The 115,343-nt window shown below is 61.3% G+C and carries 78 protein-coding genes, 3 tRNA genes, 9 rRNA genes, 1 pseudogene and 1 CRISPR repeat array (2 of these 92 only partly in view); of the genes and pseudogenes, 33 read left to right on the forward strand and 58 right to left on the reverse strand.

The annotated features are described in order from the left end of the window. From H2O75_RS07790 to H2O75_RS07805, 4 genes are all read left to right on the forward strand, one after another. Window positions 1-424, forward strand: partial view of an IMPACT family protein gene (locus tag H2O75_RS07790; RefSeq protein WP_259365228.1) — the 3' portion only. 170 nt of this gene lie to the left of the window's left edge; 424 of the gene's 594 nt are visible here — the last part of the coding sequence; its start codon lies beyond the left edge, outside the window; the stop codon is at window positions 422-424. A gap of 239 nt (window positions 425-663) precedes the next feature. Then, window positions 664-1,599, forward strand: coding sequence for a cysteine synthase A (cysK, locus tag H2O75_RS07795; RefSeq protein WP_182170496.1), 936 nt, complete (start codon window positions 664-666; stop codon window positions 1,597-1,599). Window positions 1,600-1,604: 5 nt separating this feature from the next. Then, the gene (epsC, locus tag H2O75_RS07800) at window positions 1,605-2,183 is read left to right on the forward strand and encodes a serine O-acetyltransferase EpsC (RefSeq protein WP_374971582.1); all 579 of its coding nucleotides are present in this window, start codon (window positions 1,605-1,607) and stop codon (window positions 2,181-2,183) included. Window positions 2,184-2,252: 69 nt separating this feature from the next. Next, complete coding sequence (locus H2O75_RS07805; protein WP_182170502.1) at window positions 2,253-2,849, forward strand: hypothetical protein; 597 nt, start codon at window positions 2,253-2,255, stop codon at window positions 2,847-2,849. Here H2O75_RS07805 and H2O75_RS07810 read toward each other — a convergent pair. Continuing rightward, window positions 2,830-3,273 carry a ribose-5-phosphate isomerase gene (locus tag H2O75_RS07810; RefSeq protein WP_182170505.1) on the reverse strand — a complete coding sequence of 148 codons (444 nt, stop codon included), beginning with the start codon at window positions 3,271-3,273 and terminating at the stop codon, window positions 2,830-2,832. The two genes, H2O75_RS07805 and H2O75_RS07810, sit on opposite strands and share 20 nt — an antisense overlap. A gap of 64 nt (window positions 3,274-3,337) precedes the next feature. On the opposite strand from H2O75_RS07810, the gene H2O75_RS07815 reads away from it, so the two are divergent. After that, window positions 3,338-5,320, forward strand: a complete 1,983-nt coding sequence (locus tag H2O75_RS07815) for a M13 family metallopeptidase (RefSeq protein WP_182170508.1) — start codon at window positions 3,338-3,340, stop codon at window positions 5,318-5,320. A gap of 65 nt (window positions 5,321-5,385) precedes the next feature. On the opposite strand, the gene H2O75_RS07820 is transcribed toward H2O75_RS07815, so the two are convergent. Next, entirely contained in the window at window positions 5,386-6,012 is a 627-nt protein-coding gene (locus H2O75_RS07820) for a hypothetical protein (RefSeq protein WP_182170511.1), read from the reverse strand. After that, the gene (locus H2O75_RS07825) at window positions 6,009-6,614 is read right to left on the reverse strand and encodes a mycothiol-dependent nitroreductase Rv2466c family protein (protein ID WP_182170514.1); all 606 of its coding nucleotides are present in this window, start codon (window positions 6,612-6,614) and stop codon (window positions 6,009-6,011) included. The genes H2O75_RS07820 and H2O75_RS07825 overlap by 4 nt, the downstream gene beginning before the upstream one ends. 124 nt (window positions 6,615-6,738) lie before the next feature. On the opposite strand from H2O75_RS07825, the gene pepN reads away from it, so the two are divergent. After that, window positions 6,739-9,264, forward strand: a complete 2,526-nt coding sequence (pepN, locus tag H2O75_RS07830) for an aminopeptidase N (RefSeq protein WP_182170517.1) — start codon at window positions 6,739-6,741, stop codon at window positions 9,262-9,264. Here the strand turns inward: pepN and H2O75_RS07835 are convergent. From H2O75_RS07835 to malQ, 3 genes are read right to left on the reverse strand one after another with little or no spacing between them, the layout of a single operon-like run. After that, window positions 9,261-9,680, reverse strand: coding sequence for a PTS sugar transporter subunit IIA (locus tag H2O75_RS07835; RefSeq protein WP_182170520.1), 420 nt, complete (start codon window positions 9,678-9,680; stop codon window positions 9,261-9,263). The two genes, pepN and H2O75_RS07835, sit on opposite strands and share 4 nt — an antisense overlap. Next, a complete protein-coding gene (locus H2O75_RS07840) occupies window positions 9,677-9,901 on the reverse strand; it encodes a PTS sugar transporter subunit IIB (protein ID WP_204736273.1) in 225 nt (74 codons plus the stop codon). Before H2O75_RS07840 ends, H2O75_RS07835 begins: the two co-directional genes overlap by 4 nt. 15 nt (window positions 9,902-9,916) lie before the next feature. After that, entirely contained in the window at window positions 9,917-12,052 is a 2,136-nt protein-coding gene (malQ, locus tag H2O75_RS07845; RefSeq protein WP_182170523.1) for a 4-alpha-glucanotransferase, read from the reverse strand. Window positions 12,053-12,229: 177 nt separating this feature from the next. Between malQ and H2O75_RS07850 the strand changes: the two genes are divergently transcribed. Further along, window positions 12,230-13,132: an acyl-CoA thioesterase gene (locus H2O75_RS07850; RefSeq protein ID WP_259365229.1), complete on the forward strand. Its 903-nt coding sequence runs from the start codon at window positions 12,230-12,232 to the stop codon at window positions 13,130-13,132. Between the two features lie 48 nt (window positions 13,133-13,180). Here the strand turns inward: H2O75_RS07850 and ettA are convergent, their stop codons facing one another. From ettA to H2O75_RS07870, 4 genes are all read right to left on the reverse strand, one after another. Continuing rightward, window positions 13,181-14,863, reverse strand: coding sequence for an energy-dependent translational throttle protein EttA (gene ettA / locus H2O75_RS07855; RefSeq protein ID WP_182170526.1), 1,683 nt, complete (start codon window positions 14,861-14,863; stop codon window positions 13,181-13,183). A gap of 48 nt (window positions 14,864-14,911) precedes the next feature. Then, window positions 14,912-15,301 carry a single-stranded DNA-binding protein gene (locus H2O75_RS07860; protein WP_182170529.1) on the reverse strand — a complete coding sequence of 130 codons (390 nt, stop codon included), beginning with the start codon at window positions 15,299-15,301 and terminating at the stop codon, window positions 14,912-14,914. A gap of 97 nt (window positions 15,302-15,398) precedes the next feature. Then, window positions 15,399-16,859, reverse strand: coding sequence for an ATP-binding cassette domain-containing protein (locus H2O75_RS07865; protein WP_259365336.1), 1,461 nt, complete (start codon window positions 16,857-16,859; stop codon window positions 15,399-15,401). Between the two features lie 5 nt (window positions 16,860-16,864). Continuing rightward, window positions 16,865-18,382 carry a GTPase gene (locus H2O75_RS07870; RefSeq protein WP_182170535.1) on the reverse strand — a complete coding sequence of 506 codons (1,518 nt, stop codon included), beginning with the start codon at window positions 18,380-18,382 and terminating at the stop codon, window positions 16,865-16,867. Between the two features lie 125 nt (window positions 18,383-18,507). On the opposite strand from H2O75_RS07870, the gene H2O75_RS07875 reads away from it, so the two are divergent. From H2O75_RS07875 to H2O75_RS07915, 9 genes are all read left to right on the forward strand, one after another. Then, window positions 18,508-18,583: transfer RNA gene (locus H2O75_RS07875), tRNA-Arg, on the forward strand. Window positions 18,584-18,599: 16 nt separating this feature from the next. Further along, window positions 18,600-19,253: an oligoribonuclease gene (orn, locus tag H2O75_RS07880; protein ID WP_182170538.1), complete on the forward strand. Its 654-nt coding sequence runs from the start codon at window positions 18,600-18,602 to the stop codon at window positions 19,251-19,253. Between the two features lie 49 nt (window positions 19,254-19,302). Further along, window positions 19,303-19,848 (forward strand): peptide deformylase, encoded by a 546-nt coding sequence (gene def / locus H2O75_RS07885; protein WP_182170541.1) that lies wholly within the window; start codon window positions 19,303-19,305, stop codon window positions 19,846-19,848. Then, window positions 19,845-20,333: a fluoride efflux transporter FluC gene (locus H2O75_RS07890; RefSeq protein WP_182170544.1), complete on the forward strand. Its 489-nt coding sequence runs from the start codon at window positions 19,845-19,847 to the stop codon at window positions 20,331-20,333. The genes def and H2O75_RS07890 overlap by 4 nt, the downstream gene beginning before the upstream one ends. Beyond that, window positions 20,330-20,698 carry a fluoride efflux transporter CrcB gene (gene crcB / locus H2O75_RS07895; RefSeq protein WP_182170547.1) on the forward strand — a complete coding sequence of 123 codons (369 nt, stop codon included), beginning with the start codon at window positions 20,330-20,332 and terminating at the stop codon, window positions 20,696-20,698. The genes H2O75_RS07890 and crcB overlap by 4 nt, the downstream gene beginning before the upstream one ends. Before the next feature lie 282 nt (window positions 20,699-20,980). After that, on the forward strand, window positions 20,981-22,240 hold the full coding sequence (locus H2O75_RS07900) for an amidohydrolase (RefSeq protein WP_220462718.1): 1,260 nt from the start codon (window positions 20,981-20,983) through the stop codon (window positions 22,238-22,240). Between the two features lie 10 nt (window positions 22,241-22,250). Beyond that, complete coding sequence (locus H2O75_RS07905) at window positions 22,251-23,138, forward strand: hypothetical protein (protein WP_182170551.1); 888 nt, start codon at window positions 22,251-22,253, stop codon at window positions 23,136-23,138. A 67-nt stretch (window positions 23,139-23,205) separates the two neighbouring features. Next, window positions 23,206-23,409 carry a hypothetical protein gene (locus H2O75_RS07910; RefSeq protein WP_182170554.1) on the forward strand — a complete coding sequence of 68 codons (204 nt, stop codon included), beginning with the start codon at window positions 23,206-23,208 and terminating at the stop codon, window positions 23,407-23,409. Between the two features lie 46 nt (window positions 23,410-23,455). Further along, window positions 23,456-24,678, forward strand: a protein-coding gene (locus H2O75_RS07915; protein WP_182170556.1) for an IS3 family transposase whose coding sequence is annotated in 2 segments (ribosomal slippage) — window positions 23,456-23,741 and window positions 23,741-24,678 — 1,224 coding nt in all. Because the reading frame shifts where the segments join, the coding sequence is not laid out codon by codon here. 56 nt (window positions 24,679-24,734) lie between these two features. Next, a CRISPR array of direct repeats spans window positions 24,735-32,087; the repeat unit is 28 nt; unit sequence GGCTCATCCCCGCAGGCGCGGGGAACAC. A gap of 56 nt (window positions 32,088-32,143) precedes the next feature. On the opposite strand, the gene cas2e is transcribed toward H2O75_RS07915, so the two are convergent. From cas2e to H2O75_RS07965, 11 genes and pseudogenes are all read right to left on the reverse strand, one after another. Then, window positions 32,144-32,509 (reverse strand): type I-E CRISPR-associated endoribonuclease Cas2e, encoded by a 366-nt coding sequence (gene cas2e, locus H2O75_RS07920; RefSeq protein ID WP_182170558.1) that lies wholly within the window; start codon window positions 32,507-32,509, stop codon window positions 32,144-32,146. Window positions 32,510-32,515: 6 nt separating this feature from the next. Beyond that, window positions 32,516-33,451, reverse strand: a complete 936-nt coding sequence (gene cas1e / locus H2O75_RS07925; protein WP_182170560.1) for a type I-E CRISPR-associated endonuclease Cas1e — start codon at window positions 33,449-33,451, stop codon at window positions 32,516-32,518. A gap of 1 nt (window position 33,452) precedes the next feature. Continuing rightward, the gene (cas6e, locus tag H2O75_RS07930; RefSeq protein ID WP_182170562.1) at window positions 33,453-34,118 is read right to left on the reverse strand and encodes a type I-E CRISPR-associated protein Cas6/Cse3/CasE; all 666 of its coding nucleotides are present in this window, start codon (window positions 34,116-34,118) and stop codon (window positions 33,453-33,455) included. Next, window positions 34,118-34,822, reverse strand: coding sequence for a type I-E CRISPR-associated protein Cas5/CasD (gene cas5e, locus H2O75_RS07935; RefSeq protein WP_182170564.1), 705 nt, complete (start codon window positions 34,820-34,822; stop codon window positions 34,118-34,120). The genes cas6e and cas5e overlap by 1 nt, the downstream gene beginning before the upstream one ends. Then, on the reverse strand, window positions 34,819-35,961 hold the full coding sequence (gene cas7e, locus H2O75_RS07940; RefSeq protein ID WP_182170566.1) for a type I-E CRISPR-associated protein Cas7/Cse4/CasC: 1,143 nt from the start codon (window positions 35,959-35,961) through the stop codon (window positions 34,819-34,821). The genes cas5e and cas7e overlap by 4 nt, the downstream gene beginning before the upstream one ends. 38 nt (window positions 35,962-35,999) lie before the next feature. Further along, a complete protein-coding gene (gene casB / locus H2O75_RS07945; RefSeq protein WP_182170568.1) occupies window positions 36,000-36,617 on the reverse strand; it encodes a type I-E CRISPR-associated protein Cse2/CasB in 618 nt (205 codons plus the stop codon). After that, window positions 36,614-38,308: a type I-E CRISPR-associated protein Cse1/CasA gene (gene casA, locus H2O75_RS07950; protein WP_182170570.1), complete on the reverse strand. Its 1,695-nt coding sequence runs from the start codon at window positions 38,306-38,308 to the stop codon at window positions 36,614-36,616. The genes casB and casA overlap by 4 nt, the downstream gene beginning before the upstream one ends. Then, on the reverse strand, window positions 38,305-40,449 hold the full coding sequence (gene cas3, locus H2O75_RS07955; protein WP_259365230.1) for a CRISPR-associated helicase Cas3': 2,145 nt from the start codon (window positions 40,447-40,449) through the stop codon (window positions 38,305-38,307). Before cas3 ends, casA begins: the two co-directional genes overlap by 4 nt. A gap of 114 nt (window positions 40,450-40,563) precedes the next feature. After that, window positions 40,564-40,947: pseudogene (locus H2O75_RS11010) on the reverse strand (HD domain-containing protein); the annotation flags it as partial. Further along, window positions 40,929-41,288 carry an HD domain-containing protein gene (locus H2O75_RS07960; RefSeq protein ID WP_182170576.1) on the reverse strand — a complete coding sequence of 120 codons (360 nt, stop codon included), beginning with the start codon at window positions 41,286-41,288 and terminating at the stop codon, window positions 40,929-40,931. The pseudogene H2O75_RS11010 and the gene H2O75_RS07960, both read right to left, overlap by 19 nt. A gap of 562 nt (window positions 41,289-41,850) precedes the next feature. Beyond that, window positions 41,851-43,050, reverse strand: a complete 1,200-nt coding sequence (locus H2O75_RS07965) for an amidohydrolase family protein (protein WP_182170579.1) — start codon at window positions 43,048-43,050, stop codon at window positions 41,851-41,853. Window positions 43,051-43,452: 402 nt separating this feature from the next. On the opposite strand from H2O75_RS07965, the gene H2O75_RS07970 reads away from it, so the two are divergent. Both H2O75_RS07970 and H2O75_RS07975 read left to right on the forward strand, forming a co-directional pair. After that, the gene (locus H2O75_RS07970; RefSeq protein ID WP_182170583.1) at window positions 43,453-44,103 is read left to right on the forward strand and encodes a DUF2510 domain-containing protein; all 651 of its coding nucleotides are present in this window, start codon (window positions 43,453-43,455) and stop codon (window positions 44,101-44,103) included. Between the two features lie 620 nt (window positions 44,104-44,723). Next, a complete protein-coding gene (locus tag H2O75_RS07975; protein WP_182170586.1) occupies window positions 44,724-46,157 on the forward strand; it encodes a PD-(D/E)XK nuclease family protein in 1,434 nt (477 codons plus the stop codon). A 546-nt stretch (window positions 46,158-46,703) separates the two neighbouring features. Here H2O75_RS07975 and H2O75_RS07980 read toward each other — a convergent pair. The 6 genes from H2O75_RS07980 to H2O75_RS08005 all read right to left on the reverse strand — a co-directional run bounded on the left by H2O75_RS07980 (window position 46,704) and on the right by H2O75_RS08005 (window position 52,133). Next, entirely contained in the window at window positions 46,704-47,948 is a 1,245-nt protein-coding gene (locus H2O75_RS07980; protein ID WP_182169453.1) for an IS256 family transposase, read from the reverse strand. A 616-nt stretch (window positions 47,949-48,564) separates the two neighbouring features. Beyond that, window positions 48,565-48,637, reverse strand: a tRNA-His gene (locus tag H2O75_RS07985). 76 nt (window positions 48,638-48,713) lie between these two features. Next, window positions 48,714-49,052: a hypothetical protein gene (locus H2O75_RS07990; RefSeq protein WP_182170589.1), complete on the reverse strand. Its 339-nt coding sequence runs from the start codon at window positions 49,050-49,052 to the stop codon at window positions 48,714-48,716. Beyond that, a complete protein-coding gene (locus tag H2O75_RS07995; RefSeq protein ID WP_182170592.1) occupies window positions 49,049-49,972 on the reverse strand; it encodes an ATP-grasp domain-containing protein in 924 nt (307 codons plus the stop codon). Before H2O75_RS07995 ends, H2O75_RS07990 begins: the two co-directional genes overlap by 4 nt. A gap of 142 nt (window positions 49,973-50,114) precedes the next feature. Continuing rightward, complete coding sequence (locus tag H2O75_RS08000; RefSeq protein ID WP_182170595.1) at window positions 50,115-51,833, reverse strand: glycerol-3-phosphate dehydrogenase/oxidase; 1,719 nt, start codon at window positions 51,831-51,833, stop codon at window positions 50,115-50,117. 228 nt (window positions 51,834-52,061) lie between these two features. After that, a tRNA-Lys gene (locus H2O75_RS08005) sits at window positions 52,062-52,133 on the reverse strand. A gap of 126 nt (window positions 52,134-52,259) precedes the next feature. On the opposite strand from H2O75_RS08005, the gene H2O75_RS08010 reads away from it, so the two are divergent. Then, window positions 52,260-54,935, forward strand: a complete 2,676-nt coding sequence (locus H2O75_RS08010; RefSeq protein WP_310650315.1) for a DEAD/DEAH box helicase — start codon at window positions 52,260-52,262, stop codon at window positions 54,933-54,935. Beyond that, window positions 54,928-55,599: a YggS family pyridoxal phosphate-dependent enzyme gene (locus tag H2O75_RS08015; protein ID WP_182170601.1), complete on the forward strand. Its 672-nt coding sequence runs from the start codon at window positions 54,928-54,930 to the stop codon at window positions 55,597-55,599. The genes H2O75_RS08010 and H2O75_RS08015 overlap by 8 nt, the downstream gene beginning before the upstream one ends. Before the next feature lie 29 nt (window positions 55,600-55,628). Here the strand turns inward: H2O75_RS08015 and cimA are convergent, their stop codons facing one another. The 13 genes from cimA to H2O75_RS08080 all read right to left on the reverse strand — a co-directional run bounded on the left by cimA (window position 55,629) and on the right by H2O75_RS08080 (window position 75,046). Next, the gene (cimA, locus tag H2O75_RS08020; RefSeq protein WP_182170605.1) at window positions 55,629-57,227 is read right to left on the reverse strand and encodes a citramalate synthase; all 1,599 of its coding nucleotides are present in this window, start codon (window positions 57,225-57,227) and stop codon (window positions 55,629-55,631) included. Further along, window positions 57,224-58,360, reverse strand: coding sequence for a branched-chain amino acid aminotransferase (locus H2O75_RS08025; RefSeq protein WP_182170608.1), 1,137 nt, complete (start codon window positions 58,358-58,360; stop codon window positions 57,224-57,226). Before H2O75_RS08025 ends, cimA begins: the two co-directional genes overlap by 4 nt. A 19-nt stretch (window positions 58,361-58,379) precedes the next feature. Beyond that, window positions 58,380-59,432 (reverse strand): 3-isopropylmalate dehydrogenase, encoded by a 1,053-nt coding sequence (locus tag H2O75_RS08030; RefSeq protein ID WP_182170612.1) that lies wholly within the window; start codon window positions 59,430-59,432, stop codon window positions 58,380-58,382. A 137-nt stretch (window positions 59,433-59,569) separates the two neighbouring features. After that, a complete protein-coding gene (gene ilvC, locus H2O75_RS08035; RefSeq protein ID WP_182170615.1) occupies window positions 59,570-60,595 on the reverse strand; it encodes a ketol-acid reductoisomerase in 1,026 nt (341 codons plus the stop codon). A 19-nt stretch (window positions 60,596-60,614) separates the two neighbouring features. Further along, a complete protein-coding gene (gene ilvN / locus H2O75_RS08040; RefSeq protein ID WP_182170618.1) occupies window positions 60,615-61,145 on the reverse strand; it encodes an acetolactate synthase small subunit in 531 nt (176 codons plus the stop codon). 9 nt (window positions 61,146-61,154) lie between these two features. Beyond that, window positions 61,155-62,978: an acetolactate synthase large subunit gene (locus tag H2O75_RS08045; protein WP_182170621.1), complete on the reverse strand. Its 1,824-nt coding sequence runs from the start codon at window positions 62,976-62,978 to the stop codon at window positions 61,155-61,157. 302 nt (window positions 62,979-63,280) lie between these two features. Beyond that, window positions 63,281-64,882, reverse strand: coding sequence for an aspartate:alanine exchanger family transporter (locus tag H2O75_RS08050; RefSeq protein ID WP_182170627.1), 1,602 nt, complete (start codon window positions 64,880-64,882; stop codon window positions 63,281-63,283). Window positions 64,883-65,016: 134 nt separating this feature from the next. Then, entirely contained in the window at window positions 65,017-66,855 is a 1,839-nt protein-coding gene (ilvD, locus tag H2O75_RS08055) for a dihydroxy-acid dehydratase (protein ID WP_182170630.1), read from the reverse strand. 101 nt (window positions 66,856-66,956) lie between these two features. Further along, a complete protein-coding gene (locus tag H2O75_RS08060) occupies window positions 66,957-67,733 on the reverse strand; it encodes a heme ABC transporter ATP-binding protein (RefSeq protein ID WP_182170633.1) in 777 nt (258 codons plus the stop codon). Continuing rightward, entirely contained in the window at window positions 67,730-68,827 is a 1,098-nt protein-coding gene (locus H2O75_RS08065) for a FecCD family ABC transporter permease (RefSeq protein ID WP_259365231.1), read from the reverse strand. The genes H2O75_RS08060 and H2O75_RS08065 overlap by 4 nt, the downstream gene beginning before the upstream one ends. Further along, window positions 68,824-69,924, reverse strand: a complete 1,101-nt coding sequence (locus tag H2O75_RS08070; RefSeq protein ID WP_182170636.1) for a heme/hemin ABC transporter substrate-binding protein — start codon at window positions 69,922-69,924, stop codon at window positions 68,824-68,826. The genes H2O75_RS08065 and H2O75_RS08070 overlap by 4 nt, the downstream gene beginning before the upstream one ends. Before the next feature lie 63 nt (window positions 69,925-69,987). Further along, a complete protein-coding gene (locus tag H2O75_RS08075; protein WP_182170639.1) occupies window positions 69,988-73,152 on the reverse strand; it encodes an HtaA domain-containing protein in 3,165 nt (1,054 codons plus the stop codon). Between the two features lie 388 nt (window positions 73,153-73,540). After that, window positions 73,541-75,046, reverse strand: a complete 1,506-nt coding sequence (locus tag H2O75_RS08080; protein ID WP_182170642.1) for an APC family permease — start codon at window positions 75,044-75,046, stop codon at window positions 73,541-73,543. A gap of 203 nt (window positions 75,047-75,249) precedes the next feature. Here H2O75_RS08080 and H2O75_RS08085 point away from each other — a divergent pair, with 203 nt between their 5' ends. From H2O75_RS08085 to H2O75_RS08105, 5 genes are all read left to right on the forward strand, one after another. Continuing rightward, window positions 75,250-76,572, forward strand: coding sequence for a flavin monoamine oxidase family protein (locus H2O75_RS08085; protein ID WP_182170645.1), 1,323 nt, complete (start codon window positions 75,250-75,252; stop codon window positions 76,570-76,572). Between the two features lie 84 nt (window positions 76,573-76,656). Further along, window positions 76,657-77,574, forward strand: a complete 918-nt coding sequence (locus H2O75_RS08090) for an AraC-like ligand-binding domain-containing protein (RefSeq protein ID WP_182170648.1) — start codon at window positions 76,657-76,659, stop codon at window positions 77,572-77,574. Between the two features lie 110 nt (window positions 77,575-77,684). After that, on the forward strand, window positions 77,685-79,214 hold the full coding sequence (locus H2O75_RS08095; RefSeq protein ID WP_182170651.1) for a GMC family oxidoreductase: 1,530 nt from the start codon (window positions 77,685-77,687) through the stop codon (window positions 79,212-79,214). A gap of 1 nt (window position 79,215) precedes the next feature. Further along, window positions 79,216-80,634 carry an aldehyde dehydrogenase family protein gene (locus tag H2O75_RS08100; RefSeq protein WP_182170654.1) on the forward strand — a complete coding sequence of 473 codons (1,419 nt, stop codon included), beginning with the start codon at window positions 79,216-79,218 and terminating at the stop codon, window positions 80,632-80,634. A gap of 392 nt (window positions 80,635-81,026) precedes the next feature. Further along, entirely contained in the window at window positions 81,027-81,644 is a 618-nt protein-coding gene (locus tag H2O75_RS08105) for an FMN-binding negative transcriptional regulator (protein WP_182170656.1), read from the forward strand. 65 nt (window positions 81,645-81,709) lie between these two features. Here the strand turns inward: H2O75_RS08105 and rrf (H2O75_RS08110) are convergent. From rrf (H2O75_RS08110) to gatC, 15 genes are all read right to left on the reverse strand, one after another. Beyond that, window positions 81,710-81,826 (reverse strand): 5S ribosomal RNA (gene rrf, locus H2O75_RS08110). Window positions 81,827-81,949: 123 nt separating this feature from the next. Then, window positions 81,950-85,039: ribosomal RNA gene (locus H2O75_RS08115) — 23S ribosomal RNA — on the reverse strand. A 308-nt stretch (window positions 85,040-85,347) separates the two neighbouring features. After that, window positions 85,348-86,878 (reverse strand): 16S ribosomal RNA (locus H2O75_RS08120). Together the 16S, 23S and 5S rRNA genes form the textbook arrangement of a ribosomal RNA operon. 1,218 nt (window positions 86,879-88,096) lie before the next feature. After that, window positions 88,097-89,155, reverse strand: coding sequence for an acyltransferase family protein (locus H2O75_RS08125; RefSeq protein WP_182170659.1), 1,059 nt, complete (start codon window positions 89,153-89,155; stop codon window positions 88,097-88,099). A 218-nt stretch (window positions 89,156-89,373) separates the two neighbouring features. After that, a 5S ribosomal RNA gene (gene rrf, locus H2O75_RS08130) occupies window positions 89,374-89,490 on the reverse strand. 123 nt (window positions 89,491-89,613) lie between these two features. Next, window positions 89,614-92,703 (reverse strand): 23S ribosomal RNA (locus tag H2O75_RS08135). Between the two features lie 308 nt (window positions 92,704-93,011). Next, a 16S ribosomal RNA gene (locus H2O75_RS08140) occupies window positions 93,012-94,541 on the reverse strand. A gap of 1,363 nt (window positions 94,542-95,904) precedes the next feature. Next, the gene (locus H2O75_RS08145) at window positions 95,905-96,288 is read right to left on the reverse strand and encodes a hypothetical protein (protein ID WP_182170662.1); all 384 of its coding nucleotides are present in this window, start codon (window positions 96,286-96,288) and stop codon (window positions 95,905-95,907) included. After that, the gene (locus H2O75_RS08150) at window positions 96,285-96,815 is read right to left on the reverse strand and encodes an acyltransferase family protein (protein WP_182170665.1); all 531 of its coding nucleotides are present in this window, start codon (window positions 96,813-96,815) and stop codon (window positions 96,285-96,287) included. Before H2O75_RS08150 ends, H2O75_RS08145 begins: the two co-directional genes overlap by 4 nt. Window positions 96,816-97,031: 216 nt before the next feature. Beyond that, window positions 97,032-97,148 (reverse strand): 5S ribosomal RNA (gene rrf / locus H2O75_RS08155). 123 nt (window positions 97,149-97,271) lie between these two features. Continuing rightward, window positions 97,272-100,358, reverse strand: a 23S ribosomal RNA gene (locus tag H2O75_RS08160). Between the two features lie 308 nt (window positions 100,359-100,666). Beyond that, window positions 100,667-102,196, reverse strand: a 16S ribosomal RNA gene (locus H2O75_RS08165). Window positions 102,197-102,599: 403 nt separating this feature from the next. Beyond that, window positions 102,600-104,087, reverse strand: a complete 1,488-nt coding sequence (gene gatB, locus H2O75_RS08170; RefSeq protein ID WP_182170668.1) for an Asp-tRNA(Asn)/Glu-tRNA(Gln) amidotransferase subunit GatB — start codon at window positions 104,085-104,087, stop codon at window positions 102,600-102,602. Then, window positions 104,087-105,586 (reverse strand): Asp-tRNA(Asn)/Glu-tRNA(Gln) amidotransferase subunit GatA, encoded by a 1,500-nt coding sequence (gene gatA, locus H2O75_RS08175; protein WP_182170671.1) that lies wholly within the window; start codon window positions 105,584-105,586, stop codon window positions 104,087-104,089. The genes gatB and gatA overlap by 1 nt, the downstream gene beginning before the upstream one ends. Further along, window positions 105,583-105,882: an Asp-tRNA(Asn)/Glu-tRNA(Gln) amidotransferase subunit GatC gene (gene gatC, locus H2O75_RS08180; RefSeq protein ID WP_182170674.1), complete on the reverse strand. Its 300-nt coding sequence runs from the start codon at window positions 105,880-105,882 to the stop codon at window positions 105,583-105,585. The genes gatA and gatC overlap by 4 nt, the downstream gene beginning before the upstream one ends. 84 nt (window positions 105,883-105,966) lie before the next feature. On the opposite strand from gatC, the gene H2O75_RS08185 reads away from it, so the two are divergent. Beyond that, window positions 105,967-107,226 carry a phospholipase D-like domain-containing protein gene (locus H2O75_RS08185; RefSeq protein WP_182170677.1) on the forward strand — a complete coding sequence of 420 codons (1,260 nt, stop codon included), beginning with the start codon at window positions 105,967-105,969 and terminating at the stop codon, window positions 107,224-107,226. Window positions 107,227-107,236: 10 nt separating this feature from the next. On the opposite strand, the gene ligA is transcribed toward H2O75_RS08185, so the two are convergent. Next, window positions 107,237-109,615 carry an NAD-dependent DNA ligase LigA gene (gene ligA, locus H2O75_RS08190; RefSeq protein ID WP_182170680.1) on the reverse strand — a complete coding sequence of 793 codons (2,379 nt, stop codon included), beginning with the start codon at window positions 109,613-109,615 and terminating at the stop codon, window positions 107,237-107,239. A gap of 94 nt (window positions 109,616-109,709) precedes the next feature. Between ligA and H2O75_RS08195 the strand changes: the two genes are divergently transcribed. Then, window positions 109,710-110,399: an SOS response-associated peptidase gene (locus tag H2O75_RS08195; protein ID WP_182170683.1), complete on the forward strand. Its 690-nt coding sequence runs from the start codon at window positions 109,710-109,712 to the stop codon at window positions 110,397-110,399. A 7-nt stretch (window positions 110,400-110,406) separates the two neighbouring features. Here H2O75_RS08195 and H2O75_RS08200 read toward each other — a convergent pair whose 3' ends face one another. Continuing rightward, window positions 110,407-110,805: a hypothetical protein gene (locus H2O75_RS08200; protein ID WP_182170686.1), complete on the reverse strand. Its 399-nt coding sequence runs from the start codon at window positions 110,803-110,805 to the stop codon at window positions 110,407-110,409. A gap of 145 nt (window positions 110,806-110,950) precedes the next feature. Between H2O75_RS08200 and H2O75_RS08205 the strand changes: the two genes are divergently transcribed. Next, window positions 110,951-111,199: a WhiB family transcriptional regulator gene (locus H2O75_RS08205; RefSeq protein WP_182170690.1), complete on the forward strand. Its 249-nt coding sequence runs from the start codon at window positions 110,951-110,953 to the stop codon at window positions 111,197-111,199. A gap of 78 nt (window positions 111,200-111,277) precedes the next feature. On the opposite strand, the gene H2O75_RS08210 is transcribed toward H2O75_RS08205, so the two are convergent. Next, a complete protein-coding gene (locus tag H2O75_RS08210) occupies window positions 111,278-112,702 on the reverse strand; it encodes a sensor histidine kinase (RefSeq protein ID WP_220462719.1) in 1,425 nt (474 codons plus the stop codon). Between the two features lie 18 nt (window positions 112,703-112,720). Between H2O75_RS08210 and H2O75_RS08215 the strand changes: the two genes are divergently transcribed. The 5 genes from H2O75_RS08215 to H2O75_RS08235 all read left to right on the forward strand — a co-directional run. Then, window positions 112,721-113,245 carry a DUF2505 domain-containing protein gene (locus tag H2O75_RS08215; RefSeq protein WP_182170696.1) on the forward strand — a complete coding sequence of 175 codons (525 nt, stop codon included), beginning with the start codon at window positions 112,721-112,723 and terminating at the stop codon, window positions 113,243-113,245. Then, on the forward strand, window positions 113,242-113,670 hold the full coding sequence (locus tag H2O75_RS08220; protein WP_182170699.1) for an OsmC family protein: 429 nt from the start codon (window positions 113,242-113,244) through the stop codon (window positions 113,668-113,670). Before H2O75_RS08215 ends, H2O75_RS08220 begins: the two co-directional genes overlap by 4 nt. A gap of 189 nt (window positions 113,671-113,859) precedes the next feature. Next, window positions 113,860-114,276: an Hsp20/alpha crystallin family protein gene (locus tag H2O75_RS08225; RefSeq protein WP_182170702.1), complete on the forward strand. Its 417-nt coding sequence runs from the start codon at window positions 113,860-113,862 to the stop codon at window positions 114,274-114,276. Between the two features lie 115 nt (window positions 114,277-114,391). Further along, entirely contained in the window at window positions 114,392-115,186 is a 795-nt protein-coding gene (locus tag H2O75_RS08230) for a thymidylate synthase (protein ID WP_182170704.1), read from the forward strand. Then, window positions 115,183-115,343: the 5' portion of a dihydrofolate reductase gene (locus tag H2O75_RS08235; protein ID WP_182170707.1), read on the forward strand. Its footprint extends 388 nt past the window's final position; 161 of the gene's 549 nt are visible here — the first part of the coding sequence; the start codon lies at window positions 115,183-115,185; its stop codon lies beyond the right edge, outside the window. The genes H2O75_RS08230 and H2O75_RS08235 overlap by 4 nt, the downstream gene beginning before the upstream one ends.

Genomic DNA, 115,343 nt, shown 5'->3' on the forward strand with positions numbered 1-115,343 from the left:
GCATTCATCGGACGATGGGGAGCCGTCCGGGACGGCAGGCCGCCCCATGCTGGATGTGCTGCGAGGCGCAGGCCTCACGGATGTTGCCGCAGTCGTCGTCCGCTACTTCGGCGGCATCCTGCTCGGAACCGGCGGACTCGTGCGCGCCTACTCCGACTCGGTGTCTGACGCGATTGCGGAGGCAGAGATCTGGACGGTCGATGACGTGCCCCGCTGGTCGATCTCGGTCCCCCCAGCATCGGCTGGGCGCCTCGAATCGGCCCTCCGCAACGCCGGCATGGCCGTCGAGGCGCAGTGGGGCGAATGCGTCACGCTCCTTGTGACGACGTCCGATCGCGATCATCTCACGGCCCTGGCCAGCGCAGACTTGGGATATGACGTCACCCCGGACCCGGCAGGAACCGTTCCGCTGTTCTCTCGCTGAGCGAACGGGACTTGCCCAGTGGCAAAGGTCATGAAACTATAGCCATGAGCAACTAGCTGATCTTTTAACTATTTCCAGGAGGCGATCATGGGCACACTGATCCCCACATCCTCCTGTGTCTGCTGTCGCTGCCTGATCTGTCTGTAGAGTGCCGGGCTCCAAAGGTGCGCTTTCCGCACGCCCGACACTCATACCCTTCATAGACCGATCCACTCCACGACTATTCTTGAGGACCAAACATGTCTCGTATCGCATCTGACGCAACCCAGCTCATCGGCAACACGCCCCTCGTCCGCATCAACAACCTCTTCCCCGACTCGAAGGCGACCGTTCTCGCGAAGCTCGAGTTCTACAACCCAGCCAACTCCGTCAAGGACCGCATCGGTGTCGCCATCGTCGACGCGGCCGAGAAGTCGGGACAGCTTCCCGCCGGCGGCACGATCGTCGAAGCCACATCGGGCAACACCGGTATCGCCCTCGCCTTCGTGGGAGCCGCACGCGGCTACAAGGTCGTGCTGACGATGCCGTCGTCGATGTCGAAGGAGCGCCGCGCCCTGCTTCGCGCCTACGGTGCGGAGCTCATCCTCACGGAGCCCTCCGAGGGCATGCGAGGCGCCGTCGCCAAGGCTGAGGAGGTTGCGAAGGAGCGCGAGGGTGCGGTGCTCGCATCGCAGTTCGCGAACGAAGCGAATCCTGCCATCCATGAAGCCACGACCGGTCCCGAGATCTGGAATGACACGGACGGCGACGTCGCGGCTCTCGTCGCCGGCATCGGCACAGGCGGCACGATCACCGGCACGGGACGCTACCTGCGCTCCCAGAACCCGGACATCAAGCTGTTCGCCGTGGAGCCCGCCGAGTCCCCGCTCCTGTCCGGAGGCAAGGCCGGCCCGCACAAGATCCAGGGCATCGGCGCGAACTTCGTGCCCGACGTCCTCGACACGGAGATCTATGACGAGGTCATTGCGGTGCCCTCGGAAGATGCCTTCACGTGGGCGCGCGCTGCCGCGACGAAGGAAGGCCTCCTCGTCGGCATCTCCTCCGGCGCGGCTCTCAAGGCTGCCGGCGAGATCGCGTCCCGCGACGAGTTCGCGGGCAAGACCATCGTCGTCATCATCCCGTCCTTCGGCGAACGCTACCTGTCGACACCCCTCTTCGAAGGCCTGGTGGACTGACCATGATCTTCTCGCTTGGCGCCTCTCTCGGCACCCTCCTCAAGGAAGATCTTGAGGCGGCGCGCAAGCGGGACCCCGCCGCGCGTACGCCCCTCGAGGTCGCTCTGGCCTATCCCGGGGTGCACGCGCTATGGGCGCACCGCATCGCTCACGCGATGTGGAACTCATCGGATCGTCTCAAGCTCCCTGCCCGTCTCCTCTCCCAGATAGCCCGCTCCATCACCGGTATCGAGATCCACCCGGGCGCTAGCCTGGGGCGCCGCATGTTCATCGATCACGGTATGGGAGTGGTCATCGGGGAGACGGCAGAAGTGGGCGAAGACGTCATGATCTACCACGGCACCACTCTCGGGGGCGTGTCCCTCAGCAAGGGCAAACGTCATCCGACTGTCGGCAATCGGGTCACGATCGGTGCGGGAGCGAAGATTCTCGGCCCCATCACACTCGGTGACGACAGCCAGGTCGGCGCCAACGCCGTCGTGATCCGCGATGTTCCCGCGGGCGTCACAGCGGTCGGTGTCCCGGCGAAGAACCGAGCAGTCCCCGTCTTGGAGCCCGCCGTCGATCCGGCGATCTGGATCTGAGAGTCGAACGATGAACGGGAAGGGCGGCCCTCGGGCCGCCCTTCCTCGCGTCCCGGTACAGTAGTCACTATGGGAACTTGTGACTATTCGGATGCTCGGGCGGAATTCTCGGCATCATCGCGCCAAAGCCGCGACCGTGCCATCCTTTTCGCCAGCATCGCCGGCATCGTCCTTCTCGTGGGGGCTTTCCTCATCGGGGATGTCGTCACGTTCGCCGCAGCGGCAGGAACCGCACTCCTTGCCTGGGCCGGAGTTCAACTCGTCGGCATCGGCTATCTGCGCACGAGGCCGAAAAATCCTGCAGTCGGCCTCTCGATCGTTGCGGGCGCCGCCACCGTCCTCGCCGTCCTCCTCATCACACCCGGCGGCACAGCAGCCGTCACCATCGCCGGCGCCTGGCTGGCCTGCGGTGCCGCCACCGAGGTGCTCCGCGGGAGCCAGTGGCGCCGTGCCCTCTCGGCGGAGGGCACCTCAGGAGAGGTTGTTCGCACTCTTGCCGTCCACACGGGATATGACGGCACCCCGCTCGTGAGCTTCCTCAGCGGCGGGGTGCTGGTCGGTGTGTGGGCTGCCGTGCTCGGCGCGCTGCCGTGGCTGACGCCGTTCGCGATCCTCGTGCACGTCGCGGCCGCCCTCGGACTGTCTGCTAGCCCTCGTACTCGGTGAGCAGGTCGATCCTGTCCTGGTGGCGCTGATCTCCCGAGAACGGTTCCGCAAGGAAGGCATCGACGAGGGCGAAGGCTTCCTCCTGCGTGTGCTGACGGGCTCCGATCGCGACAACGTTGGCGTTGTTGTGTTCGCGGCCGAGGCGGGCCGTTGCCTCCGACCAGGCGAGAATGGCGCGAACGCCCTTGACCTTGTTGGCGGCGATCTGTTCGCCGTTGCCTGATCCGCCGATCACGATGCCGAGAGATCCCTCGTCTGCGACGACTGCCTCGCCGGCGGCGAAGCAGAACGGCGGGTAATGATCGAGGGCATCGTATTCGTGGGCGCCGTGATCGATGACGTCGTGGCCAGCGTCGGTGAGGTAAGCGACGAGTGCTTCCTTGAGCTCGAAGCCGGCATGGTCTGTTCCAATATGTATCCGCATAGCTACAAGCATAACCTCAGCCATTCGGTTCGAGTGCCCGGCGGGCTCGTCCTAGACTGGGGCAATGACTGATCCAATACTTGACGACGTCCTTGCCGGCGCCAAAACCTCTGTCCGCGTCCAAGACGACCTGTTCCGGTGGGTGAACGGCACGTGGCTCGATACTCACGAGATTCCCGCGGACCGTCCGAGCGACGGCTCCTTCTACAAGCTCAACGAGCAGTCGGAAGAGCGGGTGAAGGCCCTCATCGACGACCTGTCGGAGGGCAGCCCGGAGGGCGATGCGAAGAAGATCGCCGATTACTACCGTTCCTTCATGGATGTGGAGACGATCAACGCGGCCGGCATCACGCCTCTCGGTGCGGATCTTGACCTCATCACGTCGGCCCAGACAAAAGACGAACTGGCCCGTGCGGTCGGTCAGCTCTCGCGTACGGGTGTCGATGTTCCCTTCGGTTTCGATATCGATGCCGACCTGAACGATCCCGATTCTTACGTCTTGTTCGTCTCCCAGGCCGGCCTGTCCCTCCCCGATGAGGCGTACTACCGGGCCGAGCAGCACGCCGACACTCTCGCAGCCTTCACGACCTTCGTGCCCGAGTTCCTCGAGGTCGCTGGCCTCGTTCCCGATCCGACTGCCACCGCGGAGCGGATCATCTCGTTCGAGAAGGCTCTCGCCTCCCACCACGCTGATGTTGTGACGACGCGAGACACGGACAAGATCAACAACCCCATGCCGTGGGCTGACTTCGTCGCGTCCGCTCCCGGATTCGACTGGGATGGTGCCCGGGACGCCATGGGCATTCCCGCCGACCTCGTCGGCCGTGTCATCGTCCTCACCCCGGATGCTCTCGCGGGTGCGGCCGCGCTGTGGGCGGAGGCCGAGATGGAGACGCTCCGCGACTACCTGGCGTGGAAGGTGCTGACAGCACGCGCGTCCTACCTGTCTGAAGTCATCGATAACAAGAACTTCGAGTTCTTCCGGACGACCCTGACCGGCACCACCGAGCAGAAGGAACGGTGGAAGAGGGGCGTCGCGGTCGTCTCCGGCGTTCTCGGTGAGGCCCTCGGAAAGATCTACGTGGAGCGCCACTTCCCGCCCGAGCACAAGGCGAAGATGGAGCAGCTCGTCGCCGACCTCCTCGAGGCCTACCGCCTCTCCATCCAAAGCCTGGACTGGATGGGAGAGGATACGAAGGTGAAGGCGCTGAAGAAGCTCGCGACCTTCAACCCGAAGATCGGCTACCCGGATACGTGGCGCGACTACTCGAACCTGACCATCACCGATGATCTCCTCGAGAACGTGCGGTCGGCCAACGCCTTCGAAACCGATCGTGCGATCGCCAAACTGGGCAAGCCCATGGATCGCGACGAATGGTACATGCCGCCGCAGATGGTCAACGCCTACTACAACCCGGTCTGGAATGAGATCGTGTTCCCGGCCGCGATCCTCCAGCCGCCCTTCTTCGACCCGGAGGCGGATGACGCATGGAACTATGGCGGCATCGGGGCTGTCATCGGGCACGAGATCGGGCACGGATTCGACGACCAGGGCTCCAAGTATGACGATTCCGGCAAGCTCAACAACTGGTGGACCGATGAGGACCGCCGCGAGTTCGAGAAGCGCGCCAATGCGCTGATCTCTCAATACGATGCCTACACTCCGGCCCAGCTCGGACAGTCCGAGCATCACGTCAACGGTGCTCTCACGATCGGGGAGAACATCGGAGACCTGGGCGGGCTCACGATCGGGCTCAAGGCCTACGATATTGCGCTGCGCCGCAACGGCTACTCGGGCTTGGCCGATGCTCCCGTCATCGACGGCCACACCGGCATCCAGCGCGTCTTCTACTCCTATGCTCGGATCTGGCGGTCGAAGTCGAGGGATGAGATGGCGGTGGTGCTGCTCTCCATCGACCCCCACTCCCCGGCAGAGTTCCGATGCAACGGCGTCGTCAAGAACCTCACGGCCTTCCACGACGCATTCGACGTGACCGAGGGCGATGAGCTCTACCTTCCGCCCTCTGAGCGCGTCACCATCTGGTAGCCGCGCTTCCAGACTCCGGAGGGGGAGGATCGGGATCGACCCGGCCCTCCCCCTCCTTCGTGCCGTTACGAGACCGGCGCGAGAGTTCCGAACATCTCGAGAACATCCTCGAGGTTCTCGTCGAAAACATCCGTGCTTGCCGAATAGGCGATCTCCTGGAAGCCATCATCGGTGAAAATCGGGTAGACGAGCTGGCGCAGTCCCACCCCATCGACTTCGCGGGTGACGATGAGTCCCTCCACCGTTTCACCGTCGACATCGAGCGGTTCCGCGGCCTCGACGGAGACGCCCTCACCGGTGAAGGCCTCCCCGGCGGCGACGCTCCACTCCTCGTAGTCGGCAGGAATCCCCTCGACAGTGCCATCCGCCCACGTGCCGATAATGTTGGCGGCAAATTCGGCGTTGTTGACGTCGGAGACGAGCAGGATCGTCATGTTGACGCGGTCATCGAGGGGCGCCGGATATGCCTGCCACCCGTCGACGAGGGTGAGGGAGAATCGACCATCGCTCGACGTGGCGACTCCGTCTTCGACGACCATGAGGTTGCCCTCCGAGGAGGCATCACCATCGGCCGTGCTCTCGGCTGTCGTCCCGCTGCTCGTCACCTCGGATTCGTTCTCCTCAGAATCCGCGGAACACGCGGAGAGGGCTGCCAGGGCCACGATCGTCGTCGCGGCAAGTTTTCTCATCATTCGAACGAGGGACCCTTCTCGCGAGATCGCTTGATCTCGTAGAAGCCCGGCACGCCCGCCACGAGCACGGCACCGTCCCACAGTCGAAGAGCATCGTCCCCGCGCGGGGTGGGGGTGATGACGGGGCCGAAGAAGGCGTTGCCGTTGATCGAGATCGTGGGAACACCGACGTCGGTGCCGACAAGATCCGTCGCACCCTTCAACTGGGCATTGAGCGCCTCATCGAACTCGCCGGACTCGGCACGCTCCACGAGTGCCGTATCGAGATCCAATGCTTCGAGAGCTTCGATCACAGCATCGCGGTCGTTGACGCGGCCGCCGGGATGGAAGCGTGTGCCCACCTCGGTGTAGAAGTTCCCGAGAGCCTCCTGGCCGTAGACTTCGCCCACGCCGACGGCGACCTGCGCGCCGAGACGAGCATCCTCCATCATCTGGGCGTAGCGTTCGTCGAGTTCGCGGCCCTCGTTGAGCTTCGTCAACGACAGGACGTGCCACGTCACTGCCACATCACGATTGGGAACGATTTCGTCCGCGATCCATCGGGACGTCATCCAGCACCAGGGGCACGAGGGGTCAAACCAGAATTCAATAGTGTCAGTCATGTGACCATCGTCCCTCAGATCGTCGGTCTCGACAAACAAAACGCTGTCCGCAGTCAGCGTAGCCCGTGCCCAGCAAGTAGGGTTATTGGGACGCACGAACCGTGCACTATCTGAAAGGACATCCATGCCTGGCGAGAACCTCACCCGGTCAGAAGCGGTGGCCCGCGCCGCCGTTGTCGCGACGGAACGCTACCACGTCGACCTCGACCTGCGAGGAGACGACACCTTCTCCTCCGTCACCACGATCGAGTTCGCGGCGACGGGAAGCGACACATTCGTCGACTTCATCGGCACAGTGAACTCGATCGAGCTCAACGGTGAGCCGGTTGACGTATCGGCCTATTCCGATTCCCGCATCCACCTGACGGGACTGGCCGAACACAACACGCTCGTCGTCGATGCGACGGGCCTGTTCATGAACACCGGGGAGGGCATGCACAAGTTCGTCGACCCTGTCGACGGTGAGACGTACCTCTACACCCAGTTCGAGGTTGCTGATGCTCGGCGTGTTTTCGCTGTCTTCGAGCAGCCTGATCTCAAGGCCGAGTTCACCTTCCATGTGACGGCACCGAGCCACTGGCAGGTGTTCTCCAACTCCCCCACTCCCGAGCCCGTCGTTCTCGACGAGGCATCGAGCCGCTGGGAGTTCACCCCCTCGGAGCGGATCTCGTCCTATCTCACCGCGATCATTGCCGGCCCCTACCGCGGCGGCACGTCAGAGCTGACCAGCGCCGATGGTCGGACGATCCCCCTCGGCGTCTACTGCCGGGCCTCTCTCGCGGAGCACTTGGATGCTGACGAGGTCATGGACATCACGAAGGCCGGGTTTGCGTTCTTCGAGAAGGAGTACGGCCACCCGTATCCCTTCCGCAAGTACGATCAGATCTTCGTCCCCGAGTTCAACGCGGGTGCGATGGAGAACGCTGGCGCGGTCACCATCACGGAGACCTACGTTTTCCGCTCCCGCGCGACCGGCGCCATCATCGAGCGCCGCGCCATCACCATCCTCCACGAACTCGCCCACATGTGGTTCGGCGACCTCGTGACGATGAGGTGGTGGAACGATCTGTGGCTGAACGAATCTTTCGCCGAGTTCATGTCCCACCTGGCTCTCGACGAGGCGACCCGCTGGGATCAGGCATGGCAGACGTTCCTCGCGTCCGAGAAGTCGTGGGCGATGAATGCCGACCAGCTGCGATCCACCCATCCGATCGTGACCGGGGTGACCGATCTCGAAGAGGTGTGGGCCAACTTCGACGGCATCACCTACGGCAAGGGCGCGTCGGTTCTCAAGCAGCTCTCCGCCTACGTCGGACGTGACGCCTTCATGGCGGGCCTGTCCGCCTACTTCGATAAGCATTCGTGGCAGAACACGGAACTGTCAGATCTGCTCGTCGAGTTCGAGAACGCCTCCGGGAGGGACCTGACGGAATGGTCGAAGCTGTGGCTGGAGGAGTCCGGCCTGACTCTCGCCCGCCCCGAGATTGAGATCGTCGACGGAAAGATTGCGTCGTTCACGGTCCGGCAGGAGCTCGGGAACGCCTCGAGCCTGCGCCCACATCGTATGGGGATCGGCCTCTACGACATGGTGGATGGCACTCTTTCGCTGCGCCTGAGCATCGACGAGGACATCGCGGGCGACACGACAACCATCGATCGTCTCGTCGGTGAAGCCGCACCGGACCTTCTCCTGCTCAATGACGGGGATCTCGCATACACGAAGATCCGCCTCGATGAGAGGTCCCTCGACACCTCGATCGCCCACATCGGGTCCTTCGACGATCCGCTCGCTCGAACGCTCGTCCTCGAGGCCGCGTGGGACATGTGCCGGGACGCAGAGCTCTCCGCCACCGCCTACACAGAGCTCGCTCTTCGTGCGATTGAGACCGAGAACCATCCGACAGTGCTCCGTGTTCTCCTCCTCAACCTGGCACAGGCCGCCACGATCTACTCTGCTCCCGAACATCGCGATGCTCTCATCGAGCACGTCGCCGATGCTCTGTTCGAGATTGCTGACCGCGCGGAAGGCGGCTCCGAGCTGCAGTTCCAGGTAGCCCTCGAGGCCGCCCGCCGCGCTCGGAGTGCGGCCCAGCTCGATCGGATCTCGGCCTGGCTCGAAGGCAGCGACCTGCCTGACGGCTTCGTCCTCGACACGGACGGCCGGTGGGCTGTGGTTCAGGCGCTGGCAGCGAACGGCAGGATCGATACTGCCGCGATCGACGCCGAACTGGCATCTGATGACACGGCGACAGGGCGTGAGGCCGCGTGGCGGGCTCGCACCTCGATTCCCACGCCGGAAGCAAAGGACGCTGCGTTCGCCACCCTGATCGCCGGCGGTCTTCCGAACATGCAGCAGCGGAGCGCACTTCTTGGCTTCCGGGCGGGAGATCCTGGCGTCCTCGCGCCCTTCTTTCCCCGATACCTCGATGCTCTGAGCACCGTGTGGAAGGAACAGACGTATGAGATGGCGCAACAGCTGACCACTCTCATGTTCACGCCGTCGATCATCGGGCTCGGGACGGATGTCGAGGCAGGCCTGGAGGCCTGGCTCGATGCTCATCCCACCGAAGCGCCGGCATTGCGCCGAATCCTCGTCGAACACACGGACGATACTCGCCGTGCCCTCGCGGCGCAGGCCGCCGACGCTTAGCCGAGGGTCCCGAGGAGGGATCCCACGGTGATGGGAGTGCCTGGTGCCGCGTGTTGGTGCCAGGCATTTTCATCGGGGAAGGTCACGAGGACGATTCCCGGCAGGTCACCGAGGCGGCTGAGATCGGCAGCGATGATCGGGTCTCCGACCTCGACGGCGGCGCCGCGTTCTGTCAGGCACGACAGAGCATCGCTCTTGTACGTGTTGATTCCGACATGGACGAGGCAGGGGCCGATGATGACGGCATGCGAACGTGCCGCCGTGACCGTGCCCGCGAGTGGCGAGACCACGGTCACCGCCTCCGCGTCCCCCGGGTCGATGGCGAGTCCGGGGCCCAGCATGAGGCCCGCGAAGACAGGATCGGGGACCGACTCAAGTGCGAGTACGGTCCCCGATAGTGGCGAATAGAGGTTCACACCATGCGATCCGCAACGTCCTCGGCATCGGGGCCGACGACGATCTGAACAACGTTGTTCTCCTGGACGACGACACCGTGCGCCCCAGCATCCTTCAAGTCCTGTTCGGACACGGGGCCAAGGGTATTGACCTCGACTCGGATACGGGTGATGCAGGCTTCGACGCTCGAAATATTGTCCTTGCCACCGAGAGCGGCGACGAGGGATTCAGCTTTCTCCATGATTCCTCCTTGTTCTCAGAGTAGCCGGTTATCCGCTCCTAGTGCGCGTCTGAATGTTGAAAGGAGGGAGGTCACACGGGCGTGCGTCGGGATGTCGCCGACAAGGACGACATCTTCCGTTCCGTCCGCGAGAGGGACCCTCCAGTTGGGGTATTCCTGGTCGGTTCCCGGCATATTCTGTGCCCGTCGCTCCCCCACCGCATCGACGAGCGATATCGACAGGAATGTCGATGGTGTCTGGGCAATGTAGGAGTGGAGCGCTTCCACGAGTTCACGTTCGGTCGGCTCGCCGTCGACGAGACCATACTCGCGCAGCCGATCGATCGTCTCCTGCAGTTCCCGCTCCGCATCCGCCCGCACCTGCTCGACCGGCTGGGTGAGAAGGCCGAGGCGTTCACGCAGGTCGACATGCTCACCGGCGATGTAGCCGGCCGCCGGGGGCAGGTCGTGGGTATTGACAGAGGAGAGAACCTCTCTGCGGTAATGCTCGGGGCGGAGAGGCTTGCCCTCATTGTCCTTCTCGAACCAGAAGATCGATGTGCCGTAGATGCCGCGGGCTTTGAGGAAGTCACGAACCCATGGCTCGACCGTTCCAAGGTCTTCGCCGACGAGGATGGCTCCCGCACGGTGTGCCTCGAGCAGCAGGATGCCGATCATCGCCTCATGGTCATAGTTGACGTATGTTCCCTCGGACGCCCGGTAGCCGTTCGGGATCCACCACAGCCGGAAGAATCCAGCGATGTGATCGACGCGGAGCATGCCGGCGTGGCGAAGAACGGTACGGATCATGTCCCGCAGCGGAGCGTATCCGGTGGCGGCGAGTGTCTCAGGCCGCCACGGCGGCTGCGACCAGTCCTGGCCGTGCTGGTTGTACATATCGGCGGGGGCGCCCACGGTGACACCTTGTGCGAACGCTTCCGGGTTGGACCACACGTCTGCGCCGAGGGGATGGACACCGACGGCCAGGTCGGTGCAGATCCCGATCTTCATCCCGGATGCTTGCGCTGTTTCCTGGGCTCTCTGGAGCTGTTCGTCCGCAACCCACTGCAGCCACGACCAGAACTCGATCCTGTCGCGCAGGTCGCGACGTTCCCGATCGACATAGATCGAGTCCGCCGTGCGAATAGTCTCGGGGAAACCATCTGGGTACTTCTCGCAGAGTGCGCACCAGAGCGCGAAGTTCTGCAGTCCCTCTCCCTCTTCCTCGAGGTACTTGGCGAATGCTGCCTGGCGGGCGAAGCTGCGCGGCACCGCGAAGATCACTTCGAGCGCTTCACGCTTCGTCGTCCACACCTCGTCGCGGTCGATGTACTCGTTGCGTAGAGAGGAGGCTCGCTGCTCTTCCCCGCCCCAGTCGATGAGTGAGCGCTGCGGGCCCGTCATGTAGGCCGTCTCGAGGATAGCCTCGGGACGGATGTAGATCGGGTTGATGAAGCGGCGAGATACCGGCAGGTAGGGAGACGGTGACATGTTGCCGACCGGTTCGGCGGCATGGAGGGGGTTGATCTGGAAGAAGTCGGCGCCCTCGTGTCCGAAGACTGCCGCGAGATCGGCCAGGTCGGAGAAGTCCCCGATTCCCCACGACTTGGCTGAGCGGACCGAATAGAGTTGGGCCGATACTCCCCATGCTCGACTGGTCTCAAGCGCCGGCTCGTCGAGGCGATCCGGAGTCATGATGAACGGGCACTCCGCCATCGACCCGTCCTCGAGTATCGCCGTCATCGTGTGATAGCCGAGGGGAATATCACCGGGAAGGAGGAACGATGCCTGTCCTGTCGGCCGACCATCGATGTCTCGGTCCGCGGTCCAGTCATCCACCTGGGAGAGGGGCCACTGCCCTCCGTCTTCGAGTTGGATGAGGAGGGCGACCTTCTCGCCCGCCGGCACGTGGACCTGGACACGCCCTTCCTTGTTCTGTCGATGCACCACGGAGAGGGGAAGCACCGTACGCCAGCTTTCGAGTTCACGATTGGCGATGGCGGAGCTTGCCCGATCCTCAGTCGTGGCATCCACGCCCATGGATCCGAGGACCTTGATGAGAACGTCATCGGAGATGTCTCTCTGGATGCCGTCGTATCCCCAGAATTGGGTCGATATCCTGTAGGCTGCGGCGAGCTCCGTCAAGGTTGACCGTGAAGGCGGGACACTCATAGGGGACGACCTTTCGCAACGTTGGTTGACCACTATTCTGCCACACCACGTACCAGTGCATTCCGCAGTCGAACGCCGGATCGTTCCATCAGGTATGTTGTCTCCGCGCGGCCGGGGGCGTCCTTTTCTTTGTCGGCGACGATCAGCGGTAGGTTACTGTTGGCGCAGAATAGGAGAATGATGGACACGAAGATCTTTGTACCCGAGTGCTCGACGGAACCGCTTGCTTCCCTTCTCAACACTCTCCGACTGGAGAAGCTCGACGGCCACCGCTATCTGGGCGACACGAATCTTCCCCAGCTCTCGGGACGGGTGTATGGCGGGCAGGTACTGGCGCAGGCCGTCATGGCGGCCGCGGACACGTTCGACGACTGCGATGTTCGGCCCATCCACTCCCAGACGGCAGCGTTCCTCGCGCCGGGAGACGTCAAGCGGCCGATCAGTTTCGCCGTCGATGTGATCAGCGATGGTCGGTCGTTCGCGACGCGCCTCGTCCATGCGAAGCAGGACGATCGGATCATCTTCACGGCCCGAGACTCGTTCCAGTTCCAGCAGCCAGGAGTCGATCACGAGGACCGCGCACCGGACGTTCCCGGGCCCGAGAACTTTCCGTCCTCTGTTGATCTCTTCGCATCGGTCGACCATCCCGCGGCCCGCTTCATGTCGTCGACGAACTCTCTCGACATGCGGCACGTCGACGGGCAGATCTACCTGCGTCCCGCCCGCGAGGAGCAGTCCACAATCCACATCTGGTTCAAGACCCGCTCCCCCATTCCAGACAACGCCTCACAGACCCTCAAGAGGGCCGTGCTGGCCTACGCGGCCGACCAGTTCATGCTCGAACCGATCATGCAGAAGCATGGACTCGCATGGTCAACACCGGGGATCGCCCTGGCAACCCTCGACCACACGACGTGGTGGCATCGCGATGTGGATCCCGCCTCCTGGATCCTTGCCGAGCTGCACAGCCCATCCGCCCAGGGCGGGCGCGGGCTCACCCTCGCAAAGTTCTATCAAGACGGCACGCTCGTTGCGACAATGGCGCAGGAAGGCATGGTGCGCTCTCCGCACATCGCATGATGCCAGGGGGCCCGCTCGATGAGCGGGCCCCCTGGCATCAGTCCCGTATCAGTCGCGGGTCAGCTTGCGATACGTGACGGCGCTGGGCCGTGCCGCATCCGCACCCAGGCGCTCCACCTTGTTCTTCTCGTAGGATTCGAAGTTGCCCTCGAACCAGTACCAGTCGGCGGGGCTGTCCGCGGTGCCCTCGTAGGCGAGAATGTGGGTCGCGACGCGGTCGAGGAACCACCGGTCGTGCGTGACGACGACGGCGCAGCCGGGGAACTCGAGGAGTGCGTTCTCAAGGGATCCGAGCGTTTCGACATCGAGGTCGTTCGTCGGCTCATCGAGCAGCAGCAGGTTGCCGCCCTGCTTGAGCGTGAGCGCGAGGTTGAGACGGTTGCGTTCACCGCCGGAGAGCACTCCGGCAGGCTTCTGCTGGTCGGCACCCTTGAAGCCGAAGGCTGACACGTAGGCGCGCGACGGCATCTCGACTCGGCCGACCTGGATGTAGTCGAGACCATCGGACACGACTTCCCACAGCGTCTTGTTCGGGTCGATGCCCTCGCGAGACTGGTCGACGTAGGAGATCTGGACCGTTTCGCCGATCTTGAGATCGCCCTCATCCAACGGCTCGAGGCCGACGATCGTCTTGAAGAGTGTCGTCTTGCCGACGCCGTTGGGGCCGATGACGCCGACGATGCCGTTGCGGGGCAGGGAGAAGGACAGGCCGTCGATGAGAACCCTCTCATCGAAGCCCTTCTTCAGACCCTTCGCCTCGATGACGACGTTGCCGAGCCTGGGGCCGGGCGGGATCTGGATCTCTTCGAAGTCGAGCTTCCTCGTCTTCTCAGCTTCCGCCGCCATCTCCTCATACCGGTCGAGACGGGCCTTGGACTTCGCCTGGCGGCCCTTTGCGGAGGAGCGGACCCAGTCCAGCTCTTCCTTCAGGCGCTTCTGAAGCTTGGCGTCCTTCTTGCCCTGGACCTGGATGCGCTCCTGCTTCTTCTCGAGGTAGGTCGAGTAGTTGCCCTCGTAGGGGTAGAGGCGACCGCGGTCGACCTCAGCAATCCACTCGGCAACATGGTCGAGGAAGTAGCGATCGTGCGTGACGGCGATGACGGCGCCGGGGTACTTCGCGAGATGCTGTTCGAGCCACAGCACCGATTCGGCATCCAAATGGTTCGTCGGCTCGTCGAGCAGCAGCAGGTCGGGCTGTTCGAGCAGGAGCTTGCACAGTGCGACGCGGCGCCGTTCACCGCCGGACAGGTGGGTGACGGGGGAATCGGCAGGCGGGCAGCGGAGCGCATCCATAGCCTGCTGCAGCTGCGAGTCGAGATCCCACGCGTTGGCCGCGTCGATCTCGGTCTGGAGCTTGCCCATCTCCTCCATGAGAGAGTCGAAGTCTGCATCCGGGTTCGCCATCTCTTCGCCGATTTCGTTGAAGCGATTCACCTTGCCGAGAATCTCGCCGACGCCCTCCTGGACGTTGCCGAGGACAGTCTTCTCCTCGTTGAGGGGCGGCTCCTGGAGCAGGATGCCGACCGAGTAGCCCGGTGTGAGACGAGCATCGCCGTTCGACGGCGTATCCATGCCAGCCATGATCTTGAGGATCGTTGACTTACCTGCACCGTTGGGGCCGACCATGCCGATCTTGGCACCCGGCAGGAACGCCATCGTGACGTCGTCGAGGATCAGCTTGTCGCCGATCTTCTTTCGAGCCCTGACCATTGAGTAAATGTACTCAGCCACATTTCTCCCTTGTGTGAAAAAGCTTTCTGCCACAAGGCTACCGCAGGTTCAGAACGCGGCCGATTCCTCAGCCATGAGCGGAGTCCTCGAATAGGTCACTGTGCCCCGTCCCAGCTCGACGCCGACAGCGTCTGCTCGGATGACCTGGTCGGTGCGCGACTGCGAGGGGTCGTCCTTCGTCTGGTAGGTCTCTGATTCGAGCCTGCCGCGAACAAGAACCGGGGTGCCCTTCACGATCGATGATGAGCAGTGGCGGGCGAGCTCCCCGAAGGTCTTGATCGTGAACCATTGCGTCACGGGCTCCCGACTGTCTCCGCCACCCCGCCAGGATGTCGATCCCAGGCGGAAGTAGGAATAGGGCTTGTTGCCTTCCCTCTCGATCAGCACCGCATCGGCTCCAGCGAATCCCATGACTGACACGTATATTTCGTTGTTCATGTGTCCTCCTTCACCACGAGGAAACCATCGGAGGGAATCATCCACGCGACGAGGAAGACACATTGTGAACAAGTGGCGTGCGTGCGCCGGATAGAACTTATCCGCGAGCTGTTGCCAAGGCTTCGCGCGTCATCTTGTGCTTCGACAACACATCCTGGACAGGGTTCCCCAGATCACGGATCAGCACCTCAAGGATCTTGTCCCCGACAGCACGCTCGTACCGGTCCGCGGCCCGAATCGAGGCCGTCTTGCGCACCGACTTCGCCATGATCGCCGACCACACCCCGACGAGGACGAGCCCTCCCGCAAGCGCCCAATTGAGTGCGTCTTGCGCGAGGACGCCCTGTCCGAGTGCCGTGGCGACGCCGAGACCGATGCCGCATAGCGCGAGGATGATTCCCAGGAAGAGCAGCATGAGCGCGTTGAGGGAGGACGGTTTCGTGACCGGTATGGAGTTGACGGCGTCCGTGATGTCGCGGCGCAGCTTCTCGGGGCCTGCCGCCGCCTCGTGGATGGACTTGGCCCACGCCGGGGGAAGATCCTGTTTGATCGCGTCGAGCCAACTGTCGCGGACGGCATTCACTGTCGATGTCGCCGGCTGCTCGGGCTTCGCCAGCGCGAACTGGCGCCACGAGTCCCCTCCCGCTCTCATCGAGGACCCTACTGCGCTGATCCCTGCAGCCCGTGCGAGCTGACCCGCGACGGGCTGGAGACGGCTCTCGGTCACCTCAGCTTCGGTTTCGGCGACGGATGATCGCAGCCGTTCAGCAATCGCACTGATTTCGGCTGTTGCTGTGATCGCGTTAATAGAGGGCTTGCTGACAGCGGCCGCGATATGGATCTTGAGTTCGTCGATGCCCTGATGTTCGAGAGCCGATGTCGTGACAACGGGGACGCCGTCGAGACCGTCGGCGGCAAGGACTGCTTCGACGTCGCGGACGATGCGGTCGCGCTGATCGAAGGGGACGGTGTCGATGTGGTTGAGGACGACGAGCATGGCGTCCTTGCGCCGCTCCAATCCTTGGAGGTATCCGCCATGGAGTGCCTGGTCAGCATATTTCTGGGGGTCGAGGACCCAGATGAGGAGGTCGACGAGCGGCATGAGCTGGGTGACCTGGACGGAGTGGGACACTGCGACGGAGTCATGATCGGGAAGGTCGAGCAGGACGAGCCCCCGGAACTCCGGCTCCTCGTCGGTGAGCAGGGAGCCCTTGCGGATCCGACGGTCTTCGTCGACACCGAGGAAGTCGAGCATCGGGCCCGCGCTCTCACCCCAGGAGCATGCCGCGGCGCGTTCCGTCGTCGGCCGGATCTCTCCGGAGTCCGCAAACTCGAGCCCCGTGATCGCGTTGAATGTGGTGGACTTGCCCGAGCCTGTGCCGCCGACGAGCGCCACCACCGTCAGATCGGTCCCCAGTGCCATTCGATGTTTGACGGCCTGGAGATCGTCTGTGGCTCTTGCCAGCAGAAAGGGCTCGATATGTCCCTGACCATGGCTGATTCCGGCTTCGAGAGCCGCCAGGCGCTCAGTGAGCTCGTCGGTCTTGTCCTGCGTCATATCGTTCACTTCTTCTCCCATACAGCATCGACAAGTTCCCGCGCTCGAATGCGAAGCGTCGAGCTGTCCGGCATGTCCAAACGGTCGATGACGGTGACGTATTCTTCCACGACAGCGTCGATGGCTTCCCGGCATCGTTGTTTCAGGGCGCGTTGGACGCGGGTCAGGCCGCCCAGGCCGCCAGTTTTTGACAGTGCGGACTGCAGTCCCGTCACACCGCCCGCACCGGCGCGCAGAAGATCCGCTAAGCCGTCGGTTGAGACTCTCTTCGTGATCGGCCCGGTGACGCGTGCAGCTGCCGCCGCGGCATCATCGTGCCACTGCCGAAGGGCCCGTTCCACGAGAGGTTCGATATCGACCGCGACGACGAGGTCGGTTGTGTCGACATAGGAACCAGCCCACGCGAAGTCTGCTCTCTCTCGGGCGCTGATCAGAGCCTGGGTGAGGGAGACTCGCAGAGCATCGTCGATCGCATGGGCAATATCGGAGGCAGCTCGGTCTCTCTTGGCGATCGCTCTGCTCGGGAACAGGATGTCTCGTCCCGTGGAGAGAGAAGCGAGAGGCCCTCCGGTCGAGGCGAGAGACAGCCACTGCGTGGTGGGGGCACCACTCGCGAGTCTGCCCACCTCGATCGTGTTCTCAAGCTTCTTCCACGGCTCATCCCCCGACTGCTTGGCCGTCTCGCGAAGGCTTGCGGCGGCCTCCGTCTGCGCCGCCGCAGCATCCGCCAAGTCGAGCAGTTCCCGGCGGATAGCAGGCATCAGCGCACGAGAGGTGCGGGACACGAGAGACTTCGAGGCGCGGGTGGACCGCATGAGCTCGAGCCATTCTTTGAACTCTGCGACTCGCCCCGCATCGAGCCTGCCGCTCGTGGGCCCAGCATCATCGACGATGAAGAGAGGCGACTCTCCCATGCCGGACTCGGCCATGCGCTTCATGAGATCTCCCCGCACCGCAACCTTGGCGCGTTCTGGCAGCCGGTTGAGGACCACCGCGGTTGTCATGCCCCGATCGAAAGCCTCCGTCAAGGTCGACCACGCCAGGTGGTCGCCATACCGCGATGCTGTCGTGACGAAGACCCACAGGTCCGCCGCATTGAGCAGTGTCTGCGACACGCTCCTGTTGTGAGCATCGATCGAGTCGAGGTCGGGAGCATCGACGAGGGCGATCCCCGGGATCGCATTCGGGGTGACTATTACGTCACACAGATCGAGGAGCAGATGCTCCGCCATTGCCCCCTCATCGTCTTCATGGAGGACGAGGACAGGTGTCTTCGTCGTGGGACGGATGACCGACGCTTCTGAGACCTCTTCCCCGATGAGGGTGTTGAGGAGGGTGGATTTGCCCGCCCCGGACGATCCTCCGAGGACGACGATCGCGGGGACCGCTTCCTTGAGAAGATGCGGAAGAAGGCGGGTCGAGAGTTGAGTCTGAAGGGAGCGTTGGGACTCACGGAGTTCGTGAATCCCGGGAACCGACAGCGGGAAGGCGACGTCCTGCAGCGCCTCGACAGTGTCTGTCACGAGGCGCGCAAGTCTGGAAGCTGCATAGTGGGAACTCACCCCTCTATTCTTACCGGAAACTGGAACATTGTGTCGCAGAGTCGTACCGTTGGCGGTGCGCTAATATTGAATGGGCATTCGCCCACGCCTCCATAGCTCAATGGATAGAGCAACGGCCTTCTAATCCGTAGGTTGCAGGTTCGAATCCTGCTGGGGGCACCAGAAGCCTGATCCAGCCATGAAAGGCAACGACGTGCCGACGAAGCAGCTCAACAATCCCATCGTGTGGATCGACTGTGAGATGACGGGCCTCGATCTCACTCGCGACGGCCTCGTCGAGATCTCGGTCGTCATCACCGACTCCGACCTGGTCCCCATCGACGAGGGAATCGACCTCGTCATCAAGCCGACCGCGGACGCGCTCGAATCCATGGGCGATTTCGTGCGGAAGATGCACACGGACTCGGGACTCATCGACGAATGGGATGACGGCCTCACGCTCGAGGACGCCCAAGAGCAGGTCCTTGCCTATATCAAGGATCGTGTGCCCGAGAAGAAGGCCCCCCTCGGGGGCAACTCGGTCGGCACCGACAAGTCGTTCCTCGAACGGGACATGCCGGCCGTCATCGACTACCTGCACTACCGGGTTATCGATGTCTCCTCCATCAAGGAGCTCGCTCGCCGCTGGTACCCCCGCGCCTATTTCGCATCCCCGGAGAAGTTCGGCAACCATCGCGCACTCGGAGACATCTACGACTCCATCGACGAACTGCGGTACTACCGGAGTGTGCTCATGCCAGAAGGGGATGGTCCCTCGACAGAGGAAGCGAAGGCGAAGGCTGAGGCCGTACTCGCCTCCCGGACTCAACTCAGCTTCACGGTCGGAGACTGACGCCATCCCTGACGAACATCGGGGCATCACAGGTGGATAGGCTTTCCTCATGATCCAACCCATTGTCATCACCGGGGATCCGGTGCTGCATACTCCCGCACAACCGGTCGATGTCTTCGATGCTGGTCTCGCACGCCTCGTCGAGGACATGTACGAGACCACCGTGGCGGCGCCTGGTGTTGGTCTTGCCGCCCCGCAGATCGGCATCCCAGGGCAGATCTTCGTCTGGGTGTATGCCAACCAGACAGAGGCAGCACCGCGGGGCGTCGCGATCAATCCCGAACTCTGGATCGAACCCATCACCCCCGGCGCGGCATCAGAAGCTGACAGGGAAGGCTGCCTCTCCTTCCCCGGAGAGAAGTTCCCGCTGCGTCGCAGCCCGCGAGCGCTCCTGCGGGCCCAGGACGTGACGGGACGTCCATTTACGCTCGAAGCAACCGGTTGGTTCGCTCGCATCCTGCAGCATGAATACGACCACCTGCAGGGCACCATCTACGTCGACCGTCTCTGCGGGCCTGACGCCGAGACGGTCTCTCGCATCAGCCGCGAACGCGGGTGGGGGCAGCCCGGATTGACGTGGATGCCGGGGCAATGACGGGAAAGGCGCGGAAGAGCGCCCCGCACGCGACTCCCCCGCATCTGACGAGAGAACGCGATGAGATCTTCAGGGAGGCCACGAAGCGGCCCGTCCACCTGCGCGGCCGCTTCATCCTTCTCGTCTTCTTCGGGGGCACTCTCGGCACGGCTGCTCGCCTCGGGCTTTCGCTCCTCTTCCCAACCGATGGGCTGCCGACAACGATCCTTGCCATCAACCTTGCCGGAGCCTTTATCCTCGGGGTTCTGCTCGAATCGCTGATCCGCACAGGTCAAGATATTGGGATGCGGCGTGCGGTGCGACTATTCATCGGGACGGGCTTCTTCGGAGGGTTCACCACCTACAGTGCACTGGCTGTCGACACTGTCCGCTTGGCAGAGAGCGGGGAACCTGAGATCAGTGTCCTCTACGCGGCGGGGAGTCTCGTCCTCGGCACGCTCGTTGCCTGGCTCGGCATCGTCTGCGCACGGAAGGCACGTCAATGAGTCCCCTCCTGTTCCTCGCGGTCTCTCTCGCCGGCGGGCTGGGAGCATGCGCCCGGTTCATCCTTGATGGATTGATCCGCGCTAAGGCGAATCATCCGACGCCGTGGGGCACGATCATTATCAATATCTCCGGTTCTTTCCTATTGGGATACCTGACGGGCGTCGCTTCACAGAGCCTTCTTCCGCCGACGTGGCTTCCGATCGTGGGGACAGGCTTCCTCGGGGGCTACACGACGTTCTCGACCGCGAGCGTCGAGACAGCACGCCTGCTCACGGAGGAGAAGCGGTTAGCCGCGACAGTATCGGGCGTGGGAACACTTCTCGGGGCGACTGCCGCGGCGGCCGCCGGCCTCTGGATGGCATAACAGGCACGTACCCCCTCAATCGAATCGCCCCGCTGGTGCGATGGATGTGCGGCACCTTCCCGGAGGTACGAGACAAACACACGTCCATACACCCACTCGCATCATCTGCCCTTTTCCTACGAGAAAGCGGACAACAGGTGATTTCGTCGAGCGGGATCTGGAAACGGGCACGTAGGCAGACTGGTAATCTCGGGTTATCTCGCATGGTTGCGACGATCGGTGGAGACCACTCAGGCAGCGGCCCCGCGCCACCGCACACAGCCGCACAGTCCCAAGGGGAACATGATGGCTCACGATAACGATTCCGCGCGACCCGGTGTCGGCCCCGACTTCGACGCAATCGATACCTACCGCGACCTGCATTCACATCCAGAGCTTGCCTTCAATGAAGTACGTACCGCTCAGGTGGTCGCTACCCACCTCGAGGCGGCTGGCTATGCCGTGACCACGGGTGTTGGCGGGACAGGCGTTGTCGGTGTCCTCGAACGCGGTGAGGGACCCACGGTTCTCCTGCGCGCCGACATGGATGCTCTTCCCGTCGCGGAAGACACCGGCCTCGACTACGCGTCCACGCAGTCAGCGACCCGCCCCGATGGGACGACGACCCCGGTCATGCACGCATGCGGGCATGACGTGCACACCACCTGCCTCATCGGCGCAGCCTACGCATTGGCCGCGGACACGTCGTGGCAGGGCAAGATCCTGGCCGTCTTCCAGCCCGCAGAAGAAGTCGGCAAGGGCGCACGTGCCATGGTCGCCGATGGTCTCTTCGACCGTTTCGGCAAACCCGATGTTGTTCTCGGACAGCATGTCGCCCCGTTGCCAGCCGGTGTTCTCGGAGTCCGTCCCGGGCCCGCCTTCGCAGCATCCGACGCCATGAGGATCACCCTCTATGGGAAGGGCGGGCATGGCTCCCGCCCGGAGACCACGCAGGATCCTGTTGTCATGGCAGCGTCCCTGGTGATGCGCCTCCAGACGATCGTGTCCCGCACGATTGCCGGAAGCGACACTGCTGTCGTGACGGTCGGGTCGATGCATGCCGGAACCGCCCACAACATCATTCCTGATGATGCGACGCTTCAGCTCAGCGTCCGCACCTTCGATCCTGCCGTCCGCGACAAGGTCATGGCCAGCATCGAGCGTCTCGCACGGGCTGAGACTCTCGCGGCCGGAAGCGAACGGGAACCCGATGTCACCCTCATCGAATCCTTCCCTGCCGTTGTCAACGACGCTGAGGCCAGCAAGGTCGTTGCCGATTCCTTCGGGACGATCCCCGGCCTCATGGTTGTCGATCCGGGCAGTGTGACCGGCAGTGAAGACGTCGGCATCCTCGCTCTTGAATCTGGTGCTCCCTGCGTCTACTGGCTGCTCGGCGGAGCCGATCCGACGCTGTTTGCCGGAGCTTCAAGCATCCAGGGGATCGCCGCGATTGTCGGAGGACTCCCCTCCAATCACTCCCCGCACTTCGCTCCGCAGCCCGATCCGACTCTGAAGGTCGGTATCACCGCACTCGTCACTGCTGCGAAGACGTGGCTTGCGTGAGAGGAACCCGGTGACCGAGCAGGTCCCGAGCCCGGAGGAGAAGAAGCCGGAGGAGGGACAGAAGAAGACGAAGTCTCCCGACAGTCCGCGGCGTCTCGTGGACCGAATCGCCGGGCGGCCGATCAGCGCACTGCACATGATCTCCGAGGCAGACGCCGAAAAGGCGAATGCCGTCCTCGAAGGTCTCGTGGAGGGCGATGCTGTCGAGAAAGAGATCCTCGACGAGCTCCTTGATGCTGAGCCGCTGGCTGAGCCCCAGGCGTTCGGGACTCTGCACCGCACTCTCATGCGGGCTCTCGAGGTCTACGACCGCAACGCCCACAGGCCACCGGCTGGCATGCCAGGCTTCGTTCTCAAACCCATCGCACAGCCCATCGTCACCCTGCTGACAATGGCGATGTCGAACTCGTTCCAGGAACGCGTGATCCGTGACGTCCGCCAGCTCTACCTCCTGCGGGAAGCAAACTCTGTCATCGGCACGCCCGAGTATCGGATGCTCGCGATCGCACGCAGGCAGCTCGACGCTGTCTACGATGCGATGACGAGTCGGCGCCAAATCATCCCGGCCTTCCTCGTCGGCGGTGCAGTCCTGTCAGCACTCGCCAGTATCCTTGACTCGCTGCTGCATGACGCGTTCGGGCGATATGTGCTGTTCGCTGCGATCCTCCTGCTCACCGTCGGCGCATTCTGGTGTCTCATCACCGCCTCCGCTATCGTCCGCAGGCGTACCAGCCTCATCCTCGACCAGCCGCTCAAGATCCTGTGGCAGGCCGTGGGCGGGGCGGGGCGTCCCCCGCGAGAACCCAGCAAGATCTTCGTCATTGTCGCAACCTTGCTCCTCCTCGTCGGCTGGGTACTGACCCCGTTGACCCTGGCCATCGTTCTCAGCATCACCTAACATCCCGGCGGGCTATTGACCGCCACCACCGTCCACCGTGTGTCGGACAAGAAGGAGCCTCGGAGCCGTGGAAATGAACTACGCCTTGGACGAGGAGGCCAGGAAGAAGCCGATCGGCAGACTCACGCTGGGTATCCTGCTGTGTGTCCTCCCCCTTGTTATCTCCTTCTTCAGCCCCCTGCGCCCCGACACTGCGCTCGTCTATGTCGGGCTTCTGCCAGCCTTCGTCGCCCTCCCATCAGGGCCACGAGTGACTTTCGGAACCGCCTGATTCGGCCTGGGTTTAGTTCCGTGCTTTATAGCAGAATAGGAACACTATGCCCAGAAAGTATGACCCCGAACTGAAGCAGCGTGCGGTGCGGATGGTTTCCGAGGCTCTTCCCGATCACCCCACTCGCACAGCCGCGGTCCGTCATGTCGCGGACCTGCTCGGGGTAGGCGCAGAGGCCCTGCGAACCTGGCACCGGCAGGCCGAAGTCGACCAAGGTAAAAGGCCCGGCGTGACGACCGACTTAGCCGCAGAGAATAAACGACTGGAGCGTGAGAACGCTGAGCTGCGCAAGGCTAACGAGGTGCTTAAAGCTGCGAGTATATTTTTCGCGAAGGAACTCGACCGGCCACGGACGAAATGATCGCTTTCATCGATACTTATCGTGATCGTTTCGGAGTTGAGTTCCTCTGCGCCACGCTTCGTGGGGCAGTCCGTGGATTTATCACCTCCCGTGGATACCGTGCCGCGAAGAGCCGGCCCCCGTCAGCCCGTCAGCTGAAAGACGAGCTGCTGATTCCAGAGATCCAGCGCCTGCACGAAGAGCATTACAGCGTCTACGGACGCCGCAAGATGCATGCGCTCCTGAAACGACAGGGCTGGGACATCGGCCGCGATCAGACCCACAGGCTCATGAAACTCGCCGACGTTGAAGGTGTTCGCAGGTCAAAGAAGGCTTTCACCACGATCCCTGATTCCGTCTTAGCGCTGCCCGGGGACCTGGTGGAGCGCCGGTTTGTTGCTGACCGACCTAACCAATTGTGGGTCTGCGACATCACCTATGTCGCCACCTGGTCCGGGTTCGCCTACGTCTCTTTCATCATCGACGTCTTCGCTCGTCGTATCGCCGGCTGGAATGTTGCCTCGACATTGAAAGCTGACGTGCTGCCACTGCAAGCTTTGGAGATGGCTGCCTGGCAAAACGACGGTGACCTTGATGGAGTGATCCATCATAGCGATCACGGCTCGAACTACATGTCCCTGGTCTACACCAGCAGGGTCAATGAACTCGGCGCCAAGCCCTCTACCGGGACCGTCGGCGATAGTTTTGACAACGCGATGGCTGAATCGGTTAATGCTCTCTACAAGGCCGAACTGATTCGTCAGCGCGGGCCGTGGAAGACCGTGGAAGAAGTTGAGCTGGCAACCCTGGAATACGTGTGGTGGTGGAACAACAAACGCCTCCACGGTGAACTTGGCTACCGCAGCCCGCTCGAGGTCGAGACCGCCTACTACACTGAACAAGAATCCCGCCTGACACCAACCCGGTGACAGAAAAACGGCCGGAACTAAACCCAGGCCGAATCAACGTTTCTTCTGCCCAGGACGGCTCATCCCCGCAGGCGCGGGGAACACATGATCGCCGAAATGCTCGTGTTGAGCGTGTAGGGCTCATCCCCGCAGGCGCGGGGAACACTGCATCATTATGCGTCCCTTTCAATGAGTTGGGGGCTCATCCCCGCAGGCGCGGGGAACACGTTTACGACAGCAACTCCGGTAATTGGATCGTGGGCTCATCCCCGCAGGCGCGGGGAACACGAGGTCCAAGCAATTGTGTGTCGCTGTTGTCTGGGCTCATCCCCGCAGGCGCGGGGAACACGGGTGATGCGGGGGTGATGGTCATGGGGTGCGGGGCTCATCCCCGCAGGCGCGGGGAACACTTCGCCCGCAACAGCCCGTTCGCGAAGGACGTCGGCTCATCCCCGCAGGCGCGGGGAACACCGGACCCATGTGAGTGCCCTGTAGGGGAACACAGGCTCATCCCCGCAGGCGCGGGGAACACACCTCTCCGGAGTCCGCCACATGGGCCAACGAAGGCTCATCCCCGCAGGCGCGGGGAACACATCTGACCGAGCCGATACAGCTGCGCGATCCCCGGCTCATCCCCGCAGGCGCGGGGAACACACGCGAATACTCGAGCTGATTCGGCGCTAGTGGGGCTCATCCCCGCAGGCGCGGGGAACACTGCTGGCCGTGTCGGGTGAGTCTCCGGCTTTGGGGCTCATCCCCGCAGGCGCGGGGAACACGCGACGAGCGCGGAGATCAGTAGGAAGATCCAGGGCTCATCCCCGCAGGCGCGGGGAACACACGCTCTTGATGGCCCCGAATGAGGCCGAGACGGGCTCATCCCCGCAGGCGCGGGGAACACTTTATGCCACCGACATCGGCGATATTGCGCTCGGGCTCATCCCCGCAGGCGCGGGGAACACCTTCCTTCAGACCATCAGACAGTAGCTCATGAGGGCTCATCCCCGCAGGCGCGGGGAACACTGTTTCAAAACGGCAATAAAGTTGGTATGCGCCGGCTCATCCCCGCAGGCGCGGGGAACACAGACCACACCCACACCACAGCCCCCGGCCCCGGGGCTCATCCCCGCAGGCGCGGGGAACACGGTCGTCGGAATGCCCAAGATCCCAGGGTTCTGGGCTCATCCCCGCAGGCGCGGGGAACACTTTGAGGACCTCGACCATCTCCCGGCCGGCCTCGGCTCATCCCCGCAGGCGCGGGGAACACATCTCGATGACCGCTTGGTCTTTCCCGCGCGTCGGCTCATCCCCGCAGGCGCGGGGAACACGGCCTGGAAAACATCGGGGTCCGCACCATGAGCGGCTCATCCCCGCAGGCGCGGGGAACACGCACGCACATCCCCACGCGGGACCGACGTGCCCGGCTCATCCCCGCAGGCGCGGGGAACACACCCTGAGCTTCGACGGGGCCTGCCCTGTCGTGGGCTCATCCCCGCAGGCGCGGGGAACACCGGAATCAGTATCATCCTCGGCAGGTCAACAACGGCTCATCCCCGCAGGCGCGGGGAACACTCGTGGCCGCAGGCGAGGGAGCGGGTCAACCGGGGCTCATCCCCGCAGGCGCGGGGAACACCTCCTATAATTCTTGTGTGGGGCCGGGCCTTCAGGCTCATCCCCGCAGGCGCGGGGAACACGTCGGCGTCGGCAACGACACGGGCGTCGAGGTCGGCTCATCCCCGCAGGCGCGGGGAACACCTAACATCCGCTCCCAGATCAACGAAGTCACTCGGCTCATCCCCGCAGGCGCGGGGAACACTCAGTATGGTTGGGGTTGTGTGGGGGCCGGGCCGGCTCATCCCCGCAGGCGCGGGGAACACAGAATCGTCATTGCGAAGCGTGCTCCGTCGAGCGGCTCATCCCCGCAGGCGCGGGGAACACTCGAGGCGGATACGGCGGCGGCGCTCGCGGTCCGGCTCATCCCCGCAGGCGCGGGGAACACTGCGACGTGCGCATGCAGGGTCGCGATCGCGGGGGCTCATCCCCGCAGGCGCGGGGAACACGCGATCGCATCCATGGACAAAGTAGAGGACTGGGGCTCATCCCCGCAGGCGCGGGGAACACCGCAGGTCGCTCGCCCTCACGATGATCGGCCTGGGCTCATCCCCGCAGGCGCGGGGAACACACCGCGAGCGCCATGCGCTATATCGCGCGCACGGGCTCATCCCCGCAGGCGCGGGGAACACTCCCAGTTCGCCAGCACATACTTCGCGATCCGGGGCTCATCCCCGCAGGCGCGGGGAACACTTCGTCGGTAATGGTTTGTTGAGGTGGTCCCGGGGCTCATCCCCGCAGGCGCGGGGAACACCTCACAGAATAGGGCAACCACCTCGTCCCACTCGGCTCATCCCCGCAGGCGCGGGGAACACACTGGATACCGGCCTACTGTCTTGATTCTATGCTGGGCTCATCCCCGCAGGCGCGGGGAACACAACCCACAAGGAGACGCCGTGAGTGCCGACCGGGGCTCATCCCCGCAGGCGCGGGGAACACCTCACAGAATAGGGCAACCACCTCGTCCCACTCGGCTCATCCCCGCAGGCGCGGGGAACACACTGGATACCGGCCTTCTGTCTTGATTCTATGCTGGGCTCATCCCCGCAGGCGCGGGGAACACAACCCACAAGGAGACGCCGTGAGTGCCGACCGGGGCTCATCCCCGCAGGCGCGGGGAACACACTACTTCCGGCAGGCTAATCCATCAGCTGTAGGGCTCATCCCCGCAGGCGCGGGGAACACGGTTGAAACCGCAACTAACTGTTGCTCGTGAAAGGCTCATCCCCGCAGGCGCGGGGAACACCTGAGAGAGTCGTAAGATCCATGATGTGTGTCCGGCTCATCCCCGCAGGCGCGGGGAACACGGCCCAGGCATAAAAGCATTCGAGGGCGCCGCAGGCTCATCCCCGCAGGCGCGGGGAACACAGGGTGTCGGCCTACTGTCTTGATTCTATGCGGGGCTCATCCCCGCAGGCGCGGGGAACACATTGATGCTAGGACACGTGCCAGTTACGTCCTAGGCTCATCCCCGCAGGCGCGGGGAACACTTCAGTATGGTTGGGGTTGTGTGGGGCCGGGCCGGCTCATCCCCGCAGGCGCGGGGAACACAAGACGGATCTTGACTGGCTGGTCGAGCGGGGCGGCTCATCCCCGCAGGCGCGGGGAACACGCGGGATATAGGGAGATGAAACGGTGAACTACAGGCTCATCCCCGCAGGCGCGGGGAACACCTCGTTTTTTGAGGGCCTGTAGGGCGGTTTTGGGGCTCATCCCCGCAGGCGCGGGGAACACGTTGATGACGAAGAGTGTGTAGTCAGTGGTTTGGGCTCATCCCCGCAGGCGCGGGGAACACCGGCCGGGCAAACAGATGGGAGTAGTCGTCCGGGGCTCATCCCCGCAGGCGCGGGGAACACTTCTTGAACGCGGCCAACGCGGGTGTTGCCAGAGGCTCATCCCCGCAGGCGCGGGGAACACGTCGGCGTCGGCAACGACACGGGCGTCGAGGTCGGCTCATCCCCGCAGGCGCGGGGAACACCTGGTGAGCTCTACGCCCAGGTCCTGCCGGAGCGGCTCATCCCCGCAGGCGCGGGGAACACTCAGGGACTGGCTGTATCCGATCGTCGTCGCGAGGCTCATCCCCGCAGGCGCGGGGAACACATCTCTTCCAACATAATTTGTTCCCCTATTTAGGGCTCATCCCCGCAGGCGCGGGGAACACTCGAGAGTGTGACGCGGATCACACTGGGATAACGGCTCATCCCCGCAGGCGCGGGGAACACGAGGGCACGCGGGTCCACGTCCCCGCGAGGATAGGCTCATCCCCGCAGGCGCGGGGAACACACTAGGCGCGCTAGTGGTGACATCGACGTAGACGGCTCATCCCCGCAGGCGCGGGGAACACACTAGGCGCGCTAGTGGTGACATCGACGTAGACGGCTCATCCCCGCAGGCGCGGGGAACACTTCCCGCCGAAACTTGAGCCGCTAATGCACGTAGGCTCATCCCCGCAGGCGCGGGGAACACACTTTATCGCGCTCCCGCTCGGCACTTACTCGGGGCTCATCCCCGCAGGCGCGGGGAACACTTGATGAGCTGTCCGCCGACCATGGTGGCCGGGGGCTCATCCCCGCAGGCGCGGGGAACACGGACAGATCCTTGGCATAAGTCTCACGTCCATGGGCTCATCCCCGCAGGCGCGGGGAACACGACGAAGGCGCCCTCTCATTCTGCTAGACACAAGGCTCATCCCCGCAGGCGCGGGGAACACGCGGGTGCTTGTCTTGATTCGCTGGTTTCAAGGGGCTCATCCCCGCAGGCGCGGGGAACACGCTGATCCCAGGACCGCCGAGGCGTGGCGCGGGGGCTCATCCCCGCAGGCGCGGGGAACACCGTGTCCCCGCTAATGGACCATTGCCCCGGTGCGGCTCATCCCCGCAGGCGCGGGGAACACGACCCTTGCGGGAGCCGACCTTGGAGAGATGGGGGCTCATCCCCGCAGGCGCGGGGAACACCCCCACAGAGCCTCGAGGGTCGGCCGGATTCCCGGCTCATCCCCGCAGGCGCGGGGAACACGCCGCGATCGCTGCAGGTTCTTTCGTTGCGGCGGGCTCATCCCCGCAGGCGCGGGGAACACATACCCGCCCAAATCGCCGACCTCACCGCCCGGGGCTCATCCCCGCAGGCGCGGGGAACACAACGTGTCCTGGCAGTAGAAATCGTGAAACCACGGCTCATCCCCGCAGGCGCGGGGAACACCGCTGGGACGAGCATGCGGGCATTGCGGTTGCAGGCTCATCCCCGCAGGCGCGGGGAACACTCACCGGTCTTGAAACTGGTCTTGATGTCCACGGGCTCATCCCCGCAGGCGCGGGGAACACCTCGATGAGCTGCTGAAGCTCGGCAATTGTGGGGGCTCATCCCCGCAGGCGCGGGGAACACTGTTTTGGCTAGATCATGCGGGAAAGTGGCATGGGCTCATCCCCGCAGGCGCGGGGAACACAGTCGAAGCGGACTACACCATCATGTGACCACAGGCTCATCCCCGCAGGCGCGGGGAACACCTCAAGTCGCCACACACTTACTGGTTAAATAAGGGCTCATCCCCGCAGGCGCGGGGAACACTTAGGGCGAGTGCCACGAAGATCATCAACATGGGGCTCATCCCCGCAGGCGCGGGGAACACATCCCGGCAGGGTTTCGGCCATCCCGAAACATGGGCTCATCCCCGCAGGCGCGGGGAACACGGTTAGTAACTAAATAGGGGAGAACAAACTATGGGCTCATCCCCGCAGGCGCGGGGAACACTGCCCACGCTTTGTCCTCGTCGCGGTCGGTGACGGCTCATCCCCGCAGGCGCGGGGAACACGGACAGACCCTTGGCACAAGTCCCATGTCCATGGGCTCATCCCCGCAGGCGCGGGGAACACTGCCGGCGGATCTGGCCTGCCAGGTCGCCGGTCGGCTCATCCCCGCAGGCGCGGGGAACACGGCTCGGACAAAGCCAGCGAAGCCCTCGACGAGGGCTCATCCCCGCAGGCGCGGGGAACACTCGGGATCACCGCCCGTGCGCCTTAGGCTCAGCCGGCTCATCCCCGCAGGCGCGGGGAACACCCGGTGACCGAAACGCTGACCGCGACCGATACGGGCTCATCCCCGCAGGCGCGGGGAACACTGGACTGAGACTGACCGTATTTTGGCTGAAGCGGGCTCATCCCCGCAGGCGCGGGGAACACTCCGCCTGTGGCCGTGCGCACGTATGCGGTGGCGGCTCATCCCCGCAGGCGCGGGGAACACGGGTCTTAAAGTCTTGCACGTTAGCGCGAAGAGGGCTCATCCCCGCAGGCGCGGGGAACACCCGTCGCGCTTGATGATGGTGACGGGGAGGTCGGGCTCATCCCCGCAGGCGCGGGGAACACAAGTCGGCATCGGTTCCGGTGAGTATTTGAGGGGGCTCATCCCCGCAGGCGCGGGGAACACTGCCAAGAACTCATCCAGGAACGCACCCCAGGGGGCTCATCCCCGCAGGCGCGGGGAACACATCGCTTCCAGGGTCGCGGTGACACGGGTCGCGGGCTCATCCCCGCAGGCGCGGGGAACACCGTTTTGGATGACGGCGAAGATTGCCGCACCAAGGCTCATCCCCGCAGGCGCGGGGAACACGTCGTGATCCTCGCTCCTCCGGCCAGGTAGGTGGGCTCATCCCCGCAGGCGCGGGGAACACCGACCAGCAACGACCCCACAGACTGGGTGCGTCGGCTCATCCCCGCAGGCGCGGGGAACACTCCGAATTGTCGCCGGTATTTTTCCAGCGATCGGGCTCATCCCCGCAGGCGCGGGGAACACGTGCGGTCTTCGGGGATCGCGTCGAGCGCCACCGGCTCATCCCCGCAGGCGCGGGGAACACCTGCAGTATCAACTCGACAACTGGGACGCGATGGGCTCATCCCCGCAGGCGCGGGGAACACTTCAATCTTGTTCCACGTTGACTGCCCAAATGCGGCTCATCCCCGCAGGCGCGGGGAACACCACGACAAGACCTAGAACACGAAGGTCTCCCAGGGCTCATCCCCGCAGGCGCGGGGAACACAAAAACAGGCCGAAACGCAACCAACTGATCGCGGGCTCATCCCCGCAGGCGCGGGGAACACGTGGGGTCAGATTTCTGGGGTTCCGGCGAAGGAGGCTCATCCCCGCAGGCGCGGGGAACACAGGCGCAGGTTTTGTGTCACGGTCGTGGACGTGGGCTCATCCCCGCAGGCGCGGGGAACACGTGCCCTGCTCGTCACCGAACATCGCGTCCCAGGGCTCATCCCCGCAGGCGCGGGGAACACCTCTGAAGACGAAGGGGACGAAGGGTTGGATGGGGCTCATCCCCGCAGGCGCGGGGAACACCTGGTGCTGTCGCGCATATCGGCGGACAGCACGGGCTCATCCCCGCAGGCGCGGGGAACACAAGACGCTTGCGGATCAGAAGATCCGCCTAACGGGCTCATCCCCGCAGGCGCGGGGAACACGGCTCGGACAAAGCCAGCGAAGCCCTCGACGAGGGCTCATCCCCGCAGGCGCGGGGAACACACCGACATCGTTCGGGACATCGCCGCCAACGCGGGCTCATCCCCGCAGGCGCGGGGAACACCACGTTCGCGCTGGCTTGGTGGACGGTGGTTCAGGCTCATCCCCGCAGGCGCGGGGAACACCAGGACCGCAGTCACTGGCCGTGGGGCTCACCCGGCTCATCCCCGCAGGCGCGGGGAACACGGCATATACATATGATGTCTGACGTCTGACAACGGCTCATCCCCGCAGGCGCGGGGAACACGGCGGGTTTCGTAACCGTCAGGGATGCGGAATGGGCTCATCCCCGCAGGCGCGGGGAACACACTTCCTGAGCAGGGAAGTTACTGCCTCGGTAATGCTATCTCATTCAGTTGAGCAATTATGCCCTGGGACGTCGGTTAAACCGTTCGGCCCTCCTGTAGCCAGACGCCTTGCTCCACCCGGGTTTCAACTCGCTGCTCTCCTGCTCTGGTTTGGCCGGACGTAGCATGAGGGTCAGTCCATCAAGGTCGATGGGTTGCCAGTGATGATCTTTGACCTTGAAGCCAAGACCCTGTTCTGACTTGTTGTTCCAGATCATGATGGCACGCCCCGTGCCGGAGGCCTCCTCGACTCGGGACCACAGGTGTTCTCGGATGCGTGCGCTGACTTTGCCGACGAAGACTCCTGCCGATATTTCGTATAGCCATTTTGTTAGGTCTCCGCGTAAGCCGGTTGGACATGCGGAGAGGACGAGTACGATCATTCTTTCCTATCCGTAATTCTGTCCACTAGAGAGCCTGTTATCAGATCTTCCTGACCAGATCGACAGCGCTTCGTCGTACATGATCAGTGGCTCTTCTTTCGCGGTGGCCCCGTCTAGGAACAGGTCGCGCAGTATCTTGACAGCCCGCTCCATGACGCCTTCCGCCATAAGCCTGTCTCGCAGCAGCCGTCGAACGTCGTTGACTGGATCGACAGACCCGGAAGCAACCACATCGAAAGCAGCAGGTATAGTCGTCTCCGCCTTGAATAGATCGGCTACGTCATAGACGAAGCTCAAGTCATGCCCGACATGCACAAATCCTAATCCTGGTGCCATTCCCAGAGAGTGGATAACGGCCGCAATAACCCCGTAGAGACAAGAGTTAGCGCTCGATAGTGCCTGGTTGACCGGATCGGAGTCGGCGATGTCTCCCGCCTTATAGTCGCGCCGCACCCAATCAACACTGGTTCTTTGCGACTCTGCGGCGTATATTTTCCGGACACGTGCCCCTTCCCGGCCCCGAAGCTGCTGCATCGTGAGGTGGGATACATCCTCGTCCGGAAATCTCATTTCGTACATTTCGCGCGCAATTCGCAATCGGGCCTTCTGGCTTGAGAATGCTCGCGCTTGGGCTTCGAGCAGGCGCGTACTGCGGGCGAGGGGTCGGCCCGCCGCATAGCAGCGAACAGACCCCTCCCCCACCCAAATCACACTGGCACCAGCTGCGCCGATTACACTCATCGCAGCATGGGTGATCCGAGTTCCGGGACCCAGCAAGAGTGCGCCGATCATTGCCATCGGTATGTGGACGGTGCCCCGATCGTCGGTAGCGGTCAACGCATTCGAGTCCCGGTGGACTATGCATCGTTCCAAATACACGAAGGTCAACCGATCAGACGCCTTCGCGACATCCTGTGATCCAGGTGGAATAGCCCCGCTCATTTCACTTCCTGGAAAGCGTCATGAGCCCACATCCATATGCCTTGCCTCGTCCCAGGCCTTCGATGAGCGAGAGCCTCAGGAGATCTGCATCGACGACTTCCAGATCGCCGACAATCGTGACATGGCGTTGCGTGACCCGTGTCGTCCTGTCTGACGCTCCTTTGGAGAATGCTCGGTCTGCTCGCTTGACTACCTTGGCCAGAGGGGAATCTTCGCCCTCAGCAGTCGCGAGCACCTTGAAGCCCCAACGGTCCTGTCGCGCATAGAACCAGTCTAGCTGTTGTGCCTCTGTCACGTGGGGAACGAGTTTTCCACGACCCCCTTGGACCCGTAAGCGCTTGACGGGATTGACGGTGACTCTGAACTGGTACTCTTGACCGTTCTCAATGCGGTCGAGGAACTTACCGTACGCGAGGCTCTCACTCGGCGATGTGTCCCAACCTGCAGCCTCGACAATGTGTGCCATGTCCGGCTTCCGAGGCGATACGACATACAGCGTCGCACCGGATCCCGTTTCGTCCACGCGCCATAGGACACGTTCCTTCGCTGGGGTGCCATCAACCGGGGGAAACGATGACTCGACTGCTGCGTGCATTGCCCGAGGATTCGCGAGCAGCTTCCTTGCTTCGCGACGGCGGGAGTTGATCTGAAGCCTACTGAAATACATCAGCTCTCCTTAACCAGAGTAAAGAACGGATCGTCAATCTCCACACCATCGGGATTGTCGACTCGTACAGGTTCACATCGAACGACCTTTCGGGAATCGTAGTTTCGATCCGAAGGACTGAACGAACGAGGCACGTCGCGGACGATCTCTCCCTCCTCGCCCGGTCTCGCATCTCGAGAGAGCGGCAGGTACAGATACTTCTGCGCTTCCTTCCGATACCACTCGGTCGCTAGCCAGGGCGCGATGTCGAAATCTCGTAGAACGGTCTCGACATCGTTCTCGTCATATACTCCCCCGACGAAGTCCACCGGCACGGGGCAAGCACGCCTGCCCAGATATAGTGGAAAGCGGGGGGCCACGACCGCCTCCGCAAGAGTCTCGATGAGGCCGCTCTCTCCCGATATCGCGATGGAGAAAGCAGCATCGGAGAGATAGTGCCGCCACGATAGGGTCGAGTGTTTGTCCCCACGTGCTTTTGCCGTGTGGTAGTCGACGAGCAGACGCCCTGGTTGGTCGGTTCGAGTTCCGATGGTGAGCGCTACCAGGTCCGTTACATCTTCTTCGCGAGATCGGCCTAAGGCCGCCGCGAGAAGGCCGACAATGCCTGACTTGCTTGGCTCTCGACCAGATTCCCGTGTGGAATAGCGTGAGTTCACCGCCCAGGACTGCATCGGTCCAGAGGCTCGGAGGATGAGGGTGCTCATTCCTCTCCCTCAACCTTGTCACTCGGGATTACCGCTTCGACGACATCGCGCAGATTGTCGATAAGTTCACCGGCGCTGACCGATGAACCCAAGGCTTCCGCCTCAGATCGGAGGCTCGGAACAGCCGCTACCCACGAGTGGAGAGGGACGAGACCATAGGTGTCCTCCACGGCATTCGCCTCTGACGCAAGGGCGCGCGTGGCAAGCAGTCGCCTGTCCTGATCAGAATTCGCCTCGACAGGCTTTTCGAAGGCATTCACGTAACTCACCGGGCGGCGGTCGCGAACAGCCACTGCGACGACCTCGGGAAGTGTGTGCGACGCAAAGGTGTTCTGCTTCCCGGAAGGCAGCGCCTCGACGAACGTTGTCGCGAAGGCTTGGACCGCTCGAACGACAGCCTCTCGGGAACCAAGATTTGTCATGAGTTGGTCAACATTGATGGTCGCGTAGCGGTACATCGTGGATGACATCATCTCGATCGTTCCGATCATCCCTGCACCCGTTTCCTCATCTGCTCGGCTCATGTCGTCGACCGCCGTGTAGTAGTCGAAGTCCGGCAGGGCAGCATGTACGCCGAGGGCATGGGCAACCTGCGCAGATGCGTCAACATTGAGCGCCGCATCATCAGCCACCATGCGACCGAAGAGAGAAACGTCGATCGCATGCTCCGTATCGAGGACCTCCTGAACATCCTTCTTGGAAAGGGCAGATACATCGTCAGTATGCACGAGGAGTTCTGCAAGCCGGTCGACCTGGTGGGCACCTAAGAAGACGAGATACCCTGCTGTGAGAGGCTTCGGCTCTTCTCCCTTCTTGACCTTTGGGGCAGTGACTTTGAAGCCTGCCTTCGTCATCGCCTGCGCGGCCTTCTCAAGTGCGACGTCGCTGTCCACATCTGGATCGATTTCTGCCATACGGCGGGCCACGAGTTCGACGATGCGTTTCGTTCTGACTCCAAGCTCGGAATCGTCGAGGTGCTGGGAAAACGCCTTCCGCTGGGCGGCCTTGAGTGCTTGGGATGAGATCCTTTGCCGCTGAACGCCACCGAAGAAAGCGGTCTTCGGGGCGCCGTCTTCTCCCCGGTTCACGTTGCTGGGTGCAAGCGTGTGGAGTGCATGGAAATCGATAAATGTAGTCATGGTTTTACTCGTCTTTCAAAATAGTGGTTGGATTGGCTTCAGTTTGTGGTTGGGGCTGACGGTTCTGCCGGTGCCCAGGAGAATGCTCGATAGAAGTCTCTTCCCCAGGCGCGAAGCAGGCTTGGACGATATTGGGCGAATTGAAGGCGATAGATATCGCTCGCCAGTCGGCCATAATCCAGGCCGATAGCGTTCGTACTGGTACTGTCTGTCGCCATGAGACCGACAAGGGCTCGGAGATAGTGCCTGCGGGTGGGGAAGTTCGTCGCCGAAAGAAGAGCATCGTACGAACGCTTCGTCGAAGCGGTTCTGCCTCTCATGAGCGTTCCGGCAGCAGAACCGAAGCTGATACCCGGTATGTGCACTGGCCTGGTGTTGCCGCGCTGGTGAATTGCATACAGCGTGAGTGCGAGATGGCCGGCCCACTCTCCTGCGGTCGGCTCGTCTCTCTGCCCGATGAATCTTTCAGGAAGCGCTTCCAGAACCAGTTGCCACACCTCAGGGTTCTCACCGGGTTCCTCATCGACGGCGCGGCGCAACACGGCCAATGTGCGGCGCGCAGAAGGATTCTCGGCCTCCAGAAACTGTCTCTGAAGTATCGATACGGTTCTCCCGATGCCTTCCTGAAGGCTCTCGGCTTTTGTCTCCTCGTTCACGATTCTGCTCCTTGAATTTTCGTGGTTGACGATGTCGCCATGGCAGGGCTGGCGTCTCCCGTGCGTTTCGGCACCCCGGTCACTTCGTTGAGTTTCCGCATGATCCATGCCTCGTACCTCGCTGACGAGTGAAGCACGCTGTTACCGTTCTCATTTGTCTCCATCCAGCCGACTGCCGCATTTGGCCCAGCTGATTCGACTGCCGACGCGATATGTTTGACCGTCACCCGGCGCATAATCGTGCGCCACCTCTTAGAAGCTTCCTCCGCGCCGAGCTCAGGAGTGAGGGCCGAAACCCATTGGATGAACTCATTTTCGAGTGCATTCAACCAGGCGTGAATCGGGCCCTCGGGTTCGTCCTCTGGTGAGGCTCCGCCACAAATCAACAGCTGCTTGAGGAACCATTTCATGCTGCCTCTGAAGGACATGACACGTTCGACGGCCTGAACAGCGACGCTCCTCATCTCACCGCCGTCGCGCGTCAACAGTGACATACTGACAGGGATCTCGTCGAAGATCTCCTCGGTCAGGATTGCGTCTTGAGTACCGTAGACAGCGCCAATGAGCCGTAAACCGACTGTGTTGCTCTGAAACTCCCGGAGAAACTCCTCAGTCGCGTCATTCTCCATACTGTCGAGGATTGGAGCTTTGCGTCCTTGTTCGATGGGGCCACTGCTCTCCTGGAAGATTCCTTGGATGCCTCGCCAGACTGTCAGTTCGGCATCATGTTTGCGGGGGAAATGGACCTCAATACCGTTCTTTGACTGAGCTTTGGAATATCGATAGCCGGTGCCGGGATCGAGGAACATGTTAGAGACCTGGATCTTGTCCCCATTGGAGATGACGACCTTGGAGACCGTCTCCAATTCCTCGTCAACAACCAGGCGAACACGCCGCTGCTGCCAGGTCAGGAGGTCGACTAGACCGTTGGGTATCAGCGCCTCAAGGCTGCGCGGTGCAGATGTGTCCGGAGTTCTCTCCCATGGAGCAAGATCGCGCTCGCGTTCCTCCGTTCCCACAATGAGATCGACCATTGGAACATTCAGCAGGACAGTCTCTTTCAGTGTCTTGCCTGCAATTTGGACTGCACCGATCGCACCGGCCCATCCCGTTCCAATCCCATAGCCCTTGCCGTTCTTTACTCGAGGGTCTCCCACAGCTCCAGACTTGATACCGGAATGGTCGTAGGCGTGGAGGCGGATGAGCCAGCGTGCAGCGACGGCGGGATCGAGCTGGTTGCTCGTCTCCTGAGTCGACGTCGAGAACAGGCGCGGCCCGACGTCGGGCACGAGCAACGACGCATCCCGGAACTCATCCTTGCTCGTTCGAAGGTCCGCAACTTGATAGAACGGAGTTGCGGGATGAAAGAGATCGAATCGGTCCTCGTAGCGCTCCAAGTAACGTCGGGTGACATCTGCGACATCGACCGTCTTGCAGTAAAGCCATCGCTCCGGGAGGTCGAATGTCACGTCCAGATCGTCCTCCTCTCGAATGGCCCTGATGAATATCGCCTGGATCATCCGGAAGACAGCGAAGTTCTGAGTCTGGGACTCTCCGTCGAGATCCAAATAGTCGTCGAAGTTATCGAACAGCTGGTAGAGGCCTACGCTTTCGCTTTCGCCATCCGTTCGTCGCACCTTGATCCATTGCTCGGTCAAAAGGTCGAAACTAGCTCGTTGTTGCGTCATCATTCCCAGACTCCATCGTCAAGATCGTCATAATATGAATCCTCTATCCCTTCCTCGTTGTCCGCAGGAACCTCAGTCCCCTGCATCTCACCTATTTGTCGTAGACCGACTTCGTTGTCGTAACGCACGTATTTACCCAAGAGTTCACCCTCGAGATGGCGGTTTAACCGCAAGAGTAGCTGGCCCTTCAGACGAAAATCTGACTGCCATGCAGCCACACCGTTGCGTTCAAGTTCGTCGATCGCCCGATCGATTGAGGGGCCCGGCGGCACGAGCCATCGGGGCAGCCGAATAACGCTGGATGCCAGCACCTCAGCGATTCCGCGCGGAGGGACGGCTGACTCCCCAAGGACGATGTCATCGGGGATGAGCCACGGCAGAGGTGACAGGTAGCCGTCACGTTCCATCACCAGCAGCACCTCGATACCAGGCTCGATATCACGGACATGTGCAGATGCGCTGGTTTCACTCCTCGACGCATCCGTCTCGAGCATGACAGCGAGGGCGCCGCTAAGGCTTCCGAGACTGGAGGATGGCGGCTTGATTTGGAACTGTTCTGCCTTCTGCCGCGAATTGAGGACCTCGACAGTCTCTTTCGCTAATGCCGCGTCGTAACGATCGTGCCAAGAAAGCGGCACATCGAGGGCATCGGAGTATGTGCGTTCAACCAGCGAATCCAGATCGTGCATGAGACAGATCTCGTGCCCCACGAATGGCTGAAGCACAGCTAGTGAGCCGAGCAGAACTCGTTCTCGGTAGATGGCGACTGACCCTGCTTCGAACTCTGGAACATCATCCTCCCATTCGATTCCACGTATGTAGAGAGTGGGGTTCGCGAACGCACTCGGCCGGTCGGACAGTGGGCGCTGGTGCCGGTGGAGACGGCCCGCCCTCTGTATCAAAGCATCCGTGGGCGCCATGTCCGAGATGAGGACATCGAAGTCGATATCGAGAGATTGCTCGATGATTTGGGTTCCGACGACTATTCGTTTCTCCGGCCGGCCGGTTCCTCGGTGGGCTCCCGGCCCCAAAAGTTTGACGAGGCGGAGCTCCCGTTCGGCTCGGTCCGCGGCAGTGAACTGGGAATGAAGGAGCTCAACGTCGTCGCCAAATCTAGACTCAAGGCGCTCGTAGAGTTCTTGAGCTCGACGAACCGTGTTACAGACGATCCCGACGACTCCCCCGTCGGACTGCCAACGTCCATCACCGTCAATAATGGTCTCGACGTCGTCGGGAGCGAACTGGAGGGCAACTTTTCTGTGGCCTCCGCGTTGCACTATTCCTCGCTGCCTTGAGCCGTTGTGATCAGCAATCGTCAGCCGCGGGTACGGGACTTCGCCGTCGACGTTCTGAGCGGCCCGCGCAGCCTGTTTTCTTGCAGCCTTTTTGGCCAGGATCTTGGCCTGGAGGGCATCCACTCCACCCGCTTTGGAGGATCCCGGTACGAGATGGAGTCCGAGACCACTCTTGTAAGCGGCGACCAGCTTCTCTCTCGAACCGGATGCTAGTGTCGCTGACAGGACGATGACGCTTACGCCTTGAGCTGCCAGCCATGACAGAGTTCTTTCGAGGTAACTCGACGTGTAGACATCGTATGAATGAGCTTCATCGATGATAACGACCTTTCCCGAGAGCCCAAGATGGCGCAGCGTAACGTAACGTGTCGCCAGCGCTGCCATAAGGATCTGATCGACCGTCGTCACCGCAAACTCCGCAAGAAGACCTTTCTTGCCAGAGAACCACTGATGCGCAATGACGGAGGAATCACCGGAATCGACCGACCGTGTCTTCCGTATTAAGCGCTCGTATTCAGGGTTCAAGCGTGATCGTGAATGGCCCAAGAAGAGCGAGTGATTCTGCGTATCTCCTTCGATGACGGATGAGGCCCACCGTTCAAGCCTCGTGTACATCGCATCTGTGGTCGCCATCGTCGGCAGCGCAAAGGCGACTCCGCCGGCTCCCGTCCTCGCCGCGATCATTTCAGCAGCGAGGAGCGCAGCTTCCGTTTTTCCTTGTCCCATTTCCTCTTCGATGATCAGAAGAGTGGGGCCGGAGACGCTCGCGGCAGCATGGACTGCAGAGTCCTGAACGGGCCGAAGGTTGGTGCGCTCGGACCAGCCGAATCTTTTCCTGAAAGGCGGCACATCGGAAGTCTCTGCATGCCAGGTTCTCGTCATTCCCAATCGCGCCAAGGCTTCACTTGCCCTTGATGAGCCCGACACGTGTCGCCCCGAGGATGTCAGTCCGAAGAACTCCTGGTTTGAAGAGAGCCAGTCCGCCATTGTGACAAGCCCTGCCAGCATGAATTGATCAGAAACGGGTACACCGCCCTGCGCTAGAACTCGATCGAGGACAGCATGAGCTCCAGTCCTCTCCGTAATATCGCCGATGATTTCGACCCATGCGTCGCGCCACGAGTCAGAGTGCTGGCGCAGCCATTGCTGTGATGGTGCGTTCTCATCCCTGTCGGAGCCCCGCAGCCTGCTCGGCTTACCATGGTGACATCCTGCAATCCCGCTCACGGAAGCGATGGTTGGCCAACCTGATTCCGGAAACTCGTCACGTAACCAGTTCCCCAGAATGAGGTCCGAGTAGACGGAATGCGGTTCCCTGCGAAGCGGATCTAGAAAAGCACCTTCCATGCCGAACGTTTGCACCCACTTTCAGGCTGGAGATGTTCGACGTCTGGACGCCGAAGCAGCTGTTGGGAGAAATGCAGCTCCGCTTTTCCTATGTCGTGCGTACCGGCGAGCCAGGCGACGAGCGCCACTGCCGATTCTTCGTCGCCGGCCAACTGGATAAGCCGCTTCTGCAGGGAAGGCGCCACCCATGACGAGGCCAACAGTTCGCCAACGTCGGCAGTGTCGCGCAAGTGCTGCCTTAACGACAGCCAGACGTCGAGACCGTCACTGTCTACATCATCTCGTGTGAATCTGTCAGGCGTCTTTGCCCAGAAGACCCACGATTCCGAATCTGAAGCCACCTCTTACCTCCATTGGCATCTCAGGTGTGACTAGGTCTCCAGGATACACAATGACGGCTCTGCAAATACGTAAATGCAGTTAAAGGGATCGAGTTTGACAAAACAAGTTTCCCAGGCTGTTGCCGGATGGAACCCCGCGAGCGCGGGGAAAACGTGTCATTAACGTATATGCACGGCTCATCCCAACTCCAGTCAGGCATAACAACACTATCGCGGCCACGGCCCCGTGTCGCTGTGCTTCGCGGTGACGCGTCGGTCGCCGACCTGTCGTCAATGAACCAGCTTCTCGTCACCTCGCTCGACGGCCAGCATGAGGCTTGGAAACCTCTTTCGAACACCTGGTCGGCGATCACCTATCGGGCGGTGATGATCATCGCTCAACGATCTCCAGGTCTCCTCCGAGAGCTCCCCCGCATCACACAGTGCAGTCTTCCGTATTGTCTGTGAGGCTGAACCAGGAATTCGTTCCGCGCGCGGCGGCTGAAACACGACAAAGGCGGTCAGCTGCGGTTGCCTTCCACTCGCCATAGGAAACGCCTCTGCGGGCGCTGCACTCTTCGCGCTAAACCAGCTCGAGACCGTCAGCAACGACGCGGCCGCGATGGAGGACGGTCCGATCGGGAAGGCGATCCATAACCGCCGCGGTGGGAGTATCGCCTGCGACGATGAGGAGATCCGCACGGTCCCCTCCTGCTAATCCAGGCCGGTCATCGATGCCGGTGAGCCTGGGAAGGTCGCGGTCTATGATGGAGGCACCGCCACGGCTGGCGATGGCAAGGCAGTGCTCGATGTCTTCGTCGCGGCGATATCCGTGTGTGAAGGCTAGCTGACAAGTCCGATCGAGCATGTCTGCATTGCCGTAGGGAGACCAGTAGTCGCGCTGACCGTCCTCTCCCAGACCGACTCGGACTCCGTTCTCGGTCATGAGCCTCAGGGGAAGTGTGGTGCGGCCTCCGGGAGCGATCGTCGCTGTTGCCACATCGGCTTCAGCGAAGCGCTCAACGAGAGATCGCGTCTGGCTTTCGCTACCGTCCCACAGCCCGTAGCCGTGGGAGATGACAACATTGCCCTGCATGCCCAGCGCGAGAGTGCGTTCCAGGATCAAGTCCGCAGAGAACCGTCCGAGGTCTCCGGGCTCGTGCAGGTGGATATCGACAGGCACTGCATACTTCTCGGCCAGCCCGAAGACGATGTCGAGGTGCCTGACAGGATCACGGTCGAGAGTGCAGGGATCGATACCGCCGACAACGTCCGCGCCGGCACGCAGAGCATCCTCAAGCACTTGGGCGGAGCCCTCTTCGCGCAGAAGCCCCGCTTGAGGGAAGGCGATGATCTGAACCTCGGCTCGCTCTCGATGCGCGTCCCGTGCGGCGAGAACTGCCTCCAGCCTTTCCATCCCCGCATCAACGTCAACCTGAGCGAATGAACGGATCCGGGTTGTCCCCCGGGCCACCATCAGACCCAGCGTGTGGGACACTCGCTCGACGATTCCTACCTCTGCATCCCGCCAGTTCTCGCGGTCGTTGAGCATCATGGTCCACACGCCCCGCCCTCCGGTGTGGGGACGGAACGGCAAGCCTAGCCGTGTCGAGTCGAGATGAACGTGAACATCGGAGAACGACGGAAGAAGGATTCGTCCCCTCCCCCGAATATCTGATTCGTCGACGTTTCCGCTTGCCGGCACGATCTCGGCAATCGTCTCACCCTCGATACGAACGTCGCTTGAAGCAGTACCCCATGGTCGAACATCACGAATCCACATGAGCGTGATTCTACCAAGCCCATCGTGCGATCTTCGCCCACCCCACATCCCGGCCCCATGATTCCGTACCCTGCCGGAGATGATCTCGATCCGTCATCGCCCCCTGCGCGGAGCTATCTGTCGAGCGAAGGTGAACCAGAGCCAGATCTCGTGCCGTGTGGTGCTCTGACAGGAGACCGAGATGTTCTGTGAGAGAATCCCCGAACCCAACCACCGTGATTCAGTGTGGAAACCTCTTCGAGGTCTCGTGCCGTACTCGTGCAGCACAAAAACACATTGGATGGGCACCATGGCGGCTATCTGTTCAATACGCCAGAAAGCCGAACTTTTCGCCCTCACTACATGGGATTCTACGAACATCACCAGTTCGCGTACTGCGAGCTCATTGACGAAGGTTTAGTTATGCACGAACACGAGAACCGGGCAGATCCCGGGTGGTATCCGACACCGAGCGGAGAGCAACGGTACTGGGATGGCAGCCAATGGCTCGCTCTGCCCGCACCCGAGGTCTCGCAGATCGTCCCTGCATCTGGTTCGAGGCGCCTGTGGATCTGGGGCGCGGTTGTTACGCTCCTCATCGTCGGGATCATTGTCGGAACCGGCTCTTTCGTGATCGCAGATCGTAACCGTGCGAGAGCTGCGGCTGAGGCCTCAGTCCAAGCCGCCGAAGAGGCGAGCATTCGAGCGGCGGAGGAAGCTGCCGAGGAGGCTGCCAGTATCGAGGCCGCTGAGGAAGCCGCACAGCGCGAGCAGGATCGGGAAGATCGAGAGGAGCGGAACAGTCGCCGGGAGACCGTGACGGAGATTGAGGAGAGCATCTCTGAGATGGCGGAGGGGCATATCGCCCAGGGCATTCTCGATGGGCAGGTGATTTCCACGAGCTGTTCCCCCGTCGCCGGTGGGTCACTCGAAGATCTGACAGAGCAGACCACCGTCTTCGACTGCTTTGTCGCAACAGAGGACAATGGGGACGGCACGATGTACGGCTACCATTACCACTCCACGATGAACTGGAACTCCGGAGACTATACGTACGGTTTCGGCGCTCCCTGACAGATTCCCTTTACTCACCAGAGCAATCTCGTGCAGGCTTGATGTATGTGGTGGTTCGTCGCACCCGGCTGGACCCTCGAACACATTCCTCGCCAAGGACGAAGCCGGTCGAGCAACATCTCTGCGACTGTGCGGAACGATAGATCGTCAACACGATTGATGGGTTCTCTCAGTTGAGGTTATCTATCGGGCGTTGAGCCGTGAGCGCACGGCCGTTTCCTGATGTCGCGTGAGTGGCGGGACGCCAAACTCCCAGACTAGGAATGATAGACCTCGACGGAACACAGCTCAAATTAAGCGCGTGACGAGCATTCGTATCGCCAATGGCCGCGACTATAGGGTACGAAAGATGTGGCATTCCCTGCACCGTGAAAGCCTCGTCTCAGGTCACGTCACTTTGAGGGCTATGGGGGCTGCTGGATCACATAGAACCAAGGCTTCTCTGCCACATCTTTCCAACCACGCTTGGGCGCAGGAGACATGTGCCGCGAGAACTTTGTCGGGATGGATAAAAACTGCCATGCATGCTGACATCTGAAAACAGGATCCAATATTGCGTGATCGTCGTCTGAAGTCTCCCGAAGCGATATTGTCTTTTGCCAGCCCGTACGCTTGAAGCCATGGACGTTCCTGAACCAATACCTGCCGTTCAAGAGGCTACCGTGGTCTTCGTGATCAACAGGGCATGGTCCCCCAGCTCTGATGATCGAGCAACTTATGACGCCACTCGCAAATACTGGAAGGTAGGTGCGCGAACCAGGGATCGAGCGACCTATGCGCTGGGGGTCGCCGGAGGCATCGTACGTGGCGCGTACCGTATACAGCAGTGGCATCAGAGCGGAGACAAAAGCAGATGGGGATTCGTCAGAGTTCCCGCGCCAGAGCTTCGCGCTGTGGGTACAAGTATTGAAAGGTTGGCGCCTCCCCGAGGCGCCGCAAACCCGGTACGCCTCTACCTCGATGGGATACCGGCCAGTGATACGACGACAGTTCGGGAAATCGCACGGGAACTCAATGCAGAACCTCTGGCGCGAATCATGTACGGGCAAAGGGAGCTGTTCCACAGTAACTTCCTCGCATGGTTCTTCGATTCGCTCCCAAAGTTAGCTGACGCCGTTTTTCGCAACCTGGCCCATGACGATCCTCAGAACACAGTCTCGGTTCGACATTCAGAGCGCGAGCGCGAACAACTTGATCTTGTGTTTCATTGGCCAGACGCGAGCCCCCTTGTCATCGAAAACAAGGTCTTCTCCTTGCCACAGCGAGATCAGCTTGACGCTTATCGCAAGAAGACCGCACGTTGGAAGGCTTCGAAAGTAAGTCATGTCCTGCTCAGCATGTCTCCGTTGCAAGATCTGCCTGAAGACTGGACCTATCTCAGCTATCAGGAACTCTCTGAACGGATCGAGCTCGCACTCGAGGATTCGCTCCACGAGAGTTACGAGGTCGAAACCCTCCGGCGCTACTCACGCGTCGTGAGACTGCTCAACGCATTGCTAGACAATACGCAAGTGCACTCCATGCAGGAACCAGTGTGGCTCGATGATGCTCAATTCGTCGAGATTGAGTCAAGACAGACACGCTCCGCCCTTCTCAAATTGCGCGCGAATCGAGTTAAAGAACTACTCATTGATGCAATTCCCCGTGTTGGGCAGGCTGAATCTGGAATGACTCATAGTCAGCCATTTGTCGGCTGGCGACGAAGGATCAACTTAAATGGCATTCAGATTGAGGCTGGCTGGCAGTATCAGGGCGGCCAGTTCCGGCTTTGCGTCGTACTGCCACACCTGGAGAGCCATTCGGAACAGGCACGGGCATTAAGAGAGAAATTCGCACACAAGCACCCGGAACTGTTTTCATTTGAGCACTTGTTTGAGATCCTCAACGTCAGCGCCGATCAAATTCGCCCCGATCACCGGTTTGGACACTTCGCACCGTCGTTTGTGTACCGGTACGTCAAAGCACCCGAGCTGACAGTGTCTCAACTTGTCGAAGCAAGTCAAAGCACTGCGTACGAGCTGCAAAGGCTTTTTGACATCGCCCCAGACACATGATCTGTGCATCTTTTTCGAGGATCGACGATTCGGGTCGGATCGGTTGGGAAAAGATGCCTGTCGCCGTCCAAGTTCTCATCCTTGGTCGGAGCCCTCAAAAAGGCTTCGGGTGGAACCGATCGACTAAATCTCCTGGATCGCGCGCAGCGCGGCTTCTATACGGACCCGGTCAGCCTCGTGTGACGGAGCAGGACGTCCACCTGCACCCGCGCCACCGAGCACTGTATCTGCGCATGTTTGGATAGGTTGGGGCATTCATCGAGAACTTGCCGCATTCGTTGTCCACAGTTCCGACACCTCTGGAGATCTTCTCAGCGATTTTGCGATGTAGATACCGGGTGCGAGCGGGATGAACTGTTGCAGCGGCAACTCTGACTGCGGCAACGTCATCAGCGTCACTAGGATCGTGGACTCCGAGTCATTGCCGATGCCTTGCGGTTCGGATGGTTCGCCGCGGTCCCATGAAGCTTCGCGATAAGGCTGCAAAAGTAGGTCAAGTCCCTTTGAGTGGTGTAGCCGGTGTTCCTTCGGTTCTTCAATTAGTGGTTAGGCGGTCAGTTCGAGAGGATCGTCGCTCACCTCGTCTGTGGTCTCGGGAAGCATGTGGAGGCGGCTTCTGGCGAGAACGTCGAGGCTGAGGTAGCGGCGCCCTTCGGCCCATTCATCGGTCTGCTCGGCCAGGACCGCACCGACCAGGCGGATGATCGCCTCTCGGTTGGGGAAGATCCCCACCGAATCGGTGCGGCGACGGATCTCGCGGTTGAGGCGCTCATTGGGGTTGTTGGACCAGATCTGGGCCCACACCCCGGTCGGGAAACCGGTGAAGGCAAGGATATCGGCACGTGCGCCGTCCAGATGATCGTGAGCTTCAGGGAGCTTATCGCCGACGTAGTCCAAGAGCCGGTCGAATTGGGCGTGGACACTGGCTGCGTCGGGCTGGTCGTAGACCGAGTGCAGCATCGCTTTGACTGCCGGCCAGTAGCTCTTGGGGCACACGCTCATCAGGTTCGCGGCGTAGTGCGTGCGGCATCGCTGCCAGGACGCACCCGGCAGGTTCGCTGCGACCGCCTCGATCAGGCCCGCATGAGCATCAGAAGTCACTAAACGCACGCCGGTCAGGCCGCGTGCGACGAGGTCGGCGAAGAAGGAGTTCCATGCCGCCCCGGTCTCACTGGTCGCAACCCGCAGGCCGAGGACTTCACGCCTACCATCGGCATTGACGCCGGTAGCGATGAGGACGACCGCGTTAATCACACGCCCGCCCTCGCGGACCTTCATGGTCAGCGCGTCAGCAGCGACGAACGTGAACGGGCCGGCCTCATCGAGCGGGCGGTGACGGAACTGGTCCACGTGCTCGTCCAGGTCAGTAGCCATGCGCGAGACCTGCGACTTCGACAGGGAATGAATACCCAGGGTTTTCACGAGCTTATCCATCCGCCGAGTGCTGACGCCGGCGAGGTAGCAGTCAGCCACGACCGTGATCAGTGCTGTTTCGGCTCGTTTTCTGCGCTCGAGCAGCCAGTCGGGAAAATATGTGCCCGATCTGAGTTTTGGGACAGCAACATCCACTGTGCCGACCCGGGTGTCCAGGGGCCGGTGGCGGTAGCCGTTGCGCTGGGTGCGGCGGTCGGGGCTGGGCTTGCCCCATTCCGCCCCGACCACGGCATCGGCGTCTGCTGAAAGCAGGGCGTTGATCATGGCCTGCAGCAGATCGCGCATCAAGTCCGGGGATGCTTCGGCCAGGGCTTCACGGAGCAGGCCTGCAGGGTCGATAATATGAGGAGCGGTCATCGTGGCGATGTCCTTTCGAGTGGGAAGTAGAGAGCTTTCTCGAAGGATCCCACGGTGACCGTGTCCACGTCAGCAACGACGCTCACGACCACCCCGGGGGCTACACCACTCTAAGGGGCACTACTCAAAAGTACGCGGCTCAAAGGCACAGAAGCATCAGCAGGCGAGGCGCATGATCGGCAGGTTTAACAACGCCCCATGCCAGTTAGGGTCGGCAACGTCTGCCATCCAGATCTCGCGTAGCCGCTTCCGAGACATCGCCTCAGTGGGCGGTGGGTTGCTCCCACGTCCGCGGTCGCTCGAGTGCCGAACTCCTGGATGAGGGTTAGAAGTGCGTGTGAGCAAGCCAGAACAGGCCTCGATAGAGGGCTCGACCTTTGCGCCACTAGTAACGGTGTGCGCAATCGCGCCATTCACTCATACTGGTGACTCTCTGCCGCTCGTCCACCGAATCATCGAGAAAGAGGCCGATCCTTGTCATGAGTATGAGCAGATCTTTGGCTCACGCTCTTGCACAGAGGCGCAACTGAATGTCTTGGGCTGCGTGAATAAAAAAGAGGAGAGGCTCAAACCAGAGAGTGAGTACTCTCGTCTAGGTTTGAACCTCTCCCATCTGGGTGGCTAACGGGGCTTGAACCCGCGACCTCCTGGACCACAACCAGGCGCTCTACCGACTGAGCTATAGCCACCATGGCGTTGTTCGCCGATTCACAACTATACCCAACTCCTGCGCGAAACCGGAATTCGGCCGATGTGAGGTAGGCGTCAATCGCACTGTCGTGCCACGTTCTCGTACGCTTCGTCGAGCTCCTGCCGGGCGGGGGTGCTGGCTGGATCTTCTGCGACATTGCCGGCCACATCCGCCAGCGTTCTGATCGCGACTGACAGGTCATGATCGGTTGCGAGGACTGCGGCTTCCGCGAGGCGGAACTCCCACTGCCGTGCCAGGTCCTTCTGCTCGGGGGTAAGCTCGTCGCTTGCCGCAAGATCATTGATCTGGTTGATGACGGCGTCTGCTTCTCGGCAGGCATCATCGTTCGTTCCGGTCTCGGCCCCGCACGCCGCGAGGCCGAGCACCATGAAGAGTCCGAGGAGACGGCTCACCAGAAGGCACGCACCGCGATTGCGTCGGCGAACTTGTTGAGGTTGTCTTCGTCTGCACTGAGGTAGAGCGATCCGTCGATGAGGGAGATCTCCATGACGTAGAACTCCTCCTCATCGTCTGGGCCGCCTCGGACGATGTCGACACGGTTGAACAGGAGCTGTTCGTCGCGCCCGCAGTAGTCCTTGATGTAGTGGTGGAGGGACTGGCGGATCCTCTCGCCCCATCGCCACTCCTGCTCGCTCGCCTGCGAGGAGTGTGCGATTTCTTCGTGCACCTGGTCGTTCGATTCGAAGCGGGGGTGCAGCATCGGCTCCTTCTCGACCTTGTAGGAGGCGAGTCCGTTCAGGTAGATGAGGGAGACTTCGCCGGAGCGGTCAACTTCCTCGTGGTATCGCTGCACCATGACGGAGCGGCCGCGCTCGAGGTGGTACATGGCGTCGTTGATGGCTCTCATGCGGGAGTTCGCGTCCGTGGACGTGTATCGTCCCGTGCCGCGTCCACCGGATGATACTGCGGGCTTCACGACGAAGTCACCGACGGCCGGGAAGCGGGTGTGCACCTGGTTGCGGGACAGATTCGCGGACGGTTCGAGCCAGGTCGTGGCGATGGTCGGCATGCCGCGCTTGGCCAGCTCCTGGAGGTAATGCTTGTCCGTGTTCCATTCCATGACGCTCGGAGAGTTGAGGAGGCGCGGTACCGAGCGTGCCCAGGCGAGGAAGCCCTGCGGGTCTTTCGCGTAGTCGCGAACGTTACGAACGATCGCCGTGCCGGCGTTGGACCAGTCAACGTCGGGGTCGTTCCATACGGCGATGTGCGGCTCCATCCCCCTGGCGCGGAGCGCGTCGGGAAGCCCGGCTTCGTCGCTATCGAGCTCGGGGAAGGCCGCTGAGGTCACGAGGGTCACTATCGGATCAGACACGCTTCCCACGGTACCCGAAAATGAGCAGACGTGGCCGCCTAATCCGACAAAGCACCCCGGTATATCCCAAATCACACGTGGCGGGACGCGCCTTCTCGGCAACGCCCCGCCACGCGGCTCAAAACCCTATCGGCAACCCGCCTTATCCCCTGCCTGCAAGGGGTACGATGTCGCCTGCTTCGATGCGGCGCTTGGAGGCGTCAGCGTCGTCGGTGAGCTGCTGGGCGTCGAGGATAGCCTGAGCTTGAGCGGTCCAGTTCGCGACCTCGTTCTCGCGCGTGGCATCGTCCCATGCGAGCAGGTCACCCATGATCGCCGCGATCTGGGGAGCAGCCGCCTGTCCGCGATCCGGCTGTTCGAAGTCGAGCCTGATGCGGTGGAGGAGAACGTCTTCGAGATGAAGGGCACCTTCATGGGTGACCGCGAAGACGACCTCGGCCGCGAGATAGTCCGGTGCATGCTCGAGGGGCTGTGCCAGCGTCTCATCGCTGTCGATGAGGCTGAGCACGTCTGGCAGTTCCGACCCGTATCGGGAGAACAGGTGCTTGACTTGCGCCTGCGTCAGTCGATACTGCTGCGAGAGCGCGGGCAGGCGACGCTTGGCCGCCTCGAAGCCGTGTGCGCCCACGAGGGGCGTCGTCGCGGTGACGGACGGGTTGGATGCGGCTTTCGCTCCGAGGACATGGTCGACCGCATCCTCTGCCATCTGCCTGTACGTTGTCAGCTTGCCGCCGGCGATGACGGTGAGTCCCGGCTGCGGGGACGTGACCGTGTGTTCGCGCGACACCTTGGTCGACTCTCCCGAGCCCTTGGTGCCGGGCTGGAGCAGCGGACGCAGACCCGCGTATGTGCCGATGATGTCGTCTCGAGTCAGCTTGTCTGCCAGGACCGAGTTCGCCTGCTCGAGCACGTAGTCGATATCGCGGGAGGTTGCGACGGGGGCGTCCCGCTGCTCGTGCCACGTCGTGTCGGTCGTGCCGATCACCCAGTAGCGCTCCCAGGGGATGATGAAGAGAACGGACTTCTCGGTGCGTAGGAAGACTCCCGTCTGCCCCTCGATCCTGTCCTTGGGGACGACGATATGGATGCCCTTGGAGGCGAGAACCTTGAGCCCGCCGTCGGAGCCTCCGAGAGATTCCGTCTCCTCTGTCCACACGCCCGTTGCGCCGATGATGTGCTTGGCGCGCACGGTGATCCTGTCACCGGTCTCGAGGTCGGTCACCACTGCCCCGACGACCGCGTTGCCTTCCGTGATGAACTCGGTCGCCTGGGCGCGGGATGCCGCGAGCGCGCCATAGCCCTGAGCGGTGCGCACGAGGTCGATGACGAGTCGAGCATCATCCACCCGAGCGTCGAAGAACCTGATGCCGCCGATCAATGTTGTGGGGTCGAGGCTGGGCACCAGCTCCATGACGCCCTTGTGCCCATAGTGCTTCTGGATCGGGACTGATTTCCCGCCGATCATCGCAAGCGCGTCGTACATGCCGACGCCGACTGCGGAGTAGGCGCGTTCGATGACACGCTGTTTGAGGGGCCACAGGAAGGGCTGTGCGGAGACGAGGTGGGGCGCTGTTGTCGTGAGCAGGGTGCCCCGCTCACGGAGGGCCTCCGCGACGAGCGGGAAGTCCAGCTGATAGAGGTAGCGCAGTCCGCCGTGGACGAGCTTGGAGGACCATTGTGAGGTTCCCGAGGCCCAGTCCCTCATGTCGATGATTCCGGTTTTGAGGCCACGGGTCGTGGCATCGAGCGCAACCCCGGCCCCGGTCACTCCCCCGCCGATGACGAGAACGTCGAGCTCCTCGTCTGCCATTGCCTCCAGTGCGTTCTGTCGTGATTCACGCGTCAGTGCGGTCTTCACCATTTCCTCCCAAGATGTGTCCGAACAGGATGTGCGGTTTGTCCAGAATGCCCCCGTCTGCACTTTCGGTCAATAGCCGCGCACGAATGTGCAGGCTGATGGTGTCGTGGGTTACGTCAGTTCGTGATGCCATGGACCCGACGCGCGGGAGCAGGAGGAGAGGCTGTCATGATCGACAAGTATCCAGCCGGGAAAAGCAAAGATCCCGGCCGGAGCCGGGATCTTCATTTGTACACCGCCAGGGACTCGAACCCTGAACCCACTGATTAAGAGTCAGTTGCTCTACCATTGAGCTAGCGGTGCGCGCAAGAAATAACGATACGCGGTGTTCAGGATTGACACAAATTCGAAGGCCCTCCTGCGGCTGTGAACTCGTGCACAGTGGGGGTTTGCCCGCGATAGGTCTGGGCGATGTGGCACTCTGAAGGGGTGATTGAATCCCGTGCGCCTTTGAACGATGCCCTCGACGACCTTGCCGATCGCTTCGGCGACAATCCGCCGGCGGACGATGTCTATGACGCTTTCCACGCGTGGGTGGAATCCACCGGGAAGGGTCTCTACCCGCACCAGGACGAGGCGCTGCTCGCGGCCCTCGAGGGCGATCATCTCATCGTGTCGACGCCGACCGGGTCGGGGAAGTCCATGATCGCGATGGCGGCGCTGTTCGTGGCGCTGGCAGAGGGCAGGAGCGGCTACTACACGGCGCCTCTCAAAGCGCTCGTGTCGGAGAAGTTCTTCGATCTCATCGGCCTGTTCGGGGCGGCGAACGTGGGCATGGTGACGGGAGATTCGACGATCAACGCCGACGCCCCGATCATCTGCTGTACGGCTGAGATCCTTGCGAACGTTGCACTGCGCGAAGGAGCTGGAGCCGATGCAGGGGTTGTCATCGCGGACGAGTTCCACTTCTTCTCGGAGCCGGACCGCGGGTGGGCATGGCAGGTGCCTCTCCTCGAACTGACCAAGACGCAGCACGTTCTGCTGTCTGCCACTCTCGGCGACACGTCCGCATTCGTCACCGACCTGAGCACGCGCACCGGACGCTCCGTGTCAATCATCGACAACGCGGAACGTCCCGTCCCCCTGTCCTACCACTATTCTCTGGAACCGGTGTCCGAGACGATCAAGGAGCTCGTGACGACCCATCGCGCGCCGGTCTATATCGTCCACTTCTCCCAGCTCGCGGCAGTATCTGCCGCAACCGAACTGCAGTCTGTTGCAATCTCGACGAAAGAGCAGAAGGCCGCGATCGCGGACGAGATCGGCGACTTCCGGTTCGGTCCCGGTTTCGGCGCTGTTCTCTCGAAGCTGCTCCGCTCCGGCATCGGCGTGCACCACGCCGGCATGCTCCCCCGCTACCGGCGCCTCGTCGAACGTCTCGCCCAACAGGGACTGCTGCGCGTGATCTGCGGGACGGACACCCTCGGGGTGGGCATCAACGTCCCGATCCGCACCGTCCTCCTGACTTCCCTCGCCAAGTTCGACGGCGAGAAGCAGAGGCAGCTCACGGCACGCGAGTTCCACCAGATCGCAGGCCGCGCGGGGCGGGCAGGCTTCGACACGACTGGGGACGTCGTCGTCCAGGCCCCAGAACACGAGATCGACAATGCGAAGGCGGAGGCGAAAGCCGCTGAACGCAAGAAGAAGTACGTGAAGAAGAAGCCGCCCGAGGGCCAGGTGAACTGGACGCGTTCCACGTTCGAGCGCCTGATCGCCGCCCAGCCCGAGACGCTCGAATCCCGCATGAGGATCTCCCACGCGATGATGCTTCAGCTCCTCGACCGCCCGGGCGATCCTGTCGCCACGATCTACCGTCTCCTGACCGACAACTACGAACCGAAGAAAGCGTCGAATCCGCTTCTGCGCAAGGCAGTCGAGATCTATGTGTCGCTGCGGGCCGCCGGCGTCATCATCCACCACGATCGCGACTGGCGTGCCGACCATCCGAACCGGCCCGCCATCGAACTCGCCCGGGAGGTTCCCGATGATTTCGCGCTCAACGCACCCCTGTCCCCCTTCGCGCTCGCCGCGCTCGACCTCCTCAACCGCGACTCCCCCGAGTATGCTCTCGATGTCGTCTCCATCATCGAGGCTGTGCAGGAAGACCCGCGTCCCATACTCATGGCCCAGCGCAGGCAGGAACGCGACCGAGCCATGAGCGCCATGAAGGCGGAGGGCCTCGAATACAATGAGCGGATGGTGCGTCTCGACGAGATCACGTGGCCGACCCCGCTCGCCGAGCTGCTGACACCAGCGCTCGAGATGTATCGCCAGACCAACCCCTGGGTGTCCGAGTACGAGCTCTCCCCCAAGTCCGTCGTGCGGCACATGGTCGAGCACTCGATGACGTTCTCCGATCTCATCTCGCGCTACGATGCGGCGCGCAGCGAGGGCATTGTCCTGCGCTATCTCACCGACACGTACAAGGCGCTGCGCCAGATCGTTCCCGCCGATGCTCTGACGGATGAGCTGTCCGACATCATCACCTGGCTGGGAGAGCTCGTCCGCTCCGTCGACTCCTCCCTCATCGCAGAATGGGAGGCGCTCGCGGACGGTGTCCTCGACGACGCCGAGATCATGGAGCATACGACCATCCCCCAGGGCGGAACAGAGCTCGCCTTCGGCGCGCGAGCTGATGGCACGGTTCCCATCACCGCGAATCGTCACGCATTCCGCACGCGGGTGAGGAACTGGCTGTGGCGCTACGTCGAAGCCGCAGCCGATGAAGATCCAGAACGCCTGGCACACATGTCCACTCCCGTGTTCATGGAACAGCCGGAACCGCTCGATGCTGAGCGGTGGAATGACTTCCTCGACGACTACTTCGAGACGCATGAGTGGCTCGGTGCTGATACGAACTCTCGAGGCGCCCACTTCGTGACCTTCGTCGAGTCCCCCACAGCGGCGGACTTTCTCGACGTGGGGCTGGATGACGAGAGGGCCCACGATGCTGCCGAGGGCTCGATGTGGCTCGTACGGCAGGTGCTCGACGATGGTGAGGAGTCAAGGGACACGGAGATCGTCGCCGTGGTCGACCTCAAGGAGAGTGCACGCACCGACGAGCTCGTCGCGCAGCTGATCCGGATCGGAGCGGTCAATGATTAGGGATCGCTACCGCGCCCTCGAGGAGAGCGTGCGCATGGCGTCCGGCGGGCGGACACGGGTTCTCCTCGCCGTCAAGCACCAGCCCCCGCAGGCTGTTCTTGAGGCTCTCATGGCCGGGGCGACCCTGCTCGGCCACAACATCATCCAGCAGCTCTCGAGCTCGGAGGAGGCCCTCGCGGAGCTCGCGGCACCCCCGCACGATACGCATGTCATCGGGCACGTCCAATCGAACAAGGCACGCGCCGCGGTCACCTATGCCGGCACGATCCAGACGGTCGACTCGCTGAAGACCGCACGCCGACTCTCAACGGTCTGCCGTGACCTGTCGCTCGAACGCGGCATCATGATCCAGGTGAACTCCTCCGGCGCACAGTCCCAGTTCGGCCTGGATCCGGCAGACGTACCAGCTCTCGCGGACCAGATTCGGGCACTCCCCGGACTTACCCTCACCGGCCTCATGACGATCGGCGCGAACACGGACGACATTGCCGCCGTGCGAGCATCGTTCGCCACAATCCACAAGCTCTCCGATCAGCTACGCGCGGAGGGACACGACTGCCGTGAACTCTCGATGGGGATGAGCAATGACTGGCAGATCGCCGTGGACGAGGGCTCGACCATGATCAGGGTCGGTCGGCAGGTGTTCGGAGAACGGCCCGCGTGACCGGTTGGCGGGCCTCCGCCCGCCGCCCGTCATCGCTTCGGAACGCCAGCCTTGAACAGCCCGTAGGCATACCCGTCTGTCAATGCTTCCCACGAGGCGTCGATGACATCGCGTCCCACGCCGACCGTCGCCCACGATCCGTGAGGTGACGACATGGAGATGATGACCCGGGTCGTCGCGCGCGTGGCGGCCGATGCGTCGAGAATACGAACCTTGAAGTCCGTCAGCTCGCACACGTCCAGCTCCGGATAGACCGGGGCCAGGGCCCCGCGAAGCGCCTGGTCGAGAGCATCGACAGGGCCAACGCCCTCACCGACCGTCACAGCACGACCACGGCCCGTCCTGACCTTGACGACCGCCTCGGCGACGTTCGACTCGGACGAGCTTCCCGAGAGGTGGGTCGACCACGATTCGATCTCGAAGAACGACATTCTTTCGCCCGTCGCGATCTCCCGGATGAGGAGCTCGACAGACGCATCCGTCGCATCGTACGTATAGCCCTGTGCCTCCGCCTGCTTGATCCGCTTCGTCACCTCGGAGAGGACATCCGGTCGCTGGGACAGATCCAGGCCGACCTCGCGGGCCTTCAGCTCGATCGACGCCCTCCCCGCCATGTCAGACACGATCATGCGCATGTCGTTGCCGACACGGGCAGGATCGATGTGCTGGTAGAGGTCAGCATCGACTCGGATGGCAGAGGCGTGGAGGCCCGCCTTGTGGGCGAACGCGGACACTCCCGTATAGGGCTGACGACCGTAGGGTGCGATATTGACGATCTCTGCCACGGCGTGGGAGATGTGAGTGTGCTCGGCAAGCTGCTGTTCAGTCACAACTTTCCGATCTGTTTTGAGCTGCAGGTTCGCGATCGCCGTCAGGATGTTCGCGTTGCCGGTGCGCTCCCCGTAGCCGTTGACGGTGCCCTGGATGTGGGATGCTCCCGCAGCGACAGCCGCAAGAGTATTCGCGACCGCGAGCTCACCATCATTGTGGGCATGAATGCCGATCGTGGCCGACAGTCCGCGTTCGGCCAGGTGGTCGATGAGCTCCGCAACCCTGGACTGGACCTCGCCCGGCAGCGAACCACCGTTCGTGTCGCACGGAATGATGGTGCTGGCGCCGGCACGGACCGCCGTCTCGGCCACCGAAAAGGTGTAGTCCCGGTCCACCACGGCACCGTCGAAGAAGTGCTCGAGATCGACCATGACCTCCCGGCCATGGGAGAGGAGATAGGCCACGGTGTCCTCGACCATGGCCAGGTTCTCTTCTTCCGTTGTCCGCAGCGCCTTGTGGACGTGGCGCACATCGGACTTCGCGACAAGCGTGATGATCGGCGCCTGCGAATCGAGCAGCGCCTGCACCTGCTGATCATCGCCGACATCGACATTCGCCTTCCGTGTCGAGCCGAATGCCGCGAGGCGGGCCCGCGTCAGCGTACCCTCCGCGGTGGCCATACGGAAGAACTCCGTGTCTCTCGGGATGGCTCCCGGCCAGCCGCCCTCGATGATGTCAGCCCCATAGTCCTCGAGCAGAGGGAGAAGGGTGAGCTTGTCCGCGACGGACAGGTTCATGCCCTCCTGCTGGGCACCGTCGCGCAGGGTCGTGTCATAGACGACGAGATCGCTGCTCATGCGGACAGCTTGTAGGTCCAGTGGTACGGGTCCGGCTCGTGTCCGAGCTGGATGGCCGTCACCTGGTCGTAGATCGACTTCGTCACGGTCGTCCCATCAACCCTCACGTCGAAGCCGGGGCCTGCGATGCGGCCGATGGGAGTGACGACAGCGGCAGTGCCGCAGGCGAACACCTCGGCCACGCGCCCCGACTCGATGTCGGAGATGAGGTCCTCCAAGCGAATGGTCTCCTCGCGCACCGTCACCGCTCTGTCCCGGAGCAGGCGGAGGATGGCGCCGCGAGTGCCGCCCTCGAGAATGTTCCCCGTCAGCGCCGGGGTGGAGACGGATCCGTCCTCGTAGACGACGAAGACGTTCATGCCGCCCAGCTCGTCGATGTTCTCGTTGTTGACGGCATCGAGGAAGCAGACCTCGTCGAACCCCTCATCGTGAGCTTCGAGCTTGGGGACGAGGGAGGACGCATAGTTTCCTCCGCACTTCGCCGCACCGGTGCCCCCTGGGCCCGCCCGGTGGTAGTCGGGTGAGACCCAGATGGAGATGGGCTGGAAGCCGTTGACGAAATAAGGGCCCGATGGGGATGCGATGCAGAGGTAGTCGAAGCGGCGTGCGGAGCGCACCCCGAGGAACGGCTCCGTCGCGATCGTGAAGGGGCGCAGGTAGAGCGATGATCCCGGCGCCGATGGCACCCACTCCGCATCGGTGCGCACGAGGCCGACGATGGAGGCGAGGAAGTCCTCGACCGGCAGCTCCGGTATCGCGAGACGGTGGGCGGAGGCGTTGAGCCTGTGCGCGTTATAGCTCGGCCTGAACGTCCATATCGACCCGTCGTCGTGGCGGTAGGCTTTGAGGCCCTCGAAGATCTCCTGCCCGTAGTGCAGGACTGCGGAGGCAGGGTCGAGCGTGAGCGGGCCGTAGGGCTCGATCGTCTTCGAATGCCATCCCTTGCCGGTCTCGTACACAGCATGCGCCATGTGATCCGTGAAGTCGACGCCGAAGCTGAGACGGTTGAACACATCCTCCCGATGTTCCGGGGAGGCCGGGTTGGGGTTGGGGTGGATATCCCACCTGTTCGCAACCTCGTCGGCGGTGGGCAGCGGCAGCGCCGCGGCCTGCTCGAGTGCAGAAACCTGCATGATCTTTCTTCTTCCTTGACTAGATCCTGGCGACGACCGCGTCGCCAATCTCGCTGGTGGAGCGGACGAGAGGCGCCCCTGCCTCCACCGCATCGGCGCGTGCCTCCATGTCCCCATCCACCGCGGATTCGATGCGGGCTGCGGCCTCATCGTAGCCCAGGTGGCGGAGCATGAGAGCCACGGAGGAGATGGTGGCGATGGGGTCGGCCTTCTGCTGGCCCGCAATATCGGGGGCAGAGCCGTGGACGGGTTCGAACATCGAGGGGAACGCGCCGGTGGGGTTGATGTTTCCGGAGGCGGCCAGGCCGATCCCGCCGGTGATGGCACCGGCCTCGTCCGTGAGGATGTCCCCGAACAGGTTGTCGGTGACGATGACGTCGAAACGGGCCGGGTCTGTGACGAGGAAGATCGTTGCGGCGTCCACGTGGAGGTAGTCCACGGTGACATCCGGGTATTCAGCGCCGACGCGGTCGACGGTGCGGCGCCACAGGTGGCCGGCGTTCACGAGTACGTTGTGCTTGTGGACGAGGGTCAGACGCTGGTCGCGCCGCATGGCGAGATCGAAGGCATACCGGACGACTCGTTCCACACCGTAGGCCGTGTTGACCGATACTTCGGTCGCGATCTCGTGGGGCGTATCGACTCGTACAGCCCCGCCGTTGCCGGCGTACAGGCCTTCGGTTCCTTCGCGGACGACGACGAAATCGATGTCGCCGGGATCGGCGAGGGGGGTGGGGACACCCCGGTAGTACTTCGAGGGGCGCAGGTTCACGTAATGGTCGAGGTCGAAGCGGAGCTTGAGGAGAAGGCCGCGCTCGAGGATTCCGGATGGGAGGGAGGGATCGCCGACTGCTCCGAGCAAGATCGCGTCGTGCTGCTTGATCTGCTCGAGTTCGCTCTCGGGGAGGACCTCCCCGGTGCGGTGCCAGCGCGCAGCTCCGAGATCGAAATGGGTTTCGTCGACGGTGACGTCTCCGCGCAGTGCCGCGTGGAGTGCTTTGAGCCCTTCCGCGACGACCTCGGGACCGATTCCGTCACCGGGGATGACGGCAAGTTTCATGTTGTGAGTCATGTTCTAATCCTAGCGTTCAGTCCACATGGTGAAATCGCCATGTCACCATTCGGTCCATGCACGGTGGCAGTATTCCCATCAAGCGCGGGAGGGTTGCTCAGACGGGTGCCCCGGCCGCAACCGGGGCACCCACTCAGTCACCTGCCTGCGTGGCCGTCCGAGTAGTCCTCGTCGACCGACTTCCACGAGAACATCTTGCGCAGTTCAGCGCCGACCTTCTCGATCTCGTGGCCTTCGCCGCGCTTGCGCAGCTCCTGGAACTCGGGTCCGCCCTTGTCCTGATCGGAGATGAAGCGCTCCGCGAACGCACCCGTCTGGATGTCGTCGAGAACGTCCTTCATGTTGTCCTTGACGTTCGGGGAGATCACGCGGGGGCCCGACACGTAGTCGCCGTATTCGGCCGTGTCCGAGATCGACCAGCGCTGCTTGGTGAGACCGCCCTCGTTGATGAGGTCGACGATGAGCTTGAGCTCGTGGAGAACCTCGAAGTAGGCGATCTCGGGCTGGTAGCCGGCCTCGACGAGAACCTCGAAGCCGTACTGGATGAGCTGGGAGACGCCGCCGCAGAGAACCGTCTGCTCACCGAAGAGGTCGGTCTCGGTCTCCTCCGTGAAGGTCGTCTTGATGACGCCCGCGCGGGTTCCACCGATCGCCTTCGCGTAGGACAGTGCGAGATCCCAGGCCTGACCCGACGCATCCTGCTCGATGGCAACGATATCGGGGACACCGCGGCCTTCGACGTACTGGCGGCGAACCGTGTGGCCGGGGCCCTTGGGGGCGACCATGCACACGTCATGGTCAGCTGAGGGCTTGATGTAGTTGTAGCGGATGTTGAAGCCGTGCGCGAAGAAGAGGGCTGCGCCTTCCTTCATGTTCGGCTCGATCAGCTCCGAGTAGATCGTGCGCTGGTGCTGATCCGGTGCCAGGATCATGATGACGTCAGCATCCTTGACAGCGACGTCGACCGTCGCGGTTGCGAGGCCCTGTTCCTGTGCCTTGGCAATCGAGGACGAGCCCTCGCGCAGGCCCACGACGACGTCGACACCGGAATCGCGCAGGTTCAGCGCATGCGCATGACCCTGGGAGCCGTAGCCGATAACGGCGACCTTCTTGGACTGGATGATCGAGAGATCGGCGTCATCGTCATAGAAAATTTCTGCCACAGTGTTTCTCCTTGAGTTGTCAGGCGCGGCGGAGCGCACGTTCGGCGCTCGCACGTTCAGATAGGGAGCGCGGGCCGCGAGAGATCGCGACCGCACCCGATTGGACAATTTCTTTAATACCGTACGGAGCCAGCGCCGTCAGCAGCGCCTCCACCTTACCGGCAGATCCGGTCGCCTCGATCGTCACAGCATCCGGGACCACGTCGACGACATGGGCGCGGAAGAGCTCGACGAGCTGAAGGACCGAGGTTCTGTTCTCGTCCGTTGCCGCCACCTTGACGAGGAGCAGCTCCCGCTGCACCGACGTGTCGGGTTCGAGGGCAACGATCTTGATGACGTTGACGAGTTTGTTGAGCTGCTTCGTCACCTGCTCGAGGGGCGCGTCCGCAGCATCGACGACGAGGGTGATACGGGAGATCTCCGGATCTTCCGTGGGGCCCACCGCCACCGAATGGATGTTGAAGGCACGACGAGCAAACAGTGCGGTGACGCGAGTCAGCACGCCGGGCTTGTTCTCGACGAGAACCGAAAGCGTATGTCGAGTGTTCATGGATTCCCTCTAGTCTTCGTCAGCCCAGTCGGGAGCAATATCCCGAGCGTATTGAATTTCGTCGTTCGAGACCCCTGCCGCCACCATCGGCCACACCATGGCGTCCGCGGAGACCTGGAAGTCGATGACGACCGGACGATCGTTGATCTCCATCGCCTGCCTGATCGTGTCGGCCACGTCCTCCGGACGTTCGCACCGAAGCGCCACACATCCGTAGGCCTCTGACAGCTTGACGAAATCGGGGATACGACGGGTTCCGTGACCCGTGTCGAGATCGGTGTTGGAGTAGCGTCCGCTGTAGAACAGGGTCTGCCACTGGCGCACCATCCCGAGAGACGAGTTGTTGATGATCGCGACCTTGATCGGGATGTCGTTGATCGCGCATGTCGCCAGTTCCTGGTTCGTCATCTGGAAGCAGCCGTCGCCATCGATCGCCCACACGACCTTGTCCGGGCAGGCCACCTTCGCACCCATGGCGGCCGGGACGGCCAATCCCATCGTGCCCGCACCACCGGAGTTGATCCACGTCCGCGGGTTATCGAAATTGAGGAACTGGGAGGCCCACATCTGGTGCTGGCCGACGCCGGAGACGTAGATAGCGTCCGGGCCCGCAATCTGACCGAGCTGCTCGATCACGTACTGCGGCGCCATGTAGCCGTCCTCGGTCGGGGTCCACCCCAGCGGGTAGGTCTCCCTCATCCGGTTGAGACGAGCCCACCATTCGCTGATGTCGCGCCTGTCGTACTGGCGGTATGCTCCCGGCATCTCCTCGATCAGCTCGAGAATCGTCTCGGCGACATCGCCGACGATCGGCACATCGGCATGACGATTCTTGCCGATCTCGGCAGGATCGATGTCGGCGTGGATGACCTTCGCGTGGGGCGCGAACGACTCCAGCGCTCCCGTCACGCGATCGTCGAAGCGGGCCCCGAGGGTGATGAGGAGGTCGGAGCGCTGGAGAGCATCCACCGCGGCCACCGTGCCGTGCATGCCCGGCATGCCCAAATTGTGGGGATCCTTCGTCGAGAGCGAGCCGATCGCGTTGAGCGTCGTCACCGCGGGGATCCCGGTGAGCGCGACGAGCTCGCGGAGCTGCTCCGCCGCACCGGCCCGAATGACACCGCCGCCCACATAGAACACGGGACGCTTCGCGGTTGCGATAAGGCGGGCAGCCTCTCGTACCTGGCGCGCGTTCGGCTTCGTCACCGGTCGATATCCGGGAAGGTCACGGGTGGGCGGCCACACGAAGTCGCACTCGGCGTTCTGGGCGGACTTCGCGATATCGACGATCACCGGGCCGGGACGGCCCGTCTGGGCCAGCTCGTAGGCTTCGGCGATCCGGGCGGGGATGTCCTTCGCGTCCGTCACGAGGAAGGAGTGCTTGGAGATCGGCATGGTGATGCCGACAATGTCTGCCTCTTGGAACGCGTCCGTGCCGATCATCGCGGCACCGACCTGGCCGGTGATGCAGAGCATGGGGACGGAGTCCATGTAGGCGTCGAGGACGGCCGTCGTCAGGTTCGTGGCACCCGGGCCCGAGGTGGCGATGCAGACCCCGACCTTGCCGGTCGCATGAGCATAGCCCTCGGCCGCATGGCCGGCTCCCTGCTCGTGGCGGACAAGGATGTGGCGGACCGATACGGAGTCGAGAAGCGGATCGTACGTGGGGAGAATAGCCCCGCCGGGAAGGCCGAATACTGTATCGACGCCCAGCTCTTCCAATGATCGGATGATAGATCGGGCGCCCGTCGACTTCTCGCGGATCACACCGTCACTCTTCGCCCTGATAGCGCTGGCCTCGACAAGCGTGGCCGGGGATGAAGGTTTCCCCATGGTTCCTCCTCGTGGATCGGTCAGGCAATGAAAAAGCCCCCTGCGTCGGAACAGGGGGCGCGCAACACATCCTCAGCAGGCCGATGTGGCGCGCCGAGCTACTACGTTGATCATTCCCATGTGAGACAGAGTAGCCCGGGCCCTCCCATCGGAGCAAGTCAAAAGTCCTAAATCTCAAATATTGGCGCCCCGTCTTAACCAGTGAAACACTCTCAGGTGCATAGGAACACGGCTTTTCGTTGCTATGGCGGGGAAAGAAGATCCCCGGACGAAGACTCGTCCGGGGATCGTGAGACGTGATGTCACATGCCGCCGAGAATGTGGGCGACGAGGATCTTCGTGATCATGGCGACTGGATAGACCAGCGCATATCCGAGCGCCACGCGCGGATCGGCTCCCGTCCGACCGTTTGCGAAAGCCAGGACCGCGGGTTGCGTCTGCGCACCGCCCAGCAAGCCCGACAAGCGCGTCCCTCCCATCTTGAAGATGCTCTTCATCGCGACATAGAGGCCACCCGCCATGATCGAGGTGATGAGGATGCCGAGCAGCAGGATCTTCCACCATTCGTCGCCGCTGAATGCGGTGCCGATCTGACCCCCGGCATTGGTCCCTGCCTGGGCGAGGAAGAGCAGGAGACCGAGTTCGGACATCACCGCATTAGCCGTATTGGGCAGGGCCGTGACAACGTTGCCGATCCGTCCCAGGCGGCCCATGACAAGCCCGACGATCAGCACACCCGCCGCGGCACCCAGGGAGAAGCTTCCGCCCCCCGGCATCGGGATCTCGATGGAGCCGAGCAGGATACCGAAGCCGAGCCCCAGGCCGAGTGCCACGGGATTGATATCGGTCAGGCCCTTCGACGAGTCACCCAACCAGCTGGAGATCTCCTTGAGCTTGAGGGTGGGCCCGACCACGCGGACCCTGTCCCCCATCTCCACCATCATCGAGGGCAATGCCAGCATGTCCTGGTCGGCGCGGCGCACGCGGGAGATCTTCGCACCCCAGCGTTCGGCCAGGATCTCGTCGAGTTCGCCGACCGTCTTGCCAACATGATTGGGTTCCGAGACTGTGATGCGGCGGAAGTCCAGCATCCGCCGATCTGCTCGCAGCGAGTGGGACGAGGCGTGGCCGAGCGCGCTGATGACGCTGCGGACGGCCTCGTCGTCGCCGACGATCGTCACGAGATCGCCCTCGTGAAGTTTCTCCGAAGAGCTGGGGATCCAGATCGGGCCCTCTTCTCCCCTGCGCAGGCGCGAGAACTCGACAACGGTGCCGATCTCTGCGAGAACCCCGCCCACGGTCGGCAGGTCAGTCCTGTCGACCCGCACGTTCTGGTGGGTAACCGGAGAGGGCGTATCCGTGTCGAGATGTGCTTTGCGAAGGGCCAGGTTCGCGGCGATGATCATGCCGATCACGCCGAACAGGTAGGCAACCGCATAGCCGACAGTGGCGGTACCGGGATCGCCCGAGGACTCACCCGCGGCCGCGAGCGCCGGGGTGTTCGTCACGGCACCTGCGAAGGTGCCTGCGATGAGGGCGATGTCCATGTCGAACACGTACGTGCCGACGAGGTAGGCGGACACGGCGGCCAGGATGAAGAGCAGGACCATGGTGATGATCGGGCCCGTCGCCTGCTTGAGGGACTTGAAGAACGTGCCGCCGGCGTTGTTGCCGATGGCGAAGGCGAAGATGACGAGACCCAGCGTGCCCACGATGTGGGGGATGGCGAGGTCGATGCCTTCAGCTGTCGACCAGGCTGCGACGGCGATGGCGAGGAAGAGGACCGCGGCCGCTCCGAGACCCACACCCTTGACTTTGAGGCGCCCCAGGGCCATTCCGCCGCCGACGAGCAGGAAGGCCAGCATGACTGGCTGCTCGGCGAGGAAAGTAAAAATATCACTCATGTGTTTCCAACACCCCTTGGTAATGATTCGTTCCATCAGTATCTCCCTCACCGTGTCCGAATTGGTGGGGCAGTGGTCCCGGGGTGAGGAAAGGGGAGGTGAGATACTCACCTCCCCTGCCCTGTCAGCGGACGCTAGTCGTCGAGGCTCCGCACGCCGCCATAGGTGGCCGATCGCGCCAGCATCGCATACGCCTTGAGGGCTTTCGAGACCTTGCGGGGGCGTTCCTTCTCGGGACGCCACGGCGTGGCGCCCTTCGCGGCGCGCCGCGCGGCGAGAGTCTCGTCATCGACGAGGAGATCGAGCCTGCGGGTGGGGACGTCGAGGACGATCCTGTCCCCCTCCTCGATGAGGCCGATCGCGCCTCCCGCCGCCGCTTCGGGAGAGATGTGGCCGATGGAGATGCCGGAGGTGCCTCCCGAGAATCTGCCATCGGTGATGAGGGCACAGGTCTTGCCGAGGCCGAGGCCCTTGAGGAAGGAGGTCGGGTACAGCATCTCCTGCATGCCGGGCCCTCCCTTGGGGCCCTCGTAGCGGATGACGACGACATCGCCGGGAACGACGGCTTTCGAGAGGATCAGCTCGATCGCGTCTTCCTGCGAGTCGACGACACGCGCTCTCCCCTCGAAGTGGAACAGCTCTTCGTCGATGCCTGCGGTCTTGATGACGGCGCCTTCTTCTGCGATGTTGCCGAAGAGGACTGCCAAACCACCGTCGGCCGTGTAGGCGTTCTCGACGGAGTGGATGCAGCCATGAGCATCGTCCGTGTCGAGCTCTGCCCACTCGTTGGCCTGGGAGAAGGCCTGCGTGGTGCGAACGCCTCCGGGGGCGGCCTTGAACAGCTCGATGGCCTCGGGAGCGGCCTTGCCGCTGCGAATGTCCCACCGATCGAGCCAGCCCTGCAGGTCATCGGAGTGGACCGAGTGGACGTCGGTCTCGAGGAGGCCCGCCCGGTTCAGTTCGCCGAGGATTGCGGGGATCCCGCCGGCACGATGGACGTCCTCCATGTGATAGCTGGGATGGTTGGGGGCAACCTTCGCGAGGCAGGGCACCTTCCTCGACAGGCTGTCGATGTCGGCAAGCGTGAAGTCGATATCGCCTTCGATGGCGGTGGCGAGAATGTGGAGGATCGTGTTCGTCGATCCGCCCATGGCGACGTCGAGGCTCATCGCGTTGAAGAACGCCTTCCTCGTCGCGATGTTGCGCGGCAGGACAGATTCGTCATCGTCGTCGTAGTAGCGCCGTGCCAGGTCGACGATGCGGCGGCCGGCCTCGAGGAAGAGGCCCTTGCGTGCGACATGCGTGGCAAGCGTGGAACCGTTGCCCGGAAGGGACAGCCCGAGCGCTTCCGTCAGACAGTTCATCGAGTTCGCGGTGAACATGCCCGAGCAGGAGCCGCACGTGGGGCAGGCTGCGGACTCGATCTGAGCCAGGTCATCATCCGAGATCGATTCGTCCGCGGCCCCCGACATCGCATCGACCAGGTTGACGGGATGGTCGATGACGCCCTCGATGGCCTTCCCCGCCTCCATCGGACCGCCCGAGACGAAGATGACGGGAATGTTGAGCCGCATGGCGGCCATGAGCATGCCGGGCGTGATCTTGTCGCAGTTCGAGATGCAGACGAGAGCATCGGCCGTATGCGCGTTCACCATGTATTCGACGGAGTCCGCGATGATCTCCCGAGACGGGAGGGAGTAGAGCATGCCATCGTGACCCATGGCAATACCATCATCGACCGCGATCGTGTTGAACTCCTTGCCCACACCGCCGGCCTCCTCAATGGCCTTGATGACGAGCTGACCCATGTCTTTGAGGTGGACGTGGCCGGGCACGAACTGGGTGAAGGAGTTGGCGACAGCAATAATCGGCTTGCCGAAGTCGCCATCCCCCATACCCGTAGCCCGCCACAGGGCACGAGCACCGGCAAAATTACGGCCCTGCGTAGAGGTGGCCGAACGCAAAACTGGCATGATAACTCCTAAGTCGTGTCACTCACTCTACGACTACCGTGAATCTGGGTGAATATGTCGGTCACGAAGCGAGACGGACGCCACGGGGAATGAGCCGGTGATCAGCGGCGGCCTGCACGGGCTGTTCGCGCCGGAATGACGGCGAGCTCGCCATCGTCGAGCGTGAGGACTCGTATCGGCCACTGATAGATCTCGCTCAACCGTTCGGAGGTCAGGACCTCCCGAGGCGGGCCGTAGTCGACGATCCACCCGCGATGCATGAGCGCGATGAGATCGCAGTAGGCGGCGGCGAGCTGAATGTCGTGCATGACGGCAACGACTGTCTTCCCCTCGTCCGCAAGCTCCGCACATGTCGCCATCGTCCGCTCCTGATGGGAGACGTCGAGTGCTGCCGTCGGTTCGTCAAGGAACACGATCGATGAGTCCTGCGCGAGGACGCGTGCCAATGTCACCCGGGCGGCCTCACCTCCGGACAGGCTCGTGATGTCACGGTCCTGCATGGATGCCACGTCGGCGCGTGCCATGGCCGCATCGACCAATGCGTCGTTCTCCACGTCCCCCGTATCCCAGCTGGCCCTGCCCATGGCGACGATGTCGCGGACGAGATAGGAGAAGGGGAAGTCGCTGCTCTGCGGCATGACCGCCCGCGTCCTGGCCAGCATCTTCCTGCTATAGGAGGCAATGTTTCGACCATCGAGAAGAACCTCGCCGCTGTTCGGCTCGAGGTCACCCGTGAGAACGCCGAGCAGTGTCGACTTGCCGGTGCCGTTCGGCCCGAGAAGCCCCACCACCATACCCGGCTCGATGTCGAGATTGACGTCGGTCAAGATCTGGCTCGAACCGTACGAGAACGATATTCCTTGTGCCCGGACCGTCACGAGGCCCTCCTTCGTCCGCCGTGCAGATTCCTGCGAAGCAGGAAGAAGAACACAGGCCCGCCCACCAGGGCCGTGAAGATACCGATGGGCAGATCTTGGAAGTTGACGATTGTGCGGGCGACAAGGTCTGAGCCAGTGATGAGAACGGCCCCGCCAAGCAGGGATGCTGGGATGAGATAGCGGTTGAGGGGCCCGAGGGCGAGGCGCATGATGTGCGGAACGATCAGGCCGACGAAGGCGATGACGCCAGCGTACGAGACTGCCGCCGCCGTGAGGAGCGTTGCGAGCACGATCGCCGAACCGCGGAGCAGCTGGACGTTCACGCCCACATGCTGTGCCGCCTTCTCCCCCAGGGCAAGAATATCGAGCCTGCGGGAGATCGCGAGCGCCCACACCAGGGCGATCGTCACGACGATGCCGACGATCCCCACCTGGTTCCAGTTCGCCGCGTTGAGGGAACCCATCTGCCAGAACACGATCTGGTCGCGGGCAGTGCTCGGCGCGATATACGTCGCAATCGACGTCAGGGCCGTGCAGACGGCCGTGATCGCGATACCCGTCAGAACAAGAGTCAGGGGTTCTGTCTTCCCGTCGTGCAGGGACAGGACGTAGACCGCGAACGCCGCGAGAAGTCCTGTCGCGAATGCGGCCGCGGGGACTGCGAAGCCTCCGAGAGCGAACGGGAAGAACACGATCGCGGTCGAAGCTCCCACGGCGGCCCCGGAGGAGACCCCGATGATTCCCGGTTCGGCGAGCGGATTGGAGAACACGGCCTGCATGACGGCGCCCGCCACGGCGAGAGCCGCCCCGACGAGCACGCCGAGGGCGATGCGGGGCAGACGAATGTTCCACAGCGTCCCCGTGTCGAGCGGGTCCGCGAGCGGTTCCGCCAGTCCGAAACGTGCAAGGATTCCCTGGACGACGTCCGCGGGCGCGAGCGAGTACTGACCGATCGCACTCGAGAGGATGATGAGGACGACGAGCGCGATCGAGACGACGGCGAACGTGATGATGCGGCGCCTGCGGCGCCTGTCGAGGCCGTTCTGTGCCGCGTCGAGGATCGACTGCTCCGCTTTCAGCTCGGTGACGCTCACGATGCTTCGTCGACTCCGTAGAGCGCCTTCGCGACTGCGATGAGGACTTCACCCGTCTGGGGCCCGAAGGAGAGCGACATCCCGTCCGGGATAGCGATCACTCGCTCGTTCTTCCCAGCCGTCGTGTCCGCCATCCCCGGGCGAGACAGCAGGCCGTCCAGGCCGTCCGTCGACTCGAGCCCGTCCGTCATCGTGAAGATCACATCAGGGTTGAGCAGGAGGAGGGATTCCGCATTGGCTGGGACGGTGCCGAGGATGCCCTTCTCGGAGGCGATATCACGCGCGCCGATGCTCTCGATGAGAGCGGAGGTTCCGTTGTCGGAACCGAAGATGAAGAACACGCCTGCCGTGCCGCGGACGTAGAGGAACGCGACGCTCAACGGATCCTCGGGCACCCAGGCCGAGATCTCCGCGATCGCCTCGTCGATCTCGCTCTCCGTCCGGTCGACGAGGGCTTCTCCCGCCTCTGGGACACCAAGAATGTCGGCAACCGCCTGGATCCGGGCAGAGTTCGTCTCCATCGTGTGTTCCGGATCCGTGAAGACAACGGGTATTCCGGACGCACTGAGTTGTGCCAGAACCTCGGGCGGGCCGATCGTGCGGTCCGCGATGACGAGCGTGGGCCTGAGGTTGAGGATCGCCTCTGCGTTGAGCGAGTGTCCCTGCGCGGTGACGATCGGAACGTCTGCGAGCTGCGCCTCGGTCGAGGAGATGGAGCGGCCGACGATGGAATCGCCGTAGCCGAGAGCGATGACTGTCCGAGACAGCGAACCTGACAGGTCGAGTGCGAGAATCCGCGACGTGTCGGTGATCGTCACCTCGTTGTCTTCATGATCCGTGACCGTCACCGGGAGCGACTGCGGGAAGTCGCCCTCGATCGGGGTTGGATCGCTCAGGTCCGGAACCTCCGTCAGTCCCGTCAGCGTGCGCGGATCCGGCAGGTCGGGCGATGCTTCGCTGACCGATTCTTCCGGCTCGGGCGACTGCTCGGTGATCGATGCCGTCGGCTCGTCCGCGACGGTTTCGCTGTCATCGAGGTCTGTTCCGCACGCGGCGGTCAGCAGGACGATCGACGCCGCTGCGAAGTACTTTTTCATAGGTGCTTTCTGTCGGTGGTGGCCCACCGGGATCATCCCGGCAGGCCACCGACTGCTCAGATTCTAGGCCGTGATTCTCCGGACCCGCAGGGCGAGAACACCTGCCATCATCATGACGAGTGCTCCGAGCGCGAGACCCATGGAGGAGGCGCCGGTGTAGGCGAGGTTGCCGAAGGCGTCGTACGTCTTCAACTCACCCGTCTCCTCGTCGTACACGGTTGCCGGCGTCAAGCTCGCAGATACCGTCATCGGAGAGAGCTCCGTTCCGGCCTCGTAGAAGCCGGCGAACGAGTTCGCTCCCGCAGCCGTGAGGACAGCGGAGGATGTCGTGAAGCTCAACGCAGTGTTGGACGAGCGGACGTTCGACAGTGTCATGGTGGCGAACTGGACTCGGCCGTGGTTCGTCCGCACCCCATCCATCGTCGACGACGACACCGTGAGGTAGAGGGAGGCATTGTTGCCGTTGACCACGATCGAGGGGTTCGACATTGTCAGCTGGAGAACATCATCGTGACCCGAGAAGGAGACCGTTCCGCCGAAGTGAAGCTCTCCCGTCCGGGACGACGTGTTGTAGAGGCCGCCCGTCGCTGGGAACACGAAGGTCGAGCCGTTCCACGAGACGCCGCCGGAAGTGGTCCATCCGCCGTCCGCGACAGCGGATCGGATGTAGGTCGTGAAGGACTCACGGACACCCCACTGCAGGGAACCATTCGTCACACGAGTCTTGGTCGGATCGATGACCGGCCTGGTCGCCGTGTTGCCTGCAGCCGGAGTGTCGACTGCCGAGGGCGGAGTGGCCACCGGCGGGGTGGTGATGACAGGGGGCTTCGTCACGGTACCGCCGCCCGAGACGGGAGGCACCGTCGATGCTGTCTCTGCCAGGGAGACCGTGATCGGAGCCAGCTTCTCGCCCGCAGAGTAGAAGCTCGCGAACGCGGTCGACCCCTCGGCCGTCAGTGTGACAGTCTCGAAGCTGAGGGTGGTCACGCCCTTCGTCGTGCTCGTCCGAGGTGCGGACAGATCGGCAAGAGTGACCCGCTTCGCCGCCGGAACAACGCCCGGAGCGTCTGTCGATGTCAAGCTTCTCGATGCCATGACGGCTGTCAGCTTCCACGAGCTGCCGGATTTGACGATCGTCGGCTTCGACATGATGATCCGCAGGGCTCCATCGTGGCCCGTGAAATCGACCTTCCCGTCGAACGAGACCGTCGAGAGGCTGTCGACGTCGAGGTCTTGACCATCCGCGAGCGGGAACCGGAAGGTGCCTGATGCGCCGTCTGACGTCGACCATCCGCCGCCCGCAACAGGGCTCTTGAGGTAGTTGAGGAAGCTGTCCTTGACGCGCCAGTCAAGAGCACCGGCGCCGACCGCAGGAGGATCCACCGGATCAACAGGATCGACCGGATCGACAGGATCCACCGGATCAACAGGATCGACCGGATCGACAGGATCCACCGGGTCGGCTGCGATGGCCGATTCGTTGACGGTCACGGACATCGGATCGAGGGCAGTGCCGGCGGGGTACGTTCCGAGAACATACGATGTGCCGTTGCCTGCTGTCACCGTCTCCGACGTGATCGAGACAGAGCCATTCTCATTCTCGACAATGGAGATATCGGAGAGCCGTGCGAAGTCCTCGACGAGGACTGCCTCATCTGACCAGCCGCCCTCTGCCCCGCGCAGGGAACCGGAGGCTGTCAGCGAGAGGACAGCATCGGTCGGAGCCGTGAACTCGAGGACGGGGTTTGCGAAATCAATATCGAGAACGCCTCCGTGCCCGTTGAGGTTGAGGTTTCCGACAAACTGGAGGGACCCCGGGTTCTCCGTGTCGAACTTCGCATCGCCGTCAAGCGTGTAGTTGAGGATGCTTGTGCCCCACGCACCGTCGCAGCCTGAGAGCGTGCCGCCACCGGCGGGGCTGAGGAGGTATCCGAGGAACGACGACTTCAGACCCCACCCCATGTAACCGGGCAGTGCATCGAGATCGGCTGGAGCGGAGTCCGGGCCGCAGACCGGCGCGGAAGGCGCAACGGAACCGGCGTTCACGGTCACGCTCATCGGATCGAGTGCGGTGCCCTCAGGGTAGGAACCGAGAACCATCTGAGTGCCCACGCCTGCTGTGACCGAGTCTGAGCTGATCGTCACGGACCCATCATCGTTGGTCACGATCTTCACATCGGAGAGCCGCGCGAAGTCGTCGAAGATCGCGGGAGTGTCGTACCAGCCGCCTGCCATTCCACCGACCGTGCCGTCTGCGCTGAGGGAGAGAACCGCTGTGTCACTGCCGGTGAAGGTCAGTACAGGGCTGGAGAAGTTAAGATTGAGTCCGCCATTGTGTGCGTAAAGGTTGAGGTTCCCCTCGAAGTTCAGTGCCGTGGGATTCTCGGGATCGAACTGAGTCCCCGCCTGGAGCGAGTAGTTGAACAGGTCTGTCCCCCAGGCACCGTCGCATCCATTGAGAGTGCCGCCCCCTCGCTCGCTCAGCAGATAGCCGAGGAAGGACGACTTCAGGCCCCAGGACATATAACCGGGGATCGCCGACAGGTCCGACGGTGCGGCATCCGGGCCGCACTCGGGCGTCACCGGCTCGGAGACGGTCTCCGTCTGGAGGCTCAACGTGATCGGGTCCAGCGAGCCGCCGGCCGTGTAGAAACCACCGAAAGCGGCCGCGCCCGACTCTGTGAGCGTGACCGTCTCGAAGGACAGCGCCAGAGCGTCCTCACCCCCGGTGACGGTGGGCGCGGACAGCGTCGCTAGATCAACGCGACCGTAGTCGATAAGCTCTCCCTGCGTCGTCGTATCAACGAATGCGCGCCCCTTGGCGACGACCGAGAGCACTGGTGAAGACCCTGCGAATGAGACGATCGGATCGGAGAAGGACAGGTCGAGGACGTCGTCGTGTCCATAGAATCGAACTCCGCCGGTGAAGGAGATGTCGGATAGGTTATCCGCGTCGATCTCCCCTCCTGCGATCACTGGCCAGCTGAATGTCGAGCCATCCCTGGCGGCGCCGCCAGTGAGCTCCCAGCCGCCCTTGGCAATAGGAGAGCCGATGTAGTTGACGAAACTCGCCTTCACGCCCCAGTCCATGTCGCCAGCGACAATCGTGGTGGTGGAAGCGTCGGTCGATGTATCGGAGAAGGCCACCGGAGCGAGCATGAAGCTGCCGGCGACGACGGCAACCGCAGAAACACCAGAGGTGATTCGGCGGGCTAGAGATGTGGGCATGGGTTTCCTTTCGGCAACACATCACAATGGTGGCTGGAAATATGAAGCCACGAGGCAACGTTATGCCATAAACAGCGAATTAGGCAAACCATATGTTGCGTAATTATCAGACACTGTGTCATGAAAACGCGCAACTCAAAAGGTTGCATTCACGCCATAAGAAAAGGATCAGACACCCTGTCACATCCCCGTCTGCCCCGATATAGAACCTGCATAACTATACTTCCTGAGGTATTTTTAGGATGGTGGTGAGAAACCGAGGGAAACGGCGCGGCTTCTGACGTGGAGATCAAACGGATGGCTGCCGTGTTCTCGCACGACTGTTCCCCGATCGGACCGACTCGCGCAGTCGAACTCCCGGGGAACAGATGACCGATCCGGTTCGTGCCTAGACCAGTGGTTCCCGAGGAGCAGGCTCGAGCCGCTCCCCGCCCTGTCCGATATGTTCGAAAACATCCGGGTTCGAACGACGGAGATGCTCACCGCGCAGGAAGCCGATGACGCCGGCAAGAATGATGACAGCAGGCATGATCCACACGAGGGATGCTGGGCCGGTATCGCCGATCATCGTGTCGAAGTTGAGCATGATGAGAACGAAGACGGCACTCAAGCCGATGAGAGCGAGTGTCGGAAAAACGACCCGCACCCATACGCCATGCCCGTGCGGATTCTTGTCGAAATACCGGATGATCGATAGCGATGTCACGACGAGGAGAAAGATCAAGCCGAACGCTGCAGCATTCGTCAGCCACGTAAACATGGTCAAGATCGGGTACATGATGCCGTATTCGGATCCGTTGCCGGCCACCGCGAATATGACGATGGCGATGAGGCCGATGGTCGTCTGCGCGATCGACCCCGATCGGGGTGCACCGGAACGATCTGACGTCTGGCCGAACCATGGGTGGATGACGCGCTCACGGCCGAGCGAGAAGAAGTAGCGCGCCACCGAGTTGTGGAATGCGACCAGCGCTGCCAGCAGCGACGTGATGAGCACGACCTGACCGATATCGGCCAGCGTCTTCCAACCGAAACCGTCAAGCATGACGAACGGGAGGTCCGGGCCGTACTCCTGGGATTGCGAGATAATATTGCTCGGGCCGACACCGACGGAGAGTGCCCACGCTGAGAAAGCATAGAACAGCGAGATCAGCCCGACAGCAATGTAAGTCGCTCGGGGTACGGATCGCTGCGGGTCCTTCGTCTCCTCGGAGTAGATAGCGCCAGATTCAAAGCCCATGAACGCTGCGATACCGAACGCAAGAGCTGTGCCGAGACCGACGCCGATGAAGTTGGACGGCTCGATCGTCGTCGTGGTGACACCTTCGGGCGCATATCGGAAGCTGAAGAAGTTGATGATCGCGACGATGACAAACTCCAGCACGACCAGCACTCCCAGCACCTTCGCGGAGAAGTCGACCGCGGAGACACCGAGAACTGCGACGATAGCCCAGCCGATAAGGGCACAGATCCACCAGGCGACCTGGATTCCCACGAGCGTGGCAAGCAGTGAGCTCAGGGCAAATCCGAAGATGCCGTAGAGGCCGACCTGCATGAGGTTATATGACACAAGCGCGAGACCCGACGCAGCAAGGCCTTGACGCTTGCCGAGACCGGCCGCCACGTACGCATAGAACGCACCGGCATTCGAGATGCGCGCGCTCATTGCACCGTAGCCCACGGCAAAGAACACGAGAATCAGCCCGAGCACCAGATAGGACAGCGGGACGCCAAGCAGCTCGGTGACCGCAAACGATGATGGAACGCCGCCGGCTAGGACTGTCAGCGGCGCCGACGCCGCGATGATGAGAAAGACGAGTGAGGGAACGCCGATCGAGCGCTTCTTCAATTGTTCACCGCGAGTATGCGGAACGGTTTCCCGAGTGATGGCCATGATGGAACTCCTTGTTACTCGTGGGCGGCGACGTTGCCGCCCGCTGACCATCAGAATGGGGCCGCCCTCCGCCAAGGGGAATACTCAGCCGCGAACTGCGCAACCAGCGCCTAGTCCTGTGCGCTGGGAGTCAAGTCACATCTGGCGGCTGGTGCCGATACTGGAACGGTCAGAGCAACGTCGCTCAGAAGAAGGGAACCATCATGGGATGGAAAGTAGGAATCGTCGGTGCTGGGTTTGCTGGCCTCATTGCTGCACGCGAACTCGAGCGACTCGGACACGAGGTCGAGATCTTCGAAGCTCGCGATCGCATAGGAGGACGCACCTGGACCACAACCGAGAACTCACTCGACTATCCGCTAGAGATGGGCGGAACGTGGGTACACTGGATGCAGCCCTACGTGTGGGCAGAGATGCAGCGCTACGAGGCGGAGATGATCGTTTCTCCTTTTGTGGACAAAGCGTATTGGTTCGTCAATAACGAGGTGCGTACCGGAACCGAAGAGGAACTGGACGGCAAGCTGGGTGAGATTCAGGCGAAGGTGTTCGAAGGCTCTCGCGAGTTCTTCCCCTTTCCGCACGACCCCGATTTCGTCCTCCGAGACCCCGACATCCCCGAGGAGGTCAAGGAGCGCTATCGCGCGGCCGATGAGACGCCCGTTCTCGCTGGGCTGGACGGATTCTCCGACGAGGAGCGTGCCCTCGCAGATTCCTACTGGCGTGCCGGCTACCAGGGTTCGTCGGAAAAGGCCTCCTCTCTCATGGCCAAGCACTGGGCCGCGCTGTCCGACCATCGCCTCAGCCTCCTTGACGATCAGACCCTGCGGTACAAGCTCAAGGACGGCATGAAGGGCATCTACGAGAAAATTGCGGCTGACGTTCACGGGCCGATTCACCTGTCGACACCCATCGACGCAGTCGTCCACCACGACAAGGGTGCGACTCTTACCCTGAGTCATGGGACGACACGCGAATTCGATGCCGTCGTTGTCACGATCCCCGCAGGAGCGCTGGGCAACGTGTCGTTCTCGCCTGGCCTGCCTACCGACGTTCAGAAGATTGTCGACTCGAAATGGGGCTGTACCGGCTTCAAGATCTGGATCAAAGTCGAGGGCCACAAGAACGTGTTTGCCTACGGAGACGCCGGGCATCCGATTGCAATGATCCGATCAGAGTATTTTCTCGATGATGGGACCACCATCATGGTGGGCTTCGGCCCTGACCACACCGAGCTGGACGGCGAGGACGTGGCCGAGGTCAACCGAATCGTCAAAGAATGGGATCCAGAGCTTGAAGTCGTGGGCTCAACGTGGCACAACTGGCAGGAAGATGAATGGTCGGGCCAGACCTGGACCACACCGGCACTCGGCCAGTTCGCCGCAGCGAAGCCGCATGACCTTGGCGCTTCACGCCTCGTCCTGGCCGGCAGCGACTGGGCGGCCGGGTGGAATTCCTTTGTTGACGGGGCGATCGAGACCGGCTATCGCGCCGCCAACAAGATCAACAGCCTAGCCCGCAAGGCTTGAGAACTCCGCTCCGCCTCCGCCCGGTAACTCCACGCGGTATCATCGTGTGCAATGCCGCGTGCCAAAGGGGGTGGAGCGGTGAACTTGAGTGAGTTCAAGATAGCGGTCAACGAGTCTTTCGTACCGCTAGACGTCACGACAGATGTGTCAGATTTCCACGCCGAAATGCGTGAACACCGCTTGGTCGACCAGCTGGGTACTTCGTTTGTCGCCGTGCGCGCCGATCGACACGTGGTTCGCCGCACAGAGCAGCTGATCGAGGATTCTCCGCGATCCTTCTTCAAGATTTCCCTGCAGCTTGAAGGGCAATCATCCATGGAACAGGCGGGCCGCGAGGTTCACCTGACCGCAGGGGACCTTGTCATCTACGACACATCGAAACCTTATGTCCTCTCGTTCGACTCTCCGTTCGCCCTCATGGTCATCCAGATCCCACATGACAAGCTGCGGATCCCCACGGGACTCGTCGCCAATGCCGTCGCCACTCGAATCGGCGCCAGCGATGGTCTCGGCCGCGTCGTGTCCCCCTTCCTCATGTCGATCGCCACAAACATGGAGCACCTGAAGGGCCCGGCCGGAGCGATGCTGGCCAAGAACGCCCTCGAGCTCCTCGAGTCTCTGATCACCAACCAGCTGGATGTGGTGAAGACAGCCCGAGATCCCCACTGGGACCTCCTGCGCAAAATTCAGGATTACGTTGATGACAACCTGGCAGACCCCGACCTCGGGCCCGCCAGTGTGGCCGCCGCCGTTCATATCTCGACGCGGCACCTGCATTCGCTGTTCGCGCGGCAGAGCACAACCGTCTCCACCTATATTCGCTCGCGCCGCCTCGAGAAGTGCTATCTCGACCTGACGAACAGAGCACTCGCCGACATTCCCGTTTCAAGCATCGGTGCCGCCTGGGGATTTACGGACGCCGCACATTTCTCCCGCACCTTCAAAGCCGAGTACGGCCAGGCGCCGCGAGAAGCCCGAACCCGGGCACTGCGTGACGTATAGCGCCCAAAGTCATATAGCATGCGCCAGGAGTCAAGAAGTGGCGTAAACAACATGACCATACTTATCTCACGTCGTTGGAGCACTGGCGCTCACGACAGAAAGGTAAAGCCATGGCAGAAATCCCCGACTACATCATTGTCGGAGCAGGTTCCGCAGGTTGCGTCCTAGCCCGCCGGCTCATCGATGCCGGCAAGAGGGTCACGGTTCTCGAGGCAGGCGGTTGGGACACGAACCCCATTATCCCCAATGTGTGGGAAGCCGGGGCACTGTGGGGCGGCCCGGAAGACTGGGCCTACGTCACCACCGAACAGGAGGGGTGCAATAACCGCAGGCTCGCACTTCCGCGCGGCAAGGTCCTCGGCGGCTCCCACGCGCTCAACGCGACTATCTGGGTCCGTGGCCACGCACGGGACTATGACACGTGGGAGTATCAGGGCTGCCCGGGATGGGGCTGGGATGATGTCGCTCCCATCTTTGAACAGATTGAGAAATACGATGGCGGAGACACCGGTGGGCGCGGCACTGAGGGACTGCTCGACGTCGTCAACGACTTCGACATGAACCCCATCCAGCATTCCATCATCGCCGCCGCCGAGCAGTGGGGTCTGCCCATCAACACGGATTACAACGTGGGCGAGCTGGACGGTGTTGCACCCACCCAGATCACCGTGCGAGATTCGAAGCGCCTCTCGACGTGGAAGGCCTACCTCGAGCCCATCAAGAATCACGAGAATCTGACGATCATGACAGATGTCAAGGTGACCCGCATGATCGTCAACAACAGAGTTGTCTCGGGCCTCGAGATCGAGAAGGCGGGCGAACAGTCCATCATTCACGCCGGCGAAATCGTCTTGGCAGCAGGAACAATCGGGTCCGCCGAGATTCTGCTGCGATCCGGCATCGGGCCGGCAGCGGAGCTCACCGAGGCGGGAGTGGACGTGGTCCATGACCTCCCTGGAGTGGGAAAGAACCTCCACGATCATCTGCTGTCGCCGGTCATTTTCACCACGGAGAAGAAGCCCGTCCCTGCCAGCACCGTGGGTGCTGCCGAGACCCACATGTTCTGGAAGTCCAGCGATGACCTCGCCGTACCCGATACCCAACCCATCAACTTCGCGCTTCCGATGTATTTCACTGAAGACTTGACGGGGCCGGACAACGGATTCTCGTTGGTGGCCGGTATCGTGCGACCGATGAGCCGCGGGGAGCTGACACTGACCGGCCCGAGCCTCAACGATCCTATCGACATCGATCTGGGTGCCCTGCGCGAGCAGGCAGATGTGGATTCGCTCGTCGCGTCGTTGCGGCAATGCCGAGAGATTGGCCGCCAGAATGCCTTTGACGAATGGGGAGCGGTGGAAGTTCATCCGGGCCCCGAGGTCGATGACTCCGATGAGGCACTTGCAGAGTACGCGCGTCAGACCGCCGTCACCTACCACCACCAAGTCGGCACCTGCAAAATGGGGATCGATTCGATGGCGGTTGTGAACCCGCGAACGTTCGAGGTCCATGGGCTGACCGGACTTCGCATCGCCGATGCTTCCATCATGCCGACCGTAACCACCGGAAACACAAACGCTCCCACCATCATGATCGCCGAGAAAGCGGCGGCTGTGCTGGCCACATCTGACAGGAACTAACATGACCACCTACACGTTTGATCAACTGCTGAAGTCAGTGACCGTCGGCGAGGGCGAAGGCGCCGCAGTGCGCGACCCTGCGACCGACGAGATATTGGGACATGCTCCGCAGAGCACCGAGGACGATCTGAATGCAGCCGTCGAGGCAGCCCGCGCCGCTCAGAAGACGTGGGCGACGCTCTCACACGATGAACGCTCGGATTATTTGAATAAGGCGGCGGACGCCATTGAGGCTAACACCGACGCGCTGGCCGAACTGCTCTCCCGCGAGCAGGGCAAACCAATCAAGAACGGGCCGAACGCCCTGTTTGAGGTAGGCGCATGCTCGGCATGGATGCGATCCAGCGCTTCATTCCCCATCGAGCCGGAGGTTGTGCTCGATGACGAGTCCGGTTATGCCGAGTTGCATTACGTGCCTATCGGCGTCGTTGGGGCCATCGGCCCGTGGAACTGGCCGATGATGATCTCGATCTGGCAGATCGCCCCTGCCCTGAGGATGGGCAACACTGTCGTGCTGAAACCCTCTGAATACACACCGCTGTCCGTCCTCGCGCTCGGCCGTGTCATGAACGATGTCCTGCCAGAGGGCGTCCTGCAGGTGCTTGCTGGCGGCGGCGACCTGGGCAAAGCGATGACGGCACACGACGGCATCGACAAGATCACGTTCACCGGTTCCACAGAGACCGGCAAGGCGATCATGCGCTCCGCTGCGGCCGATATGAAGAGGTTGACGCTGGAACTCGGCGGAAACGACGCCGGGATCGTCCTGGATGATGTTGATCCCAAGGAAATAGCCGAAAGCCTCTTCTGGGGTGCGTTCATCAACACGGGGCAGACCTGTGCGGCGCTCAAGCGCCTGTACGTGCCCGAATCAATCTACGACGACGTGTGCGACGCGCTAGCTGAGGTCGCTGGTGCGATGCCGATGGGACGTGGCATCGAGGAGCAGAACGTCCTGGGACCGCTGCAGAACCGAGCCCAGTATGACGTCGTCGCCCGCCTCGTCGAGGCGGCCCGGTCATCGGGCGCCCGCATTCTGATCGGCGGGAACCCCGACGATCGTGCGCCCGGCAACTTCTATCCCGTGACACTGGTGGCAGATATCGACAACGACAACCCGCTCGTCGCCGAGGAGCAGTTCGGCCCAGTTCTCCCGATCGTCAAGTACACCGACCTCGACCAGGCTATCGAATGGGCCAACGGCTTGGACGTGGGATTGGGCTCCTCAGTGTGGTCGTCGAGCCGTGAACGTGCCCTCAAGGTGGCGCACCGCCTCGAGGCAGGAACGACGTGGATCAACCAGCACGGCACACTCGATCCGCGCGTCCCATTCGGCGGGATCAAAGAATCGGGAGAGGGCTTGGAGTTCGGGCTGGAAGGCCTGAAGCAGATGGCGCTCCCCAAGATCATTTCGGGCTGATCCGACAAATCACAAACGACAGGGCTCGGTCTCAACCACCTCGGTTGAGACCGAGCTTTTCGCTGAAGACCATGCCCTCGGACGCTTCCCCCACCGACTACCAGCCTCGGTCGCACATGTCCTCGCCTGACGACTGGTCGGGGAGCCTTCCAGCACGTCCTGCCCTCTTGGGCGCCACCGTGGCCCCGGACAACGCGGCCCGGGAAGAACCCGGAGGGAGGTTGTCAGATGGTCGACGAGGGCAAGGCCGCCGCACGACAAAGGAGAAACGGCTACGGCTTCCGAGATCACCAGACGGCGCATCCTCGATAGCCGGACCGAGCTTACACCGGCAGAAGTCGTTCTCCGGGAGCAGGGATAGAATAGGACGCCGACGAGAAGGAGAGCCGATCATGATTCCCCACTACTTCAGCCTCACCGACGAGGAGAGACTCCGCTTCATTGCGGAGCAAGGGGCTGGCACGCTCGTGACAGCGCGCCCGGACGGCGCAATCGACGCGACATTCTTGCCCTTTGTCATCGGGGATCAGGAGATCCTTCTCCACATGGCGCGATTCAACGGGCACTGGAAGGCAATCCATTCGCCTCAACCTGCTGCCATCGTCATGACGGGCCCACATCACTACGTGAGTGCACGGGACTACCTGCCAGACGGCGCAGCGGGTGCTTCCACGTGGGACTACACGCAGGTCACTATCCACGGCACCATCACAGTCCACGACGATTCGACGTGGGTGAAGACGGCGGCTCTGGAACTCGCCGGCCAGTGGGATCCCGAGCATGGGATGGACGATACGTATGTCGACAGATCTGCGAAAGCTATCATCGGCCTCTCGATGACCATCGAACGGATCGATGGCCAGGCCAAGCTCTCGCAGAACAAGCTGCCTGAAGAGAGAGCACAGATCGTTAGCCGACTGCAGGGGCTTCCGGACGCTTGTGCGCATGCGCTGGCCGAGGACATCGCACAGGCGCCCTCGCGTGCTCGCCGCACGCCATACAACGGCTAAAGCACGTAAAGATTCTGGACATAAAAGTGAGGCCCCTCCGGGTGGAGGGGCCTCACGGGGTTGAATGGCGGCGGTGTCCTACTCTCCCACACCCTCCCGAGTGCAGTACCATCGGCGCTGGTGGGCTTAGCTACCGGGTTCGGAATGAGACCGGGCGTTTCCCCACCGCTATAGCCACCGCCAAAACTTTGGGGTCGCATAACGATCATATAGTGTTATGGGTTACCGGGGTGGTTTGAATGGTAACCATACAGTGGACGCGAACACGCTAAAGTCATGAGAACTCAGAGCTCGTTTAATTGTGTGTTGTGAATTATTTGGCCATTAGTACCAGTCAGCTCCACACTTTACAGTGCTTCCACATCTGGCCTATCAACCCCATAGTCTTTAGGGGGCCTTCACCAACACGAATGTTGGATGGAAACCTCATCTTGAAGCAGGCTTCCCGCTTAGATGCTTTCAGCGGTTATCCCTTCCGAACGTAGCCAACCAGCCATGCACCTGGCGGTACAACTGGCACACCAGAGGTTCGTCCGTCCCGGTCCTCTCGTACTAAGGACAGCCCTTCTCAAGTTTCCAACGCGCGCAGCGGATAGGGACCGAACTGTCTCACGACGTTCTGAACCCAGCTCGCGTACCGCTTTAATGGGCGAACAGCCCAACCCTTGGGACCTACTCCAGCCCCAGGATGCGACGAGCCGACATCGAGGTGCCAAACCATGCCGTCGATATGAACTCTTGGGCAGGATCAGCCTGTTATCCCCGGGGTACCTTTTATCCGTTGAGCGACGGCGCTTCCACAAGCCACCGCCAGATCACTAGTTCCTGCTTTCGCACCTGCTCGACTTGTCAGTCTCACAGTCAAGCTCCCTTGTACACTTGCACTCGCCACCTGATTACCAACCAGGCTGAGGGAACCTTTGAGCGCCTCCGTTACCATTTAGGAGGCAACCGCCCCAGTTAAACTACCCACCAGGCACTGTCCCTGAACCAGATCATGGTCCGAGGTTAGATGTGCAATACGACCAGAGTGGTATTTCAACAATGACTCCACACCCACTAGCGTGAATGCTTCACAGTCTCCCACCTATCCTACACAAGCCGTACCGAACACCAATACCAAGCTATAGTAAAGGTCCCGGGGTCTTTCCGTCCTGCTGCGCGTAACGAGCATCTTTACTCGTCGTGCAATTTCGCCGAGTTCGTGGTTGAGACAGCGGAGAAGTCGTTACGCCATTCGTGCAGGTCGGAACTTACCCGACAAGGAATTTCGCTACCTTAGGATGGTTATAGTTACCACCGCCGTTTACTGGGGCTTAAATTCCTAGCTTCGCACACAAAGTATGCTAACCAGTCCTCTTAACCTTCCAGCACCGGGCAGGCGTCAGTCCGTATACATCGTCTTACGACTTCGCACGGACCTGTGTTTTTGATAAACAGTCGCTTCTCCCTGGTCTCTGCGACCCTCACCCCTAACCCGCATGGGGTTTCAAGGTTCAGGTCCCCCTTCTTCCAAAGTTACGGGGGCATTTTGCCGAGTTCCTTAACCACGATTCTCTCGATCGCCTTAGTATTCTCTACCTGACTACCTGTGTCGGTTTCGGGTACGGGCGGCTCATACCTCGCGTCGAGGCTTTTCTAGACAGTACAGGATCACCCTACTTCCCCCAATCAAGGGGTCATCATCAGACCTCACCCTTCACGTTCCCCGGATTTGCCTAGGAAACGGGCTGCGTCCTTAAACGTGCCAAGCCATAAGACACGCGGTGGCTACCTCTCTGCGTCACCCCTGTTAATACGCTTGCCTACCGTAAGATCAGGTCCCACGCGCACCACCACACCAACCCGAAGGAAGACGTGATGGTTTGGATGGTTAGTATCCCTCACCTCAGCATTGGACGGTATTTCGCCGGTCACCAGAATATCAACTGGTTGTCCATCGACTACGCCTGTCGGCCTCGCCTTAGGTCCCGACTAACCCAGGGCGGATTAACCTGGCCCTGGAACCCTTAGTCATTCGGCGGACGGGTTTCTCACCCGTCTTTCGCTACTCATGCCTGCATTCTCACTCGTCACCATTCCACCAACGCTCACGCCCTGGCTTCACCACGATGACGACGCTCCCCTACCCAACAAAACACGAATGTTTCATTGCCATGGTTTCGGCGGTGTACTTTAGCCCCGCTACATTGTCGGCGCACAATCACTTGACCAGTGAGCTATTACGCACTCTTTCAAGGGTGGCTGCTTCTAAGCCAACCTCCTGGTTGTCACTGCAACTGCACATCCTTTCCCACTTAGCACACGCTTAGGGGCCTTAACCGATGGTCTGGGCTGTTTCCCTTTCGACTACGAAGCTTATCCCCCGCAGTCTCACTGCCACGCAATACGTAACCGGCATTCGGAGTTTGGCTGACGTCAGTAACCCGGTGGGGCCCATCAGCCATCCAGTAGCTCTACCTCCGGCACGCTACACGCAACGCTGCACCTAAATGCATTTCGGGGAGAACCAGCTATCACGGAGTTTGATTGGCCTTTCACCCCTACCCACAGGTCATCCCCTCCATTTTCAACTGAAGTGGGTTCGGGCCTCCACACGCTCTTACACGTGCTTCACCCTGCCCATGGGTAGATCACCCCGCTTCGGGTCTAGAGCATGCGACTCAAACGCCCTATTCAGACTCGCTTTCGCTACGGCTACCCCACACGGGTTAACCTTGCCACACACCACTAACTCGCAGGCTCATTCTTCAAAAGGCACGCCATCACCCCAACAAAGGAGGCTCTGACGGATTGTAGGCGCCCGGTTTCAGGTACTATTTCACTCCCCTCCCGGGGTACTTTTCACCATTCCCTCACGGTACTATTCACTATCGGTCACTAGGGAGTATTCAGGCTTACAAAGTGGTCTTTGCAGATTCACACGAGATTCCACGAGCCCCGTGCTACTTGGGTGGCGCATCAGATATAGCAGCACAATTTCGTCTACCGGGCTCTCACCGTCTACGGCCCTGTTTCCCACCAGGTTCAACTATCACACCACTACCATCCCGACCCCATACGGAGGGCCGAAAACACGCTCCCACAACACCGCATGCGCAACGCCCGTAAGCTCTCACACACACACGGTTTAGCCATCATCCGCTTTCGCTCACCACTACTCACGGAATATCTCTTCCTGCGGGTACTGAGATGTTTCACTTCCCCGCGTTCCCCCCACACACCCTATACATTCAGGTGCGGGTAACCCACCATAACGTGGGCCAGGTTTCCCCATTCGGACACCCTCGGATCACAGCTCGTTTGCCAACTCCCCGAGGCTTATCGCAGGCTACAACGTCCTTCTTCGGCTCCCAGTGCCAAGGCATCCACCGAACGCCCCTACAAAATTCACAACATTAAAGAACTCTTCGATTCACACAAACCAAAGATGCTCGCGTCCACTATACAGTTACCAAACAACCCACCCACATCACACAAACACACCACAACAGTGCACCCACATGACAGAGCAACCAGGGCTGCTAACCCCAAACCCCAACAGCATGCCGTTTCCTACCACACAACCGATTCCATTCCGAGCAACCATTCAAGCAGGCGCCACCCACTATCCCATCGGCAGGAACATCGCCACCACACAACCACCACCCACAAACGCAGGCGTGACATGATCGCATGGATTTCGGGAAAAAATTCTCCCTAGAAAGGAGGTGATCCAGCCGCACCTTCCGGTACGGCTACCTTGTTACGACTTCGTCCCAATCGCCAACCCCACCTTCGACCGCTCCCCCCAAAAAGGTTGGGCCACGGGCTTCGGGTGTTGCCAACTTTCGTGACGTGACGGGCGGTGTGTACAAGGCCCGGGAACGTATTCACCGCAGCGTTGCTGATCTGCGATTACTAGCGACTCCGACTTCATGGGGTCGAGTTGCAGACCCCAATCCGAACTGAGACCGGCTTTAAGGGATTCGCTCCGCCTTACGACATCGCAACCCTCTGTACCGGCCATTGTAGCATGCGTGAAGCCCAAGACATAAGGGGCATGATGATTTGACGTCGTCCCCACCTTCCTCCGAGTTAACCCCGGCAGTCTCTCGTGAGTCCCCAACTAAATGCTGGCAACACGAGACAAGGGTTGCGCTCGTTGCGGGACTTAACCCAACATCTCACGACACGAGCTGACGACAACCATGCACCACCTGTACACCAGCCCGAAGGCAACCACATCTCTGCAGTCTTCCAGTGTATGTCAAGCCTTGGTAAGGTTCTTCGCGTTGCATCGAATTAATCCGCATGCTCCGCCGCTTGTGCGGGCCCCCGTCAATTCCTTTGAGTTTTAGCCTTGCGGCCGTACTCCCCAGGCGGGGCACTTAATGCGTTAGCTACGGCGCAGAAACCAAAGGTCCCCACACCTAGTGCCCAACGTTTACGGCATGGACTACCAGGGTATCTAATCCTGTTCGCTCCCCATGCTTTCGCTCCTCAGCGTCAGTTATAGCCCAGAGACCTGCCTTCGCCATCGGTGTTCCTCCTGATATCTGCGCATTCCACCGCTACACCAGGAATTCCAGTCTCCCCTACTACACTCAAGCCTGCCCGTACCCACTGCAAGCGCGGGGTTAAGCCCCGCGTTTTCACAGCAGACGCGACAAGCCGCCTACGAGCTCTTTACGCCCAATAATTCCGGACAACGCTCGCGCCCTACGTATTACCGCGGCTGCTGGCACGTAGTTAGCCGGCGCTTCTTATGCAGGTACCCTCAACCAGGCCAAAACCTGGACTTGTTCCCTGCCGAAAGAGGTTTACAACCCGAAAGCCGTCATCCCTCACGCGGCGTCGCTGCATCAAGCTTTCGCTCATTGTGCAATATTCCCCACTGCTGCCTCCCGTAGGAGTCTGGGCCGTATCTCAGTCCCAGTGTGGCCGGTCACCCTCTCAGGCCGGCTACCCGTCGACGCCTTGGTAGGCCACTACCCCACCAACAAGCTGATAGGCCGCGAGCCCATCCCCCACCAATAAATCTTTCCAACAACCACCATGCGACAGAAGTTGAATATCCGGTATTAGACCCAGTTTCCCAAGCTTATCCCGAAGAAGGGGGCAGGTTACTCACGTGTTACTCACCCGTTCGCCACTAATCCACCCACAGCAAGCTGTGAGCATCATCGTTCGACTTGCATGTGTTAAGCACGCCGCCAGCGTTCGTCCTGAGCCAGGATCAAACTCTCCGTAAAAACCTTTACAGAAAAGCTGAAACAGCTCCATAAAAAAACAAAACAAAATCAATCAAATAAAAAAAACGACACACTATTGAGATTCAAAACCAGCAACCCACAGCCAAAGACCATCAAACAACAATCTCTCGCGGAGCAACCTCTCTACCTTAGCACACCCAGCCGAGCCAGACAAATTCAAACCATGTGATCCGAACCACCCACACCCAACCAGACCCACAAGCCCAGAGGCATCCCTCCCGAACTCGCCGGAAGCAACTTGATAAATCTAGGCCCCCACAACCAACCCCGTCAAACCACAACCACGTGACCCTCAACACCAACCCACCCCCACCAGCACAAACACCCCAGAAAGACGTGAAATCGCGCCTTAAAGCAGGTCATTTCTGCACGATTCTTACGCTCACAGTTTCGCGTCCGTCAGTTAGGCAGCGCTGGTTGATCGTTATTTCCGCAGTGTTTCGTGCGCCAGATCACCAGCAGTATGGGGGCGGAAAGGCTGCAGCGGGACCCGACAGACGCGTATGGCACGGATCGCCGGCCCCGGTCGCCTCGGTAAGCGTGGGGAGATGATCCCTCACTGTGTCCAGTGTCATGAGGATCGCGAACGATCACGTTGCACGACGCCTTCCCCATTCGAGCACCTCCGCTGGCAGCGGTGGAATATCCGGGGAGAGTCCTGGGACGGCCGGCGAGCGGCGGTACTGATGCCGCTCTCTTCCTCGGATGAAGAAAGAGAGAGAGAGAGAGAGAGAGAGAGGGAGCGAGAGACCGTACGGATTTCGGGCTTGGTTCCGAACTCACCACATGTCCTTCTAGGTGAGTCCGATCGCCCAGATCGCTCGGTTGTCGATAGGAGCCTCTGCCCGGTCCGCGCTAAAGATCAAAGGTGGGCGACGTAAACACAGTGTCCCGGTGCTCGGGCTCGACGAGGCGGAGCGGGACCGAGGCCGTTGGGCATCGAACCCGATAGGCCATTATGCGCGTGGGCACCGCAGCCTATCGGGTTCGCGCTGGTCTGTGTCGATGCCGCCGGAGCACCGCATAGTCGACGCAACCGAGGGAACCATCTTTGGTCCCCCAGTCTTGTCCGCCACGCTCACCGCACGCATCGCAGTTCAAGAGCGATGCTCAGCGGCTGACTGAAGCACCCGTAGGAACACGCTCACCAGCAGACTCTCCAACAGGAATCCAACCATCCGGCGAGCTCCGGTGCCATCACCTGCGGGCCGGAGATTCGTTCGGAACCATAGGCGCACGGAAGAGCAGCGGGGCTCGGGGGCGGAGAAGATCCCAGATAAGACAAGAAAGAACTGTCATTCCGGCCGTCATGAATGCGACGAGAAGGGCTGCCTCGACACTCGTCAGTTCGGGCAGGCGGAGCCCCGAGGACTTCAACAGCACGATCATGTAGGCGTGGAGCAAATATATTGGCAGCGTCCGCATCGCAACATAGCGGCTGACCTTCCGCCCCCGGGGTGAACGAGCGATCAGCTCCGCCATGCCGATGACGATGATGATGCCGACGACGCTGAGCGCGAATGACAGGTCGGCGACGATTGCTGGCTGCCGGGTCACGAACGTCAGCGCACCGAACAGCGGAATCAAGGGAACCCATAGGATCCTCGAGAGACTGACGATCGACGGCACCAACGACGTCGCGCAGGCCCCCGCGGCGTACCAGATGAAGAACATACAGAATCGGTAGGCGGTCGTTCGGACGTCCTCGAGGAAGATGTTCTCTGTCACCGGGATGCTACCGGCCCCGAAGCGGAGCACGAGTGCCGCCGCGAGAACGATCGTGGGATGGACGCTTTGTGTCAACTTCATGGCGACGAACATCAGGACCAGCATCGGCAGGAACCAATAGGCTCCCGAGAGGTTGACCGCCCACAGCAGTGCGCGGCGCAAGATATCCTCGACGTCTTCCGCAGCAGCACTATACGCATAGGGGAATGCGTAGAGAACCGTCCAGAGGACGAACACCCACAGCAGATTGATCACGCGCTTCTGGAGCACCGCCCGCCATGGGCGGGCAAAAGCGTTGACCGCAAGAAGGCCAGAGACGAAAAAGAACAGCGGCATCCGGACCGGGAGCAGAGCTCGGCTCATCTCACCGATAAGTGCCTCGCCTCGGCTCTCTCCGTCGACCAGCCACACAAGAGCTATCGGCGATACGTGGTAGAGAACAACGAGGACGACCGCAATCGCCTTTGCCGTGTCCGCCCAATAGAGCCGGGAAGAACTCTCGCGCCGCGCGCTATCAACTGTCGCCATATGTCGTACCTCGAAATCGTGACCATTCCTCGTCACCAGCGGGGTGCAGATCGGGCCCCCTTGCACGCGGCAAACGACGTCGAGGCACCGGAAGTATACAGGTGGACGCGACACGCTGCCGCTCCAGGCCGCGGTAAGAACCACGACCGAGCTGGACTGGTGAATTTTTGGGTATGCGTGTGAGGCCCCTCCGGGTGGAGGGGCCTCACGGGGTTGAATGGCGGCGGTGTCCTACTCTCCCACACCCTCCCGAGTGCAGTACCATCGGCGCTGGTGGGCTTAGCTACCGGGTTCGGAATGAGACCGGGCGTTTCCCCACCGCTATAGCCACCGCCAAAACTTTGGGGTCGCATAACGATCATATAGTGTTATGGGTTACCGGGGTGGTTTGAATGGTAACCATACAGTGGACGCGAACACGCTAAAGTCATGAGAACTCAGAGCTCGTTTAATTGTGTGTTGTGAATTATTTGGCCATTAGTACCAGTCAGCTCCACACTTTACAGTGCTTCCACATCTGGCCTATCAACCCCATAGTCTTTAGGGGGCCTTCACCAACACGAATGTTGGATGGAAACCTCATCTTGAAGCAGGCTTCCCGCTTAGATGCTTTCAGCGGTTATCCCTTCCGAACGTAGCCAACCAGCCATGCACCTGGCGGTACAACTGGCACACCAGAGGTTCGTCCGTCCCGGTCCTCTCGTACTAAGGACAGCCCTTCTCAAGTTTCCAACGCGCGCAGCGGATAGGGACCGAACTGTCTCACGACGTTCTGAACCCAGCTCGCGTACCGCTTTAATGGGCGAACAGCCCAACCCTTGGGACCTACTCCAGCCCCAGGATGCGACGAGCCGACATCGAGGTGCCAAACCATGCCGTCGATATGAACTCTTGGGCAGGATCAGCCTGTTATCCCCGGGGTACCTTTTATCCGTTGAGCGACGGCGCTTCCACAAGCCACCGCCGGATCACTAGTTCCTGCTTTCGCACCTGCTCGACTTGTCAGTCTCACAGTCAAGCTCCCTTGTACACTTGCACTCGCCACCTGATTACCAACCAGGCTGAGGGAACCTTTGAGCGCCTCCGTTACCATTTAGGAGGCAACCGCCCCAGTTAAACTACCCACCAGGCACTGTCCCTGAACCAGATCATGGTCCGAGGTTAGATGTGCAATACGACCAGAGTGGTATTTCAACAATGACTCCACACCCACTAGCGTGAATGCTTCACAGTCTCCCACCTATCCTACACAAGCCGTACCGAACACCAATACCAAGCTATAGTAAAGGTCCCGGGGTCTTTCCGTCCTGCTGCGCGTAACGAGCATCTTTACTCGTCGTGCAATTTCGCCGAGTTCGTGGTTGAGACAGCGGAGAAGTCGTTACGCCATTCGTGCAGGTCGGAACTTACCCGACAAGGAATTTCGCTACCTTAGGATGGTTATAGTTACCACCGCCGTTTACTGGGGCTTAAATTCCTAGCTTCGCACACAAAGTATGCTAACCAGTCCTCTTAACCTTCCAGCACCGGGCAGGCGTCAGTCCGTATACATCGTCTTACGACTTCGCACGGACCTGTGTTTTTGATAAACAGTCGCTTCTCCCTGGTCTCTGCGACCCTCACCCCTAACCCGCATGGGGTTTCAAGGTTCAGGTCCCCCTTCTTCCAAAGTTACGGGGGCATTTTGCCGAGTTCCTTAACCACGATTCTCTCGATCGCCTTAGTATTCTCTACCTGACTACCTGTGTCGGTTTCGGGTACGGGCGGCTCATACCTCGCGTCGAGGCTTTTCTAGACAGTACAGGATCACCCTACTTCCCCCAATCAAGGGGTCATCATCAGACCTCACCCTTCACGTTCCCCGGATTTGCCTAGGAAACGGGCTGCGTCCTTAAACGTGCCAAGCCATAAGACACGCGGTGGCTACCTCTCTGCGTCACCCCTGTTAATACGCTTGCCTACCGTAAGATCAGGTCCCACGCGCACCACCACACCAACCCGAAGGAAGACGTGATGGTTTGGATGGTTAGTATCCCTCACCTCAGCATTGGACGGTATTTCGCCGGTCACCAGAATATCAACTGGTTGTCCATCGACTACGCCTGTCGGCCTCGCCTTAGGTCCCGACTAACCCAGGGCGGATTAACCTGGCCCTGGAACCCTTAGTCATTCGGCGGACGGGTTTCTCACCCGTCTTTCGCTACTCATGCCTGCATTCTCACTCGTCACCATTCCACCAACGCTCACGCCCTGGCTTCACCACGATGACGACGCTCCCCTACCCAACAAAACACGAATGTTTCATTGCCATGGTTTCGGCGGTGTACTTTAGCCCCGCTACATTGTCGGCGCACAATCACTTGACCAGTGAGCTATTACGCACTCTTTCAAGGGTGGCTGCTTCTAAGCCAACCTCCTGGTTGTCACTGCAACTGCACATCCTTTCCCACTTAGCACACGCTTAGGGGCCTTAACCGATGGTCTGGGCTGTTTCCCTTTCGACTACGAAGCTTATCCCCCGCAGTCTCACTGCCACGCAATACGTAACCGGCATTCGGAGTTTGGCTGACGTCAGTAACCCGGTGGGGCCCATCAGCCATCCAGTAGCTCTACCTCCGGCACGCTACACGCAACGCTGCACCTAAATGCATTTCGGGGAGAACCAGCTATCACGGAGTTTGATTGGCCTTTCACCCCTACCCACAGGTCATCCCCTCCATTTTCAACTGAAGTGGGTTCGGGCCTCCACACGCTCTTACACGTGCTTCACCCTGCCCATGGGTAGATCACCCCGCTTCGGGTCTAGAGCATGCGACTCAAACGCCCTATTCAGACTCGCTTTCGCTACGGCTACCCCACACGGGTTAACCTTGCCACACACCACTAACTCGCAGGCTCATTCTTCAAAAGGCACGCCATCACCCCAACAAAGGAGGCTCTGACGGATTGTAGGCGCCCGGTTTCAGGTACTATTTCACTCCCCTCCCGGGGTACTTTTCACCATTCCCTCACGGTACTATTCACTATCGGTCACTAGGGAGTATTCAGGCTTACAAAGTGGTCTTTGCAGATTCACACGAGATTCCACGAGCCCCGTGCTACTTGGGTGGCGCATCAGATATAGCAGCACAATTTCGTCTACCGGGCTCTCACCGTCTACGGCCCTGTTTCCCACCAGGTTCAACTATCACACCACTACCATCCCGACCCCATACGGAGGGCCGAAAACACGCTCCCACAACACCGCATGCGCAACGCCCGTAAGCTCTCACACACACACGGTTTAGCCATCATCCGCTTTCGCTCACCACTACTCACGGAATATCTCTTCCTGCGGGTACTGAGATGTTTCACTTCCCCGCGTTCCCCCCACACACCCTATACATTCAGGTGCGGGTAACCCACCATAACGTGGGCCAGGTTTCCCCATTCGGACACCCTCGGATCACAGCTCGTTTGCCAACTCCCCGAGGCTTATCGCAGGCTACAACGTCCTTCTTCGGCTCCCAGTGCCAAGGCATCCACCGAACGCCCCTACAAAATTCACAACATTAAAGAACTCTTCGATTCACACAAACCAAAGATGCTCGCGTCCACTATACAGTTACCAAACAACCCACCCACATCACACAAACACACCACAACAGTGCACCCACATGACAGAGCAACCAGGGCTGCTAACCCCAAACCCCAACAGCATGCCGTTTCCTACCACAAAACCGATTCCATTCCGAGCAACCATTCAAGCAGGCGCCACCCACTATCCCATCGGCAGGAACATCGCCACCACACAACCACCACCCACAAACGCAGGCGTGACATGATCGCATGGATTTCGGGAAAAAATTCTCCCTAGAAAGGAGGTGATCCAGCCGCACCTTCCGGTACGGCTACCTTGTTACGACTTCGTCCCAATCGCCAACCCCACCTTCGACCGCTCCCCCCAAAAAGGTTGGGCCACGGGCTTCGGGTGTTGCCAACTTTCGTGACGTGACGGGCGGTGTGTACAAGGCCCGGGAACGTATTCACCGCAGCGTTGCTGATCTGCGATTACTAGCGACTCCGACTTCATGGGGTCGAGTTGCAGACCCCAATCCGAACTGAGACCGGCTTTAAGGGATTCGCTCCGCCTTACGACATCGCAACCCTCTGTACCGGCCATTGTAGCATGCGTGAAGCCCAAGACATAAGGGGCATGATGATTTGACGTCGTCCCCACCTTCCTCCGAGTTAACCCCGGCAGTCTCTCGTGAGTCCCCAACTAAATGCTGGCAACACGAGACAAGGGTTGCGCTCGTTGCGGGACTTAACCCAACATCTCACGACACGAGCTGACGACAACCATGCACCACCTGTACACCAGCCCGAAGGCAACCACATCTCTGCAGTCTTCCAGTGTATGTCAAGCCTTGGTAAGGTTCTTCGCGTTGCATCGAATTAATCCGCATGCTCCGCCGCTTGTGCGGGCCCCCGTCAATTCCTTTGAGTTTTAGCCTTGCGGCCGTACTCCCCAGGCGGGGCACTTAATGCGTTAGCTACGGCGCAGAAACCAAAGGTCCCCACACCTAGTGCCCAACGTTTACGGCATGGACTACCAGGGTATCTAATCCTGTTCGCTCCCCATGCTTTCGCTCCTCAGCGTCAGTTATAGCCCAGAGACCTGCCTTCGCCATCGGTGTTCCTCCTGATATCTGCGCATTCCACCGCTACACCAGGAATTCCAGTCTCCCCTACTACACTCAAGCCTGCCCGTACCCACTGCAAGCGCGGGGTTAAGCCCCGCGTTTTCACAGCAGACGCGACAAGCCGCCTACGAGCTCTTTACGCCCAATAATTCCGGACAACGCTCGCGCCCTACGTATTACCGCGGCTGCTGGCACGTAGTTAGCCGGCGCTTCTTATGCAGGTACCCTCAACCAGGCCAAAACCTGGACTTGTTCCCTGCCGAAAGAGGTTTACAACCCGAAAGCCGTCATCCCTCACGCGGCGTCGCTGCATCAAGCTTTCGCTCATTGTGCAATATTCCCCACTGCTGCCTCCCGTAGGAGTCTGGGCCGTATCTCAGTCCCAGTGTGGCCGGTCACCCTCTCAGGCCGGCTACCCGTCGACGCCTTGGTAGGCCACTACCCACCAACAAGCTGATAGGCCGCGAGCCCATCCCCCACCAATAAATCTTTCCAACAACCACCATGCGACAGAAGTTGAATATCCGGTATTAGACCCAGTTTCCCAAGCTTATCCCGAAGAAGGGGGCAGGTTACTCACGTGTTACTCACCCGTTCGCCACTAATCCACCCACAGCAAGCTGTGAGCATCATCGTTCGACTTGCATGTGTTAAGCACGCCGCCAGCGTTCGTCCTGAGCCAGGATCAAACTCTCCGTAAAAACCTTTACAGAAAAGCTGAAACAGCTCCATAAAAAAACAAAACAAAATCAATCAAATAATAAAAAACGACACACTATTGAGATTCAAAACCAGCAACCCACAGCCAAAGACCATCAAACAACAATCTCTCGCGGAGCAACCTCTCTACCTTAGCACACCCAGCCGAGCCAGACAAATTCAAACCATGTGATCCGAACCACCCACACCCAACCAGACCCACAAGCCCAGAGGCATCCCTCCCGAACTCGCCGGAAGCAACTTGATAAATCTAGGCCCCCACAACCAACCCCGTCAAACCACAACCACGTGACCCTCAACACCAACCCACCCCCACCAGCACAAACACCCCAGAAAGACGTGAAATCGCGCCTTAAAGCAGGTCATTTCTGCACGATTCTTACGCTCACAGTTTCGCGTCCGTCAGTTAGGCAGCGCTGGTTGATCGTTATTTCCGCAGTGTTTCGTGCGCCAGATCACCAGCAGTATGGGGGCGGAAAGGCTGCAGCGGGACCCGACAGACGCGTATGGCACGGATCGCCGGCCCCGGTCGCCTCGGTAAGCGTGGGGAGATGATCCCTCACTGTGTCCAGTGTCATGAGGATCGCGAACGATCACGTTGCACGACGCCTTCCCCATTCGAGCACCTCCGCTGGCAGCGGTGGAATATCCGGGGAGAGTCCTGGGACGGCCGGCGAGCGGCGGTACTGATGCCGCTCTCTTCCTCGGATGAAGAAAGAGAGAGAGAGAGAGAGAGAGAGGGAGCGAGAGACCGTACGGATTTCGGGCTTGGTTCCGAACTCACCACATGTCCTTCTAGGTGAGTCCGATCGCCCAGATCGCTCGGTTGTCGATAGGAGCCTCTGCCCGGTCCGCGCTAAAGATCAAAGGTGGGCGACGTAAACACAGTGTCCCGGTGCTCGGGCTCGACGAGGCGGAGCGGGACCGAGGCCGTTGGGCATCGAACCCGATAGGCCATTATGCGCGTGGGCACCGCAGCCTATCGGGTTCGCGCTGGTCTGTGTCGATGCCGCCGGAGCACCGCATAGTCGACGCAACCGAGGGAACCATCTTTGGTCCCCCAGTCTTGTCCGCCACGCTCACCGCACGCATCGCAGTTCAAGAGCGATGCTCAGCGGCTGACTGAAGCACCCGTAGGAACACGCTCACCAGCAGACTCTCCAACAGGAATCCAACCATCCGGCGAGCTCCGGTGCCATCACCTGCGGGCCGGAGATTCGTTCGGAACCATAGGCGCACGGAAGAGCAGCGGGGCTCGGGGGCGGAGAAGATCCCAGATAAGACAAGAAAGAACTGTCATTCCGGCCGTCATGAATGCGACGAGAAGGGCTGCCTCGACACTCGTCAGTTCGGGCAGGCGGAGCCCCGAGACTTCAACAGCACGATCATGTAGGCGTGGAGCAAATATATTGGCAGCGTCCGCATCGCAACATAGCGGCTGACCTTCCGCCCCCGGGGTGAACGAGCGATCAGCTCCGCCATGCCGATGACGATGATGATGCCGACGACGCTGAGCGCGAATGACAGGTCGGCGACGATTGCTGGCTGCCGGGTCACGAACGTCAGCGCACCGAACAGCGGAATCAAGGGAACCCATAGGATCCTCGAGAGACTGACGATCGACGGCACCAACGACGTCGCGCAGGCCCCCGCGGCGTACCAGATGAAGAACATACAGAATCGGTAGGCGGTCGTTCGGACGTCCTCGAGGAAGATGTTCTCTGTCACCGGGATGCTACCGGCCCCGAAGCGGAGCACGAGTGCCGCCGCGAGAACGATCGTGGATGGACGCTTTGTGTCAACTTCATGGCGACGAACATCAGGACCAGCATCGGCAGGAACCAATAGGCTCCCGAGAGGTTGACCGCCCACAGCAGTGCGCGGCGCAAGATATCCTCGACGTCTTCCGCAGCAGCACTATACGCATAGGGGAATGCGTAGAGAACCGTCCAGAGGACGAACACCCACAGCAGATTGATCACGCGCTTCTGGAGCACCGCCCGCCATGGGCGGGCAAAAGCGTTGACCGCAAGAAGGCCAGAGACGAAAAAGAACAGCGGCATCCGGACCGGGAGCAGAGCTCGGCTCATCTCACCGATAAGTGCCTCGCCTCGGCTCTCTCCGTCGACCAGCCACACAAGAGCTATCGGCGATACGTGGTAGAGAACAACGAGGACGACCGCAATCGCCTTTGCCGTGTCCGCCCAATAGAGCCGGGAAGAACTCTCGCGCCGCGCGCTATCAACTGTCGCCATATGTCGTACCTCGAAATCGTGACCATTCCTCGTCACCAGCGGGGTGCAGATCGGGCCCCCTTGCACGCGGCAAACGACGTCGAGGCACCGAAGTATACAGGTGGACGCGACACGCTGCCGCTCCAGGCCGCGGTAAGAACCACGACCGAGCTGGACTGGTGAATTTTTGGGTATGCGTGTGAGGCCCCTCCGGGTGGAGGGCCTCACGGGGTTGAATGGCGGCGGTGTCCTACTCTCCCACACCCTCCCGAGTGCAGTACCATCGGCGCTGGTGGGCTTAGCTACCGGGTTCGGAATGAGACCGGGCGTTTCCCCACCGCTATAGCCACCGCCAAAACTTTGGGGTCGCATAACGATCATATAGTGTTATGGGTTACCGGGGTGGTTTGAATGGTAACCATACAGTGGACGCGAACACGCTAAAGTCATGAGAACTCAGAGCTCGTTTAATTGTGTGTTGTGAATTATTTGGCCATTAGTACCAGTCAGCTCCACACTTTACAGTGCTTCCACATCTGGCCTATCAACCCCATAGTCTTTAGGGGGCCTTCACCAACACGAATGTTGGATGGAAACCTCATCTTGAAGCAGGCTTCCCGCTTAGATGCTTTCAGCGGTTATCCCTTCCGAACGTAGCCAACCAGCCATGCACCTGGCGGTACAACTGGCACACCAGAGGTTCGTCCGTCCCGGTCCTCTCGTACTAAGGACAGCCCTTCTCAAGTTTCCAACGCGCGCAGCGGATAGGGACCGAACTGTCTCACGACGTTCTGAACCCAGCTCGCGTACCGCTTTAATGGGCGAACAGCCCAACCCTTGGGACCTACTCCAGCCCCAGGATGCGACGAGCCGACATCGAGGTGCCAAACCATGCCGTCGATATGAACTCTTGGGCAGGATCAGCCTGTTATCCCCGGGGTACCTTTTATCCGTTGAGCGACGGCGCTTCCACAAGCCACCGCCGGATCACTAGTTCCTGCTTTCGCACCTGCTCGACTTGTCAGTCTCACAGTCAAGCTCCCTTGTACACTTGCACTCGCCACCTGATTACCAACCAGGCTGAGGGAACCTTTGAGCGCCTCCGTTACCATTTAGGAGGCACCGCCCCAGTTAAACTACCCACCAGGCACTGTCCCTGAACCAGATCATGGTCCGAGGTTAGATGTGCAATACGACCAGAGTGGTATTTCAACAATGACTCCACACCCACTAGCGTGAATGCTTCACAGTCTCCCACCTATCCTACACAAGCCGTACCGAACACCAATACCAAGCTATAGTAAAGGTCCCGGGGTCTTTCCGTCCTGCTGCGCGTAACGAGCATCTTTACTCGTCGTGCAATTTCGCCGAGTTCGTGGTTGAGACAGCGGAGAAGTCGTTACGCCATTCGTGCAGGTCGGAACTTACCCGACAAGGAATTTCGCTACCTTAGGATGGTTATAGTTACCACCGCCGTTTACTGGGGCTTAAATTCCTAGCTTCGCACACAAAGTATGCTAACCAGTCCTCTTAACCTTCCAGCACCGGGCAGGCGTCAGTCCGTATACATCGTCTTACGACTTCGCACGGACCTGTGTTTTTGATAAACAGTCGCTTCTCCCTGGTCTCTGCGACCCTCACCCCTAACCCGCATGGGGTTTCAAGGTTCAGGTCCCCCTTCTTCCAAAGTTACGGGGGCATTTTGCCGAGTTCCTTAACCACGATTCTCTCGATCGCCTTAGTATTCTCTACCTGACTACCTGTGTCGGTTTCGGGTACGGGCGGCTCATACCTCGCGTCGAGGCTTTTCTAGACAGTACAGGATCACCCTACTTCCCCCAATCAAGGGGTCATCATCAGACCTCACCCTTCACGTTCCCCGGATTTGCCTAGGAAACGGGCTGCGTCCTTAAACGTGCCAAGCCATAAGACACGCGGTACTACCTCTCTGCGTCACCCCTGTTAATACGCTTGCCTACCGTAAGATCAGGTCCCACGCGCACCACCACACCAACCCGAAGGAAGACGTGATGGTTTGGATGGTTAGTATCCCTCACCTCAGCATTGGACGGTATTTCGCCGGTCACCAGAATATCAACTGGTTGTCCATCGACTACGCCTGTCGGCCTCGCCTTAGGTCCCGACTAACCCAGGGCGGATTAACCTGGCCCTGGAACCCTTAGTCATTCGGCGGACGGGTTTCTCACCCGTCTTTCGCTACTCATGCCTGCATTCTCACTCGTCACCATTCCACCAACGCTCACGCCCTGGCTTCACCACGATGACGACGCTCCCCTACCCAACAAAACACGAATGTTTCATTGCCATGGTTTCGGCGGTGTACTTTAGCCCCGCTACATTGTCGGCGCACAATCACTTGACCAGTGAGCTATTACGCACTCTTTCAAGGGTGGCTGCTTCTAAGCCAACCTCCTGGTTGTCACTGCAACTGCACATCCTTTCCCACTTAGCACACGCTTAGGGGCCTTAACCGATGGTCTGGGCTGTTTCCCTTTCGACTACGAAGCTTATCCCCCGCAGTCTCACTGCCACGCAATACGTAACCGGCATTCGGAGTTTGGCTGACGTCAGTAACCCGGTGGGGCCCATCAGCCATCCAGTAGCTCTACCTCCGGCACGCTACACGCAACGCTGCACCTAAATGCATTTCGGGAGAACCAGCTATCACGGAGTTTGATTGGCCTTTCACCCCTACCCACAGGTCATCCCCTCCATTTTCAACTGAAGTGGGTTCGGGCCTCCACACGCTCTTACACGTGCTTCACCCTGCCCATGGGTAGATCACCCCGCTTCGGGTCTAGAGCATGCGACTCAAACGCCCTATTCAGACTCGCTTTCGCTACGGCTACCCCACACGGGTTAACCTTGCCACACACCACTAACTCGCAGGCTCATTCTTCAAAAGGCACGCCATCACCCCAACAAAGGAGGCTCTGACGGATTGTAGGCGCCCGGTTTCAGGTACTATTTCACTCCCCTCCCGGGGTACTTTTCACCATTCCCTCACGGTACTATTCACTATCGGTCACTAGGGAGTATTCAGGCTTACAAAGTGGTCTTTGCAGATTCACACGAGATTCCACGAGCCCCGTGCTACTTGGGTGGCGCATCAGATATAGCAGCACAATTTCGTCTACCGGGCTCTCACCGTCTACGGCCCTGTTTCCCACCAGGTTCAACTATCACACCACTACCATCCCGACCCCATACGGAGGGCCGAAAACACGCTCCCACAACACCGCATGCGCAACGCCCGTAAGCTCTCACACACACACGGTTTAGCCATCATCCGCTTTCGCTCACCACTACTCACGGAATATCTCTTCCTGCGGGTACTGAGATGTTTCACTTCCCCGCGTTCCCCCCACACACCCTATACATTCAGGTGCGGGTAACCCACCATAACGTGGGCCAGGTTTCCCCATTCGGACACCCTCGGATCACAGCTCGTTTGCCAACTCCCCGAGGCTTATCGCAGGCTACAACGTCCTTCTTCGGCTCCCAGTGCCAAGGCATCCACCGAACGCCCCTACAAAATTCACAACATTAAAGAACTCTTCGATTCACACAAACCAAAGATGCTCGCGTCCACTATACAGTTACCAAACAACCCACCCACATCACACAAACACACCACAACAGTGCACCCACATGACAGAGCAACCAGGGCTGCTAACCCCAAACCCCAACAGCATGCCGTTTCCTACCACACAACCGATTCCATTCCGAGCAACCATTCAAGCAGGCGCCACCCACTATCCCATCGGCAGGAACATCGCCACCACACAACCACCACCCACAAACGCAGGCGTGACATGATCGCATGGATTTCGGGAAAAAATTCTCCCTAGAAAGGAGGTGATCCAGCCGCACCTTCCGGTACGGCTACCTTGTTACGACTTCGTCCCAATCGCCAACCCCACCTTCGACCGCTCCCCCAAAAAGGTTGGGCCACGGGCTTCGGGTGTTGCCAACTTTCGTGACGTGACGGGCGGTGTGTACAAGGCCCGGGAACGTATTCACCGCAGCGTTGCTGATCTGCGATTACTAGCGACTCCGACTTCATGGGGTCGAGTTGCAGACCCCAATCCGAACTGAGACCGGCTTTAAGGGATTCGCTCCGCCTTACGACATCGCAACCCTCTGTACCGGCCATTGTAGCATGCGTGAAGCCCAAGACATAAGGGGCATGATGATTTGACGTCGTCCCCACCTTCCTCCGAGTTAACCCCGGCAGTCTCTCGTGAGTCCCCAACTAAATGCTGGCAACACGAGACAAGGGTTGCGCTCGTTGCGGGACTTAACCCAACATCTCACGACACGAGCTGACGACAACCATGCACCACCTGTACACCAGCCCGAAGGCAACCACATCTCTGCAGTCTTCCAGTGTATGTCAAGCCTTGGTAAGGTTCTTCGCGTTGCATCGAATTAATCCGCATGCTCCGCCGCTTGTGCGGGCCCCCGTCAATTCCTTTGAGTTTTAGCCTTGCGGCCGTACTCCCCAGGCGGGGCACTTAATGCGTTAGCTACGGCGCAGAAACCAAAGGTCCCCACACCTAGTGCCCAACGTTTACGGCATGGACTACCAGGGTATCTAATCCTGTTCGCTCCCCATGCTTTCGCTCCTCAGCGTCAGTTATAGCCCAGAGACCTGCCTTCGCCATCGGTGTTCCTCCTGATATCTGCGCATTCCACCGCTACACCAGGAATTCCAGTCTCCCCTACTACACTCAAGCCTGCCCGTACCCACTGCAAGCGCGGGGTTAAGCCCCGCGTTTTCACAGCAGACGCGACAAGCCGCCTACGAGCTCTTTACGCCCAATAATTCCGGACAACGCTCGCGCCCTACGTATTACCGCGGCTGCTGGCACGTAGTTAGCCGGCGCTTCTTATGCAGGTACCCTCAACCAGGCCAAAACCTGGACTTGTTCCCTGCCGAAAGAGGTTTACAACCCGAAAGCCGTCATCCCTCACGCGGCGTCGCTGCATCAAGCTTTCGCTCATTGTGCAATATTCCCCACTGCTGCCTCCCGTAGGAGTCTGGGCCGTATCTCAGTCCCAGTGTGGCCGGTCACCCTCTCAGGCCGGCTACCCGTCGACGCCTTGGTAGGCCACTACCCCACCAACAAGCTGATAGGCCGCGAGCCCATCCCCCACCAATAAATCTTTCCAACAACCACCATGCGACAGAAGTTGAATATCCGGTATTAGACCCAGTTTCCCAAGCTTATCCCGAAGAAGGGGGCAGGTTACTCACGTGTTACTCACCCGTTCGCCACTAATCCACCCACAGCAAGCTGTGAGCATCATCGTTCGACTTGCATGTGTTAAGCACGCCGCCAGCGTTCGTCCTGAGCCAGGATCAAACTCTCCGTAAAAACCTTTACAGAAAAGCTGAAACAGCTCCATAAAAAACAAAACAAAATCAATCAAATAATAAAAAACGACACACTATTGAGATTCAAAACCAGCAACCCACAGCCAAAGACCATCAAACAACAATCTCTCGCGGAGCAACCTCTCTACCTTAGCACACCCAGCCGAGCCAGACAAATTCAAACCATGTGATCCGAACCACCCACACCCAACCAGACCCACAAGCCCAGAGGCATCCCTCCCGAACTCGCCGGAAGCAACTTGATAAATCTAGGCCCCCACAACCAACCCCGTCAAACCACAACCACGTGACCCTCAACACCAACCCACCCCCACCAGCACAAACACCCCAGAAACAGCAAAAACGGAACCCCGGAGGGTTCCGTTTTCGCTGCGATCGCCGGGTTAGATGCGGGACAGGATGATCTCCCGAACCTTTGCGGCGTCGGCCTGGCCCCGCGTCAGCTTCATGACTGCACCGACGAGAGCGCCAGCCGCCTGGGTCTTACCGCCGCGAATCTTCTCGACAACATCGGGATGTGCTGCCATCGCCTCATCGACTGCCTTCTCGAGGGCCGAATCGTCGGAGACGATCTCCAGCCCGCGGGTTGCCGCGACGTGTGCGGGAGTGCCCTCCCCTGCAAGGGTGCCCTCGAGGGCCTGGCGTGCCAGCTTGTCGTTCAGCTTTCCGGACTGGACCAGTCCATCGAGCTCGGCGATGTCCGCGGCCGTGACAGGTGCTTCGTCGAGCGTGATGCCCTGCTCGTTGCAGTAGCGGGCGATGACACCCGACCACCATTTGCGGGCGGCCTGCGGAGTTGCGCCCGCCTTGACTGTCTCCTCGACAATATCGAGCGCTTGCGCGTTGACGAGATCGCGGAGCTCGAGGTCGGACAGTCCCCACTCCTTCTGAAGCCGATCACGCTTGGCGTGCGGCAACTCGGGCAGGGAAGCACGGATCTCCTCGACCCATTCGCGCGACGGTGCGACGGGAACGAGATCCGGTTCGGGGAAGTAGCGGTAATCCTCAGCATCCGACTTCTCGCGGCCCGCTGATGTGCTGCCGTCCTCGTCATGGAAGTGACGCGTCTCCTGGACGATGGTGCCGCCCTGGCTGAGGATGGTGCCCTGTCTCCTCATCTCGTACGTCACGGCCTGCTCGATTGCCGTGAACGAGTTGACGTTCTTCGTTTCGGTGCGGGTCCCCAGCGGGGATTCAGGACTATCGCGGAGGGAGATGTTGATGTCGGCACGGACATTGCCGCGCTCCATGCGAGCCTCGGACACGTCGAGGGCCCGGAAGATGTCGCGCAGAGTACGAACGTATGCCGCCGCGACCTCGGGGGCGCGATCTCCCACGTTGGGAATGGGGCGGGTGACGATCTCGACGAGGGGCACACCGGCACGGTTGTAGTCGACGAGGGAATAGTCTGCACCCTGGATCCGACCATTGCCGCCGACATGGCTGTTCTTGCCCGCGTCCTCCTCCATGTGGGCGCGCTCGATCTCGACGCGCACGGTCTCGCCGTCGTCGAGTTTGACATCCACCCAACCATCGAAGGCGATCGGCTCATCGAACTGGGAGGTCTGGAAGTTCTTCGTCAGGTCGGGATAGAAGTAGTTCTTCCTGGCGAAGCGGCAGGATTCGGCGATGGAGCAGTTGAGTGCCAAGCCGATCTTGATCGCATATTCGACCGCTTTTCGGTTCACGACCGGGAGCGATCCCGGCAGGCCGAGAGAAGAGGGCGTCACGTGTGCGTTCGGGGCTCCGCCAAACTCGTTGGGCGCGCCGTCGAACATCTTCGTCTTCGTGCCCAGCTCGACGTGGACTTCGATGCCGAGAACGGGGTCGAAACGTTGGGCGACCTCGTCGAATTCGAGTAGCTGAGACATCAGTTGTCCTTCCAATCTTTGGCGGGGCACGAGCCTGGAATATCCCCGGCGCCGGCCTCGACCGCGGCGGCCACCTCGTACATGAGGTCGTCTCGGTGAACGGGTGCGAGAATCTGGAATCCGACCGGCAGGCCTTCCGAGAGGCCGCAGGGCACGGAGATGCCGGGAATGCCGGCCAGGTTCGCGGGAATCGTGGCCAGGTCGTTGAGGTACATCGCCATCGGGTCGTCGATCTTCTCCCCGAACTTGAATGCCGTCGTGGGCGATGTCGGGGTCACGAGGACGTCGACCGAGGCGAAGGCCTGCTCGAGGTCACGTTGGACAAGCGTGCGGACCTTCTGCGCCGAACCGTAGTAGGCATCGAAATAGCCGGCCGACAGGACGTGGGTTCCGAGGATGATGCGACGCTTCACCTCGTCACCGAAGCCTTGTCCGCGGCTTTCCGCCATGACACGCTCGGCCGTGATGGGGCCCGACTCGGGCTCGGCGCGAAGACCGAAGCGCATGCCGTCGAAACGTGCCATGTTCGATGAGACCTCGGCTGGCATGATCAGGTAGTACGCCGCAAGAGCATATTCGAACGAAGGACAGGAGACTGTGACGATCTCGGCCCCGGCTGCCTCGAGACGATCGACTGCCGCTTCGAACTCGGATCGCACTCCCGGCTCGAAGCCGTCGGTCATCATCTGTTCGACGACACCGATCTTCATGCCCTTGATACGGTCCGCACCGACCGCGTTGACGAGATCCTCGAGATGAGGGACGGGTGCGTCGAGCGACGTCGAGTCGAGTTCGTCGTGCCCCCCGATCACTTCTTGGAGGGCGGCAGCATCCGCCACCGTCCTCGCGACGGGGCCGACCTGGTCAAGGGAGGAAGCCATGGCGATGAGGCCGTAACGGGACACTGCCCCGTAGGTCGGCTTCGCACCGACCGTACCCGTGACGGAGCCGGGCTGACGGATGGAGCCGCCGGTGTCAGAGCCCAGCGCGAGAGGAACCATGAATGCCGCGACTGCCGCGGCGCTGCCGCCGCCTGAGCCGCCCGGGATCCGTTCGACATCCCACGGGTTCTTGGTCGCACCGAAAGCTGAATACTCTGTCGAGGAGCCCATGGCGAATTCGTCCATGTTTGTCTTGCCGACGATGGGCATGCCTGCTTCACGGACGCGTGTCACGACCGTCGCGTCGTAGGGCGGACGCCAGCCGTCGAGCATCTTCGAGCCGCACGTCGTGGGTACGCCCTTCATGACGAGGTTGTCCTTGATGGCGATCGGAATGCCGGCGAGACGGCCGAGCGCTTCGCCCTCGGCACGCCGGGCGTCAACATCGCGGGCTGTTGCCAGTGCCCCTTCTTCGTCGACATGGAGGAAAGCGTTGATCGTCGGGTTGAGCTCCCTGATTCGATCGAGGCTTGCCCGGGTGAGTTCAACCGAGGTGATCTCTCCCGCCGCGAGGAGATCCGCCAGCTCTGTGGCGGACTTGAGAAGCAGGCCGTTCATGCTTCCTCCCCAAGGATCTGGGGAACGAGGAACTTGCCGTCCTCGCTCGCGGGTGCCTGCGCCAGGAACTCTGCCGGGTCGAGGCAGTCGACGACTACGTCGTCGCGCATGACGTTCGTCAGCGGAATCGGGTGCGACGTGGCGGGAATATCGGGGGTAGCGACTTCGGAGACTGCTGCTACTGCGTCGGCCACGACGGCCAGTTCGCCGGAGAAGCGTTCGATCTCCTCCTCGGTCAGGGCAATGCGGGCGAGTGCCGCCACGCGGGCGACCTCGGCGGTAGATATAGACGACATGGTGACAGTCTAATACGCGTGCCGCAGTGGCGTGATCCAACGTTCCGTAACAAGGAGCACGTGGCGCCACGTACAATTCGGTGCATGAGAAGACTCCCCATGCCGTCAGTTGGTCGTCTGTGGCACGGCATCAAGGTTGGACTCACCGTGTCCTTCGCGCTCCAGGTCGCCGCCGTGAGTGTGGTGACGGCGGTCGATGAGAGGCGCAAGCGTCGCGAGCCGCCCACGGGGGAGTTTCCCCACTTCATGCCCAAGCATGCTGATGTGGCGAATACGGAAGTCACGACCTATACGTTCGGGCGCGATCTCTACGCCGATATGCTCGACGCCATCAACTCGGCCCAGACGTCCGTCTATTTCGAGACATATATCTGGAAGGCCGACGAGGTCGGCATCGCCTTCCGTGAGGCGATCATCGCGGCAGCGAAACGCGGCGTGGCGACCTACGTCATCGTGGACGTGTTCGGCAATCTCAACCAGGATCCACGGTTCCGACATTTCCCTGAGATCGACAACCTTCACGTGCTGCGCTTTCCGTTTGTCCAGCCGGGCCGCATGACCGGTTTTATCCGGCACTCGGGCCTCGATCATCGGAAGCTCCTCATTGTGGATTCGGAGATCTCTTTCGTGGGCGGCTACAACATCGGCAGCCTCTATGCCGATCATTGGCGTGATACTCACGTGCGGCTCACAGGGCCACAGACGTGGGAGCTGGAGAATGCGTTCGTCGACATGTGGAACGCTCATCGCCCCCGAGGCGAGAAGCGCCTCACTGATCGCGGCACCCCCGAGTGGAACTCCCGCGTGCGCGCCGTGCAGAATCTCCCCGTTCGCCTCTCCTACCCGATCAGGTCCCTCTATCTCGGCGCACTCGACAGGGCAGGGTCGCATGCGTGGATCACGATGGGCTACTTCATCCCGGACAGGGATCTGCAGGAAGCCTTGATTGCGGCCGCCGCTCGTGGGGTTGATGTCAGGGTCCTCATCCCCGAATACTCCAATCACATCGTCGCGGACTGGGCGGGCAGACCATCCTATAAGGGTCTCCTCGACGCTGGAGTGCGCATCTTCCTCTATCAGGGCGCGATGGTGCACTCGAAGACGATGACGGTCGACGGGGAGTGGTCAACAGTCGGCACTGCGAACCTGGACGCCCTCTCCATGCGCGGGAACTACGAGATCAATGTGGAGATCTATTCCGCCTCGCTCGCGGAGAAGCTCGAGAAGATCTTCCACCTCGACCTCACGAACTCGCGCGAGCTCACGAGCGAGGAGTGGGAGAACCGCCACCGACTCGCCCGAGTGCTCGAGAGGATCCTCCGTCCACTCGGTGTCATCCTCTAAAGTCAGATCATCAGGTCAGCGCGCCGGGCCCGGCCTCGAGCAGAGCGGTGAACTGTTCCTCATCGAGAATGGTGACGCCCAGCTCTTCCGCTTTCGTCGCCTTCGACCCGGCATTGGCGCCGACGACGACATAGTCCGTGTTCTTGGAGACGGACCCGGATGCTTTGCCGCCACGCGCAAGGATCGCTTCCTTGACGGAGTCGCGCGTGTAGTTCTCCAGGCTCCCGGTGGCGACAATGGTGAGTCCTTCCAGAGTCTTAGGCAGCTCCTCGGACGCGTCGTCCTCCCACGACACCCCTGCCGCTCTCCACCGCTCGACGATGTCGCGGTGCCAATCGATCTCGAACCAGCGGGTCACAGACTCGGCGATGACTCGGCCGACACCGTCGGTCTGCGCGAGATCGTCGACACTGGCTTCCACAATCGCATCAAGGGAGCCGAAACGAGCAGCGAGCGCTCGTGCGGCGGTTGGTCCGACGTGGCGGATGGACAGGGCAACGATCTTGCGCCACAGCTCTTTCGACTTCGCGGCATCGATCTCTCGCAGGAGCAGCTCGGTCGTCTTCGACGGAACGGATTCCTTCGTGACGACCCCGCCCTTGACGATCTCTTTCGTCCACGCGGCTCTCGCATAGCGGTAGTCGCCCTCGAAGACGCCCTTGACCTTTCGCTCGCTCCAGACGTAGACGTCCCTGAGATCGTCCGCCGTCAGGTCGAACAGGCCTGCCTCGTTCTCGAGGACCGGTTTCTGCTCGGGCGGTATCCCGAGCGCAGCAAGCAGATCCGGATTCGTCTCGCCCGGTGCCGGTTCCCCGTGCTCCGCGATCGCGGCCTGTCCAGCCCTGCTGTCGAGGGTGACGGCTTTGCCGTCGATGAGGAGTGTTCGTCCCGCTATGAGCGCGGCTAGGGCCGCCGGTCGTCTCGCATCGGGGTTCGTCAGCATGAGGGCCGTTTCGGCTCCGAGCGCTTCGATGTCGAGAGCTCCTCTCGACCCCACGTGGGCGAGACGCTCCGTCAGCTGGGCCGGGCAGGAACGGGTGTTGGGGCACCGCCAGTCCGCTTCTCCCTCGTTGCTGGGAGCCAGGAGCGAACCGCAGTCGGGACAGTGGGATGGCATGACCCACTCTCTCTCCTCTCCCGTGCGCAACACATAGACGGGTGCGACGACCTCGGGGATGATGTCGCCTGCCTTGCGCAGGACGACAGTGTCGCCCAACAGGACGCCTTTGCGTGCCACCTCCGAAGGGTTGTGGAGCGTTGCCTGCGAGACGGTCGACCCGTCGACGAGAACCGGCTCCATGATCGCGAACGGAGTCGCCCGCCCCGTGCGGCCGATCTGGACGCGGATATCGAGAAGCTTGGTGTGCACCTCCTCCGGAGGATACTTGTATGCCACCGCCCATCGCGGCACCCGCGAGGTATGCCCCAGTTCTCGTTGCATGGCCCTGCTGGCAACCTTGATCACCGCACCGTCGACACCGTGGATCAGGGACCGCTTGCGCTCTCCCAGACGTTCGATGTAGGCCAGCGCCTCATCCAGCCCGCTGACGCGCTCCGTGTATGGGGAAACCGGCAGCCCCCACGAGGCGAGACGCTCGTAGACCTCCGCCTGATCACCATCATCCACTCCCGTGCCCTCGACCGCTCCGATGCCGTGGGCGATGAAGGACAGTGGACGTGTCGCAGTGACCGCGGGATCCTTCTGCCTCAGCGAACCGGCGGCCGCGTTCCTGGGGTTGGCGAACTGCCTCACGCCCTCCTCTTCGAGCCTGCGGTTGAACACGGCGAACTCCTCCAGCGGGATGAAGACCTCTCCGCGAACTTCGATGAGGCTCGGCCATCCAGCGCCGCTCAGCTTCTCCGGAACGGCCGATATGGTCCGCACATTCGCCGTCACATCCTCCCCTGTCGTGCCATCCCCTCGAGTCGCCGCCTGCACGAGGACCCCATCTTCGTAGCGGAGGTTGACGGCCAGACCGTCGATCTTCGCCTCGCAGACGACATCGATCGAGAAGGCATCCGTTCCCTCCTCGCGGGCCACCCGCTCGAACCATGCCCTGACCTCGGCCGTGTCGAACGCATCCTCGAGGGAATACATGCGTTCGCGGTGGACGACGGGCGAGAACGCGGCAGGAGAGTCCGAGCCCTCGACACCGCGAGCGCCCTCATCGATCACGCTGCCGACATTGCGCGAGGGAGAGTCTTGGGTGTTGAGCTGCGGGTACTGTTCTTCGAGTCCCCTCAGTTCCCTCATGAGGCTGTCGTATTCGGCGTCGGAGATCGGCGATTCGCCTCGCTCGTCCCGGTAGTAGGCGGCCTGGGCTGGGGCAAGGATGTCTGCGAGCTCCTGCCAGCGGGCGAGAGCTTCCGAGAATTCGTGCGTGGTCACGGGCTTAGCTTAGCGCCAACGGTTCGAGCGGGCTTCGCGGCGGAGGGCCGAGCTTGCTCTGCGTTTCATCTCTCGACTCCATTAGAGTATGCGTATGTGTGGCCGATATGCGACGTTCACGAGGCTCGATGAGCAGCCGGGCCTGTTCGACCTTGACCTCATCACCGATGCTGTCGCGGAACGTCCTGCGAACTGGAATGTTGCCCCTACGACAGGTGTTCCCATCATCGTGCAGCGCCCCGACAAGACGAGGGAGGCTCATCTCGCTCATTGGGGTCTCGTTCCACCGTGGTCGAAGGACACGTCGTTCTCGGTGAAGATGATCAATGCGCGGGCGGAGACGATTGCCGAGAAGCGTTCTTTCGCCCCGTCGCTGAAGAAGCGCCGCTGCCTCGTGCCCGCCGACGGATACTACGAGTGGAAGCGTGACGGGGAGAGGAAGCAGCCGTATTTCATCTCGAGGCGTGACGGTCTGCCGCTCGCCTTCGCCGGCCTCTATGCCTGGTGGAAGGACGGAGACGAGTGGCTGCTGAGCACGACGATCGTGACTCGTGCGGCCGACCAGTTGGCGGACATTCACGACCGCATCCCGGTTATCCTCGACCGTGACGACTTCGCGCCATGGCTCGACCCCTGTGCGGAGGACGTCGACTCGGCTCTCGAGATCCTGTCCCATCCCGATCCTGCTCTTGCGGCTCGCCCTGTCGCCCCAGACGTGGGCAGGGTGGGGGTCAACGGCCCCGAGAATATTGTGGAGATTCCACCGGACCGGGTCGTGTGCTGAACGTTGGTCAGATCGCCTCTGGTCCGTCAAGGAACTGTGCGCGACGGATCTTGATCAGAGCAAGGGACACGGCGATCGCGTAGAGAATGATGATCGTGATGATCGGGAGTGACAGGAAGTCGGTCGATATGACGGCGCCGCCGATGAGGAGGACCTGGAGGGTGATGGCGGGGCCTGTCGCCCACCGGACCTCCCGCCAGACCGCGAACGAGATCCCGGCAAGCATGAGTGCGACGACGAACATGAAGGCGCCAAGGGTCGTTTCGCTGCCGTCTTGGGTGACGACACGCTCCCCCGTCAGGCCCGAGACCAGCACTGTTATCGACCATGCTCCGAGGAGGAGCGCTTCGAGGGCTACCCCAAGGGCGGCAAGGATTTCGGTCCGCATCAGATTCCGTTCGCGCATGCGTTCATACTACCTGGGAGCCTGTGACAGACAGCACCGGAGGGACTCCCCTCAAAACCCTTTACCGTTCGCGATCCGCGTGACAAGGTAATGAACTAGATGTTCATCCGACGTTTGATTCGTCGGCATAAGGAGACGATTATCTATGGATTGGCGCCATCGCGCAGCATGTCTGACAGAGGACCCCGAGCTGTTCTTCCCGATCGGCAACTCCGGTCCCGCTCTCGCTCAGGTTGAGCAGGCGAAGGCTGTCTGCCACAGGTGCGACGTCCGCGATGTGTGCCTCAAGTGGGCGCTCGAGACAGGCCAGGATGCTGGCGTGTGGGGCGGCATGTCCGAAGAGGAGCGCCGTTCGCTCAAGCGCCGCACGGCACGAGCACGCAGAGCCTCCTAGAACATATAAGCGGCTGAGAATCGGCACAGGAGAGGCGACCATCTGGTCGCCTCTCCTCCTTTTCCTAGTCCCGCTTTTTTAGTCGCGTTTCCTCATCTGCGCATGAACCTTGACGACGGTCCCGCCTTCGTCTCCGGGATTCCAGGAGATGCTCCCCAAAAGGTCAGACTTGATCATCGTTTCGACGATCTGGGTTCCAAGCCCGCTGCCGCGCTCTCCGGACTTGATCCCCACGCCGTCGTCGACGATGAGGATGTCGAGCTGGTCGTTGTCCCGCTCCGCTCGAACCGTGATCGTGCCATCGCGGCCCTTCAGGCCGTGCTCGACCGCGTTGGTCACGATCTCGTTGAGCACCACCGCGAGCGATGTCGCCTCTTCGGCATGGACTTTGCCGAAGGAGCCCTCGAACGTGGTCCGCACCTGTTGGCCCGTTGCCGCGACTCCCGCGGCGAGCCTCATGAGCCGGCTGAAGGTCTCATCGAAGTCGACCGTGTCGGCACCGGTCCGCGCGAGAGCCTCATGCACCATCGAGATGGTGTAGATACGACGCTGAGCATCATCCAGGCTCTGCTTCGCTCCAGGGTCGGTCGTCCTGCGGGATTGAAGCCTCAGGAGAGCCGAGACCGTCTGCAGATTGTTCTTCACACGGTGATTGATCTCCCGGATCATCGCGTCCTTCGTCATGAGTTCGCGCTCTGAACGACGAAGCTCCGTCACGTCCCGGCACAGCAGCATAGCGCCGGTGCGGACACCCCTGTCCGTGAGCTGAATGGCACGGAGCGACACGACCACGCCGCGGGATTCCAGTTCGGTGATCCACGTTCCGCGCCCCATGATGACGACCGGGAGCATCTCGTCGACGCTTGTCGAGTACTCCATGATGACGGTGACGGTTTCGGCGAGGACGGTACCCGGCAGGAGCCGGGGGACGCCGAGGCGATGGAAGGCTGAGCTGGCGTTGGGCGAGGCATACAGGACGACGCCGTCGGCGTCGAGATGGATGAGACCATCGGAGACCCTGGGGGTGCCGTGCCGGAAGTTCGATGGGGCGTCCTCGGCCGGAAATTCGCCGCGGGAGATCATCGACAGAAGCGAGTCGGTGATTGTCGTGTAATTCGTCTGGACCTGATCGGGCACCCGGTCCGCCACCGCCATCGTCACCACCGCGAGCACGGCAATGACTTTCCCTGACTTGGGAGCGACCGGCACGAACTGGAACTTGAGCCCCTCACCGTTGAAGCTGCGCCGCTCCCCGGTGGCGAAGCACTGCTGGATCTCATCATTCACCTCGGCTGGAGCCGCTGTTCCCACAACGTCGTCGTCTTCGATCGTTGCGGCGGTTGCTGGACGGCAGTGGGCAGCGATGATGCTCCCCCCATCGTTCGTCTGGAGGATGAGGAAGAGATCGGAAAAGGAGACATCGGCTAGGGGATGCCAGTCACCGGCGAGATGATGGATGTGCTCAATCTCGTCGCTCGTCAAGGTCCCCGCCTGCTTTATCATGTTGGAAAGTGTTGGCACATGGTCAGCCTATCCGTCGCGACAGGAGAACACATGCACGTCGAGCGAAGTATTACCTATCACGCTGATCTGGAGACGGTCCTCGGTGTCCTCGTCTCCAGCGATCTCGCCTCTGCGCGAGCGAAAGCCGGCGGCTTGGATCATCCCGAGCACACCCTGACGAAGGAGCACACGGCGCCCGAAGCCGTCACGGTCGTGACGGTGCCCGCCGAGAAGCTCCCCGACAAGGCGCGTAAACTTGTCAGCCGCACGACGGTCGTCACGATCACCCAGGTGTGGGACGGGCGGGGGCCGGAGCGTGCGACAGCGTCGTTCACGGTCGACGTCGGGTCACTGCCAGTCACGATCAGACTCACCCAGACACTCATCGCGCAGGGAGAGACGACGCTGTCGACGTTCGAGGGCGATGTCAAGGTCTCGATCCCCTTCATCGGGTCGAAGCTCGAACAGCTCGCGGCCAGCAAGGTCGATGCTGTCCTCGCCGCCGATCACCGGATCGTCAACTCGCTCCTGGCGGCCAGATGAAAGCGATCCGTACCGGGGTCCGCGAATGGATCGCGACGAACGATCGCGGCGCGATCGTCAAGATCGGTGATCCTGCCGCTCCTGAGGTCTTCTCTCCCGGGGAGCTCCTCCAACTGGCCGCGGCCACGTGCGCGGGCCTCTCCATCGATCACAGGCTGACGTACGCGCTCGGGGAGGACGTACACGTCACCCTCGACGTCGAACCGGACAAGGTAGCTGAAGAGAATCGATACTCCGCGATCAATACGACGTTCTCCATCGATCTCGCCGATCTCGGTCAGGATGAGCTGCTCGCCCTGCAGCGGAAGATCGACGAGGCGATCGAACGGTCGTGCACCGTGAAGAGGACGCTCGATGCGACGGCAGAGTCCCGCCACGTCCTCAAGCATGTCCCGCGAGACGAGAACTCAGGCCCGCTCGAATAAGGCGAAACCTCCGAAGCCCCGCCATTGCGAAGCCCGCAACGGCGGGGCTTCGTCTTGCCCCCCCTCCATCACACCTGCTTCACCTTGAGCGAATGTCACTCAAGTTTGGTTGACATGACTCGAAGCCATTTGCATAATGATGTCAGGAAGTCCGAAACGCGGACTTGAGTGATTGAAAGAGTGGTAATCATGGCAAAGATGAATGACCCGTTCCAGGATCTCGAGCGTCTGTTCTCCTCGTCCTTCACGCGCCCCACGGTGCCCGGCATGCCGATGGATCTCGTGCGGACCGGCGATGAGTACGTGGCCGAACTCGATCTGCCCGGCGTTGACCCGGCAACGATCGATATCGACATCGACGACAGGACGCTGACCGTTCGAGCGGAGCGCAAGGGCCGCGAGGGCGAGGTCGAGTGGTTGACGAAGGAACGGCCGACCGGCACGTTCGCACGCCAGCTCACCCTCGGCTACGGCGTCGCGGTCGACAAGATCAAGGCCGACTACTCGGGCGGTGTCCTCACGCTGACGTTCCCTGTCGCGGAAGAGGCCAAGCCTCGGAAGATCTCGGTCAACACCCCGGACGATCGCAAGACGATCGACGCCTGACGCGAAGACGCGGCCCCGAGCATTCCTCGGGGCCGCTCCCTTTCCCCGTGCGGGTTTCGCGCAGAGCGCTAGACCGGCTGGTACCGTTAGGGGCGGTCTGCCCTAGACTGGTGGAGTGAATACGTCCTACGAAGATCTCCTCCGTCATGTTCTCGAGAACGGCACACACAAGTCCGATCGCACCGGAACCGGCACTCGGTCCGTGTTCGGGCATCAGATGCGATTCGATCTCGCCGAGGGCTTCCCTCGTATCACGACGAAGTTTGTCGCCATGAAAGCCGTCAAGGGTGAGCTCCTGTGGTTCCTCCAGGGCTCGACGAATATCGATTGGCTTCGCCGCAACGGCATCACCATTTGGGACGAGTGGGCGGATGAGTCCGGGGAGCTTGGCCCCGTATACGGCTACCAGTGGCGGTCCTGGCCCACCCCGGATGGTCGGCACATCGATCAGATCGAGCGGCTGATCCGGGAGATTCGCAGCAACCCGGATTCTCGCCGGCTCGTCGTCTCCGCCTGGAACGTTGCCGACCTCGACGCGATGGCACTGCAGCCGTGCCACGCACTCTTCCAGTTCTATGTCGCGGACGGAAAACTGTCCTGCCAGCTCTACCAGCGCAGCGCGGACCTCTTCCTGGGCGTGCCCTTCAATATCGCCTCCTATGCCCTACTGACGCATATGGTCGCGCAGCAGACCGGCCTCGAGGTGGGCGAGTTTATCTGGACGGGCGGGGACTGCCACATCTATGACAATCACGTCACCCAGGTCACCGAGCAGCTCAGCCGGGACCCGTATCCGTTCCCGCGCCTGTCCCTGACGAAAGCTGCTTCGATCTTCGACTATGCGATGGAGGACATCGCGACGATCGGCTACGAGCATCATCCTGCGATCAAGGCCCCGGTGGCGGTATGACGCTCGCGGCGATATGGGCGCAGGGACACGACCGTGCGATCGGCCGCGGCGGACGCATGGCCTGGAGCGTGCCGGAGGATTTCGCGCACTTCAAGCGCATGACGCTCGGACACCCGGTCATCATGGGACGCGCTACCTACGATTCTCTCGGGGAGAA

It is taken from the genome of Flaviflexus equikiangi (genome assembly GCF_014069875.1).
GTDB lineage: Bacteria > Actinomycetota > Actinomycetes > Actinomycetales > Actinomycetaceae > Flaviflexus > Flaviflexus equikiangi.

Excerpts from the sequence above, each read along its gene's own strand:
- cysK (WP_182170496.1), top strand. The coding sequence starts at position 664 with ATGTCTCGTATCGCATCTGACGCAACCCAGCTCATCGGCAACACGCCC.
- H2O75_RS07805 (WP_182170502.1), top strand. The coding sequence starts at position 2,253 with ATGGGAACTTGTGACTATTCGGATGCTCGGGCGGAATTCTCGGCATCA.
- H2O75_RS07810 (WP_182170505.1), bottom strand. The coding sequence starts at position 3,273 with ATGCGGATACATATTGGAACAGACCATGCCGGCTTCGAGCTCAAGGAA.
- H2O75_RS07815 (WP_182170508.1), top strand. The coding sequence starts at position 3,338 with ATGACTGATCCAATACTTGACGACGTCCTTGCCGGCGCCAAAACCTCT.
- H2O75_RS07820 (WP_182170511.1), bottom strand. The coding sequence starts at position 6,012 with ATGATGAGAAAACTTGCCGCGACGACGATCGTGGCCCTGGCAGCCCTC.
- H2O75_RS07825 (WP_182170514.1), bottom strand. The coding sequence starts at position 6,614 with ATGACTGACACTATTGAATTCTGGTTTGACCCCTCGTGCCCCTGGTGC.
- pepN (WP_182170517.1), top strand. The coding sequence starts at position 6,739 with ATGCCTGGCGAGAACCTCACCCGGTCAGAAGCGGTGGCCCGCGCCGCC.
- H2O75_RS07840 (WP_204736273.1), bottom strand. The coding sequence starts at position 9,901 with ATGGAGAAAGCTGAATCCCTCGTCGCCGCTCTCGGTGGCAAGGACAAT.
- malQ (WP_182170523.1), bottom strand. The coding sequence starts at position 12,052 with ATGAGTGTCCCGCCTTCACGGTCAACCTTGACGGAGCTCGCCGCAGCC.
- H2O75_RS07850 (WP_259365229.1), top strand. The coding sequence starts at position 12,230 with ATGATGGACACGAAGATCTTTGTACCCGAGTGCTCGACGGAACCGCTT.
- H2O75_RS07860 (WP_182170529.1), bottom strand. The coding sequence starts at position 15,301 with ATGAACAACGAAATATACGTGTCAGTCATGGGATTCGCTGGAGCCGAT.
- H2O75_RS07865 (WP_259365336.1), bottom strand. The coding sequence starts at position 16,859 with ATGACGCAGGACAAGACCGACGAGCTCACTGAGCGCCTGGCGGCTCTC.
- orn (WP_182170538.1), top strand. The coding sequence starts at position 18,600 with ATGAAAGGCAACGACGTGCCGACGAAGCAGCTCAACAATCCCATCGTG.
- def (WP_182170541.1), top strand. The coding sequence starts at position 19,303 with ATGATCCAACCCATTGTCATCACCGGGGATCCGGTGCTGCATACTCCC.
- H2O75_RS07890 (WP_182170544.1), top strand. The coding sequence starts at position 19,845 with ATGACGGGAAAGGCGCGGAAGAGCGCCCCGCACGCGACTCCCCCGCAT.
- crcB (WP_182170547.1), top strand. The coding sequence starts at position 20,330 with ATGAGTCCCCTCCTGTTCCTCGCGGTCTCTCTCGCCGGCGGGCTGGGA.
- H2O75_RS07900 (WP_220462718.1), top strand. The coding sequence starts at position 20,981 with ATGATGGCTCACGATAACGATTCCGCGCGACCCGGTGTCGGCCCCGAC.
- cas2e (WP_182170558.1), bottom strand. The coding sequence starts at position 32,509 with ATGATCGTACTCGTCCTCTCCGCATGTCCAACCGGCTTACGCGGAGAC.
- cas1e (WP_182170560.1), bottom strand. The coding sequence starts at position 33,451 with ATGAGCGGGGCTATTCCACCTGGATCACAGGATGTCGCGAAGGCGTCT.
- cas6e (WP_182170562.1), bottom strand. The coding sequence starts at position 34,118 with ATGTATTTCAGTAGGCTTCAGATCAACTCCCGCCGTCGCGAAGCAAGG.
- cas5e (WP_182170564.1), bottom strand. The coding sequence starts at position 34,822 with ATGAGCACCCTCATCCTCCGAGCCTCTGGACCGATGCAGTCCTGGGCG.
- cas7e (WP_182170566.1), bottom strand. The coding sequence starts at position 35,961 with ATGACTACATTTATCGATTTCCATGCACTCCACACGCTTGCACCCAGC.
- casA (WP_182170570.1), bottom strand. The coding sequence starts at position 38,308 with ATGATGACGCAACAACGAGCTAGTTTCGACCTTTTGACCGAGCAATGG.
- H2O75_RS07965 (WP_182170579.1), bottom strand. The coding sequence starts at position 43,050 with ATGTGGATTCGTGATGTTCGACCATGGGGTACTGCTTCAAGCGACGTT.
- H2O75_RS07970 (WP_182170583.1), top strand. The coding sequence starts at position 43,453 with ATGCACGAACACGAGAACCGGGCAGATCCCGGGTGGTATCCGACACCG.
- H2O75_RS07975 (WP_182170586.1), top strand. The coding sequence starts at position 44,724 with ATGGACGTTCCTGAACCAATACCTGCCGTTCAAGAGGCTACCGTGGTC.
- H2O75_RS07980 (WP_182169453.1), bottom strand. The coding sequence starts at position 47,948 with ATGACCGCTCCTCATATTATCGACCCTGCAGGCCTGCTCCGTGAAGCC.
- H2O75_RS08000 (WP_182170595.1), bottom strand. The coding sequence starts at position 51,833 with ATGGTGAAGACCGCACTGACGCGTGAATCACGACAGAACGCACTGGAG.
- H2O75_RS08015 (WP_182170601.1), top strand. The coding sequence starts at position 54,928 with ATGATTAGGGATCGCTACCGCGCCCTCGAGGAGAGCGTGCGCATGGCG.
- cimA (WP_182170605.1), bottom strand. The coding sequence starts at position 57,227 with ATGAGCAGCGATCTCGTCGTCTATGACACGACCCTGCGCGACGGTGCC.
- H2O75_RS08025 (WP_182170608.1), bottom strand. The coding sequence starts at position 58,360 with ATGCAGGTTTCTGCACTCGAGCAGGCCGCGGCGCTGCCGCTGCCCACC.
- H2O75_RS08030 (WP_182170612.1), bottom strand. The coding sequence starts at position 59,432 with ATGACTCACAACATGAAACTTGCCGTCATCCCCGGTGACGGAATCGGT.
- ilvN (WP_182170618.1), bottom strand. The coding sequence starts at position 61,145 with ATGAACACTCGACATACGCTTTCGGTTCTCGTCGAGAACAAGCCCGGC.
- H2O75_RS08045 (WP_182170621.1), bottom strand. The coding sequence starts at position 62,978 with ATGGGGAAACCTTCATCCCCGGCCACGCTTGTCGAGGCCAGCGCTATC.
- H2O75_RS08050 (WP_182170627.1), bottom strand. The coding sequence starts at position 64,882 with ATGAGTGATATTTTTACTTTCCTCGCCGAGCAGCCAGTCATGCTGGCC.
- ilvD (WP_182170630.1), bottom strand. The coding sequence starts at position 66,855 with ATGCCAGTTTTGCGTTCGGCCACCTCTACGCAGGGCCGTAATTTTGCC.
- H2O75_RS08070 (WP_182170636.1), bottom strand. The coding sequence starts at position 69,924 with ATGAAAAAGTACTTCGCAGCGGCGTCGATCGTCCTGCTGACCGCCGCG.
- H2O75_RS08075 (WP_182170639.1), bottom strand. The coding sequence starts at position 73,152 with ATGCCCACATCTCTAGCCCGCCGAATCACCTCTGGTGTTTCTGCGGTT.
- H2O75_RS08080 (WP_182170642.1), bottom strand. The coding sequence starts at position 75,046 with ATGGCCATCACTCGGGAAACCGTTCCGCATACTCGCGGTGAACAATTG.
- H2O75_RS08085 (WP_182170645.1), top strand. The coding sequence starts at position 75,250 with ATGGGATGGAAAGTAGGAATCGTCGGTGCTGGGTTTGCTGGCCTCATT.
- H2O75_RS08095 (WP_182170651.1), top strand. The coding sequence starts at position 77,685 with ATGGCAGAAATCCCCGACTACATCATTGTCGGAGCAGGTTCCGCAGGT.
- H2O75_RS08100 (WP_182170654.1), top strand. The coding sequence starts at position 79,216 with ATGACCACCTACACGTTTGATCAACTGCTGAAGTCAGTGACCGTCGGC.
- H2O75_RS08105 (WP_182170656.1), top strand. The coding sequence starts at position 81,027 with ATGATTCCCCACTACTTCAGCCTCACCGACGAGGAGAGACTCCGCTTC.
- H2O75_RS08125 (WP_182170659.1), bottom strand. The coding sequence starts at position 89,155 with ATGGCGACAGTTGATAGCGCGCGGCGCGAGAGTTCTTCCCGGCTCTAT.
- H2O75_RS08150 (WP_182170665.1), bottom strand. The coding sequence starts at position 96,815 with ATGGCGACAGTTGATAGCGCGCGGCGCGAGAGTTCTTCCCGGCTCTAT.
- gatB (WP_182170668.1), bottom strand. The coding sequence starts at position 104,087 with ATGTCTCAGCTACTCGAATTCGACGAGGTCGCCCAACGTTTCGACCCC.
- gatA (WP_182170671.1), bottom strand. The coding sequence starts at position 105,586 with ATGAACGGCCTGCTTCTCAAGTCCGCCACAGAGCTGGCGGATCTCCTC.
- gatC (WP_182170674.1), bottom strand. The coding sequence starts at position 105,882 with ATGTCGTCTATATCTACCGCCGAGGTCGCCCGCGTGGCGGCACTCGCC.
- H2O75_RS08185 (WP_182170677.1), top strand. The coding sequence starts at position 105,967 with ATGAGAAGACTCCCCATGCCGTCAGTTGGTCGTCTGTGGCACGGCATC.
- H2O75_RS08195 (WP_182170683.1), top strand. The coding sequence starts at position 109,710 with ATGTGTGGCCGATATGCGACGTTCACGAGGCTCGATGAGCAGCCGGGC.
- H2O75_RS08200 (WP_182170686.1), bottom strand. The coding sequence starts at position 110,805 with ATGCGCGAACGGAATCTGATGCGGACCGAAATCCTTGCCGCCCTTGGG.
- H2O75_RS08205 (WP_182170690.1), top strand. The coding sequence starts at position 110,951 with ATGGATTGGCGCCATCGCGCAGCATGTCTGACAGAGGACCCCGAGCTG.
- H2O75_RS08210 (WP_220462719.1), bottom strand. The coding sequence starts at position 112,702 with ATGATAAAGCAGGCGGGGACCTTGACGAGCGACGAGATTGAGCACATC.
- H2O75_RS08215 (WP_182170696.1), top strand. The coding sequence starts at position 112,721 with ATGGTCAGCCTATCCGTCGCGACAGGAGAACACATGCACGTCGAGCGA.
- H2O75_RS08220 (WP_182170699.1), top strand. The coding sequence starts at position 113,242 with ATGAAAGCGATCCGTACCGGGGTCCGCGAATGGATCGCGACGAACGAT.
- H2O75_RS08225 (WP_182170702.1), top strand. The coding sequence starts at position 113,860 with ATGGCAAAGATGAATGACCCGTTCCAGGATCTCGAGCGTCTGTTCTCC.